Origin of the sequence: Nocardioides alkalitolerans, from assembly GCA_038184435.1 — a bacterium.
GTDB lineage: Bacteria > Actinomycetota > Actinomycetes > Propionibacteriales > Nocardioidaceae > Nocardioides > Nocardioides alkalitolerans_A.
Map to the genome: position 1 here is coordinate 1 of CP116227.1, position 115,343 is coordinate 115,343.

Consider the following 115,343-nt stretch of genomic DNA (forward strand, 5'->3'; position numbering starts at 1 on the left):
CCTCGCCCCCGGGGCCCTCGAGACGCTGCGCACCACCGTGCTGCTCGTCGTCCCGGCGGGCATCACCGCGCTCCTCATCGCCTCGCTGCTGGCCTGGATCAACGAGCGCACCGACGCCCGCATCGGCGCACTGGCCGACGTGACCCCGATCCTCCCGATGTTCATCCCGCCCGTCGCGGGCGCGATCGGCTGGGTGTTCCTCGCCGCCCCGAGCGCCGGGCTGCTCAACGGCGCCATCGAGGGCTTCTTCGGCTGGTTCGGGATGGACGTCGACGGCCCGCTCGACATCTTCACGTGGCAGGGCCTCTTCTTCGTCTACGTGCTCGACCTCGTGCCGTTCGCCTACATCACGCTGGCCGCCGGGTTCCGCAACCTCGACCCGGTCGCCGAGGAGGCCGCCCGCATCAGCGGCGCCGGGCCCCTGGAGACCTTCCGCCGTGTGACGCTGCCCAGCCTCGGACCGTCGTTGGCGGCGCGCTGCTCATCGTGATGGCCATCGGGTTCGCGCTCTTCTCGACCCCGGTGGTGATCGGCACGCAGGCGGGCGTCGACGTGCTGTCGGTCGAGATCGTCGAGGGCGATGACCCGCTCGTTCCCGGCCGACGAGGCGAAGGCCCTCGGCCACGGCGTCCTGCTGCTCGGCATGGTGACCATCGCCTGGCTCCTCCAGCGGCGCCTCGTGCGCTCGACGGGCCACGCCACGGTCGGCGGCAAGGGCCTCAACTCCCAGCCGACCCGCCTCGGCGCGTTCCGCCACGTCGCGCGGTTCGTGATGGTGCTCTACCTGCTCGGCGCCAGCGTGCTGCCGATCCTGGCCCTCGTCGTCGTCTCCCTCGAGCGCTACTGGACCGCCTCGATCCCGTGGGGCAGCCTCACCCTCGACAACTACCGCGCGCTCCTCGACAGCGCCATCGTGGTCGAGGCGCTGCGCAACAGCGTCGTCGTCGGTGTCACCTGCGCGACGATCGGCATGGCCCTGGCCGCGATCGTCGCCCGCATGACGCACGGCGAGACGTCCCGCTGGGCGGGCGTCGTGGAGGCCGTGACGCGCATCCCGGCGGCGGTGCCGATCCTGGTGCTGACGCTGGCGTTCATCGCGGCGTACCTGGGGGAGCCGTTCCGCCTCGGCGGCACGACGCTGCTCCTCGTCATCGCCTACACGGCCATCTTCTTCCCCCACGCGGTCGTCAACGCGACGTCGGCGTACCTGCAGGTCGGTCCCCAGCTCCGCGAGGCCGGAGCGGTGTTCGGGGTCTCGGAGGGCCGCACGTTCTGGCGCATCCAGCTGCCGCTGATGCTGCCGGGCCTGACGTCGGGCTGGGCGTTCCTGTTCGTGCTGGTCGCGGGCGACGTCACCGTCGCCTCCCTGCTGGCGGGTACCGGCAACCCCGTCGCGGGCTTCGTCATCCTCGACCGCTACAACACCGGCACCTACCCGCCGCTCGCCGCGATGGCCGTCATCACGACCCTCCTCACGACCGTGGTCGTGGGGGTCGCGCTCGGGCTGGCGCGCTGGCAGCGCTCCCGGGCGACCTCCGGCGTACGGCGGCGCGCAGGTCTCGCCGTACCCGACCCGTCCGCCCCGCCCGTCACCCACTGACCCCCGCCGACCTCACCGGCCCCTACTGAAGGAGCAGCACCATGACCGACCCCAGCACGCTCTCCGCCGAGCAGCGGCTCGCCCGGCTCGAGGACCGCGCCGCGATCCAGGAGCTCGGCGTCCTCTACGGCTACGTGATGGACGAGCGCGACGAGAAGGGCATCCGGCAGATCTTCGCCCCCGACGCCCGGCTGACCTCCGCCGACGGGGTGTTCGCGGCGACGGGGATCGACGAGATCGTCGAGACCTACCTGGGCCGCTTCAAGGCCCTCGGCCCCACGAACCACTTCTCCCACGGGCACGTCGTGCGCTTCGGCGACGACCCCGACCGCGCCCGCGGCCTGCTGGCCAGCCACGCCGAGGTGTCCCGCAACGGTACGGCGATGCAGGTGGCGCTGCGCTACAAGGACGAGTACGTCCGCAACGACGGACGCTGGCAGTTCGCGGCGCGCGAGATGAGCTACATGTACTACCTGCCCATCGAGCAGCTCTCCCAGCTCGGCGACCGCAACAGCGTGCGGGCGTACGGCGACGAGCGACCGTCCGACTGGCCCGAGGCGCTCTACGCGGAGACCGGCAGCTCCTGGCTGCACGCCTACCTCTGAGCCGAGGCCCTAGGGTGGCGGGCGTGAAGGACGTCCTGGTCGTGATCGCCGCCGCCTTCTGGACCGTCGTGGCCGGCGTTGCCGGCTACCAGCTCGGGGGGCGCGGGCTGCCGGGCCTCCTGGTCCTCCTCCTCGTGATCGTGGTGGGAGTCGGTGCGGCCCTGCGGTTGCGTCTGAGGGAACGTCCCGTCGTCCGGGACCTCGCCGGCCCGGCGGCGGCCGTCATGGACGCCCTTGCCTCGGCTGCCGCGGAGCGGGAGAAGGTGCGCGAGCGTCCCGCCCCCGGCGTCCTCCTGGTGAAGACCTCGATGAGCACGTGGTCGTGGGGGTCGGTCTGGCGCTTCGAGGTGCTGCCCGGCGGCGCTGACGATGGCGGCGCGAGCACGCGGGTCGTGGCCACGATCCACCGCCGCGGCAGCGTCGTCGCGGGTGTGACCGAGCTGCGCAAGGTCCACGCCCTCCTGGACGTCGCCGAGCAGTGTCTGGAGGACGGCCGGGTCGCGGGGGTCGAGCGACTCGACTGACCTCTCGGAGCCGCCCCACCCGGAGAAGGAGAACGCGGACCGGACGGGCGTGCGCCTCGGCGTGTCGCCCCGACCGGTCCGCGTTTTCTTTCCCCAGGTCGTGGCGCTGTCCGCGTTTTCTCTCCCGCACCGGACCGGCACCCGGACCCGCGCGGGGGCCCCGCGCTAGATGCTCCGCCCCGGCCGGTACGCCGGCAGCCCGGCCAGCATCACGACGGCGAGGGCGAGCATGACGCCGTACCCGGCGCCGAAGCCCCCCGTGAGGTCGCGGAGCACCCCCAGCACCAGCGGGCCGAGGGCGCCCGCGAGGTAGGCGACGAGGATGACCATGGCGCCGAGCCGGGCGCCGTCCGCCTGCGTGTGGGTGACGTCGGTGATGAGCACCAGGCCCAGGGCCGATCCGCCGCCGACACCCATGCCGAAGAGGGTCATGGTCGGGAGGGCGAGGCCCACGGGGTCGACGAGGAGCATGACGATGCCGACGACGGTGCAGCCGAGCACGATCCCGAGCAGCGGGCGTCGGTCGCGGGTGTGGTCGGCGAGGGCGGGCAGCCCCAGCATGGTGACGACCTGCACGACCTGGAAGACCACGAACATCGACGCCGCCTCCTGGGGCGCGAGGCCGTGGCTGACGTAGAGCGGCGTGATCCAGGCCAGGCCGCTGAAGCCGATGACCATCTGCGAGGTGGTGAAGGCGACGACGAGCCATGCCGTGGTCGACCGCCAGGGCATGCGGTGGTCGACGAGGACGGCGGCGGCCGGGTCGACCGCGTCGCGGCGGGGGCCGCGCAGGGCCGGGGTGAGCAGCAGCCAGAGCGCGGCCGTGGCGGCGCTGACGGCGCCCCAGAAGGCGAGGGCGGGCCGCCAGCCGCCGAGGCCGGCGGACAGCGGCACCGCCGTGCCGGCCGCCACGGCCACGCCGAGCGCGAGGCCGGTCGAGTAGATGCCGGTGGTGAGTCCCCGGATGCGGGGGAGGTGGTGGGCGATCAGTGCCGGCATGAGCGCCGAGCAGCCGCCCATCGCGGCCCCGGCGAGCGCCGCGCTGCCGAACAGCAGCGGCGCGCCCAGGGGCGCGAGGCGCAGGAGCCCGGCCAGCGCGAGCACCAGCATGAGCAGTCCCGTCGCGAGCTCCGACCCGATCCGTGCCGCCAGCCGTTGCCCGAACGGCGCGGAGAGACCCATGCAGGCCACGGCCACCGACGTCAGCAGCCCGGCCTCGGTGCTGGACAGCCCGAGGTCGCGGTCGATCTCGTCGATGAGGGGCGGCAGGGATCCCATCGTCGCCCGCAGGTTGAGCCCGACGACCGCCACGAGGCCCACGACGACCGCCACGGGCAGGCGGGAGGGGCGCGGGGCGTCGAGGTCCCGCGCGGGGGCCGGGGCGGGGAGCGGTGCCTCGCTCACCCCGCGGGCTCGAGGGTCCGCGCCCCCTGGGCCTCGGTGACGGCCGTGCGGAAGTCGAGCATGCGCTTGGCGAGGCCGAGGAGCACGACGCCGACGAGCAGGCCGTCGCGGTCGTGGTAGCCGACCGCCGCCTCCCCGTGGAGGTCGCCGTCGAGCACCCGCACGTCGTCGTGGCCGAGGTGCGGCACGCCGAAGGACTGCAGCCGCACGCCGTACTGCTCGCTCCAGAACGTCGGCAGCGGCGCGAACGGCTTCTCCGGGACCGGTGCCTCGCCGCGGATCCCCGCGAGCAGGCTCGCCGCCGCGTGGGCGGCCATGTCGGTCGGCATCGTCCAGTGCTCGACGCGCAGCGGGGCGTCGCCGTAGCCCGCCACCGGGAAGCGGGCGACGTCCCCGACCACGACGACGTCGAGGACCGGGGTGCCGTCACGCAACGGGTGCAGGTCGGCGTCGCACCGCACGCCGTTCGCGAGGTCGAGACCGGTCCCGGCGAGCGGCTCGACGTTGGCCTGCGAGCCGACGGCCTCGACGATCACGTCCGCGGCGATGCTGGCCCCGTTGTCGAGCACCACCTCGAGGTGCTCGCCGGCGTCCTCGATCGCGGCGACCGAGCGGCCGAGCGCGAACCGCACGCCGTGGGCCTCGTGCCGACGCTGCACCTCGCGGGCCACGAGGTCGCCCAGGGGGCGCTGCAGCGGCGCGGCGAGCGGCTCGACCACCGTGACCTCGCAGCCGAGGGTCACCGCGGTCGCGGCGACCTCGCAGCCGATGAACCCGCCGCCCACGACGACGACGCGGGCGCCGGGCGCCAGCTCGGGGGCGAGCCGCTCGGCGTCCTCGATCGTGCGCACGGCGTGGCGCCAGCGCAGCTCGCCGCCGAGGTCGAGCCGCCGCGAGCGGACGCCCGTGGCGACGACGAGGCCGTCCCAGTGCACCTCCTCGCCACCGTCGAGCCGCACGACGTGACCGTCGAGGTCGACGGAGGCGACGCGGGTGCCGAGGCGCCACTCCACGCCCTCCGCCGTGGCGGGCCGCTGGCGGAAGGGCAGGCGGTCGCGCGCCATCGTGCCGCGCAGCACCTCCTTCGACAGCGGCGGCCGGTTGTAGGGCGCGTGCTGCTCCTCGCCGATCACGAGGAGACGGCCGGTGTGCCCCGCCGCGCGCAGCCGCTCGGCGGCGCGGAGGCCGGCGAGACCGGCACCGACGACGACGATCGTGCTCTCCAGGGATGTGGCCGATGTGGTCACGGGACGCTCCTTCGCAGGGGGGTACGGCGGGGGTCAGGCGGGTGCCGGCACGCGCGCCGCGGCACGGCCCGCGCGGTAGCCGAAGACCATCGCCGGGCCGAGGGTGCCGCCGGCACCGCCGTAGACCATGCCGGTGGGCGCGGCCATGACGTTGCCCGCGGCGTACAGGCCCTCGATGACGGCGCCGTCGACGTCGAGCACGGCACCGTCGACGTCCGTGCGCGGGCCGCCCTTGGTGCCGAGCGTCGAGCTGAGCAGCTCGACGGCGTAGAACGGGCCCTCGTCGAGGGGGCCGAGGGTCGCGCCGCGGCCCGGGTACTGCGCGCGGTCGCCGCACCACCCGTCGTACGCGCTGTCCCCGCGCCCGAAGTCGTCGTCGTGCCCGGCGGCGACGAGCCCGTTCCACCGGGCGACGGTCGCCTCGAGGGCGTCCGGTGGCACGCCGATGACGGCGGCGAGCCCAGCGAGGGTGTCGGCGCGGTGCACGACGTCCGGCACGGGGGCGCCCGGGGCGTTGCCGAAGCAGCCGTAGCGCGTGGCGAAGCCGTGGTCGAAGACGAGGTGCGCGGGCTGGTTGGCGTAGCGGAAGCTGGTCGGGTCGAACGCGTGGAAGGCGCCGCCGAGCGCGTTGTAGTTGGCGGCCTCGTTGGTGAACCGCACCCCCTGGTCGTTCACCATGATCGAGCGGGGGAGCGTGCGCTCGCGGAGCACGAGGAAGACGTCGTGGCCGCCGTCGGCGCGACGGTCGCCCAGACGCACCACGGGCACCCACCACGCCTCGCGCATGTTGCCCAGCCGGGCGCCGACGCGCATCGCCATCCGCAGTCCGTCGCCCGTGTTGGTCGGCACGCCCGGCGGGGCGGTCATCGGACCACGGAGGAAGTCGCGCACCAGGTCGGCGTCGTGCTCGAACCCGCCGGTCGCGAGCACCACCGCGCGGGCGTGCACGCGGCGTACCGGTGCGTCGGGGGCGTGGGCGTCCTGCAGCTCGACGCCCACGACGCGGTCGTCCTCGGTGAGCAGGCGGGTCGCCCGCCATCCCGTCTCCGGGACGGCGCCCCGGTCGAGACAGCCCGCGAGCAGGCTGCCGACGAGGGCGCGGCCGAGCCCCTCGAGCCCCGCGGACTCGCGACGCGCGAGCTCGTCGGGTGCGATGACGCCGGTGCCACCGCCGGTCGGGGTGTCGGAGACGTTCATGCGGCGGGGGGTGCCGACGACGCGGTCGCTCCAGCCGGGCACCGCGTCGAAGGAGAAGAGGGCGGGCTCCAGGGAGCGGCCGCCCTGCGGCTTCCCGCCGGGGTGCTCGGGGTGGTAGTCGGGGAACCCCGCCACGAGCTGGAGGTGCAGCGGCGTCGCGGTCTCGATCCAGTCGACGACCTCGTCCACGGAGTCCACGAAGGCCGCGGCGAGCTCCGGCAGGATCATGTCGTGGGAGAGGGCGCCGAGGTAGGCGAGCGCGTCCTCCCGCGAGTCCGCCACCCCGGCGGCGCGGGCGGCCGGGTTGGCCGGCAGCCACACGACCGCGCTCGAGAGCGCCGTCGTGCCACCGATCTTGTCCGCCTTCTCGACGAGGGCGACGCGCGCGCCGGCGTCCGCCGCGGCGAGCGCGGCGGTGAGGCCGGCCGCGCCGGTGCCGAGCACGACGACGTCGACCCGCTCCGTCCCCGTGGGCTCCGTGGTCTCCGTGGGCTCCGTGGACTCCGTGGACTCGGTGGGTTCCGGGGGCACGGCGTCCCTCAGCCCTGGTCGGAGTGCGCCGTGGCGTCGGGGGCGAGCAGCCGCGGCCCCGGCGTGAACGTGGCGGGGATGCTCTGCCAGCCGGTGTTCGTGCCCTGGTGCGGGTAGCGGACGAGCTTGTCGACGTCCACGACGTAGTCGCCCATGCGGCCGAGGATCTGCGAGAGCAGCTCCTTCGCCATCGCGCGGCCGAGGTTGGAGCCCGCGCAGCGGTGGGCGCCGATGCCGAAGGCGGTGTGGCGGTTGGGCCAGCGCTCGATGTCGATCTCGTCGGGCGCGTCGAACTGGGAGGCGTCGCGGTTGGCCGACCCCCAGGCGATGAGCACGCGGTCGCCCTCCTGCATCGCGGCGCCCTGGAACTCGACGTCCTTGGTCACGGTGCGGGCGAGCGCCTGGGTGGGGGAGAAGAAGCGGAGGAACTCCTCGAGCGCCCGCTCGAGCTTCTCGGGGTGGTCGATGAGGTCCTGGCGGACGTCCTGGTGCTGGTAGAGCCAGACGACGGTGTTGCTGACGAGCGACGCGGTGGTGCCGACGCCGCCGGAGAGCAGCAGGTCGACCATCGCGAAGACCTCGTCGGCGGTCACGGGGCGGCCGTCGACCTCCTGCTGCACGAGGTAGCTGATGATGTCGTCGGTCGGCGCGGCGGTGCGCTCGGCGATGACGCCGCGCGTGACCTCCTCCAGCATCGGCAGGTCGACCTTGACGGCCTGGTCGAACTCCTCGGTCCCGGGGACCGCGACGAGGAGGGCGTGGAACGCCGTGGCGTAGGTCTTCCAGTGCTCGATGGGCAGGCCGAGCCAGTCGACGGTCACGATGGCCGGCACGCCGATGACCGAGGTCATGTCGCAGGAGCCGGTCTCGATGATGTCGTCGATGAAGGCCGTCACGAAGTGCTTGACGATCTTCTCCATGCGGTCGACGGCGGCGGGCGCGGTGATCGGGTTGATCAGCTTGCGCCACTTCTTGAACTCGGGCGGGTCGACCTCGATGGGGATGTGGAACGGCGCCGGCGTCTTGGGGATGACCACCGAGAGGCCTTCGCCGCCCGACGAGTTGCGCGCCGACGAGAACGTGTAGTCGTCGCGCGCCGCCTCGAAGACCGCGTCGTAGCCGGACAGCACCCAGTAGCCTCCGTGGGCGTCCGTCCAGGCCACGGGGTGCTCCTCGCGGAGCTTCCGGTAGGAGGCCGCCGGGTCCTCCGAGTGCGTCTCGGAGTTGTGGTCGAAAGTGACCACGGGGGTGCGTGCGGCTGTCTCGGTCATCGTCGCGTTCCTTCGTCCTCGGGTCGATCACGGGGTCGATCTGGGGTCTTCCGCCGAATGTGATCATGGTTATACTCGATTGCGACGATGTCAACCGCATCACACTCGGACGGACCCCCAGGAGGATCGCCATGCACGTGAAGGTCGACGACGACCGTTGCCAGGGCCACGGCCTCTGCCGCATCAGCGCCCCGGACCTCTTCTTCGCCCGCGAGGAGGACGGCAACGCCTACGTGAAGAGCGAGACCGTGCCCCCCGGCCGCGAGGACGACGCGGCGATGGCGGCCGACAGCTGCCCCGAGCTCGCCATCGAGGTCGACTGACGGTGCTGCGGCTCGGCTCGGGGTCGGCCTACGCCGACGACCGGCTCGACGCCGTCGCGGCCATGGCGGCGAGCGGCCGGGTCGCCTACCTCGGCTTCGACTGCCTCGCCGAGCGCACGATGGCGCTCGCGCAGGTACGCCGCCGAGCTGACCCAGCGACCGGCCAGGACCGGCGGATCGCGCGCCTCGTGCCGCTGCTCGCGGACTACCTCGCCGCCGGCGGCAAGGTGGTCGGCAACTTCGGCGCGGCCCACCCCGAGGCCGCCCGCGACGACTTCGCGCGGGCGCTGGCCGAGGTCGGCGTGCCCGGCGTGCGCATCGGGGTCGTGCACGGCGACGACGTCCGCGCGCTCGTGCAGGACCTCGACGCGGAGCTGCCCGAGCTCGGCACCACCGTGCGCGCGCTCGGCGACCGGGTCGTCTCGGCCAACGCCTACCTCGGTGCCGACGGGATCGTCGACTGCCTGCGCGAGGACGCGCAGATCGTGCTCGGCGGCCGTCTCGCCGACCCGTCGCTGTTCGTGGGCCCGATCTGCCACGAGCTGGACTGGTCGCTCGACGACTGGGACCGCGTCGGACACGCGACGATGGTCGGCCACCTCCTCGAGTGCGGGGTGCACTCGACGGGCGGCAACTACGAGGACCCGCCCTACCGGGTCGTGCCGCGTCCCCACGACCTGGGCTTCCCGATCGGCGAGGTCGGTGACGGCGAGGTCGTCGTGACGAAGCTCCCCGGGACCGGCGGACTGGTCGACGCGATGACGACCAAGACGCAGCTCTACTACGAGATCCACGACCCCGCGGCGTACCTCACCCCCGACGTCACCGCCGACTTCACCGGCCTCGAGGTCACCGACCTCGGGGACGACCGGGTGCGGGTCACCGGCGCCCGCGGTCGCCCTCGCCCCGACACCCTCAAGGTGCTCGTCGGGGTCGACCAGGGCTGGCGGGCGACGGGGGAGATGTCGTACGGCGGGCCCGGGTGCGTCGAGCGCGCCCGGCGCGCCGCCGAGGTGCTGCGCGCCCGGCTCGCGCCGTACGACGCGGAGATCGACGAGCTGCGCATCGACCTCCACGGGGTGGACGCCCTCTTCGGGGGCCGGGCGCCGGGGGGCTCCCCGGCCGAGGTGCGGCTGCGGCTCGCGGTGCGCACGACCTCGCTCGACGTGGCGCGCACGGCGGCCCACGAGACCGAGCTGCTCTACTTCGGACCCGCGGGCGGGGGCGGCAACACCAGCTCCGTCGTGCCGGCCCTCGGGGTCACCCCGGCGTACGTGCCCCGTGGGCTCGTGCCCGTCACCACGGAGGTGGGAGTCGCATGAGGCTCCGCGAGATCGCCGCCAGCCGCTCCGGCGACAAGGGCGACGTCAGCAACGTCTGCGTCTTCGCCTACGACCCGGCGCACTACCCGCTCCTCGTCGAGCACCTCACCGCCGAGCGGGTCGCGGCCCACTTCGGCGACCTGGTCGAGGGCGCGGTCACCCGCTACGAGCTGCCGCTCGTGCACGGGCTCAACTTCGTGCTCGACCGCGCGCTCGGCGGCGGGGTGTCGATGACGCTGCGCGCCGACCCGCACGGCAAGGCGTTCCAGTCGCTCGTGCTCGACCTGGAGCTGCCCGACCCCGCCCCGGCAGCCGACGCAGGGGTCGGCGCAGGGGTCGGCGCGGGCGCCGACGTCCGGCTCCCCGACACGACCCGCACGACGCTCGTCGACGGCGTCTGGCGCGCCGGCCGGGGCGACGTCGTGACGAGCACCGACCCCGCGACGACGCGGGAGCTGGCCCGCTGGGCGGGGAGCTCGACCGCCCAGGTGGACGACGCCGTCGCCGCGGCCCGGCGCGCATTCGACGCCGGCACGTGGCGCGGCCGCCCGCCCGCCGAGCGCGCGGCGGTGCTGCGGCGTCTCGCCGACCTGCTGACGGAGCACCAGGAGGAGCTGGCCCGCCTCGTCGTCGCGGAGGTGGGCTCGCCGATCACGCTGGCCCGCACGCTGCAGACCGCGACCCCCGCGGCGAACATCGCCTGGGCGGCGGAGAAGGCCGCGTCGGGGCCGCGAGGCGGCTACCGCGAGGAGCTGCCGCCGCTCGAACGACCGGTGCGCACCGAGAGCGTGCTGCTGCGCGAGCCGATCGGCGTCGTGGCCGCGATCACGCCGTACAACTACCCGATCAACATGGTCGCCTGGAAGGTCGGGCCCGCGCTCGCGGCCGGCTGCTCGGTGGTGCTGCTGCCCTCGCCCCGCGGCACCCTCTGCACGCTCGCCCTCGTGCGCCTCGCCGAGGAGGCCGGGGTGCCGCCCGGCGTGCTCAACCTGGTGACGGGCGGCGCTGACATCGGCGCCCACCTCTCCGGCCACGCCGACGTGGACCTCGTGTCCTTCACGGGCTCCAACGCCGTGGGTGCCGCCGTGATGCGGGCGGCCGCGGCCACGAGCACGAAGGTGGTGCTGGAGCTGGGCGGGAAGTCGCCGACGATCGTGCTGCCGGGCGCCGACCTCGATCGCGCGGTCGGGCCGTCGCTGCTGCGCTTCTGCCGCAACGCGGGCCAGGGCTGCGGCGCGACGACCCGCATCCTCGTGCACCGCGACGACCTCGACGCGTTCGTCGAGCGGGCGGTGGCCTTCCTGGCCGACCACGTGCCGCTCGGCGACCCCCACGACGAGGCCACCGAGGTGGGTCCGCTCATCTCCGAGGAGCACCGCGCGCGGGTCGAGGGCTATCTCGAGCGCGCACGGGTGCGCGGCGCCCGCGTCCTCGCCGGGGGCACCCGACCGCCCGCGGGCTCCGGCCTCGCCGGCTGGTTCCTCGCGCCCACGCTCCTCACCGGCGTCGACCCGGACGACGAGATCTGCCAGGACGAGCTGTTCGCCCCGGTGGCCGTCGTGCTCGCCTACGACACCGTGGACAAGGCGATGACGATCGCGAACAACAGTCGCTACGGCCTCAACGCCCTCGTCTGGGGCGACCACGCGGAGGCGGTGGCGGTGGCCGAGCGCCTCCAGTCGGGGACCGTCGCGATCAACGGCGGCGGACCCGGTCGCCCCGACGTGCCCTGGGTGGGCGCCAAGCAGTCGGGCATCGGCATGGAGATGGGGGAGGACGGCTTCGCCGAGTTCTTCACCGTCCGGCACCTGCAGTGGCCCACCCCGTGAGCGTCCCGTCCGCGGACCCCGTCACGGTCCACCCCGGCACGGGCCGCGACGTCGCGTGGCTGGTGGACGCCTGGGCCCGGCACGCGCCCGACCGGGTCTTCCTCCGCTGGGCCCCGTTCGAGGGCGACGGCGGCACCTGGACGCGGCGCGAGTTCGCCGCCGACGTCGACCTCGTCGCCCGCTCCCTGCACGCCCGCGGGGTGCGGCGCGGTGACCGCTTCGCGCTGGTGCTGCCGAACCGGCCGGCGTTCCTCCTCACGTGGACGGCCCTCGTCTCGCTCGGCGCGGTGGCCGTGTGCCTCAACCCGCGCCTGGCCCGGGACGAGCTCGCGCACGCCCTCGGGCACTCCGGGGCCGTCGCCGCGCTGACGACGCCGGACCGGGCCGAGGACGTCGCGGCGGCCGCCCCCGGTCTGCGGATCATCGTCGACGGGGCGTCGTGCCGGCCCGGGGGCGACACGTTCGGCGACCTCCTGCGGGGCTCTCCCGCGTCGTACCCCCGCGGGGTGGACCCGCTCGCCCCCGCGAGCATCCAGTACACGTCGGGCACGACCGCCCGCCCCAAGGGCGTGGTGTGGTCGCAGGCCGCGTGCCTGTGGGCGGGCCAGGTCGGGGCCGCCCACCAGGGGCTCGGCCCCCGGGACGTCAACCTCGTGCACCTGCCGCTCTTCCACACCAACGCGCTGTCCTACTCGTTCCTGTCCTCCCTGGCGTCGGGTGGCGAGGTCGTGCTGCAGCCCCGGTTCTCCGCGAGCCGCTTCTGGCCCACGGCGGTGCGCCACGGCGCGACGTGGTCGTCCGTCGTGAGCTTCTGCCTGCGGGCGCTCGCCGGGCAGGAGGCGCCGGAGCGGCACCGGTTCCGCGGCTGGGCCAGCAGCGCCGTCGTCACGCCCTCGCCCGCCACCGGCGGGGTCGGTGCCCTCGGCTGGTTCGGGATGACCGAGACCGTCAGCCACCCCCTCGTCAGCGACCTCCACCTGCCCGGGCCCGCGGGGTCGATGGGACGCCCGTCCCCGGCGTACGGCGTGCGGCTGGTCGACGAGGACGGCCGCGGTGTCGCTCCCGGCGGGTCCGGTGAGCTGCAGGTGCGCGGGGAGCGCGGTCGGTCGCTGTTCAGCGGCTACCTCGACGACGCGGCGGCCACGGCGGCCGCGTTCACCGCCGACGGCTGGTTCCGCACCGGCGACCGTGCCCGGGTCGACGAGCACGGGGACGGGTGGTTCGTCGAGCGCCGCGGCGACGTGCTCAAGGTCGGCGGCGAGAACATCGGCGCCCCCGAGGTCGAGCGCGTGCTGCGGGAGGTCGCCGGCGTGCGGGAGGTCGCCGTCGTGGGCCGGCCCGACCGGATGCTGGGCGAGGTGCCGGTCGCGTTCGTGCTGCGGCAGCCGGGCGCCGAGGTCGACGTGCCGGCGGCGCACGCGCGGTGCGCGCAGGCGCTGGCCGACTTCAAGCGGCCCCGCGAGATCCGCGTGGTCGACGAGCTGCCCCGGTCGACGCTCGACAAGGTCGCGAAGGGCGTGCTGCGGCAGCGCCTCGCCGCGGAGCAGCAGGAGGTCGCGGATGCGTGACGGGGGACCGCTGGCGGGCGTGCGGGTCGTCGAGCTGGCCGGGATCGGCCCCGGGCCGTTCAGCGTGATGCTGCTCGCCGACATGGGCGCCGACGTCGTGCGGGTCGACCGGGTCGGCGGGCCGGGGGCGGACTACACGCCCAACCCGGTGATCGAGCGCGGTCGACGTTCCGTCGCGCTCGACCTCAAGCAGGCCGACGGCGTCGCCGTGCTCCTCGACCTGGTGGCGGCGGCCGACGTGCTCGTGGAGAGCTACCGGCCGGGCGTCGCCGAGCGGCTCGGCTTCGGCCCCGACGTGTGCCTGGCCGCCAACCCGCGGCTGGTCTACGGACGGCTGTCCGCCTGGGGCCAGGACGGCCCGCTCGCCCCGGTCGTCGGGCACGACGTCAACTACATCGGGATGACGGGGGCGCTGCACAGCATCGGCCGCGCCGGGGAGCGACCCGTGCCGCCCCTCAACCTCGTCGGTGACTTCGGCGGCGGCGCCGCCTCGCTGGCGTTCGGGGTGGTCTGCGCCCTCCTGGAGACGCGGACGTCGGGCCGCGGTCAGGTCGTCGACGCCAACGTGCTGGAGTCCACGGCCACGCTGATGGGCCTCGTCCACGGGCTGCGGGCGCAGGGCCGCTGGTCCGGCGAGCGGGGCACGAACCTCCTCGACACCGGCTGCCCCTACTACGACGTCTACACCTGCGCCGACGGGCGCTGGGTCGCCTTCGGCGCCATCGAGGAGCGGTTCTTCCGCAACGCCCTCGGGGTGCTCGGCCTGGAGGACCCCGCGCTGCTCGGCGCCCACAAGGACCGGACGCGCTGGCCCGCGCTGCGCGTGGCCCTGACGGAGGCGTTCGCGCGACGTACCCGGGACGAGTGGACCGCGGCCTTCGACGGCACCGAGACGTGCGTCAGCCCGGTCCTCGACCTCGACGAGGCGGCGGCGCACCCGCACGCCGTGGCACGCGCCGCCTACGCCCCGATCGCCGGCACCGACCTGCTGCAGCCGGTGCCGACCCCGCGCTTCAGCCGCAGCGCCACCCCGCTACCGCCGCCGGCGCCCGCGCCGGGGGAGCACGGTGCGGCGGTGCTCGCCGAGCTCGGGTACGACGCGGACCGCGTGGCCGCGCTCGTCGCGGCCGGTGCGGTGGGACGGCCCTAGCCGCGCACCACCCGGTCGACCGAGGTGATCTCGGCGACCGCGGGGACGATGTCACGGCCGAGGTCGTCGAGGTAGGCGACCACCTCGTCGCTGCTCATCCGGGGCCACTGGGCCCGCACCAGGATGGGGTCGATCGGCACGACGGCGGCCATGGCGGCGATCTGGGCCACGCACTCCTCGGGCGTGCCGATGAAGGTCTCCTTGCGGGCCACCTCGCGGAACTCCCGCGCGATCTCGTCGGCGCTGCGGGTCGCGAGCTGACGGTTGGCGTAGGCCAGGAGGCGCTCCTTGGCCATGGATTCGAACCGCTCGTACGCCGCGTCCGTCGTGGCCGCGGGGATGATCTCGCGGCGCAGCGGGTGCTTGACCTGCGGCCGCCCGACGCGGGCCCGCTCGTCCTCGTAGACCGACAGCAGCCGGACCATCTCGGGGCCGCGGGTCTCGGGCGTGATGGGCCACCCGTCGCCGAGCCGGGCGGAGCGACGGACGCCGTGGTCCTTCATGGCGCCGATCCAGATCGGCGGGTGGGGGTCCTGCCAGGGGCGGATGTGGGTGCGGCCGTCGGCGACGGACCAGAACCGGCCGTCGTGGTCCACGACGTCCTGGGTCCACATCTTCCGCATGATCGCGAGCGACTCCTCGAACATGGCGAAGCGCTGGCTGAAGTCGACGCCGAGGGCCGTGAACTCGTCCTCCCGGTATCCCGCGCCGGCGCCGACGACGAGCCGTCCGCGGGTCAGGACGTCGAGCGTCGCGAGGTCCTCCGCCAGCATCACGGGGTGGTAGAGCGGCACCTGCACGACCGTGGTCGCCAGCGTGACGGTGTCGTCGAGCTCGGCCGCGATGCGGGCGAGCGTGGGGATCGGCTGCAGCCACCGCAGGTCGCCGTAGAGGAAGTGCTGACCCATCGTGATGTGGGTGATGCCGTTGCGCTGCGCGGCCTCGACCTGGCGCAGCAGGCCGTCGAGGTGGTCGCGCGGGGAAACGCTCCCGTGCACGTCTCCGAGGATCACGCCGATCTGCACGAGGACCTCCCAGCCCGTCGACAACTGACCTGCGGATCATATGCATGATTTGCCGCGATAGGCGGTGATCGATGTGCGGGAACCGCTTTACAGCGCTCTCTGCGCACCCTATGGTGTGGATCACATGCGAATGATGCGCATGATATTCAACGTACGAGGAGTTCAGATGAGCGGGTTCCTGGGCAGGCCCCAGCGTCGTGTGGTCGTGGTGGCCCTGGCAACGGCGTCGATGTTCTCGGTGGCAGCGTGTGGAGGGGTGAGCGGCGGCGGCGGCCCGGCGGCCACCGACGAGCTCCCCGACACCATCAAGGTGGTGTCGATCAACCCGACGACCGGCGTCGTCGCCTTCGCCGGCGAGTCGGCCAACAAGGGCTACGCCCTCGCGGTCAAGGAGATCAACGAGTCGGACTACCTCGAGGGCTCGGAGATCGAGATCGAGTACGTCGACACCAAGTCCGAGCCGCAGACCGCCGCCCAGGAGATGACCCAGGTGACCGCCCGGGGCGAGGCCTCCGCGGTGTTCGGCTCGGTCTCCAGCAACGAGGCGGTCGCGATGTCGCCGCTCGCGGAGCAGTCGAAGATGCCGATCATCTACACGCAGGCCGGCAGCGACGGCGTCGTCACGGGTGACTACACCTGGCGCGCGACGCCGCTGATGCGCGAGTACTACCCCCTGCTCGAGCAGTACATCGAGGAGACGGGCGCCGAGACCCTCGGCATCGTCTACACGGAGGCGACGCCGACCCTGCAGGACATCGGCACCAACACCCTCCCCGCCCTCGCCGAGGAGCTCGGCATCGAGGTCGTCGCGTCGGTCGGCACGCAGGCGACGACGCAGGACTTCTCGGCGCCGATCTCCCAGGTGCTGGGTGCAGAGCCCGACCTCGTCTCCGTGCTGCTCGTCGGTGCCGCCAACCCCACGGCCATGACGCAGCTGCGCCAGGCCGGCTACGACGGCCCCGTGCTCGGCAACTCCGGCGCCTCGGCGGGCAACCTCGACCAGGCCGGCGACGCCGGTGAGGGCATGGTGTGGCCCACCGACTTCAACGCGGCCATGACGGCCGAGTCGAGCCAGGAGTTCACCGAGGCCTACCGCGCGGAGTACGGCGAGGACCCGCTCAACTACGCGGCCGAGGCCTACGACGCCGCCTGGTTCCTCGCGAAGTCGCTCAAGGAGGCGCAGTCCGCCGACCGCGAGTCCGTGAAGGACGCGATGCACACGGTCGCCGAGGAGCCGTTCGACGGCGCGCTCGGCTCGGGCCTGACCTGGGTCGACCAGGACCTGCAGGTCCCCGGCGTGGTCATCGAGTACACGACCGAGGGCGAGGTCCTGCTCTACGAGGGCACGGCCTCCGAGTGAGCACAGGGTCCGCACCCTCCCGAGACGGGTGCGGGCCACCACCGGTGGGGGTCGCGGCGACGTCCGCGGCCCCCACGACCGGCGTCTGAGGGGACGCCGTCCCAGGAGGAAGAACCATGAGCACGCCCATCACCACCAACGACGGGAGGCAGTCGTGCAGGACGTCCTGAGCGTCATCAGCCTCGGGTCGATCTACCTGCTCTTCGCGCTGGGCATGAGCCTGACGTGGGGCACGATCGACATCCTCAACTTCTCGCACGGGTCGATCTTCATGTTCTCGACCTTCACGGCCTACCTCGCGCTCGGCTCGGGCGCCCTGCCGTTCGTCGCGGTCGTCGCGATCGCGGTCCTCGTGGGCGCGGCGCTGTCGGTGGCGATCCAGGTGCTCGCCTTCGAGCAGATCATCAAGCGGGCCCGCACCAAGAAGAACGCCGAGATGCAGATCCTCATCGGCGGCATCGGCATCGCGATCATCCCGCTCGCGATCGCGCAGCACCACACGAAGAGCAACCCGTTCGGCCTGCGCGACTCGTCCTTCGTGGTCGACACGTGGCTGGTGGGCGACCTCCGCATCACCAACATCGCCGCGATGACCGCGGTGATCGCGGTGGCCCTGTGGGCGGCGCTCTCGGTGTGGCTCCGCCGCTCCCGTCACGGCCTCGCCCTGCGGGCGATCGGCGTGGACGCCGAGGTGGCCGCCCTCATGGGGGTCGACCGGCGCAAGCTGGCCCTCGGCACCATGGCCGTCTCGGGCGGGCTCGCCGGCCTGGCGGGCGTGCTCTTCACGTTCTCCCTCGGCGCGATCACGCCCGAGAGCGGCGACACGCTGCTGGTGAAGGCGTTCGCCGTCATCATCCTCGGCGGCGTCGGCAGCATGCTCGGGGTCGCGTTCGGTGCCTTCTTCCTCGCGGCCTGCGAGGTCTGGGTGCTGACGCAGACCTCCGGCTCCTGGGTCGAGGCCGTGTCCTTCGGCCTCATCTTCCTCGTCCTGCTGGTCCGCCCGGCCGGCGTCTTCGGCCGTAAGGAGGTACGACGCACATGAGCGCCTTCTACTTCACCAACCTGGTCCTCATCCAGGCGACGATGACGGGCCTGCTGCTGGCCCTCAGCGTGCAGGTGCCCCTGCGCATGGGCGTCTTCTCGTTCGCCGGGGCCGGTGCCTACGGCATCGGCTGCTACGCGGGCGCGATCCTCGTCCTCGACTACGAGATGGGCGCCATCCCGACCATCGTGCTGACGTGCATCGGCACCGGGCTGGTCGTGCTCGTTCTCGGCATCCTGATCCAGCGGCTCAACGGGCTCTACCTGGCGATGGCCACGGTGGCGTTCTGCCTGATCATCAGCGTCATCGCCATCAACGGTGGCACGCTGACGGGCGGCTCGACGGGCCGGTACGGCGTCATCTCCGACTTCACCATGGGCGGCATGTTCGCCATCACCGGCGTGGTCCTCCTGCTCGTCGCGCTCAGCGAGCGCGGCAAGCTCGGGCGTCGTGTCGACGCGGTGCGCGAGGACCCGGAGCTGGCCGCCTCGATGGGCATCAACGTCCGCCGCTACCGCCTGACGGCCTTCGCCGTCAGCGGGGTGCTGGGGGGCGCGGCCGGCGCGATGAACATCCTCGTGCGCAGCGCCGTCAGCCCGCTCGACATCGGCTTCCCGCTCATCGTGCTCGCCCTCACGATGATCATCGTGGGCGGGTCGCTGTCCTGGAAGGGCGCCGTCGTGGGTGCGCTCATCTTCACCTGGCTCCCCGACGTGCTGGCCGTCGTCGGCCAGTGGCAGGAGCTCATCTACGGCGTGATCGTGGCGCTCGCCGCGGTGTTGCTGCCCCGTGGGCTCTACGGCATCTACGTCGACACCAAGCGCGGCGTGCAGCGCAAGCGTCGCGAGTCCCGCGCCGCCGAGAAGCCGCAGCCGCCCGCGGGGGAGCCGGCATCGGTGCCGGCCGGCCGGCTCGAGATGGAGGCCCAGTCATGAGCGAGACCCTCGACAGCACCCCCAGCGGGACCGGCGGGGCGTCGGGCGGTGCGGCGGGAGCCGTCCGTCCGGTCCTCCAGATCGACGACGTGAAGGTGCACTTCGGCGGCGTCAAGGCCGTCGACGGCATCTCCATGGAGCTGATGCCGGGCATGATCCACGGGATCATCGGGCCTAACGGCTCGGGCAAGAGCACGCTCATCGGCGCGGTGACGCGTCTGACGAAGCTGACGAGCGGCCGCCTGCTGTTCGACGGCGAGGAGTACCAGGGCGCGCCGCCGTCGGTGGTCGCCCGCAAGCGGGTGTCGCGCACGTTCCAGACGGTGCGTCTGCTCCCCGACCTCACCGTCGCGCAGAACATCCAGCTCGGCGCGGACGCCCGGGACGACGCGAAGGCGGGCAACCCGCTCGCGCGGCTGATCGGCAACCGGGTCTCCCCGGCCGTCGGCGAGGCCATCGAGCGGACGAACCTGCAGGGCTTCGAGGACTACTACCCCGCGGAGCTGTCGTACGGCACGCAGCGCCGGGTCGAGATCGCCCGGGCGATCGCCACGGGCCCGCGCCTCCTGCTGCTGGACGAGCCGACCGCCGGCATGAACCAGACGGAGCGCGCGGAGATCTCGCGGCTCATGCGCAGCCTGCGCTCGGACGGTCTGTGCCAGCTGCTCGTCGAGCACGACGTGCAGATGATGATCGACACCTGCGACCACGTGTACGCGATGAACTTCGGACGGCTGATCGCCGAGGGCACGCCCACCGACGTCGTCCGCAGTCCGCAGGTGCAGGAGGCCTACCTCGGAAGGAAGTGGCGCGAGCATGCTTGATGTCTCCGACCTGCACGTCAGCTACGGCAACGTCGAGGCCGTGCGCGGCATCGGCATGACCGTGCGCCCGGGCCGGGTGACCCTCGTCCTGGGGGCCAACGGTGCCGGGAAGACCACGACGCTCAAGGCCATCGCCGGCCTCGAGCGCCCCCACGCCGGAACGGTGACCCTCGACGGGAAGGACATCACCGGCCTCGCGCCGCACAAGATCGTGCGCAACGGGATCGCGCTCGTCCCCGAGGGGCGGCGCGTCTTCTCGCCCCTCACGGTCGGCGAGAACCTCCGGATGGGCGGCTACACCGCCGACCGCTCGAAGGCGGCCGAGACGCTGGCCCGGGTCAACGAGATGTTCCCGATCCTCGCGGAGCGCGCGGGCTCGGCCGCCGGCCTCCTCAGCGGTGGCGAGCAGCAGATGCTGGCGTTCGGCCGCGCCCTGATGTCGCAGCCGACGATCATGCTGCTCGACGAGCCGTCGATGGGTCTCGCTCCGGCGATCGTCGACTCGATCCTCGCGAAGGTGCGCCAGATGGCCGACTCGGGCATCGGCATCCTCATGGTCGAGCAGAACGCCGAGGCGGGCCTGGACGTCGCGGACGACGTGGTCGCGGTCGCCCGCGGCGAGGTCGTCTTCGCCGGCCCGGCCGCGGAGGCCCGGGACAACACCTCGGTGCTCCGCGCCTTCCTCGGCGAGGCCGCGCTGGCCGGGACGGACGACTGATCCACCCCGCACGCCTCCGGCACGAACGACGACGCCGACCGGGTCTCCCCGGTCGGCGTCGTGGTGCGTCGGTGGCCTCGGCGGCGGCCTCGGCGTCAGCCGAAGTAGCGCTGGTCCCAGGGGATGGTCTCGTTCATCAGCTGGGGGAACTTGCGCGCGGCGTACCGCTCGTAGGCCTCGATGTGCTCGCGCATCCGGGCCTCGGAGGCCTCCGGATCGCGCTCCGAGAGGGCGGTGTAGATCTCCTCGTGGGCCTTGAGGATCGCCGTACGCCGGTAGCCCGGGTAGTCGATGCCGATGACCGTGCCGTCCATGATCCCGAGCAGCGACTCGATGATGTAGCCGAACAGGGCGTTGCGCGACGACCAGGCGATGATGTCGTGGAAGCGCTTGTTGGCGTCGAGGAACGAGTACTGGTCGTCGATCTCGGCCCGCATCTGGTCGACGGTGCCCTTGAGCGAGACGAGCTCGTCGTCGGTCATCCGGGTGGCCGCCATGTTGCTGATCATGGGCTCCACCGCCGAGCGCACCTCCGCGATGTTGCGGAACGGCGCACCCTGCAGCTGCATGAGCAGCACGAGCGTGCTGCCGAGGTGGGCCGCGTCGGGGTTCTGCAGCACGGGCCCGCCGCGCGGGCCGGGCTTCAGGGAGATGACACCCTGGAACTCGAGCAGGCGCAGCGCCTCGCGGAGCGTCCCGCGCCCGGTCTGGTACTTCTCCAGCATCGTGCGCTCGGGCTCGAGCAGGTCGCCGGGACCGAGACCCGCGCGCAGCGCGTCCTGGACGATCCGCTGGGCGACCAGCATCGCCGCCTTGGGCGGGCGTTGGCTGGCTCCGTCGCGTGGCACCATCGCGTTCCTCCACCTGCTCCTCAATGGTGTCAAACATTAACACCAATTCCCGAGATGATCGGGCGTAACGGTACGTCGTGCAGTGCCCCTCGGGACGCACTACCACGCGCGTCACGCCCACTTAATAAGCGGATCTGAATGATCCGGAACTCCCGTCGAAAGGAACTCCCATGTCCGACGTCCTCGTCACCGAGCGCGGCACGGCGCTGTGGATCCAGCTCAACCGTCCCGAGCGGCGCAACGCCTACGACGCCGCCATGGCCGGAGCCGTCACCGAGGCGCTCGAGGGGGCCGCGGCGTACCACTCCGTCGTGATCACCGGCTCCGGCGGCTCGTTCTGCGCCGGCGGGGCGCTCACCGACCTCAGCAACCCCAGCGTGCCGGCCATGCGCGGCCTCTACCAGGGGTCCCTGCGGCTCTTCGACGCCGTGCGGAACTGCCCGCGGCCCGTCATCGCCGCCGTGAACGGTGCGGCGGCCGGCGGCGGCAACGAGCTCGTCGTGGCCTGCGACCTGGCCATCGCGGCCCGCTCGGCGACCTTCGGCCAGACCGGTCCGAAGGTGGGCAGCGCGCCCGTCACCGGCGCGACCAACGTGATGGGGATCCAGATCGGGGAGAAGCGGGCGAAGGAGCTGTCGATGCTCTGCCGGCGCTACCCCGCGGAGCGGGCGATGGAGCTCGGGCTCGTCAACGAGGTCGTCGACGACGAGCTGCTCGAGGAGACCGTCGAGGCGTGGTGCGCTGACCTGGCGCAGCTGAGCCCGCGCTACCTCGAGATCACCAAAATCAGCTCGAACGTGTGGTGGAACGCCGCGCGCGACTCGTTCACGACGGGGCTCGGGATGCTCGTGCAGGCCATCGCCGCGCCCGACATGGCCGAGGGCGCCGCCGCGTTCATGGAGAAGCGCAAGCCGTCGTTCCCGAAGCCGGAGTGAGTGGGGGGTGGTCGGTTCCCCGGCTGACCGGGGAACCGACCACTTCGACCATCAAATTTGATGGTCAAAGCGGCACTTTCCCCGGCTGACCGGGGAAAGTGCCGCCCGAGCGCTCGCTCCGCTCAGCGCCCCTGCCAGCGCGGGGCACGCTTCTCCTTGAAGGCCGTGGCGCCCTCGCGGGCGTCCTCCGACTCGCGCACGGGCAGCGTGATCTCGCGCTGCTTGTCGAACATCTCCGCGCGGCTCCACTCGGGCGCCGACACGATGACCTGCTTCGTGGCCCGTACGGCGAGGGGCCCGTTCGCCGCGATCGCGCGGCCGAGCTCCAGGGCGGCCTCGAGCGCGCCGCCCTTCGGTGTGAGGCGGTTGACGAGCGCCACCTGGTGGGCCTGCTGCGCGGTGATCATCCCGCCGGTCAGCGCCCACTCCATCGCGAGGTGGTAGGGCACGCGCTGGGGGAGGCGCATGAGGCCGCCGCCCGCGGCGACCAGGCCGCGCTTGACCTCGGGGAGACCGAACTTCACGTCCTCCGCGGCGACGATCATGTCGCAGGCGAGCGCGATCTCGAACCCACCGGCGAGCGCGTAGCCCTCGATCGCCGCGATGAGCGGCTTCACCGACGGCTGCTCGACGATGCCCGCGAAGCCGCGGCCCGGGATCGAGGGCTTCTCTCCGGCGAGGAACGCCTTGAGGTCCATGCCGGCGCAGAACGTGCCGCCGGCGCCGGTCACGATGCCGGCGGTCAGCAGGGGGTCGGCGTCGAGCCGGTCCATCGCCGCGCCGATCGCCTCCGCGGTGACGGTGTTGATCGCGTTGCGCGCCTCGGGACGGTCGATCGTCACGACGAGCACGCCGTCGACGACCTCGGTGCGCACCGGCCCGGTCGACACCGCTGCCTCGGCCGTCATCGCGGCGCCATCCGGATCGCGCCGTCGAGACGGATCGTCTCGCCGTTGAGCATCGGGTTGTCGATGACGTGGAGCGCGGTGGACGCGAACTCCTCGGGCCGGCCGAGGCGCGCCGGGTGGGGCACCTGCTTCGCGAGACCGTCGCGGATCTCGTCGGAGAAGCGCGCGAGGATCGGGGTGTCGAAGATGCCGGGCGCCAGCGAGCACACGCGGATGAGGGCCCGCGACAGGTCGCGCGCGGCGACGAGCGTCATGCCCACGACGCCCGCCTTCGCCGAGGCGTAGGGGATCTGGCCGATCTGGCCCTCCCAGGCGGCGACGGAGGCGGTGAGCACGCAGGCACCGCGCTCGCCCTCGATCGGTTCGTTGGTCGCCATCCGGGCCGCCGCGAGGCGGAGCACGTTGAACGTGCCCACGAGGTTGATGTCGACGAGCTCCCGGTAGAGGTCGTAGTCGCCCGCGCTGCCGTCCTTGTTCACCAGCCGCACCGTGCCGCCGCGCCCGGCGCAGTGCACGAGGGCCCGCAGGGGCGCCCGCGAGGTGGCGACGTCGAGGGCCGCGTCGACGGCCGCCTCGTCGCGCACGTCCGCGGCGCTGAAGGTCGCGAGGTCGCCCAGCTTCTCCGCGACCTCCGCCCCGGCCGACGACGGGAGGTCGACGATCGTCGTGGGGACGCCCCGGTCGACGAGCGCGGTGACGGTCGCGAGCCCGAGGCCGGAGGCGCCGCCCGTGACGAGCGCGGATCCGTGGGTCAGGTCCATGGTGTGCCTTTCGTGGGTACGACGCGGCGCTGCCCCCACCGGGTCAGCGCAGCACCTCGATGATCGTCGCGTTGGCCATGCCGCCCGCCTCGCACATCGTCTGCAGGCCGTAGCGGCCGCCCGTCTGCTCGAGGTGGTTGATCATGGTGGTCAGCAGCCGGACGCCCGAGGCGCCCAGCGGGTGCCCGAGGGCGACGGCGCCGCCCCGGGGGTTGAGCCGCTCGGCGGCGACGGGGAACTCGGCGGCCCAGGCGAGGGGCACGCTGGCGAACGCCTCGTTGACCTCGATCGCGTCGATCTGGTCGATCGTCATGCCGGCCTTCGCCAGCACCTTCGACGTCGCGGGGATGGGGCCGGTGAGCATGAGCGTCGGGTCGTCGCCGACGACGGCCGAGGCGACGACGCGGGCCCGGGGGCGGAGCCCGAGCTCGGCGGCGCGCGTGGCGCTCATGACGAGCACGGCGCCCGCGCCGTCGGTGATCTGCGAGGAGTTGCCGGCGGTGACCTTCCAGTCGACCTGCGGCAGCCGCGCGCGGTTCTCGTCGGTGCCGAAGACGGCCTTGAGGCCCGCCAGCTTCTCGACCGTGGTGCCGGGGCGGATGGACTCGTCGACGGAGACGACCGTCCCGTCCGGCGTCGTGAGCGGCACGATCTCGTCGTCGAAGCCGCCTGCCGCGGCGGCCGCCGCGGCGCGCTCGTGGCTGCGGGCCGCGTACTCGTCGAGAGCGGTGCGCGAGAGGCCCCACTTGTCGGCGACGAGCTCGGCCGCGACGCCCTGGGGGACGAGGTCGGGGAAGCGGGCACGCACGCCCGGGCCGTGCGGGTCGGCGCCCATGCGGGCGGAGCCCATGGGCACGCGGCTCATGGACTCGACGCCGCCGGCGACGACGACGTCGTACATCCCGGCCAGCACGCCCTGCACGGCGAACTCGACGGCCTGCTGGCCGGATCCGCACTTGCGCTCGATGGAGACCGACGGGACGTGGACGGGGTAGCCGGCCGACAGCCAGGCCTGGCGGCCCGGGGTGCCGGACTGCTCGCCGGCCTGGCCGACGCAGCCGACCATGAAGTCCTCGACGGTGCCGGGGTCGATCCCGGTGCGGTCGACGAGCCCGGTCAGCACGCCGGCGAGCAGGTCGACGGCGTGGATCTCGGAGAGCGCGCCACCCGGCTTCCCCTTGCCCATCGGGGAGCGGACGACGTCGACGATGACGGCCTCGGGCATGACACCTCCAGATTGTTGATCATGAATAGCGTAACTGCCGACCGGGTCTTGCGAGAAGGGGTCAGGGCCATGCAATTATGCTTACGAATATCATGGTCTAGGTCACAGTGAGGTGGCCGGAGGGGAGTGCGGACGACATGAGCGAGCTCGGCACCAAGAACCTGGAGAAGCTGAAGGGGACCCATCTCGACCGGTCCGACCAGGAGGAGCTCCTGGCCACGCAGACGGAGTGCAGCTTCGTCTTCCTCGACGACGAGGGGTGGCCGCGGGGCGTCATCATGAGCTTCATCCACGACAAGGGCAGCATCTGGCTGACGGCCGTCGAGGGACGGGCGCACGTGAAGGGCGCCGAGCGCGACGAGCGCGTCAGCGTCATCGTGTCCAGCGCCGGCAGCGGTCTGCCCGGGCGTCGGATGGTCTCCATCAAGGGTCGCGTGAAGGTCCACCGCGACCCCGAGGTGAAGGACTGGTTCCTCCACGAGTTCACCCACCGCATCCAGCCCGCCGACCCGCACTCGTGGCGCAAGCTCCTCGACAGTCCCAACCGGGTCGTCTTCGAGGTCGTGCCCGACGGCAAGATCACCAGCCACGACCAGCGCAAGATCCCCGGCAACGGTCGTGGCATGGCCAAGGACGCCGACACCGGCCGCAAGGTCGGTCCGTGACCCGACGCCTCGAGGGCCGCGTCGCGGCCGTCGTCGGCGGTGGCTCCGGGATGGGACGTGCCGTCTCCCTGCGGCTCGCGCAGGAGGGCGCGCACGTGTACGTCGCGGACCTCGCGCCCGCCGCGGCCGAGGCCGTGGCGGGCGAGGCGCTTGCGGCGGGCGGGTCCGCGGTCGGCGTGGCGCTCGACGCCACGTCGACGCAGGAGCTGCGCGACTTCTACGCCCGGGTGGACGCCGAGCACGGGGTGCTCCACGTCCTCCACAACCAGGTCGGCATGCCCGGCGCGGGCGGGATCGACGTCAGCGGGGCGGACTTCGACCGGGCGATCGACGTGAACGTGCGGTCGGCCTTCTACGTCGCCTCGCTCGGCTACGAGCTCGTCCGGCGGGCCGAGCGCCGGGGGTCGATCACCATGACGGCGAGCACCGCCGCGCTGGTCGGCTCGCCCTTCAGTCCGCTCTACTCGCTGACCAAGGGGGCGCTGACGGCGTACACGCGCGCGCTCGCCCTCCACGGCGGCCCCGACGGCGTGCGCGTCAACTGCGTGTGTCCCGGCCCGGTCGACACCCCGATGCTTCCGACCTTCTTCGGTCGCGACCCCGGTGCGGACACGGCCGACCTGAAGGACGCCTTCATCAACCTCGTCCCGCTGCAGCGGGCCGCCACGCCGGCCGAGATCGCCGGCGTCGTGGCCTTCCTGGCGAGCGACGACGCCGGTTTCGTGACCGGCACGACCATTCCCGTCGACGGAGGACAGACAGCCCGATGACCACCACTGCAGCACTCACGGCCGAGAACGCCGAGCTGGGCGCCCGCGCCGCCCGCACCTACTACGTCTACGCGCGAGCCGTCGACGAGGGCGACCTCGACGCGCTCCGCGCGATGGTCACCGACGACGTCCGCATCACGCGGGGCGACCACCCGACCGAGGACGGGGTCGAGGCGTTCCTCGACGTCTACCGCGCCCACAACGCGCAGCAGATCCCGGTGTGCAAGCACGTCGTCACGAACGTGCTGGCCGAGCGGGACGGGGACGAGGTCCTCACCCACGCGTACTTCACCGCCACGATGTTCGAGGCGGAGCGCACGCGGGTCATCACCGGTGTCTACGACGACGTCCACCGCGAGGTGGGTGGCGAGATGCTGCTCGCGCACAAGAGGATCACCGTGCAGCGCATCCAGGAGCTCCCGGCGGCCGCCGGTTCCTTCACCCACGTCGGGAAGTGAGACACCACATGACGCACCGCGGAGACATCGAGGACGTCCTCAACCGCTACGCCCACGCCTACGACGACCGCGACGCCGAGGGGGTCGGCGCGACGTTCGCCGAGGACGGGCAGCTGTCGCTGCGCATCGGCGGTGGCGACCTCGTCGGTCCGTGGGTGGGCCGGGCCGCCGTCGTCGAGATGATGGCGGCCACCCTGGCGACCCAGGACGACCAGCGCCGCCACCTCGCCTCCACCTTCACGCTCGACGCCTGTGACGGCGGGACGGCGCGGGCGCGTTCCTACCTCACGCTCGTGGCGGTCGCCGGCGGCGAGCTGCGGGTGCTGACGACCGGCCGGTACGTCGACGAGCTCGTCGACGTCGACGGGGCGTGGCTCATCCGGAGCCGGCACATCGAGCTCGACCTGCCCTACTGAGGGGCGGCGGGGGACCGGCCCGTGAGAAAACTAGGCGCATGATTGTCAGGAAAGCGTTTCTGGTGTTAGCGTCATCACAACCCCTCCGGTGACCGACGCAGAGGGCCTGACGAGCGGAGGAGCAGCCATGACGATCCAGGTCGCTCCCGACGCCCGGCGGGTCCCCGGCGCCGCCACCGGCGGTGCCGGTGTCGTCGTGACCGGGGCCGCCCGGGGCCTCGGCAAGGGCATCGCCGAGGTGCTCGCGGCCCACGGGTGGAACGTCGTCGGCGTCGACCTCGCGCCCAGCGTGGAGGAGACGATCGGGTCGCTCGGCGAGGGCCACGCGGCCGTCGTCGGCGACGTGTGCGACGCCACCGTCATCGAGCAGGCCGCGGTCCGCGCCGCCGAGCTCGGGGACGGGGTCGGCGCAGCGGTCTTCAACGCCGGCGTCACCGCCCCCGGCGACACGGTCGGCTACGACCTCGCGGCCTGGGACAAGGTGCTCGACGTCAACCTGCGCGGCGTCTTCGTCGGCGCCCAGACGGTGCGTCCGCACCTCTCCGCCGGTGGCAGCATGGTCATGCTCAGCTCCATCTGCGCGTCCCAGGGCTTCGCCGCCCGCGCGTCGTACTGCGCCTCCAAGGCGGGCGTGGACGGTCTCGTCCGCTCGCTGGCGCAGGAGTGGGGCGCGAGCGGCGTCCGCGTCAACGCGGTCGCCCCCGGCACGATCGAGACCGAGATGCAGCAGGCGATGCTCGCCAGCGGCCGGGCCTCGACCGCCGGCTACCTCGACCGCGTGCCGCTCGGCCGCATCGGTCGTCCCCACGAGATCGGGGAGGCCGTCGCCTACCTGGTCTCGCCCCACGCGAGCTACGTGTCGGGTGTCGTGCTGCCGGTCGACGGCGGCTGGGCCGGTGGGGGACTGCCGGCCGTCGCACCCTCCTGAAATCCCCGCGACCCGAAAAGAGGAACCCACCCATGGTCCAGGTCGGTCTGCTCCTGAGCGACGTGCCGAAGTCCGTGACGCCCGCGCAGCAGTTCAAGGACGTGCTGCGCATCGTCGAGGCGGCGCAGAACAACGGGTTCACCTACATCGCGATCGGCCAGCACTTCCTCTACGGCGAGCTGCGCTGGCTGCAGCCGGTGCCGCTCCTGGCGCGCCTGGCCGCGGAGGTCGACCCGCACGTCAAGCTGGTCACCCAGATCATGATCGCGCCGCTCTACCACCCGGTGATGCTGGCCGAGGAGATCGCGACGCTCGACGTCGTGACGGAGGGTCGTCTCGTCTTCGGTGCGGGCCTGGGCTACCGCCCCGAGGAGTTCGACTACCTCGACATCCCCTACAAGCAGCGGGCCGGTCGGTTCGACGAGTCCCTGCAGCTGATGAAGCGCCTGTGGACCGAGGACTCGGTCACCCACCACGGCAAGTACTTCCAGCTGGAGGACGTGAACCCGCACCTGCGCCCGGTGCAGGACCCGCACCCCCCGATCTGGATCGGCGCCCACGCGATCCCCGGTGTCGAGCGCTGCGCCAAGTACGGCGACGCCTACGCCTGCCCGCCCGAGACGCCCATGCACGAGATCGCCGAGCGCCACGCGATCGTGCGGGACGGCTTCGCCGCGCGCGGCAAGACCTTCGGCCCGCAGCCGCTGCGCCGCAACTGCCTCGTCGCCGACTCCCGCGAGGAGGCGATCGTCGAGTTCGCCCGCGTCGCGCAGGGGCGCTACCTGACCTACGCCAACAAGGGCCTCGACGTCATGAAGGACAAGGACCTCGAGAACGAGTTCGCCAAGGCGGTCTCGGGCCACGCCGTCATCGGCACGCCGGACGACGTGGTCGCCCAGCTCACCGACTACGTGACGAAGCTCCCCGTCGACCCGCTGCTGCTGCGCCCGCAGTGGCCGACCATGGACGGCGACGAGACCATCGCGGCGATCGACCGCCTCGGCAAGGACGTCGTGCCGGCCATGCTCGAGCTCGAGGGGCGCACCACCATCGACGAGGCCGCGTTCGCGGTCCCCGGCCAGGGCTGAGGTCACGGCGACGATGGCGATGCAGTACTACGAGGGCCTGGTCCCGAACTTCTCCGACCCCGAGACGTGGACCCTGGGGCACGTGCTGCGGCACCACGCGGCCGAGCGTCCCGACGCGGTGTGCCTCGACACACCCGAGGAGGGCCTCACCTGGACCTACGCCGAGGCGGTCGACGCGTGCGAGCGCATCGCGAGCGGCTTCCACGCCGCGGGTGCCGCGGCCGGGGACCGGGTCGTGCTCATGGCGGCCAACTCGTCGCGGTTCGTCCGCACCTGGTGGGCCACGGCGCTCGGCGCGCTCGTCGAGGTGCCCATCAACACCAACTACGAGGGCGAGTTCCTGCGCCACCAGCTCGACGTGGCCCAGGCGCGGTTCGCCGTCGTCGACGACCACATGGTGGAGCGCTGGATCGCCGTCGGCGAGGCGGCCCGCGGCATCGAGAAATTCTGGGTGCTCGACACGGGTGCCGGCCGCGACAAGGCCGTCGAGCTGCTCCGCGAGAACGGCTGGCAGGCCGACGCGTGGGAGGAGCTGGAGGCGGCCGACAAGCGCGAGCTGCCCGTCGCCCGCGCCCAGGACCTGGGCGCCATCTTCTACACGTCCGGCACCACAGGCCCCTCCAAGGGCGTCGCGATGCCGCACAGCCAGCTCTACTTCTTCGCGCAGATCGTGGTGACGCTCACCCGGCTGACGCACGAGGACACCTACCTCACGACGACGCCGCTGTTCCACGGCAACGCCACCTTCATGGCGGTCTACCCGGTGATCGTCGCCGGCGGCCGGGCGGTGGTGCGCTCGAAGTTCAGCGCCAGCCGGTGGATCGACCACGTGCGCGACTCGCGGGTGACCGTGACCAACCTCGTCGGCGTGATGATGGACTTCGCGTGGAAGCAGCCGCCCCGCGACGACGACGCCGACAACGTGCTCCGCGCCGTCTACGCCGCCCCGACGGCGAGCACGATCGCCGACGCCTTCAAGGAGCGGTTCGGGATCGAGGCCCTGGTCGACGCCTTCGGGCTCACGGAGACGTGCGCGCCGATCATGTCGCCGTACGGCGTGGAGCGCCCCCCGGGCGCGGCCGGCCTGCAGAACAAGGAGTGGTTCGACGTGCGCCTCGTCGACCCCGAGACCGACCGCGAGGTGGCGGTCGGCGAGGTCGGCGAGCTGGTGGTGCGCCCGGTGCAGCCGTGGACGTGCAGCAACGGCTACTACGGGATGCCCGAGAAGACCCTCGAGGCCTGGCGCAACCTGTGGTTCCACACCGGTGACGCGTTGAAGAAGGACGAGGACGGCTGGTTCTACTTCATCGACCGCTACAAGGACGCGCTGCGCCGTCGCGGCGAGAACATCAGCTCCTACGAGGTCGAGCAGGCCGTGCTCGGGCACCCTGCGGTCGTCGAGTGCGCCGTCATCGGCGTGCCCGCCGACCAGGAGGCGGGCGAGGACGAGGTGCTCGCCGTCGTCGTGGCCACCGAGCCCGTCGAGGCCGCCGAGATCCTCGCCTGGTGCCGCGGCAAGATCCCGGCCTTCGCGATCCCGCGGTACGTGCGGGTCGTCGACGCGCTGCCCAAGACCCCGTCGGAGAAGGTCCGCAAGGCCGCGCTCCGCGCCGACGGCATCACGTCGGACACCTACGACAGCACCGCCGTCTGAGCGGGGGAGGACCGAGATGGACTACACGACCGATCCCGTCCACGAGGACATCCGCAAGGGCATCCGCGCGATCTGCGAGCGGTTCCCCGACGAGTACTGGGCGGAGCGCGACGAGAAGCACGAGTTCCCCTGGGACTTCTACAACGCCGTCGTCGAGGGCGGCTGGCTCGGCCTGACGATCCCGGAGGAGTACGGCGGCGGCGGGCTCGGCGTCACCGAGGCGTCCATCGTCGAGCGCGAGATCTCCGCGTCGGGCGCCGGCATGGGCGGCTGCTCCGCGGTGCACATCGGCATCTTCGGCTTCGAGCCGATCGTCCACCACGCCAGCGAGGAGCTGAAGCAGAAGTACCTCCCGCGCGTGGCGACCGGCGAGATGCAGATCTCCTTCGCCGTGACGGAGCCGGACGCCGGCACCGACACCACCGCCATCAAGACCTTCGCCAAGAAGGTCGACGGCGGCTGGTCGATCTCCGGCAAGAAGGTGTGGATCTCCAACGCGCAGCAGGCCGAGCGCATGATCCTCCTGGCGCGCACCACGCCCCTCGACCAGAGCGCCAAGAAGACCGACGGCCTCACCGTGTTCTTCGCGCCGATGGACCGCGAGAAGATCACGATCCGCAAGATCCCCAAGATGGGGCGCAACTCGGTCGACAGCAACGAGCTGTTCATCGACGACCTGTTCGTGCCCGACGAGGACGTGGTGGGCGAGGTCGGCAAGGGCTTCAAGGTCATCCTGACCGGCCTCAACGCCGAGCGCGTCGTCGCGGCCAACGCGATGCTCGGCCTCGGCGAGGCCGCGCTGCGTCGCGGCACCCGCTACGCCAAGGAGCGGGTGGTCTTCGGTCGGCCCATCGGCCAGAACCAGGGCCTGGCCTTCCAGCTGGCCGAGGCGAAGATCCGGCTCGAGGCCGCCGACGCGGTGCTGCAGAAGGCGACCTGGATGGTCGACCAGCAGCTGCCGTGCGGCGCCGAGGCCAACTACGCCAAGTGGCTCTGCGCGGAGGCCGGCTTCTACTCGGCCGACGTCGCGCTGCAGGTGCACGGCGGCTTCGGGTTCAGCAAGGAGTACCACGTCGAGCGCTACTTCCGGGAGGCCCGCCTCATGCGGATCGCCCCGATCAGCCAGGAGATGGTGCTCAACTACGTCGCCGAGCACGTGCTCGGCCTCCCGCGCAGCTACTGAGGGCGGGCCGATGAAGCCGTACCGCTCCATCCTCTTCGTGCCGGGCCACCGGCCAGCCTGGGTCGACAAGGCCGTCGCGGCGGGCGCCGACTGCGTCGTGCTCGACCTCGAGGACTCCGTGCCGGCCGACAGCAAGGTCGAGGCGCGGGCGACCGTCGCCGAGTCCATCGCCCGCGTGCGGGCGACGAACCCGGACGTGGGCCTGCTCGTGCGGGTGAACCCGCTCGCCACGCGGCTCACGGGCGGCGACCTCGAGGCGGTCGTCGTGCCCGGGCTCGACGGGATCTTCGCGCCGAAGATCGAGAAGGCCACCGACGTGCTCCAGTACGACGCGTTGCTCGACCACTTCGAGGAGCGCAACGGCGTCACGGGGCTGGAGTACATCGTGCCCGTCGAGACCGTGCAGGCGATCCAGAACTGTCGCGAGGTCGCCCTGGCCTCGCCCCGCGTCGGCGCCATGATCGGCCCCAGCGCGGAGCACGCCGACATCGCGCGGGCGGTGGGCTACGAGTGGACGCCGGAGGGCCTCGAGACGCTCTACCTGCGCAGCCGGGTGCTGCTGGCCTGCCGCGAGGCGGGCATCCACGCCCTCACGGGGCTGTGGGAGGACCTCGAGAACCTCGAGGGCCTGCGGCAGTTCGCGCTCCGCGGCCGGCAGCTCGGCTTCCGCGGCATGATCGCGATCCACCCGAAGCACGTGGAGACCGTCAACGACGTCTTCACGCCGTCCGCCGAGGACGTCGCGTTCTACGAGGGCATGGTCGCGGCGTACGAGTCCGCGGCGGCGGAGGGCACGGGCGCGCTGCGCTACCGGGGCCTCCACATCGACAAGGCGCACTACGACAAGGCGGTCGAGTGGCTCGACCGCGCAGCCGCCACGACCCGGTCCCGGGCCGCGGCAGAGGGAGGGGCATGACCATGCGCGGACTGTGGTTCGAGGAGTTCGAGGTCGGTGCGCACTACAAGCACGCGATGACGCGCACCATCACCGAGATGGACAACGTCATGTTCACCTCGCTCACCATGAACATGGCGCCGATCCACCTCGACGCCGAGTACTGCAAGGGCACGATCCACGGCCAGCGGGTGCTCAACTCGCTCTTCACGGTCGCGCTGATCGGCGCCTTCCACGTGCCCGAGCTGACGATGGGCACGACCCTGGGGAACCTGGGCTACGACAAGATCACGTTCCCGAACCCCGTCTTCCACGGGGACACCCTGCGCGCGGAGACGACCATCGTCGACAAGCGCGAGTCCAAGACCCGTGACGACTCCGGGATCGTGTGGTTCGAGCACCTGGGGCTCAACCAGCGCGACGAGGTCGTCGTCGAGATGACCCGGGTAGGCCTCATGATGCGCCGCCCGGCCGACCACGAGGGAGCAGCCCGATGACCGCCACCGCTGAGACCGGGATCGACCAGACCTGGGTCCCCGACGTCCGCACCCTGCTCATCGGCGGGGAGATGGTCGAGCCCCGCGGCGAGCGCTGGGACGTCGTCAACCCGGCGACCGAGGAGGTCATCGCGACCGTCGGTGGCGCGAGCGCCGACCAGGTCGACGCGGCCGTCGCCGCCGCCCGGAAGGCGTTCCCCGCGTGGGCCGCGTTGTCCGGCGAGGAGCGCTCGCGCCACATCCACCGGTTCGCCGACGTGCTCGAGAAGGCCGCCGACCGCCTGCTGCCGTCGATCGTCAACGAGGTCGGCACGCCGGTCGCACTGGCGGAGTACCTGCAGGTCAAGATGGCCGTCGACGAGCACCTCCGGTGGGCCGCGGAGGCCGCGAAGGTCGACCGCACGGTGCACCTGGGCGGCTACGACAAGCCGCACCCGACCGAGAGCGACGTGGTCCACCAGCCCGTCGGGGTCGTCGCCGCCATCACCGGGTACAACTACCCGCTGAACCTGGCGATCTTCAAGTTCGGCGCGGCCCTCGCCGCCGGCTGCCCGGTCGTGCTGTTCCCCTCGCCCCGCACCCCGCTGACCACCCTGCTCCTGGGCGAGCTCGCCCAGGAGGCGGGCCTGCCAGCCGGCGTCTTCAACGTCATCGTGGGCGGCACCGACGTCGGCGTGCAGCTCAGCTCGCACCGCGGCGTCGACCGCGTCTCCTTCACGGGCTCCGACGGCGTCGGCGCCAAGATCATGGCGCAGGCGGCGGAGAACCTCGTGGGCGTCACGCTCGAGCTGGGCGGCAAGTCGCCGAGCATCGTCACCGACGACGTCGACGTGAAGAAGATCGCCGTCGAGATGCACCTGCGCTGGGCGCGCAACGGCGGCCAGGGCTGCGCCGCGCTCGCCCGCCTGCTCGTGCACCAGAGCCAGTACGACGAGTTCCTCGAGGCCGGCGCCTCGGCGTTCGACCAGATGGTCGTCGGCGACCCGTGGGACCGGGCCACCAACATCGGCCCCATGATCCGTCCCGACCACCGGGCACGGGTGCAGGGCTTCATCGACGAGGCGGTCGCCCAAGGCGGCTCCAAGCTGCTCGAGGTCACCAAGCCGGTGCCGGAGAAGGGCTACTTCGTCAACCCGGTGCTGCTCGGCGACCTGCCCCACTCGGCGCGCGCCGTGCAGGAGGAGATCTTCGGTCCGGTGGCGGTCATCGTGCCGTTCAAGGACACCGAGGAGGCGATCCGCCTGGCCAACGACACGGCGTACGGCCTGGCCGCCAACGTGTGGTGCGACGACCTCGTCGAGGCGCGCCGCATCGCCGAGCAGGTCCGCGCGGGCACCGTGTGGATCAACGGCGGCGGCGCGATGCGCCCCGACGCCCCCTTCGGTGGCTACGGCCGCTCCGGTGTCGGCCGCGAGCTGGGCGAGTGGGGCATGAAGGAGTACCTCGAGGTCAAGCACATCCAGTGGAGGCTCTGACATGACGGGCACCGTCGGACCGCTGGACGGCGTGCGCGTGCTGGAGCTCGGCTCCATGTACGCCGCACCCACCTGCGGCCGGATGCTCCGTGACTTCGGCGCGGACGTCGTGAAGGTCGAGGACCCCACGTCGGGCGACTACGCCCGGCAGTGGACGCCCATGAAGAACGGGCAGTCGATGGGCTTCGCCCGCATCAACGCCGGCAAGCGCTCGATCGCGCTCGACATGCGCTCGGAGGAGGGCCGGGACGTCGTGCGCCGGCTCGCCGCGGAGGTCGACGTGGTCATCGAGTCGTTCCGCCCCGGCCGCATGGCCGAGTGGGGCCTCGGGTTCGACGTGCTCTCGGCCGCCAACCCCGGGCTGGTGCTCACCAGCGTCAGCGGCTTCGGCCAGACGGGTCCGTACTCCGGCAAGCCGGGCTTCGGCACCGTCGCCGAGACGGGCAGCGGCTTCGCGTACATCAACGGCTGGCCCCAGATGCCCCCGACCTCGCCGCCGTTCGGCTTCGCGGACTCGATCGCCGGGATCGCGGCGGCCATGGGCACGGCGATGTCGCTCTACCGCCGCTCGCGGACGGGTCAGGGCGACCACGTCGACATCGCGCTCTACGAGCCGCTGATGTTCATCATCGGCGACATGATCATCAACTACACGGGCACGGGCTTCGTGCAGGGCCGGGTCGGCAACGGCACCGGCTCGGCCTCGCCCCGCGGCGTCTACCAGGCGTCGGACGGCAAGTGGCTCTCCATCGCGGCGTCCAACCAGGGCATCGCGAAGCGGCTGTTCGCCGCCATGGGGCGCGCGGAGATGATCGACGACCCGCGCTACGCCACCAACGAGGTGCGCATGCAACACAACGACGAGCTCCAGGAGATCGTGAAGGCATGGGTGGGGGAGCGGCCGCGGGCCGAGATCCTCGCCGACCTCGACAAGTTCGAGGTGGTCTGCTCGCAGGTCAACGACGCGAGCGACATCGTCGAGGACCCGCACTTCCTCGACCGCACCCTCGTCGAGCTCACCGGCTCGGAGGCGCTCGGCCGCGTGCTCACCCCCGGTCCGGTGCTGCACGTCGGCTCCTACGCGGGCCCGACGTACGACGGGGTGCCCGGCATCGGCGAGCACACCGGTGCGGTGCTCCGGGAGGTGCTCGGCCTCGACGGGGCCGAGGTCGACCGCCTGGTCGCCGCGGGCGTGGCGCGGCAGGGCTGAGGCCGTCATGGGCATGACGCTGACCGGCATCGAGGGCCGGGTCGCGCTCGTGACCGGGGCCGCGCGCGGCCAGGGCCGCGCCCACGCGGTGCGCCTGGCCCGCGAGGGCGCCGATGTCATCGTGGTCGACATCTGCGCGCAGATCGCCACGGTGCCCTACCCCCTCGCCACGCGCGAGGACCTCGACGAGACCGTGCGTCTCGTCGAGGCGGAGGGACGGCGTGCCCACGCCCTCGTCGTCGACGTGCGCGAGCTCGCCGACCTCGAGGCCGGCGTGGCCGCCGCCGTGGCGGAGCTGGGTCCGATCGGCATCATCGTGGCCAACGCGGGCATCGCGCCGCTGGACGTCACCGAGCCCGACCCGGCCGCGGTCTGGCGCGACGTCATCGACGTCAACCTCACCGGGGTCTGGAACACCTGCCGGGCCGGCCTGCCGTCGATGGTGGAGGCCGGCGCCGGCGGGTCCGTCGTCATCACCAGCTCGACCTCCGGCATGCGGGGGAACCAGGGCGGCCTGGCGGCCGGCGACGCGTACGTCGCGGCGAAGCACGCGCTCGTGGGCCTGGCGCGCAACATCGCCAACCACCACGCGCCCGACATGATCCGCGCCAACACCGTGCACCCCACCGGTGTCGCGACGCCGATGATGGAGAACGAGGCCCTGGCCCGCCGCCACGCCGCCGACCCCGACCACGCGCAGGCGGTGACGAACCTGCTGCCGGTGCAGATCCTGCAGCCCGACGACGTCAGCGACGCCGTCGTGTGGCTCTGCTCCGACCAGGCGCGCTACCTCACCGGCGTCGCGCTCCCGGTCGACGCCGGCTACCACGCGAAGGCCTGATCGCTGGTCCTCACGTGCCGTCCGCCTCGTGTAACGCGGTGTCCGAGCTACTCCACACGTGGTCGACCACCGCACAAGTGACACGAACACCGCGTTACACGACCGGAACCCCCGACCCCCGCACACCCGGAACCCACGACACGAGGAAGTGACCTGGACACCATGAGCGACGCGACGAAGGTCTGGCACGACAAGCTGTTCATCGGCGGGAGGTGGGTCGAGCCGGGCTCGGACGCCCGCATCGACATCGTCTCCCCGAGCACCGAGGAGCACCTGGGCAGCGTCCCGGAGGCGCAGCCCGCCGACATCGACGCCGCGGTCGCCGCGGCGCGGAAGGCGTTCGACGACGGGCCGTGGCCACGGATGAGCGCGGCGGAGCGAGCCGAGTACCTCGTGCGCGTCGGACAGGAGGTCCAGGCCCGGTACGACGAGATGGCCGCGTCCTTCAGCGCCGAGATCGGCGCTCCGCTGGCGGTGAGCCGCGCCTTCCACGACAACGCCAAGAAGATGTGGGACGACGCCTCCACGCTGCACGAGCGGGTGTCCTTCGAGGAGGAGCGCACGTGGGAGGACGGCGGCCACGGCGTCGTCGTGCGCGAGCCCGTCGGCGTGGTCGCCACGATCATCCCGTGGAACGGCCCGGTCGCGACCGCCTCGCTGAAGATCGCGCCGGCGCTGGCCGCCGGGTGCACCGTCGTGCTGAAGCCCGCCCCCGAGGGCCCGATGAGCACGCTCATGCTGGCGGAGGCGCTGGAGGCCGCCGGCCTGCCCGAGGGCGTCATCTCGGTGCTGCCCGCGGGTCGGGAGACCGGCGAGCACCTCGTGAGCCACCCCGACGTCGACAAGGTGACCTTCACCGGCAGCACGGCGGCCGGCAAGAAGATCATGAGCATCTGCGGCGAGCGCATCGCCCGCGTGACCCTCGAGCTCGGCGGCAAGTCGGCCGGGATCATCGCCGACGACATCCCGCTCGACGAGGTGATCCCCAGCCTGGGCTTCGCGGGCATCATCAGCTCGGGGCAGGTCTGCGCCGCGATCACGCGCATCGTCGTCCCCCGGGAGCGCCAGCAGGAGCTGCTGGACGCGCTGGTGCCGATGTTCGAGAGCATCAAGGTGGGCGACCCGGCCGAGGAGGACACCGTCCTCGGCCCCCTCGCGGCGGAGCGCCAGCGCGACCGGGTGGAGGAGTACATCCGGATCGGCAAGGAGGAGGGCGCCCGCCTCGTCACCGGTGGTGGCCGCCCCGAGGGTCTCGACAAGGGCTTCTACGTGCAGCCCACGATCTTCGCCGACGTCGACAACAAGATGCGGATCGCTCAGGAGGAGATCTTCGGCCCCGTGGTCGTGGTCATCCCGTTCGACAGCGTGGACGAGGCCGTCGCGATCGCCAACGACTCGCCGTACGGGCTGTCCGGGGCGGTCTACGCGAAGGACGAGGAGCTGGCGCGGTCGATCGCCCGGCGGGTCCGCACCGGCCAGATCTCCATCAACTCGTGGGGCATGTGCGTCACCCAGCCGTTCGGCGGCTTCAAGCAGTCGGGCCTCGGGCGCGAGGGCAACGTCGAGGGCATCGCGCCCTACCTCGAGACGAAGCTGATCCAGTACGCGTGAGACCGCGGGCGCCCTGCCCGTCCCACCCCTCGGGCGGTGGTCCCTCCGGGGCCACCGCCCGCGGCGTACCTGCGGGAAGGCGTGACCCGCGTCACGGCAATCATTGCTAATCAAACATACGGTTGGTAGCCTCCGGTCATCCCCAGCAAGGAGGCCCGATGGGTGTTCTGGACGACCGAGTCGTCGTCGTGACCGGGGCCGGCCGAGGTCTCGGCCGTGCCCACGCACTGCTTCTGGCGCAGGAGGGCGCGCGGGTCGTGGTCAACGACCTGGGCGCGGACCTCGACGGACGCGGCGCCGCCGGATCGCCCGCCCACGACGTCGTGGAGGAGATCCGCGCGGCGGGCGGCGAGGCCGTCGCCGACGGCTCCGACGTGGCCGGTGCCGCCGGCGCAGCGGCGCTCGTCGAGGTCGCGGTGCGCACGTGGGGCCGCCTCGACGCGGTCGTCAACAACGCCGGCATCCTCCGCGACGCGCCGCTGGCGCGACTGGACGAGCAGGACTGGGACGCCGTCGTGCGGGTCCACCTGCGCGGCCACTACGCCGTCACCCGCGCCGCCGTCGACCACTGGCGACCGCGGGCCAAGGGCGGCGAGGACGTGCGCGCCGCGATCGTCAACACCGTGTCGGCCTCCGGCACGACGCACGTGCTGCCGGGACAGTCGGCGTACGCCGCGGCGAAGGCCGGCATCGCCGCCCTCACCCTGGTCGCGGCCGCCGAGCTGGGCCGGATCGGCGTGCGGGTCAACGCCGTCGCGCCGGGTGCGCGGACCCGGATGACGTCGTCCACGCCGGGAGCCGTCGGCGAGCTGATGGCGCAGCCCGTGGCCCCCGGGGAGATCGACGTCTTCGACCCCGCCCAGGCCTCCCCGCTCGTCGCGCACCTCGTGGCCGCGTCGACGGACGTGACCGGCCGGGTCTTCGCCGTGCGGGGTGGGGCGGTGGAGGAGCTCGTGCCGTGGCAGGTCAGCCGGGACTGGGGCCTCGCCAGCACGCAGGACTGGACCGTCGGGGCCGTCGCCGACGGCTTCCGGCAGCAGGACGCACGGGCCGGGGTGGCCTCGTGACGGAGCAGCGGACCGCCGGACCGACCGGCGCGCGGAGTAGGAGCGACCGATGACCACCCTCGCCCGCACGGAGGAGCCCTTCGAGGTGCTCGACCGCCCCGGCACCCTCCTCGACGCACTCGAGCGCACCGTCGCGCTGCGTGCCCACCGCACGGCCGTGCGCAGCCACGACGGCCGGATCTCCTGGACCTGGGCTGAGCTCGCCGAACGGGTCGCCGCCGCCGCAGCCGGCTTCCGTGCCGCCGGCGTGCAGCCCGGTGACAAGGTGGCGCTGCTGCTGCGCAACCGGCCGGAGTTCTACGTCGTCGACCTCGCGCTGGTGCGGGTCGGTGCCGTGCCGTTCTCCCTCTACGCCTCGTCGTCGGCGGAGCAGCACGGCTACGCGCTGGCCGACTCCGGTGCGGTCGGCGTGGTGGCCGAGCCGGTGCTGCAGGCCGGGCTCCTGTCCGGTGTCGACCTCCCCGCGCTGCGGGTGCAGCTCGAGGAGGAGCCGGCGCCCGGGTGGCGCCTGCTCGACGACGTCGTCGCGGGTGGACGCGGCACCTCGCTCGACGACCTCCCGCGCCCGGAGGCCGACGACGTCGCCACGATGATCTACACCTCCGGCACGACGGGAGCGCCCAAGGGCGTGCTGCTGTCGCACCGCAACCTGCTCACGTGTGCGGAGGCCACCCTCGTCACGCAGGGCATCCCGGCGGGCACCGTGACCGTCTCCTGGCTGCCGTCGGCACACGTCGGCGACCGGCTCGGCGGCTACGCCCTCCCGCTCTACCAGGGGCTGGAGGTCGTCACCCTCGACGACCCGCGGCAGGTGGTGGCGGCGATCGTGGACATCCGTCCGGGCTACTTCTACGGCCCGCCGCGCATCTTCGAGAAGCTGCGCGCGTCGTTCGACGCGTGGGTGCTCGGCCTCGACGCGGACCATGCCGCCGCCGTACGGGCCGCGCTGGCGCGCGGGACCGAGCGGGTGGAGATCGAGCAGGCGGGCGGTACGCCGCCGGGCGAGCTGGTCGCGGCGACGCGGGAGGACCGGGAGCGGCTCTACCGGCCGTGGCTGGAGTCGGTCGGTCTCGACCGGCTGCGCACCTGCGTCGTCGCGACCGCGCCCAACCCCGGGCCGCTGATGGGGTTCTTCCACGCGCTGGGGGTGCCGATGGGTGAGGCGTACGGGATGACCGAGTCCGGCGGCGGTGGCACGGCGGCGACGCCGGGCGCCATCCGGATCGGCACCGTCGGGCAGGTCAGCACCCACATGGAGCTGCGCGTCGAGCCCGACGGCGAGGTGCTGCTGCGCGGGCCGCAGGTGATGATCGGCTACCACGGCCGCCCCGAGGCGACCGCCGCGGCGATCGACGCCGACGGCTGGCTGCACACCGGTGACCTCGGCAGCCTCGACGCCGACGGCTACCTCACGATCAGCGGCCGGAAGAAGGAGCTGATCATCAGCTCCACCGGCAAGAACATCTCCCCGGTGACGGTGGAGTCGGCGATCCTCACGGCCAGCCCGTTCATCGGGCAGATGTGCTGCATGGGCGACGGTCGGCCCTACAACGTGGCGCTCGTGGTGCTCGACGTGGAGTACGTCCGCCAGTGGGCGAAGGGCAACGGCCTGGGGGACGCGACGCTGGAGGAGCTCAGCCGCGACCCGCGGGTGCTCGTCGAGGTCGAGGCCGGGATCGCCGCGGGCAACGCGCGGCTCAACCGTCCCGAGCAGGTGAAGCGGTTCCGGGTGGTGCCGCAGGAGTGGTTGCCCGGGCGAGAGCTCACGCCGACGTCGAAGATGCGGCGGTCCGTCATCGCGACGACGTACGCCGAGCTCGTCGAGGAGATGTACGCATGAGCGCCCCCACCGTCCAGGTCCCGGAGCAGGTCGGTCCGGTCGAGCCGGCCGACCCCGTGCTGCTCGAGGTCGCCGACGGCGTCGCCGTGCTGACGCTCAACCGGCCGCACCGGCTCAACGCGGTCGACAACCGGCTGATGGCGCGCTTCCTCGAGCGGCTCGACGAGGCCGCCGACCGCGAGGACGTGCGCGTCGTCGTGGTGACGGGTGCCGGCCGCGGCTTCTGCGCGGGGGCGGACCTCGAGGTGCTCGGCGACCTCGGGACGGGGGAGCAGCAGGTCGCCATGCCCGGCATGGCCTACCTTCGCGCGCGCACCATCCCCAAGCCGGTGGTCGCCGCCGTCAACGGCGCCTGCGCCGGCCTGGGGCTCGTCATCGCGCTGACCTGCGACCTGCGGTTCTCGACGCCGACGGCGAAGTTCGGGACCGGGTTCGCCCGCATCGGCCTCGTCGCGGAGCAGGGCCTCGCGTGGCTGCTGCCGCGCCTCGTCGGACCCGGGCCGGCGATGGACCTCCTGCTGAGCGCGCGGCTCGTCGACGGTGAGGAGGCACGGGCGATGGGCCTCGTCGACCGGCTGCACGCCCCCGAGGAGCTGCTGCGGGCGACGCTCGACTACGCCCGCGCCCTCGCGGCCGGCAGCTCGCCCGTGTCGATGGGCGTCATCAAGTGGCAGGTGCAGCGCAGCCTGGAGACCAGCCTCGAGCAGGCCATGGACGACGCGGACCCCCTGACGCGGGCATCCCTCGTCGGCCGGGACTTCGTCGACGTCGGCTCACGGCTACGGGCGCGCGAGATGCCGTCGTACGAGCCCCTGCCCGCCGGCTCGCCCCGCCTCGGCGACGAGCCCCCCGTCGGGTTGATCCCCCCGGCGGTGTGAAGCCCGGGCGCGGTCGGTTCCCCGGCTGACCGGGGAACCGACCGCTTTGACCATCAATCTTCATGGTCAAAGCGGTCGGTTCGGTGCGCGTCCGATCCCGCAAGGTCCCCTGGGTCAGTGGTGGACGGGGCGCGTAGCCGAGCGGCCTGAGGATGACGGCCGGGCCTCTCCGCGCCGTACCGACGATGGTTGAAGCACCAACACGCCGCTTTGACCATCAACGTTGATGGTCAAAGCGGCGTGTTCCCCGGCTGACCGGGGAACACGCCGCCCCGGCGACGCCCGCTCAGTCCCGACCCGCCGCGTGCCGCCCGGCGAGGTACCCGAACGCCATGGCCGGGCCGAGCGTGCCGCCGGCCCCGCCGTACGTCGCGCCGAACGGCGAGCCCATCGCGTTGCCCGCGGCGTAGAGGCCCTCGACTACGTCGCCGTCCACGTCGAGCACCCGGGCGTCGGGGTCGACGCGGGGGCCGCCCTTCGTGCCGAGCGCGCCGCTGTGGATCTGCACCGCGTAGAACGGGGCCTCGTCGAGCGGGCCGAGGGTGCCGCGCACGTCGCGCTTGTACGCCGGGTCCCCCCACCAGCGGTCGTGGGCGCTGACGCCGCGGCCGAACTCCGGGTCGTGGCCCGCCGCGACGTTCGCGTTCCAGTCCGCCACCGTGGCCTCGAGCCCGTCGGCGTCGATGCCGAGGTCGTCGGCCAGCGCGCGGAGGGTGGGGTACGCCGTCATCCACTCCGGCGGCACCTCGCCGCGGCGGTGGGGGCCGACCGTGCCGTACCGCCGCAGGTGCTCCTGGTCGAAGACCATCCAGCACGGCAGGTTCGCGTAGTCGAACGCCGCGACGTCCTCCACGTGGAACGCGCCGCCGAACGCGTTGTAGTTGGCCGCCTCGTTCGTGAAGCGGCGGCCGCGCCGGTTCACCATGATGGAGCGGGGGCGGGTGCGGTCGGCGTTGACCATGTACCGGTCCATCGGGTTGATGCCCGGCGGCAGGTCGGCGGCCGGGATCCACCACGCCTCGCGCATGGTGCTGAGCGCTGCACCGACCCGCATCGCCATCCGCAGCCCGTCGCCCGTGTTGGTCGGCACGGAGACGGGGTGGGTCAACGGCCCGCGGAGGAAGGCCCGCTTCAGCTCCTCGTCCCACTCGAAGCCGCCGCAGGCGAGCACGACACCGCCCGTCGCGCGGGCGACGAGGGGTCCCTCAGGGGTCTCGAGGCGTACGCCGCGGACCGCGCCGTCCTCGGTCACGAGCGTGGTGCCGCGGCAGCCGGTGCGTGGTTCCACGCCGAGGTCGAGGAGGGCGCCGAGGAGCCGACCGACGAGGGCCTGGCCGGCGCCGCGCTCGTCGTGCTCGGCGCGGCGGGCGAGCTCCTCGCGGGACGGCGGGTCGGGGTCGACCGCGCCGAGCGGGGTCTCGCTCATGGTGAACGCGGGGTGCGCGAAGTAGGGGCTCGGCGTGACGCGGTGCTGCCACTTCCCGAGCCGGTCGAAGGGGTAGAGCGGGCACTCGATCGTGCGGCCGCCGCCGGGCAGTCCGCCGGGGTGCTCCGGGTGGTAGTCGGGGAAGTCGGGCACGGCGCTGAACTCCGTGCCGGCCTCGGCGTCGAGGAACCGGACCATGGCGGGCGCGGCCGCGACGTAGGCGTCGACGAGGCGTTCCTCGAGCAGGCCGCGCGACAGCGACAGGATGTAGCGCTTGGCCTGCTCCGGGGAGTCGACGACGCCGATGGCCTCCTGGTGGGGGTGGCACGGCACCCACACGTGCCCGCCCGACCAGGCGGTCGTGCCGCCCACCTCGTCGGCCTTCTCGAAGAGCGCGACACGTGCGCCTCCGCGGGCGGCGGTGAAGGCGGCGGTGAGCCCGGCGGCGCCGGTGCCGAGGACGACGACGTCCCAGGTCTCCTCTGGTGGTGACGGCATGACGTTTCCCTTCCGAGCGTTTGGTTGCGGCCATTCCTAGAGGTCGTCGACCGAGCTTGTCAACGAATGATGCGCATCATCCGCCGGTCCATTGACAACCAACCGATTGGCAGATTAGAAATGGTCATGTGACCCCGACCACACGACCTGCGACGCCGTCGTCCCGTCCCGCCACCGGCGGGTCGCCGCGACCGCTCGACCCGCCGACCGCGCTCCGGGTGCGCGGCCTGACGAAGACGTTCGGCGCGGCCCAGGTGCTGCGCGGCGTCGACCTCGACGTCCGGGCCGGGGAGGTGCACGCGTTCATCGGCGCCAACGGCTCCGGCAAGTCGACGACCATCAAGGTGCTCGCCGGCTACCACGACGCCGACGAGGCCTCCTGCGAGGTGGGCGGCGAGACCGTGACGCTGACGACGCGCACCGCCAAGCGCCACGACGGCCTGCGCTTCGTCCACCAGGACCTCGGTCAGGTCCCCGAGCTCAGCGCCGTCGACAACATCGCGCTCGCGCACGGCTACCAGCGCACCCGCTTCGGTGCCATCGACTGGAAGGCGCAGCGCGAGCTGACCCGCCGCGCCCTCGCCCGGTTCGGCACGCACGTCGACATCGACGAGCCGCTCGCCGCCCACAGCGCCGTCGTGCGCACCGAGCTGGCCATCTCCGCGGCCGTGCACGGCTGGGAGCCGGGGCAGGGCGTCCTCGTGCTCGACGAACCGACGGCGATGCTGCCCCCGACCCAGGTCGAGCGTCTCTTCGAGGTCGTCCGCTCGGTGCGCGACTCGGGTGCCGGGGTGCTCTACGTGTCCCACCGCCTCGACGAGATCTTCGCGCTCGCCGACCGCGTCAGCGTGATCCGCGGCGGCGCGATCGTCGGCACCTACGACGTCGCCGACGTCACCGCCGACGACCTCGCCGACGCGATGGTCGGCACCCGCGGGGCCAGCACCCGCCACGTCGCCAAGGCGACCGGGTCGGGGGAGGAGGACGTCGTGCTCCGCGCCACCGGCCTGACCGGGCGCACCATGGCCGGCATCGACCTCGAGCTCCGTCGCGGCGAGGTGCTCGGCATCGCCGGCCTCGTCGGATCGGGTTCGGAGGAGGTGCCCTACGCCATCGCCGGCCGGCTCACCGGTCCGCGGGGCGGCACCGTCACGCTCACCGACGGCGGGTCGGCGCACGACATCCCGCTCGTGCCCGGCAACCGCATCGCCGAGGGGGTCTTCCTCGAGGCGACGGTGGCCGAGAACCTCTCGATCGGCTCGCTCGGCTCCGTCAGCGCCGGGCCGCGCCTGTCGCACCGGCGCGAGCGGGCGGTCGTCGAGGACTGGATCCGCCGGCTCGGCATCGCGGCTCCCGCCGCGGACGCCCCGATCTCCACGCTCAGCGGCGGCAACCAGCAGAAGGTCGTGATCGCCCGCTGCCTCAACCGGGCTCCCCGGATCCTCGCGATGAGCGAGCCCACGGCCGGCGTGGACATCGCGACCCGGTCCCGCATCTACGACCTCGTCGCCACCGAGGCCGCCGCCGGCCTGAGCGTCGTCGTCACGTCCTCCGACCCCCAGGACCTCGTCGCCCTCTGCTCCCGCGTGCTCGTCGTCCGCGACGGCCTCGTGGTGGCGGAGCTGGTCGGCGACGAGGTCGCCGAGCACACCATCGTCCGCGCCATCGAAGGGATCCGAGCAGCATGAGCGACCTCCAGACGGGGCCGGCCCACGTCGCCGCCCCGACCGCCCACGGCGTCGTGACCGACGGCCCCGGCGCAGCCGGCCCGACCACCGCCGGCGCGCCGCCGGAGGCGTCCCGCCCCTGGACCCGGCACCTCGCCTTCTCCAACATCGGCGCCGTCTACGTGCTGGTGGCGCTCGTCGTGCTCTTCGCCGTGTGGGTGCCGCAGACCTTCCTCACGTCGGCGACGTTCTACCAGGTGCTCAACAGCAACGCGGTGACCGCGCTGGCCGCGCTCAGCGTCATCGTGCCGCTGTCGGCGCGGGTCTTCGACCTCTCCATCGGCGGCACCATCACGCTCACCGGGGTCGTGGTGACGCAGCTGATCGTCAAGCACGAGCTGGGGGTCACCGCGGCCGTCGCGGTGGCGCTCCTCGTCGGCATCCTCATCGGCGTGCTCAACGCCGTCGTGGTCGTCGTGCTCAAGATCGACTCGTTCATCGCGACGATGGCCTCCGGCGCCCTGCTCGCCGCCTTCACCACGATGGTGACCGGCGACCTCGACGTCACGGGCGTGGTGCTCTCGCAGGGCTTCAACGAGATCGGCCAGGGCATGGTCGGCGGCGTCACCCTCCCGGTCATCTACGTCGCCGTCGTGACCGCCGTGCTGTGGTTCGTGCTGCAGCACACCGCCTTCGGCCGTCGCATGTACGCCACCGGCTTCAACAAGGAGGCCGCGCGCCTCTCGGGCGTGCCCACCGAGCGGCTCCGCTTCGCCTCGCTCGTCATCTCGGGCGGTCTCGCGGGACTCGCCGGCATCGTCCTCGCGGGCACCCTGGCCGCCGGGTCGGTGACCGCGGGCACGCCGTACCTGCTCGGCGCGTTCGCCGCGGCCTTCCTCGGCGCCACGCAGCTGCAGCGCGGCCGCTTCAACGCGGTCGGCACCATCATCGCCGTGCTGCTCCTGGGCACGGGCATCGTCGGCCTCGGGCTCGCCCAGGCCCCCACCTGGTCGCAGGACCTCTTCACCGGCCTCGTGCTCATCGTCGCCCTCATCGCGACCCGCTACCAGCGGGCCGGTGCGGCGAACGCCACCACGTCGCACTGACCCGCGACGTACCCCGCTCCTCACCCCCACCCCTCCTCGGCGACCACCAGAGCGCCGGGTCTCGGACCTCCATCGAGAAGGATCGTGATCGCCATGTCCGCACGCCCGCAGACGCGCACCCGCCGCGTGCTCGGAGCCCTCGCCCTCGGCGTCCTGCCCCTCGTCGCCGCCACCGCCTGCGGTGGTGCCGGCGGCAGCGAGGCCGTCGTCGACGGCTCCAGCGACGAGCAGCTCGCCGAGGCCGCCGAGATCAACGAGGCCGCCCAGCAGCGGCCCACCGAGATCCAGGACCTCCTCACCCCGATCGACGCGCCCATCCCGCGCGACAAGACGATCGTCAGCATCCTCTGCGGCCTCACCGCCTGCGAGGAGCTCAACAACATCTTCGCCGAGGCGGCCGAGGTGCTCGGCTGGGAGGTCATCACCCTGACCACCACCGGCGCCCCCGAGAGCGTCAAGGAGGCGTGGGCCCAGGCCGTGCGCATCGCCCCCGACGCCGTCATCGCCTCGGGCCACGACACGCACCTGTACGCCGCGGAGCTGGCCCAGCTCACCGAGGCCGGGATCCCCGTCGTGCAGAACTCGCTGAGCGAGGAGGCGACGCCGGAGAACGGGCTGCTGGCCTCCTACAACAACGCGGCCACGACCCGCGCCGGCGGCCTGGCCGCCGCGTTCATCGTCGACCACTCGCAGGGCACGGCGAACACGCTCTACGTCGACATCCCCGCCTACGCCGTGCTGGCCGCCGTGCGCGAGAACTTCGCGGAGAACTACGAGGAGCTCTGCCCCGGCTGCGAGATGGACACCATGGACATCTCGATCACCCAGGTCGGCAAGGACGTGCCGAACCTGATCGTCTCGAAGCTCCGCGCCAACCCGAACATCAACTACGTCATGTTCCCCTCGGGCGCCGCGAGCGCCGGTGTCGCGGCCGCACTGCGTGCCGCCGGCCTGGCCGACAAGGTCGACATCGTCACCTCCTCGTCGGGCGCCACCAACTTCGCCGCGGTCGCGGCCGGTGACGAGCTCGCCGCCCAGGCACTCGGCTTCTACGAGCTGATGTGGCTCGAGGCCGACACCCTGGCCCGCCACTTCGCCGGCGTCGAGATGCCCGACCTCAACGAGGTGCGGATGATCCGGCAGACCCTCGTGCAGGACAACATCGTAGAGACGGAGGGCCTCTACCCCCTCGTCGAGGACTACGACGACCAGTTCAAGGCGCTCTGGGGCGTCTCGTGAGCGCGCTGACCGGACGCAGCGCGGTCGTCGTCGGCGCGACCCGCACCCCCATCGGGCGCGGCCACGCCGAGAAGGGCGACCTGCGGGACGTGCATCCCGCCGCCCTGCTGGGGCGGGCCTACCGCGGCCTGCTCGACCAGGTCGGTCTCGATCCGGCCCTCGTCGACGACGTCGTCGCGGGCTGCGGGCAGCAGCTGGGCGAGCAGTCGGCCAACGTCGCCCGGAACGGCTGGCTCCACGAGGGCCTGCCGGTCACGACGGCGGCCACCACCGTCGACCGGGCCTGCGGCTCCTCGCAGCAGGCGGTCAACGCCGCGGCCACCGCGGTGGCCGCCGGTGCCGCGGACGTCGTGATCGGCGCGGGCGTCGAGCACATGGGCCGCATCCCCTTCGCGGCCGGCCCCGACGTCCAGCAGCGCTGGGGCTCTCCGGTGACGCCCGAGCTGCTCGCCCACTTCCCGCTGGTCGGACAGGGCGAGGCCGCCGAGTGCATCGCCGACGACCACGGCCTGACGCGGCGCGAGATGGACGAGATCGCGCTGCGCTCCCAGCAGCTCGCGGCGGCCGCGGTCGCCGAGGGGCGCTTCGACCGGGAGATCACCCCGGTCCTGACGCCGGGCGGCCTGGTGCGGCGCGACCAGGGCGTGCGGCCCGACACCGACGTGGCGGCCCTCGCGGGCCTCCGCCCCGCGTTCCGTCCCGACGGGCGGCTCACGGCGGGCAACTCCTCGCAGATCTCCGACGGCGCCGCCGCCGTGCTCGTCACCGAGGAGGGCTGGGCCCGCGACCGCGGCCTGCCCGTGCGGGCCCGCATCCTCGACGCGATCACCGTCGGATGCGACCCGGTGCGGATGCTCGAGGGACCGATCCCCGCGACGCGCCGCGTGCTCGAGCGCAACGGCATGACCATCGACGACATCGACCTGTTCGAGGTCAACGAGGCCTTCGCGGCGATCGTGCTCGCCTGGGAGCGCGAGGTGAAGGCCGACCGCGACAAGGTCAACGTCAACGGCGGCGCGATCGCGCTGGGCCACCCGCTCGGCGCCAGCGGCGCCCGGCTGGTCACCACCCTGCTGCACGAGCTGGAGCGGCGCGACCTGGAGATCGGCCTCGTGACCATGTGCTGCGGCGGCGGCTTCGGCACGGCGACGCTCGTGCAGCGGGTCGGGTGACGCCGCGATGAGGATCGGACTGGCCGTCGGTGCCGGCGGCATGGGCGGCTCCAGCCTCGAGCCGCTGCAGGTGGTGCCCGAGGCGGAACGACTGGGGTACGACGCGGTGTGGATCGGCGAGGCCTACGGAGCCGACGCGGTCAGCGCGCTCGGCTGGCTCGCCGGACGCACCGAGCGGATCCGCCTCGGGTCGAGCATCCTGCAGATGGTGGCCCGCACGCCGGCGATGACGGCGATGACGGCGGCGGGGCTCGACCAGGTCTCCGAGGGGCGGTTCCTGCTCGGGCTGGGCACGTCGGGCCCGCAGGTGGCGGAGGGCTGGCACGGGGTCTCGTTCGACAAGCCACTGGCCCGCTCGCGCGAGTACGTCGCCATCGTGCGCGCCGCCCTCGCCCGGCAGACCGTGCGCCACGAGGGCCAGCACTTCCGGATCCCGCTGCCCGACGGGCCGGGCAAGGCCCTCAAGCTCGCCACCCGCCCGGTGCAGGACCCCGTGCCGATCTACCTGGCGGCCATGGGTCCCCGCAACACCGAGCTCGTCGGCGAGGTCGCCGACGGCTGGCTCCCGATCCTCTACCGGCCCGAGAGCGCGTCGTACTTCCGCGAGCTCCTCGAGAAGGGCGCCGCCCGCAGCGGCCGCGACGCCGCCGAGGTGGCGGTGACGCCGATGGTGAGCGTGCTCGTCACCGACGAGGGCCCCGAGGCGCTCGCCGCGGGGCGGGACGCCATGCGGCCGTTCCTCGCCCTGTACGTCGGCGGGATGGGTTCGCGCGAGCAGAACTTCTACCTCAACCTCGTCGCGGAGTACGGCTTCGAGGCCAACGCCCGCGCCGTGCAGGACCTCTACCTCGAGGGCCGCAAGGCCGAGGCCGAGGCGGCGCTCAGCGACGAGCTCATCGACGCCGTCACCGTCGTCGGGCCGCCGGGTGCGGTCCGCGAGCGGCTCGCGGCGTACGCCGAGGCGGGCGTCCACACGCTCGTCGCCACCAAGCCGCACGGCCTGCCCGACGACCGCCACCGCGAGCAGCTGCGGCTGATCGCCGCGGCGGCGGGCTGAGCCCGCCGTGACCGCCCCGTCCCGACCCGACCGTGAGGACCTCGTGCCCGATCCCACCGACCCGACCACCCCGCTCGCCGGGGTGCGGGTGCTCGACCTCAGCCGGATGCTGCCGGCCGGGGCGCTCACGCAGCTCCTCGCCGACCTCGGCGCCGACGTCGTCAAGGTCGAGCGACCCGGCGCGGGGGAGGAGTCCCGCACCCACGGGCCGCCGGTCGCCGGCACCACCGCGACGCACGCGTTCCTCGACCGGGGCAAGTCGTCGGTCGCGCTCGACCTGAAGGACCCCCGCGGCGTGCGCGCCGTCCGGGCCCTCGCGGCCCGTAGCGACGTCGTCGTCGAGTCGTTCCGGCCCGGGGTGGCCGACCGCCTCGGGGTCGGGTGGGAGGACCTCCGCGCCGTGAACCCCGCGCTCGTCTACTGCTCGGTCAACGGCTACGGCACCGGCGGCCCGCGCGAGCAGGAGCCCGGCCACGACCTCGACTACCTGGCGTACGCCGGCGCGCTCGGCTTCGGCGGCAGCCGCCAGCACGGCCCCGCCGTCGGCGGCATCCAGGCCGCCGACCTGCTCGGCGGTCTCACGGGCGGCATCGGCCTGCTCGCCGCGCTCCTCGCGGTGCGCGCCGGCGCCCCCGGTCGGCACGTCGAGGTCGGCCTCGCCGACGCGGCGCTCTGGGCGCTCGGCCTCCACGTCTCCGGCTGGCTCGCCGGCGGTGGGGCCGAGGGCCCCGAGTCGACGGCGGTGACCGGGGCGACGCCGTCGTACCGGGTGTATGCCTGCGCCGACGGTCGGCACCTCGCCGTCGGTGCGGTCGAGCCGCACTTCTGGGCGGCGTTCGTCGGGGTGCTCGGCCGCCCGGAGCTGCGCGAGCGCCAGCACGACCCCGCGGCCATCGACGAGGTCGCGGCGGTGCTGGCCACGCGGTCGCTCGCCGCCTGGCTCGTCGCCCTCGAGGGCCACGAGACCTGCGTCGCGCCGGTGCAGACGTTCGCCGAGGTGCGCGACGACCCGCAGTTCCGGGCGCGGCAGATGCTCGTGCCCGTGCCGGGCGACCCGCGCACCGAGCAGGTGGGCTCGCCCGTCCGGCTCGACGGCCGCGCGGGCCGTCCGCTCCGACGGGCCGCCCCCGTGGTCGGCCAGGACGCCCCCACCGTGCTCGCCGCCGTGGACGTCGACGACGACGTCCTCGCCGCCGCCCGCGCCTGGTCGACGGGACGGGCGGCGCCGCCGCCCGTCCCCGCGCCCGTTCCCATCCCTGCCCTCCAGGAGGACCCCGCATGACCGTGACCGCCACCCCGCCCGGCACCACCGCCGGACCAGGCAGCAGCGACGCCGGCGCCGAGCAGCTCGACGCCGATGACCGCGCCGCGCTCGCCGACCTGGCGTTCGGCATCGGCCGCCGCTACGCGGACCGCAGGTTCGCCGACCTCGACGCCGCCCAGGCGCACTGGAAGGAGGTCTGCGACGCCGGCCTGCCCGCGATCTCCCTGCCCCCCGAGCACGGCGGCGCAGGCACCATGAGCGACCTCCTGCTCGTCGCGGAGCGGCTCGCCGCCGGGGGCTACCCGGCCGGCAAGCTGACGATCTCCACCGCGATCGGCGGCGCCGTCATCCTGCGCCACGGCAGCCCGGACCAGCGCGAGCGCTGGCTCTCCGCGATCGGGGACGGCTCGCTGCGCTTCTGCTTCGCGCTCACCGAGCCGGGGGCGGGCTCGAACGCCGCCAACATGCGCACCACGGCGACCCGCACGGCCGACGGCGGGTGGCGCATCGACGGGCAGAAGACCTACATCTCCGCGGCCGACGACTCCGACGTCATGATCGTCGTCGCGAAGGACGCGGAGTCGGGCGGGTTCTCGCTGCTCTCCCTGCCGCTGCCGTGCGAGCAGCTGCAGATGACGCCGGTCGACGTGCACGTGGGCGTGCCGGAGCGGCAGTGGACGATCTACTTCGACGGCGTCGAGCTGCCCGCCGAGGCCCTCATCGGCACCGCCGGGGGAGGCGCCCGGGCCCTCTTCGACGGGCTCAACCCCGAGCGCCTCATCGTGGCCGCGCAGGCCGTCGGCATCGGCCGCTGGTGCCTCGAGCGTGCCGCGGCGTACGCCGGGGAGCGGGTCGTCTTCGACGTGCCGATCGGCCAGCACCAGGCCGTGCAGCACCCGCTGGCGGAGGCCCTCATCGACCTCGAGGCCGCGTGGGCGCTCATCGAGCGCGGCGCGGAGGCCTACGAGGCCGGCGGCAACGCCGGGCTCGCCTGCAACATGGCGAAGGTCAAGGCGTGCGACGCCGGGCTGAAGGCGGCCGACGCGGCGCTGCAGACCTTCGGGGGCTCGGGCTTCACGGGCGAGACCCTCATGTTCGAGCGGTTCGGCTACCTCCGCCTCCTGCGCTCGACGCCGGTCTCCCGCGAGATGGCGCTCAACCAGGTCGCCGTCGCGGGGCTCGGGCTGCCCCGGTCCTACTAGGCCGCACGGTGGCCAGTGCGCGACGCCAGCGTCGGTTCGACCGCTCGGAGCTCGTCGTGGACGCGGCGGCGGAGATCTTCCGTCGCAAGGGGTACGACGCGACGAGCCTGCAGGAGATCGCGGACGAGGTGGGGATCCTCAAGGGGTCGATGTACCACTACATCGCCACGAAGGAGGACCTGCTCTTCGCGATCATCCAGCGCAACCACGAGCGGATCATCACGGGCAACCAGGGCTGGCGCGCGCTGGTCGACGACCCCGTCGCGGCACTGCGGTCCTTCGTCTCCGGCCACATCCGGCTGTCGTTGGAGAACCGCACCGACTCGGTCGTCTTCGTGCGCGACTTCCGGGCGCTCAGCCCCGAGCGGGCGGCGTCGATCGTGCAGCGCCAGCACGACTACGACCACGACTTCCGCACGCTCGTGGGCACTGCCGTCACCGCAGGGCTGCTGCGGCCCGGTGTGACGCCCGCCTTCGCCGCGCGCGCCGTGTTCGGCATGGCGAACTGGATCCACCACTGGTTCGACCCGGCGGGCTCGCTGCCCGCGGGCGACGTGGTGCGGGAGCTCTCCGACTACGCGTTGGCCAGCCTGCTGGGCCCCAGCGACACAATCAAACGGTTGGTTGACAACGAGGTCCCCGCCGCCGTTCAATGACGAGGGAACGAGCCGCGCCCCCGGGCGCCGCCGTCCTCGACCGGAAGGAAGACATGACCGCCGACGTCCTCACCCCCGGCCCCGGCACGCAGCCGGGGCGTACCGCCCGCTACGGCCCCGTGGCCGTCGCGATCGCCGACGGCGTCGCGACGGCCACCGTCGACAGCCCGCCCGTCAACGCGATGGGCACCGCCGTACTCGGCGGCCTCGGGGAGGCCGCCGCCGCGCTGGCCGCCGACGACGACGTCCGTGTCGTCGTGCTGACCGGCACGGGGACGAAGGCCTTCATGGCCGGCGCCGACATCGAGGAGTTCACCTCGGTGCTGGCCGCGCCGGGCGGGATGGCCGCCCACGCCGCCTGGGCCGGCGGGGTGCTCGCTGCCTGGGCCGACCTGCCGCAGCCCCTGATCGCCGCCGTTCAGGCGAGCGCCGTCGGCGGCGGGCTCGAGATCGCCCTGGCGGCCGACCTGATCGTGGCCGACCCCGCGGCGCGCTTCGGCCTGCCCGAGGTCAAGCTCGGCCTCATCCCCGGGGGCGGTGGCACCCAGCGGCTTCCCCGCCGCGTCGGTACGGCGCGCGCCCTCCGGATGATGCTGCTCGGCAGCGTGGTCCGGGCCGACGAGGCGCTCGCCACGGGTCTCGTCGACGAGGTCGCCGGACCGGGGGAGGCGCTCGCCGTCGCCCAGGCCCTGGCCGCGCGGATCGCCGCCATGCCCCGGGTCGCCGTGCAGGCGCTCAAGCGCTGCGTCGACCCCGACCTCGGCGCCGCGGTCACCGAGGAGCGCCGCATCTTCCTCGAGGTCGCGGCCGCCGCGGACTTCGCCGAGGGCATCGCCGCCTTCACCGAGAAGCGCGCGCCTGTCTTCACCCACCGCTGACCCCGTCCCGATCACCGACCTGGAGGTCCCCATGCCCGATCCCGCCGACGACGTCCTCCTCCTCGGAGGCGCGCGCACCCCGTTCAGCCGCTTCGGCGGCGCCCTCCGCGAGGTGCCGAGCGTCGACATCGCCGCTGCCACGATGGTGAGCGCGATGAGCGCGGCGGGGGTGGAGCCCGCGGACGTCCAGGAGGTCTACAGCGGTGTCACGATCCCGGCCGAGGAGTCGCTCGAGGGCTCGATCCCGGCCCGGGTGGCGATGCTGCGGGCCGGCATCCCCGAGGACCGGCTCTCGCTGACCATCGACCGGGCGTGCTGCTCGTCGATGACGGCCGTGCACCTCGGCACGCGGGCGATCCGGGCGGGCGAGGCCGACGTCGTGCTCGTCGGCGGTGCCGACAACATGGGTCGGGCCGCGTTCCTCATGAACCCGACCATCCGGTGGGGCATCAAGCGGGGCGGGCCGAAGCTGAAGGACCCGATGGCCGAGCCCGGTGCCGACATCGGCGGGAAGCCCGTCGCCGTCGACGCCGGCGAGGTGGCCGTCGAGCACGGGGTCACCCGCGAGGAGTCCGACGAGTTCGCCGTGCGGAGCCACGAGGCGTACTTCGCCGCGAAGGCGCGGGGGTTCTACGACGGCGAGGTGGTGCCGTTCGAGCACGAGCGCGGCAGCCTGCTCGAGGACGAGGGCCCGCGGGCCGACACGTCGCTCGACCGTCTCGCCCGCCTTCGCACGATCTTCGACGGGCCGATCGTGACGCCGGGCAACGCGCCGGGCCAGGACACGGGCGGCTGCTACGTCGTGCTGGCGCGCCGGAGCTGGGTGGAGGAGCGCGGCCTGACGGCGCTCGCGCGGATCGCCGGGCTCGGCAGCGCCGCCCGCGCGCCGCGGGAGATCCCGGTCGCGCCGGCCGACGCGATCCGGCGGGCGTTGTCGGCGGCGGACTGGGGGCTCGACTCGCTCGAGCGGTTCGAGATCAACGAGGCGTTCGCCTGCGTGCCGCTCGTCAGTGCCCGGGTGCTCGCGGACGGCCGGACCGACCGCGAGAAGTGGTTGCTCGACCGGCTGAACCTCAACGGCGGGGCCGTCGCCCTGGGCCACCCGCCGGGTGCGTCCGGCGCCCGGATCCTGCTGACGCTGGCGCGCTCGCTCGCCGAGCAGGGCGGGGGCCGGGGTGCGGCCTCGATCTGCGGCGGCCTCGGTCAGGGCGACGCGGCGGTCATCGAGTCGCTCGCCTGAGGCGCCGTCCCGGGCCGTCCGGGCCGTCCGACCCCCGTCGACCTCACCGGTTGACGGGGGTCGGTCGTCTGCCTAGTGTGGGCTAGACCACAGTAATCATCATCATGATAGGCAGGCTTGCCTGGCGCTGTGGCTTGTCCCTGTGCTGAACGGAGAGGAACGGCATGAAGACCATCGGTGCGCTGATCTGGGAGCCCGGCACGCGCTCGGGCTGGAGCGTGGAAGAGATCGAGATCGACCCGCCCAAGAGTCGTGAGGTGCTCATCAAGCTCGCCGCCTCCGGCATCTGCCACAGCGACGACCACGTCGACACCGGTGACATCCCGCTCGACTGGGGCCCGATCATCGGCGGCCACGAGGGAGCCGGCGTGATCCAGGAGCTCGGCCCCGACGTCGAGGGCACCGGGTTCGAGCTGGGCGACCACGTGGTGCTGTCGTTCCTGCCCTCGTGTGGTCACTGCCGCATGTGCACCATCGGCAAGTCCAACATGTGCGAGATGGGGGCGGGCGTCCTCGGCGGCTTCGCCCCCGACGGCACCCACCGCGTGCACGCCCGCGGCCAGGGGGTCGGTCCGTTCTCCTACCTGGGCACGTTCTCGCCGTACGTCGTGGTCAACATCGACTCCTGCGTGAAGATCCCCAAGGACATCCCCCTCGACAAGGCCGCGCTCATCGGCTGCGGCGTGCCGACGGGCTGGGGTTCCGCGATGTACGCCGCGGACATCACCTTCGACGACACCGTGGTGATCGTCGGCACGGGCGGCGTCGGCATGAACGCGGTGCAGGGCGCGAAGCACCGCCGGGCGAAGAACATCGTCACGATCGACCCCAACGCCTCCAAGCGGGAGCAGGCCAAGCTGTTCGGCGCCACGGCCAGCTACGCCAGCTACGAGGAGGCGGCGCCGGCCGTCGCGGACCTGACCAACGGCCAGGGCGCGGACGTCGTCATCCTGACGATGGACGTGCTGCAGGGCGAGCTCCTCAACCCGGCCCAGGAGATGACGCGGCGCGGCGGCACGATGGTCGTCACCTCCGCGGCGCCGGTGCTGCAGCGCGACGTGCCGTTCGACCTCTTCACGTTCGCGATGTCGGGCAAGCGCATGCAGGGCAGCCTCTACGGCACGACCATCGCGCGCCGCGACATCCCGCTCATCGCAGACCTCTACAAGCGGGGCGAGTTCAAGCTCGACGAGCTCATCACGAAGACCTACACGCTCGAGCAGATCAACGAGGCCGTGCAGGACATGCGCGACGGCAAGAACATCCGCGGCGTGATCGTCTATGACGACTGACCGCACCGACCGCTCCGCCGACCTGGCGGCGATCGTCCACGCCACGCACACCTACGCGCTGGGCCTCGACACGTTCGACCCCGCGCTCGCGCTGAGCGCCTTCACCTCGGACGCCGTCTGGGACGCGACCCCCGTGGGCCTGGCGCGCTACGAGGGCGAGGCCGAGATCCGCGGCTTCTTCGAGAAGGACGCCGGTCAGGTGCGGGACCAGTTCCACGTCATCACCAACCACCGGGTGGAGTTCACGGGGCCGGACACGGCCAGCGGCACCAACTACGTGTTCTCCGAGGGGCACCTCGAGGGCGGGGCGTCGTTCAAGGCGATCGCGCTCAACGAGGACACCTACGCCCGCGTGGGTGACGGGTGGCGTATCAGCTCGCGGGTCATCTCGCCGCTGACCCCGCCCGAGATGGGGGACTTCGAGGCCTGAGCCGGGGGTCGGGGGCCGGTCGGTTCCCCGGCTGACCGGGGAACACGCCGCTTTGACCATCAACGTTGATGGTCAAAGCGGCGTGTTGTTGTTTCAACCGTGGCCGCGGACCGCCGGACCGACCGGCTCAGCCGAGGCCCACCTCGGCGCCACGCCGCGGGAGCACGTCGCGCGCTACCGCCCGTGGCCGGTCGGCTCAGAACCCCACGCGTGCCCAGGGGGCACGTTCGACCTCGGCGGTGTCGCCCCGCAGCCAGGCGTCGAGGAGCGCCCGGACCTCGTCCGCGGTCGCGACCGTCGTGCCGAGGTGCCGCTCCGGGCCGCCCTCGCGCCGCTCGACGTCGAAGTGGTCGGCGCTGCGGCGGTAGGTCTGCGCGTAGACCTGGTCGTCATCCGTCGTCACCACCAGGTAGTCGTCGACCGCCAGGGCACCCACGAGCCGGGCGACAGCGGCCGGCGTCACGGTGGGCAGCTCGCCGTCCCGGGTCATGATCCGGCCGGGCAGGGCGGCTCTGGGGTCGAAGAGGACCCCGAGCTGAGGGTCGTAGACCCCGAAGCCCGCCGCACGGGCCTCGGCGTGCACGACCTCTCGGGCCTGCTCGACGCCGCGGAACGTGACCGAGACCGCCAGCACGTCCCCCTCTGCCTCGAGCGGCGACACGGAGAGGATGTCCCCGCACCGCTCCTCGATCCGAGCGGCGAGCGCCGCCGCCTCCGGCGTGGCCGGGCGCTCCTCGTGGGCCTCCAGGTGGGCGGTCAACGTGTTGATGTCGGCGCAGTACGTCGCCGGCAGCACGATCTGGTCGTAGCTCACCGTGGGTGGGTGCCCCGCGGAGCCACGGGCAAACCTCGCGACTCCTCGCCCCGCGGGGCGGCCGAGGTCCTCGGGACGCGGCTGCGACAATTCCCGGTGGCACCGACGCGGAAGTGAGGCCAGCACGTGGAGAAGCGTTCATCGGGGAACGGTGGCGAGCCGGCGACGACCGGTCGCCGTCGCTTCGACCGCTCCGAGCTGATCGTGGACGCGGCGGCGGAGATCTTCCGTCGCAAGGGGTACGACGCGACGAGCCTGCAGGAGATCGCGGACGAGGTGGGGATCCTCAAGGGGTCGATGTACCACTACATCGCCACGAAGGAGGACCTTCTCTTCGCGATCATCCAGCGCAACCACGAGCGGATCATCACGGGCAACCAGGGCTGGCGCGCGCTCGACGACGACCCCGTGGCCGCGCTCCGCTCCTTCATCGAGGGCCACCTGCGGGAGAGCCTCGCGCGCCTGACGGACACGATCGTCTTCGTGCGCGACTTCCGCGCCCTGAGCGCCGAGCGGGCGGAGCAGATCGTCGCCCGCCAGCACGACTACGACCAGGACTTCCGTGCGCTCGTCCAGCAGGCCGTGGACCAGGGGCGCCTGCGCCCGGGCGTCACCCCCGAGTTCGCGGCCCGCGCCGTCTTCGGGATGGTCAACTGGGTCCACTACTGGTACGACGCGAGCGGCCGCCTCACGGCCGAGCAGGTGGTCGAGGAGCTCGCGACCTACGCGATGGCCTCCTTGTCGGCGCCGCTCCCGTCCTGATCCCCGCGAATCATCGGCAGCACGGCGGCGGTGTCGTACCAGGACACGACGCGCGTGATGCGCTCGCCGTCGGTGTCGATGACGTCGACGGCGTCGAACGCGACGGCCACCCCGTCGTGCCGCCGTCCCACGAACTCGATCTCGACGGCTGCGGCGGCGCCCTCGACGACGTACCGGACGGGTCGGTCCTCGTGCTCCGCGAACTGCCGCACGACGGCGGTCAGGAGCCGCACGGCCTTCTCGTTGCCCGTCGTCGACAGGGTCATGCCGTGCCGCACCTCGACGTCGGGGTGCAGCACGGCGGCCAGCGCCTCCCAGTCGTGGGTGTTGACGGCGGCGAAGTAGCGCTCGGCGAGGCCGCGCACGCCGGTCGGGGTGCTGGTCGGGAGGGTGCTGGTCATCGTCGCTCCTGGCGGTCGGGGCGCGGCGCGTGCCGCGGGGTGGGGGCAGCCGGACGGATGCTGCCGAGCTGGGTCGCGGTGGCGAGCAGCTCGCCGTCGCGGGCGTGCATCTGGGCCGTCGACAGTCCGCGTCCTCCGCGCATGCCGGGCGACGTCTGGTCGACGACGAGCCAGTCGTCGAGCCGGGCGGGACCGTGGAACCACATGCTGTGGTCGAGCGAGAAGCCGGTGGCCGAGCCCGATCCGAACCACAGGCCGTGGGGCCGCAGGCACGAGTCGAGCAGGCACAGGTCGGAGGCGTAGGCGAGCAGCGCCGCGGCGAGCGCCCGGTCGTCGGGCGCCGGCGCCGCGGTGCGCACCCACGTGGTGCTGCGGGGCTCGCGGTCGAGGGCGAGCCGCGGCGGTGGGGTCGCGTAGCGCAGGTCGAACGGCGACGTGGCCGTCCAGGGGCGGAAGGTGTCGTCGAAGCCGGCCAGCTCGTCCCCCACGTTGGGGAAGGCCGCCGGGTCGCCCGCCTCCGGTGGGGCGGTGGCGTGCGACGGTCCGTCGCTGTCGGTCGCGAACAGCATCTCCGCGCGGAGCAGCAGGCGTTCCGACTGGATGACCTCGACGGTGCGCCAGGCGCTCGAGCGTCCCTCGTGCGCGGTGTGCACGTCGATGTCGGTCGGCGCCCCGCCGTCCCCGGCCTGCACGAAGTAGGCGTGGAGGCTGCGCACCCAGAGGCCTGGCCGCACGGTGGCCGACGCGGCGGCGAGGGCCTGGGCGACGAGCAGTCCGCCGTACGGCGCCCCCCACGTCACCGACGGTGCCTCGGCGCGGTAGGAGGAGCGGCCCTGGGGGACGGGTCGGAGGAGGTCGAGCAGCTCGGCGAACGCCGCGGCACCGCTGCCGGAGGAGGCAGCGGCGCCGACGGCGCGCGCGCGACTACTGAGCGGCGCCGTAGTCACTGAAGCCGCGCCCGGTCTTGTAGCCGTAGTGGCCGGCGTTGACGAGCGCGCGGAGGCCCTGGGTGGGCAGGAAGCGCTCGCCGTAGTGCGCCGCCATCGCCTCGGAGGCCTTGACGTAGGTGTCGAGCCCGCCGAGGTCGACCGTCTGCAGCGGCCCCATCGCGTGGTTGAAGGCGAGCGTGCAGGCGCGGTTGACGTCGTCGGGGGTGGCGATGCCCTCCTCGACGATCCGCATCGACTCGGCGATGAGCGCCATGATGAGGCGCGAGGTGAGGAAGCCCTGCGTGTCCTTCTCGCAGACGATCGTCTCCTTGCCGAACCGCTCGGCCAGCGCCTTGATCGTCGCGACCGTCTCGTCGCTCGTCTCGACGCCGCGGATGATCTCGATGAGGCGCATCACCGGCGGCGGGTTGAACCAGTGGGTGCCCAGCACCCGGTCGGGGCGCTGCGTGGCGCTCGCGATCCGCGAGATCGCGAACTGCGAGGTGTTCGAGGCGAGGATCGCGTGGGCGGGGGCGTGCTCGTCGAGCCGGCGGAAGACGTCGCGCTTGACGTCGACGTCCTCCACGATCGACTCGATGGCGTGGTCCGTGGTGCGGGCCGTGCCCTCCAGGTCGGTGCTCGTGCTGATGCGCTCGCGCGCCTCCTTGGCCTGCACGTCGCTCAGCTCGCCCTTGCGCACGAGGCGCTCGAGGCTGCGCTCGATGCGGCCGATGCCGCGGTCGAGGTCCGCCTGGTCGAGGTCGACCAGGGTCACGTCCAGCCCGGCCACTGCCGCGACCTGGGCGATGCCGTTGCCCATCTGGCCGCCCCCTCCGACGACCATCACCTTCTCGATCTGCGTCACCGCATCCGTCATGGGAGCTGCCTCTCTGGCTGAGTTCTCTGGGGTGTCAACGGGCCCGCGGGGAGGCGGCGTCACCCGCTCGGGGCGCCGTCGGTACGTCGACGCGGGGGCCGTCGCGTCGTTGACGAAGTTACCAACCGATTGGTAGTTTCCGCAAGCATGACAGGGATCAGCGGATGGGCCCGCTACTGGGCACGGTTCGGTGCGGACCGCCCCGCGCTGCTCGCGGACGACGGGGGTCGCACCTGGGGCGAGCTCGAGCGCGGATGCGCCGAGGTGGCCGCCGGCATGGTGGCCGTGGGCATCGCGCACGGCGACCGCGTGGGCGGGCTGATGCGCAACGCGCCCGAGCACTTCGAGGTCGTGCTGGCCTGCGCGCGGATCGGTGCCGTGTTCGTGCCGCTCAACCCGCTGCTCACCGCCGCCGAGCTGCGAGACATCGCCGGGGACGCGGACCTCGCCGCGGTCGTCACCGACACCGGCTTCCTGCCGGTGCTCGGTGTGCTGGAGGAGCTCGTCGGCGCCGAGCGCATCTTCTTCGTCGGCGACGTGCCCGAGCAGGGCCGGGGGCTCGCCGAGCTACGCACCCACGGCGCGCTGGGGCACGACCTCGACGTACGCGCCGACGACCCCCTGATGATCTGCTACACGAGCGGCACGACGGGCCGCGCCAAGGGCGCCGTCCTCACCCACGCCAACATGGAGGGCGTCGCCGCGAGCGCGATCGCCGTCGACGCCCTCGGCTTCCGCGACCGCGCGGTCGTCACCGTGCCCCTCGCCTTCACGGGGGCCGGTGTCTCGTTCGCGATCCCGTTCCTGCGCTGCGGCGGCTCGATCCTCATCCGCGACTCCTTCGACCCGGCCCGGCTCCTCGACGACATCGAGCACCGCGGCGTCAGCTTCGTCGGGGTCGTGCCGGTGATCCTCGAGCGGCTCGCCGCCCAGCCGGACTTCGCCGAGCGGGACCTCAGCGGGCTGCGGGTCGCCAAGGTGGGCGGGGCGGCGGTGCCCGAGCACCTGCTGCGCACCTACCACGACCGCGGCGTGGGGCTCGTCAACGCCTACGGCCTCACCGAGGGCTCGGGCCTCAACCTGGAGCTCCAGGCCCACGAGGCGCTGCGGCGGCTCGGCTCGGTCGGCCTGCCGCTGTGGGGTCAGGAGGCCCGCGTGCTCGACCCGTCCGGCCGCACGTGCGCGCCTGGGGAGCCGGGCGAGCTCGTGCTCGGCGGCAGCTGCGTGCTGCAGGAGTACTGGCGCAACCCCGCTGCCACCGCCGACACGATCCGCGACGGCTGGCTCCACACGGGGGACCTCGCCACGACCGACGAGGACGGCTACGTCCGGATCGTCGACCGGTCGAAGGACATGATCATCTCGGGCGGTCTCAACGTGTACCCGGCCGAGATCGAGTCCGTCCTCGCCGGCCACCCCGACGTCGTCGAGGTGGCCGTCGTCGGCGTCCCCGACGAGCGGTGGGGCGAGACCCCCGTCGCCTGCGTCGTGAGCGCCAACCCCGACCTCGACCTCGCCGACCTGACGACGTACGTCGCGGGCTCGCTCGCGACGTACAAGAGGCCGACGCGGCTCGAGCTGCGGAGCGAACCGCTGCCGCGGGGGATGAGCGGCAAGGTGCTGAGGCGGGAGCTGCGCTCCGCCCTGGTCGACCGGTCGTCGGCCGCGGTGGCGGGAGCCGGGTCGTGAGCGCCCCGCTGGAGGAGGGCGACCCGCTGCAGGTCGAGCGCATCGGGCCCGTCACGGTGCTCACACTGGCGCGTCCCGAACGCCTCAACGCCCTCTCACACGGGATGCTCCGGCGACTGGGGGAGGTGCTGGACGGGCTGATGTACGACTACGAGCAGCGGGTGGTGGTGCTGGCCGGGGAGGGGCGCGCCTTCTGCGCGGGCATGGACCTCAAGGGCCAGGCCGACGGCGCGCGCTGGGTGGACGGGGTCGGCGCGATCCAGACGACCTACGCCATCCAGGAGGTCGTGGCGCGTGTGATCACGCGGCTGCGGGACGTCCCGCAGCCCGTCGTGGCGGCCGTGCACGGCATCGCCGCGGGCGGCGGGCTGTCGCTCGCGTGTGCCGCCGACGTGCGCGTCGCCGAGCCCGGGGCGCGGTTCAGCGCGGCGTTCGCCCGGCTCGGCGTCTCCGGCGGCGACATGGGCTCGTCGTGGTTCCTGCCGCGGATCATCGGGTTCGAGCGGGCGGCCGAGGCGCTCTACACCGGACGGGAGATCGGCGGCGAGGAGGCGGAGCGGATCGGGCTGGTGGCCCACCTCGTGCCTGCCGGGCGGGCGCGGGCCGAGGCCATCGCGATCGCGGAGCGCATGTGCGAGGTCGCGCCCTTCACGACCCGCATGACGAAGTCGTTGCTCAACGCCTCGCGTGACGGGGTCGCCCTGCGGCACCACCTCGAGCTCGAGAACCGCACCCAGGTGATGATGACGGCGACCGACGACTTCCGCGAGGCGTGCGACGCCTTCGGCGAGCGCCGCCCCGCCGCGTTCCGGGACCGGTGATGGACGCGCGGCCGGCGGAGGCCGCCGGCCCCGACGGGCTGCTCACGTGGTTCAACGATCTCCCGGTCATCCGGTGGATCGGCGTCGAGTGCGTCGACGTCGCGGTGGGTCGCGTGCGGGCGCTGCTCCACGTGCGTCCCGAGCACCGCAACCCCGGCGGGGCGGTCAACGGCGGCGTGCTGCTGGCCGCTGCCGACGTCGTCGCCGGGGCCGCGGTGACCTCGACCGGACCGCCCGGCACCGGCGCGGCGACCACCGACCTGACGATGCACTTCCTCGCGGCCGCCGTCGAGGCCCCGCTCCGGCTGGAGGCCGAGGTGCTCCGGCGGGGGCGGGGCAACGGCGTACCGCACGTGCGCATCTCCGACGCCGACGGCCGCCTCTGCGCCGTTGCGACGGGGACGTGGGTGGTGCGGGAGTCCGGGTGGTCAGGGACTACGACAGGCTGCCCGCCCCGTACGCCTCCCGGAGCCGCGCCTTGACCACCTTGCCGGTCGGGTTCACGGGCAGGGGATCAGCGACGAGCACGATCTCCTTGGGACGCTTGTAGTCCGTCAGCCGCACCGTGCAGTGCGCGCGCAGGGCGTCCACCCCGAGCGTCGACCCCGGCCGGGGCCGCACGACGGCGACGACGCGCTCGCCCCACCGCTCGTCCGGTACGCCGATGACGGCGGCCTCCGCGACGTCGGCGAGCTCGTGGAGCACGTCCTCGACCTCGGCCGGGTAGACGTTGTAGCCGCCCGTGATCACCATGTCCTTGAGGCGGCCCGTGACGTAGAGGTAGCCCTCGTCGTCCCGCCGCCCGAGGTCGCCGGTGCGCAGCCAGCCGTCGACGACGGCGCGCTCGTCGGGCCGCTCCCAGTAGCCGGCCATGACGGCCGGTCCCGACACGCAGATCTCGCCGATCTCGTCGGGTCCCGCCTCGCGGTCGCCGACGAGCACCCGCACGTCGCTGTACGTCAGGGGTCGGCCGATCGAGCCGACCTTGCGCACCGCGTCCTCCGGCATCAGGCAGGTCGAGAAGCCGCACGACTCGGTGAGCCCGTAGCCCTGCACGAAGACGTCGAGGCCGCGGGCGCGGTAGCGCTCGATGAGGCTGACGGGCATGGGGGCCGCGGCCGAGAGCACGCGCTGGAAGCAGGTGAGGTCGAGGTCCGCGAAGGCCGGGTGGTCGAGGAGTGCCGTGAACACGGTCGGCACGCTCGCCATGTAGGTCGGGCGGAAGGTGCGGACCGCATCCGCGATCGTCTCCGGGGTGCCCGCCGTGAGGAGCCGCAGGGTGCAGCCCAGGTGCAGGAACGGCAGCACCCCGGCGAGCATCGCCCCCGAGACGCTGATCGGCAGCGAGACCAGGGGGCGGTCGTCGCGGTGGAAGCCCAGGTCGACGGCCAGCGACGTCGCGACGGCCGCGATGTTGCGGTGCGTGATCATCGCGCCCTTGGGCAGCCCGGTGGTGCCCGATGTGTAGAAGAGGCCGGCCGTGCTCGTCTCGTCGAAGTCCGCCACGGGGAACGGCGCCGCCGGTGCGTCGGCCGCGGGCCACCCGGCGCCGTCGGTGCTGAGCACGACGAGGTCGCCGTCGACGGTGCCCTGCAGCGCGATGGCACGGTCGACGGCCACCGCCTGCGTGACGAGCAGCCGGGGTCGGCTGTCCCGCACGAGCGCGGCGACCTCGCGGTCGGCGAGCCGCGGGTTGAGGGGCACGTAGACCGCCCCGAGCCGCAGCACGGCCAGCATCGCGGGCAGGTACTCCGCCCCGTTCTCGTGGAGCACCGCCACCCGGTCGCCGTGCCCGATCCCGTGGTCGCGCAGCACGTGGGCGACCTGCCACGTGCGGCGCTCGAGCGCGGCGTACGTGATCGTGCGGTCGTCGAGCACGAGCGCGGGCTTCTCCCCGAAGCGGTCGGCGTGCCGGGTGATCCAGGTGGCGACCCCGGGCCGGTAGGCGAGGGCCGCGACGCTCACAGCCCGACCTCGGCGGCCAGCGCCTTCATCGCGACCTGGTCGCGCAGCTCCATGAGCACGACGGTGCCGACGGGGGAGTCCCGCCACAGGCGCAGCCGCTCGCGGATGCGACCCGGCGGCCCGATGAGCGACGTGCCGTCGACGAGCTCGTCGGGGATCGCGTCGACCGCCTCCTCGCGGCGGCCGGCGAGGAACAGCTCCTGCACCTCAGCGGCCACGTCGCCGTACCCCGCCCGCGTGATCGCGTCGACGTGGAAGTTGGTGCCCTTGACGCCCATGCCGCCGACGTACCAGGCCAGCGGCTCCTTCGCCCGCCGGAATGCCGCGCCCAGGTCGTCGTCGACGAACGTGTTGACCATGGCCGCGATCTCGAAGCCCGGGCGGGCGCGGGCGAGCACGTCGCCGTACGCCGCGGTGAAGCTCTCCACGTGCACGAACGCCGGGATCCACCCGTCGCCGATCTCCAGCGCCAGGTCGACGTTCTTCGGTCCCTGGGCGCCGAGCAGCACGGGGATGTCGGGGCGCAGGGGCTCGGTGATGAGCCGCAGCGGCTTGCCGAGGCCGGCGCCGCCGGGGTGGGGGAGCGGGTAGAACTCGCCGTCGTGGCGGACGGGCTCGTCGCGGGCCCAGATGGCGCGGAGCACCTCGACGTACTCCCGGGTGCGGGCCAGGGGCCGCGGGAACGGGCGGCCGTACCAGCCCTCGACGACCTGGGGCCCCGAGACCCCCAGGCCGAGCCGGAGGCGCCCGCCGCTGAGGGCGTCGAGCGTCATCGCCGCCATCGCCGCGTTGGCCGGGGTGCGGGCGTCGATCTGGCAGATCGAGGTGCCGAGCCCGATGCGGGAGGTGCGGGCGGCGTACCAGGTCAGCGGCGTGAGCGCGTCCGACCCGTAGGCCTCGCCGATCCACACCGAGTCGTAGCCGAGGGACTCCGCGGCGACGACGGCCGCGGAGTCGTCCACGGGACGGCGCTGCCAGTAGCCGAGTCCGATGCCGAGCTTCAGGTCCGTGACCACGGTGGTCCTCCCAGGCGACGACGGTGTCTGTGCCCTGCACCCTAGTCAACCATTCGTTTGGTTGTATAGCGTCACCGGCGAGCGACCGGTGCCGGTCGCCGAACGAGGAGGTTCGAGGGCCATGGACATCGGTGGGGCGATCGCGCACTGGGCGCAGCGGCGGCCGGAGGAGCCCGCCGTCCGCGACGACGACGGCGACCTGACCTGGCGCGGGCTCCGCGACGCCGCCGGGGCCGAGGCCGCGCACCTCGCGCGGCTCGGCGTCGAGCCTGGCGACCGCGTCGGCGTGGTGATGGCCAACTCCCGCGCCTTCTGCGTCGCCGTGCTGGGCACCGTGGCCGCGGGCGGCATCGTCGTGCCGATGAACCACCGGCTCCACCCGCGGGAGATGGCCGACCAGCTCGCCGACGCGGGGGTGCGGGTCGTGCTCCACGACGCGACGTACGCCGCGGCCGCGCGCGAGGTGGGGACGGCGCTCGACGTGTCGCTCCACGAGGTCGTGCTCCCCGGGCCCGTCCCCGACGACGCGGAGCGCGTGCACCGGTCGCGCGAGCTGGACGACGTCGCCGTGATCCTCTACTCCTCGGGCACGACGGGCCGTCCGCGCGGGGCGGCGATCACCCATCGCGCCATCCTGACGATGGCGCACGACCGCATCGTCGACGACGGGTGGTCGCGGGACACGGTCACCTACGTGCCCTACCCGCTCGCCTTCGCGGCCGGCCTGCTCGCGTCGTGGCTGGCCACGGCGGTCGCCGGCGGCCTGCTCGTCACCGATGCGGCGTTCGATCCGGGGCGGGCGCTGCGGCGCTTCGCCGAGGACCGCGTCACGGTGCTCCTGGCCGTGCCGGCCGTGTGGCAGGCGATCGTCGCGCACCCCGACGTGGCGAGCACCGACGTCTCGTCGCTCCGCACGGCCTCCTCGGGTGGCGCCATGGTCACGCCCGAGCTGATGGCGGCGTGCCGCGACCGCGGGATCCTGCTGTCGCAGGGCTACGGCCTCACCGAGTGCTCGGGCGTCGCGACCGCGCTGCGGCCGGCCGAGGTCGCCACCCGGCCCGGCTCCGTCGGGCGCACGATGATGCTCACCGAGACCCGCATCGTCGGGCCCGACGGCGTCGACGTGCCCGACGGCGAGCCCGGTGAGCTGTGGCTGCGGGGGCCGGCGATGATGGCCGGCTACTGGCGCGACGGTGCGCCCGACCCGGCGTCGCTGACCGACGGCTGGGTGCGCACCGGTGACCTCGCGACGCGGGACGCCGAGGGCTACCTCGCGATCGTCGACCGCATCAAGGACCTCATCATCACGGGCGGCATCAACGTCGTGCCGGCCGAGATCGAGCGGGCGCTGGACGCGCTGCCCGGCGTCGTCGAGAGCGCCGTGGTCGGGGTGCCGCACGAGCGCTGGGGCGAGACGCCGTGGGCCGTGGTCGTCACGGACGCGGACCATCCCGACCTCACGCCCGCCGACGTCGAGCGCGCCCTGCGCGAGCGCCTGGCCGGCTTCAAGATCCCCAGCCGCATCGAGGTGCGCCACGAGCCGCTGCCGCGCAGCGCCAACGGCAAGGTGCTGCGACGGCGCCTGCGCGACGCGGCCCTCGACGGCCCGCCCGCGGCGGAGGGAGAGGAGCGTCGGCAGCAGGTCGTCGACCTCGTCGAGCGCTACTTCGCCGCGGTCAACGCCCGCGACTGGGACGCGTTCCGGGACACGCTCCACCCCGAGGTCACGATCCGGCAGGGCGACCTGCTCGAGGCGGCGGGGATCGCGAGGGTGACGCGGCTCTACCAGGCGATCGTCGCGCAGTGGGACGAGCACGAGGACCGTCCGACCCGCGTGCTCGTCGACGGCGACACCGCCGCCGTCGAGATCACCTTCACCGGACGGCGCCCCGACGGCACGCCCGTCACATTCCCCGCGATGGACGTGCTCACCGTCGAGGACGGTCGCGTGCGCCGGGTGTCGACCTGGTACGACACCGACGTCGTGGTCCCGCTCGTCACGGGCCGGGCGGGCTGAGCGCGCTCCCCACGGAAGCCTGTCCGGCGTCGTCGAACCGCAGCTCGCTGAGGCCGTCGCGCGGAGGCACCTCGATGCGGAGCGCCACCGACGCCTTCTGCTGGCTCCACTTGACGACGTCGAGCAGGAGCTCGGCGATCTCCGCCTCGCTGAAGTGGCGGCGCACCTCGGCACGCAGGTCGGGGCCGGCCGACGCGGGGTCGAGGATCACGGCGTCGGTGAGGCGGAGCGCGGCCTTGGCGCGGTCGGGCAGGTCGCTGGTCGGCCAGGCGTCGATCTTCGCGGCGGTCGCCTCGTCGAGGTCGTCGACCGCGTCGACGTCCCGCACCGAGCGGCACAGCCGGCAGTCGTGCACCCGGGCGCAGCGCAGCCGCACGAGCTCGGTGACGACCGGGTCGAGGTGGCGCTGACGCATCGCCGTACCGGCGAAGTCGGCGACCGCGTGGTCGACGGGGGTGCCGTACTTCGGCACCGACGGGTCGGTCGGCAGCGGGATGCGCGGGCCGCTCACGCGAGTACCGCCGCGGCGACGTGGTCGACGCGGGCGCCGAGGTCGACCGCCCAGACGGCGTTGCACAGCTCGTGGAGGGCGATCGGGTCGAGGTGCTCGAGCAGGGCGTCGACCTCCGCGTCGCCCATCCCCGACACCGCGAACACGAATTGCTCGACGAAGCCGAGCAGCGCCCGCTGGGCGTCGTCCACGGTCGGCGACGTCGCCCAGTCGTCGAGCGCGTCCCAGGTCGCCGGCGGTACGTCGCGGCCCGCGTCCGCGGGCAGCGGCAGTCCCAGCAGCGCGTGCACGCGGTGCCGCACGAGCGCGAGCGTGGTCGCGTCGATGGTCGCGGCGACGACGCGGTCGACCTCGGCGAGCGCGGCCACGGTGGCGGGTGCCAGCCGCCCGAGGGCCGCCCGTCCCGGGTGCGTCACGGCTGGCCGCCGTCGACGGTGAGGATCGAGCCCGTCGTGTAGGAGGACAGGTCGCTGGCCAGGTAGAGCGCCGCGCCGACGATCTCCTCGGGCTCGCCGCCGCGCTTCGCGGCGAAGCCCTGGGCGCGCTGGGCGAACGCCTCGGCGTCCCAGGACTTGCTGATGTCGGTGAGGAACGTGCCGGCCATGATCGCGTTGACGCGGACCGACGGGCCGAAGGTGTGGGCGAAGCCGACGGTGAGGGCGTTCAGCCCGGCCTTCGCCGCGGCGTACGGGAGGATGTGCGGCTTCGGGTGCACCGCCCCGGCGCTCGAGATGTTGATGATCGAGCCGCCCTCGCCCGCGGCCATCCGCGTGCCGACGAGCGCGGTGAGGCGGAACGGGCCCTTGAGGTTGACGTCGAGCACCTTGTCGAAGAGGGCCTCGGAGACGTCGGTGACCGTGTCGTAGAGCGGCGACATGCCCGCGTTGTTGACGAGCACGTCGATGCGGCCGAAGGCGTCGTAGACCTCGTCGACGAAGCCGTCCAGGGCCTCCCACTTGCCGACGTGCGCCCCGAGGCCGAGGGTGCGGCGTCCCGTGAGCTCGGCCAGCTCGGCGGCGAACTCGACGCAGGCGTCGCCGTTGCGGCTCGCGATGACGACGTCCGCGCCGGCGCGGGCCAGCCCGATCGCCATGGCGCGGCCGAGGCCGCGGCTGCCGCCCGTCACGACGGCGACGCGGCCGGTGAGGTCGAAGCGGGGGGTGTCGTTCACGGGTTCTCCTCGACGGGTCGGCGGTGTGCACGAGGTGTGCACGAGAGGTGCACGAGGTGGGCCGATTGACCGTGCGATCGATCGGTACAGGTTGACGCGGACGAATCTATCAGTATGGTGATCATAGTTATCATCCACTCGGTGTCGCGGGCCGGCACCTCAAGACCCAGGGGGCCACGTGCTGGGTTTCCATTTGACCCCGGAGCAGCAGCAACTGCGAGAGCTGGCCGCCGAGGTCGCCCGCGAGGTGTATGCGCCCAAGGCCGAGCAGTGGGACCGTGACCGCACGGCCGTGCCGGCCGACGAGGTCACGCGTCTCGCCGACCTCGGCTTCCTCGGCATCGCGATCCCGGAGGAGTACGGCGGCCACGGCGGCACGCTCCTCGACGCGCTGATCGTGCAGGAGGAGCTCGCGAAGCAGTGCCGTCCGGCCGCGTTCCAGGTGTTCGAGGCCAACGTCGGCCCGTGCCGCGTGATCGAGTTCTTCGGCACCGAGGAGCAGAAGCACCACTACCTGCCGAAGGTCGTCAGCGGCGAGGTCACCATGGCGATCGGCATCTCCGAGCCCGACGCGGGCTCGGCGGCGACCGACATGAAGACGCGGGCGCGGCGCGAGGGCGACGAGATCGTCATCACCGGCAACAAGCGGTGGATCTCCAACGGCGGCCACGCCGACCACTACCTCATCTACTGCCGGCTCAACGACGACCCGGGCGCCAAGGGCATCGGCGCCGTCATCGTCCCGGCGGACACCCCCGGCATGTCCTTCGGTGCCGGCGAGAAGCTCATGGGCTTCCGCGGCATCCCCAGCGCCGACATCTACCTCGACGAGGTGCGCGTGCCGGCCTCGAACGTCGTCGTCGACGCGGGCGGTTTCCACAAGCTCTTCGGCGTCTTCTCGATCGAGCGCCTCGGCAACGCGACGATGTCGCTGGCCATCGGCCAGGCGTCCCTCGACCGCACGGTGGCCTACGTCGAGCAGCGCCACCAGTTCGGCCGGCCCCTCGTGGAGTTCCAGAACGTGCAGATGACGGTGGCGACGATGGCGACGCAGGTCGAGGCCGCCCGCCTCCTCATCTACCGCGCCGCGGTCAACGGCGGCACCGGCCTGCCGGTGCCCTACGAGGTGTCGGTGGCGAAGTGCTTCGCCAACGAGATGGGCAAGCAGGTGTCCGACCTCGCCATGCAGATGCACGGCGGCAACGGCTACTCGGAGGAGTACGGCATCGAGCGGCTCCACCGCGACTCCCACGGCTGGGCGATCGCCGGCGGCACGCCCGCGATCCAGCGTGTGAGGATCGCCTCCGAGCTGTTCGGCCGCAACTTCAACCAGCGCCCCCCGGAGGTGATCGCGCAGTGAGCGAGACGCCGCTCTTCCAGCTGCCCGCCCGCTACCTCGACCTGCAGGAGGAGGCGCGCAAGCTGGCGCTGGCCTGCGAGGACGTCGCGGCGCGCGCCGACGAGGCCGACCGCTTCGACCCCGACGTGCGCGAGCGGCTCGCCGCCTCCGGGCTCACCCGGGTCGCCGTGGCGGCCGAGCACGGCGGTCGCTTCGAGAAGGTTGACTCCCTCGCGGTGACGGTGGTGCGCGAGGCGCTCGCCGGCGTCAGCGGGCACCTCGACTCGATGTTCGCGATGCAGGGCATCGGCTCCTTCGCCGTGTCGGTCGCGGGCTCGCCCGCGGTCCAGCAGGCGTGGCTGCCCAAGGTCGCCACGCTGGAGGCGGTGGCCGCCATCGGTCTCACCGAGCCCGACGTCGGCTCCGACCTGCGCGCCATCACCACGACGGTGGAGCAGGACGGCGACGAGCTGGTGCTCAACGGCCACAAGTCGTTCATCACCAACGCGCCCGACGCCGACTTCTTCGGCATCCTCGCCAAGGAGGGCGACGACTACTCGCTCGTCCTCGTGCCGGCGGCCACGCCGGGCGTCACCGTCACCACCCCGCACCAGATCGTCGCGCCCCACGTGCTCGGCGACGTCGTGCTCGAGGACGTCCGCGTCCCGCTCGACCACCGGCTCGGGGAGCGCGGGCAGGGCTTCCGCCTCATGCTCGCCACCCTCGCCACCTTCCGCGTCTCCGTCGCCGGTGCGTCCGTCGGGCTCGCCGAGGCGGCGCTGCGCGAGGCACTCGGCCACGCCACGACCCGCGAGCAGTTCGGTGGTCCGTTGGCGCGGCTCGGCGGCGTACCGGCTGCCCTGGCGACCTGCGCGATCGAGATCGAGATGGCGCGCTCGCTGACCTACCGGGCGGCCGCGACCGCGGCGCAGGACCCGATGGCCGGGCTCAACCTGTCGTCCATGGCGAAGGCCGGGGCGACCGAGGCGGCCGGCCGCGTCGTCGACCGCTGCGTGCAGGTGATGGGCCGCTTCGGCCTCGTGCGCGGCGGAAAGATGGAGCGCCTCTACCGCGAGGCCCGACCGATGCGGGTCTACGAGGGCTCCACCGAGGTCATCCTCGACTCGGTGGCGAAGAAGCTGGTCAAGGACTACACGGCAGGTGCCTGGTGATCGTCGACTGCCACCTCCACGTCTGGCCCGACCACATCGCGCGGGCGATGCAGGAGCAGCGCCCGGCGGGCATGAAGCTGCAGTTCGACGGCACGCTGGACGGCCTGCTGCGCACGATGGACGAGTCGGGGATCGACAAGGGCTGCGCCCTCGGTGTCGGGATCAAGGCGTCGGTCGTCGAGCGCACCAACGAGTTCATCGGCACCGTCCCGCGCGACCGGCTCGTGCCGTTCGGCACGGTGCACCCGGAGCTGTCGGTGGAGCAGAACGTCCGGTCGCTCAAGGACAACGGGATCGTCGGCGTCAAGCTGCACCCGCTCTTCCAGACGGTGTCGCTGGCGGACCCCCGGGTGCACGACATCCTCGCCGCGCTCAGCGACGAGGGCATGCCGGTGATCACCCACGTCGGTGCCGGCGCGGACCCCGAGGCCAACGAGCGGGGCGCCCCGGTGCTGCTCCGCCGGCTCGCGGACGCGCTGCCCGACCTCAAGCTGATCGCGTGCCACTACGGCGGCTACCACCGCCTCGACGAGGCGGAGGAGCACGTCGTCGGCTCGTCCGTCACCCTCGAGACCTCGTGGCCGCCGACCATGGCCGAGCTCGAGCCGGAGAAGGTCGTCGCGCTGATCCGTCGGCACGGCGCGGACCGCGTCGTCTACGGCTCCGACTGGCCGATGGCCGACCCGGCGGCGGAGATCGCCGCGATCCGCAACCTCGGGCTCACGCCCGAGGAGGAGGAGGCCGTGCTCGGCGGCAACCTCGCCCGTCTCCTCGGCCTGTGAGCACCGCGGCGTACGTCGTCGGCGCCGTCCGCTCACCGGTCGGTCGCCGCGGCGGCGGGCTCGCCGGCGTGCACCCGGCCGACCTGGGCGCCCACGTGCTGCGCGCGCTCGTCGAGCGCACCGGGGCGCCGGCGGACGCCGTGGACGACGTCGTCTGGGGATGCGTCGGCCAGGTCGGTCCGCAGGCGTCGAACGTCGGCCGCACCACGGTGCTGTCCGCCGGCTGGCCCGAGTCGGTCCCCGCGATGACGGTCGACCGGCAGTGCGGCTCCTCCCAGCAGGCGCTCCACCTCGCCGCCCAGGCGGTGCTGTCCGGCACCCAGGACCTCGTCGTCGCCGGCGGCGTCGAGGTGATGAGCCAGGTCCCGATCGGCTCGCCCACGATCGTCGGCGTCGAGGCGGGCATGGCCCACCCGCGCGGGGGCGCGGGCTGGGCGGAGCGGTACGGCGCGCAGGAGGTCTCGCAGTTCCGCGGCGCCGAGCTGATCGCCGAGCGCTGGGGACTCGCCCGCGACGCCATGGAGGCCTACGCCGTGGAGAGCCACCGGCGGGCCCGGGCGTCGTGGTCGGCGGGGGAGCACGCCGCGGAGGTGGTCCCGATCGCCGGGCTGGCCACCGACGAGGGCCCACGCCCCGACGCCACGCCCGAGCGGCTCGCCGGACTGGCACCGCTGCGCGAGGGCGGGCGGATCACCGCCGCGCTGGCCAGCCAGATCTCCGACGGCGCCGCGGCAGTCCTCGTCGCCTCCGAGTGTGCGGTCGCGCAGCACGGCCTGACGCCGCTCGCGCGGGTCCACACCCTGACCGTGGTCGGGTCCGACCCGGTGCTCATGCTGACCGGGCCGATCCCGGCGACCGAGCGGCTGCTCGAGCGGTCCGGGGTGGGGATCGACGAGATCGGCACCGCCGAGGTCAACGAGGCCTTCGCGAGCGTGCCGATGGCCTGGCTCGCCGCGACGGGCGCTGACCCGGCGACCACCAACCCGCAGGGCGGCGCGATCGCCCTGGGCCACCCGCTCGGTGCCTCCGGCGCCCGGCTCGTCACCACCCTCGTGCACCGCATGCGGCGGGAGCGGCACCGCTACGGGCTCGTCGTGATGTGCGAGGGCGGCGGGATGGCCAACGCGACGCTCCTCGAGCGGGTGTGACCACCCGGGCCACGGCGGGCGCGGCGGTCGCCCGCCCGGGAGCCGCCCGGGGTGGCGACACCGGCCTCGTCGTCTGCCTGGCCTTCGCCGCCCTCACCGGCGCCATCGTCGCCGGGCTCGGCAGCCCGATCGTGTGGGAGGTCGCGCAGGACCGGGACGTCAGCATCCCGGACGCGCAGTGGGGCCTCATCGTCACGCTGGTCGTGGGCGTGGTGGGCACCCCGGTGCTGTCCCGGCTCGCCGACGGGCGCCTGCGCAAGCAGCTCCTCATCGGGGCCCTGCTCCTCGTCGCGGCCGGCAGCGCGCTCGCGCTGGTCCCCACCTTCCCGGCGCTGCTCACGGCGCGGGCGTTCCAGGGCTTCGGCTACGCGATGGTGCCGCTGACGGTCAGCATCGCGCGCGAACAGCTCCAGGGGCTCGTGCTGCTCCGCACCCTCGGTGTCCTGTCCACGAGCGTCGCCGTCGGCGTGGGGCTCGGCAACCCGGCCATCGGCCTGTGCGTCATGGTCGGCGGCTATCCCGCGGCGTTCGCGCTCGCGGTCGTCGTGGCCGGCGCCGCGGCGTACTGGGTGTGGCGCCGCATCCCCGTCTCCGGCGACGCCGTGGGGGAGGTGCGGGTCGACTGGCCCGGCGCGCTGCTGCTGGGCGGCGGGCTGACCGCGGCGCTGCTCGTGGTCGCGCGCGGGGACATCTGGGGCTGGACGTCGGCCCCGGTCGTGGGCCTGGCGCCCGTCGCGCTCGTGCTGCTGGTGCTCTGGGTCGTCGTCGAGCTGCGGGTCGCCGCGCCGCTCGTCGACCTGCGGCTCACCTGCGCGCGGGGCGTGCTCGGGGTGAACCTGGCGGCGTTCCTCCTCGGGATCGGGGTGTTCGGCGGCGTGACCGTCGTGATCCTCGTCGTGCAGCGCCCCGTCGACACCGGGGTCGGTCTCGGGCAGTCGGTGTTCGTCACCGGGCTGCTCATGCTGCCGATGGCGCTCGCCAGCCTGTTCTCGCCGCCCGGGGCACGGTGGCTCGAGGCCCGCATCGGGTCGCGGGCGGTGCTCGCGCTGGGTTCGCTCCTCGTGGCCGCGGGCTTCGCGGTCTTCGCCGTGCTGCACGACGCGTGGTGGCACGTCGCGCTGATGATGCTGGTGATGGGCGTCGGGATCGGGGTGGCCTACTCGGTGATGCCGGCCCTCATCGTGGCCCGCACGCCGGAGCACCGCACCGCGAGCGCGACGGGCATCAACCAGGTGCTGCGGCTGATGGGCGGCGCGGTGGGCTCGGCGGTGACCGCGGCGGTGCTGTCGACGCACACGCCGGCGGGGGCGGTGCACCCGACGGTGTCGGGGTACGTCGCCGCGGCCCTCTTCTCCTGCGGCGGCGCCGTCGTCGCCGCGGTGCTGGCCTGGGTGCTCCTCCCGGCGCGCCCCCGTCCCTGACCCCGTCCCTGACCCGGCCCCTGACCCCAGCCCCGACACGAGTCGTGGCCCCAGCGCCACGGCCAACGCGGCGCTGGGGCCACGACCGGGCCCGGGGGTGGTGCGGGGGACTACTTGGCCGTGAGGCCGCCGTCGACCGGGATCGTCACGCCGGTGACGTAGCTCGACATGTCGCTCGCCAGGAACAGCGCCACCTGGGCGATCTCCTCCGGCTGCGAGGCCCGGCCCAGCGGGATGGTGGAGAAGAACGCGGCCTTGCGACGCTCGATCTCCTCCGGGTCGTCGATCCGGAAGAAGCCGGGCAGGCCCGGCGTCTCGACGGAGCCCGGGGCGATCGCGTTGACGCGGATGCCGTCGGCCGCGTGGGCCAGGGCCATCGAGCGCACGAGGGCGATGACGCCGCCCTTGGTGAAGGAGTACATCGGGCTGAACGGCGAGCCCACGAGGCCCGACGTCGAGCTGGTGAAGATCACCGAGGCGCCGCCGGCGGCCTTGAGGGCGTCCATGAGGTAGCCCGACAGGAAGAAGCTGGCGCGGCCGTTGATCTCGAGGCCGAAGTCCCACTCCTCCTCGGTGAGGTCGAGGCCGGCGGCACCGGGGATGCCCACGTTGTTGTAGAGCACGTGGAGCTTCCCGTGGTCCCTCGTGACGCCGGCGGCGACCTCCTGGAGGGCGCCGAGGTCGCGCACGTCGACGGCGGCGTACTCGGCGCTGCCGCCCGCCGCCTCGATCCCGGCGACGGTGTCCTTGGCGGCGGTCTCGTCGAGGTCGACCACGATGACGTGGGCGCCCTCACGGGCGAAGGCCTCGGAGCCGGACCGGCCCATGCCGGACGCGCCGGCGGTGACGAGGGCGACCTTGTCCTTGAGCAGCATGGTTGTTCTCTCCTGGTTCGGGGTTCGGGGTGGGGTGTGGGGGTCGGTGGGGGCTCAGGTGAGCGCGGGAGCGGGAGCCGTGACGAGCTGCTCGGCCAGCGCCCACGCCTGGCGCGTCGCGAACACGAGGCGCCGGGGCGCGTAGGCGTCACCGAGCACGTGGAGCTCCGGTACGTCGCCGGAGACGCGCAGCTCGTCGTACAACGCCGGGTCGGCGACGCTGCCGCAGGCGAGCACGACGGAGTCGAAGGCGAAGTCGTGGACGCGCTCGCGCCACGAGTAGACGTGGCGCGTCGTCACGTGGTCGCGGTCGATGCGCACGACCTCCTCCATGAAGGTCATCCGCACGTCCTGGGCGTCGAGCCGGCCCAGGATGCCGCCGATGATGTAGCGCCCCAGCAGGGGCGCGGGCTGGTGGGTGGCGTAGACGACGTGCACGTCGTGCCCGGCCACGGCGAGGTGGTCGGCCACCGTGAGCGGGGCGACGTGGTCGTCCTGCGCGATGACGAGCACCCGGCGTCCGGGGCTCACACGTCCGGCGAGCACGTCGCGGACGTCGAGCACGTGCTCGGCCTCCACGCCGGCGATCTCGGGGCGACGCGGACCGGCGCCCGTCGCGACCGCCACCACGTCGGCGCCCGCGCCGCGCACGGCGTCGGCGGTGACCCGCTCGCCGAGCCGCACGGTGACGCCGAGGTCGGTGAGGCGGCGCACCTGCCAGTCGAGGTAGGCGCCGTAGTTCTCGTGGCGCGGCGCCTTCGCGACGTAGCGGAGCTGGCCGCCCAGCTCGGAGTCGGCCTCGCGCAGCTCGACGCTCATCCCGCCCTCGGCGGCGAGCGCGGCCAGCTCCATCCCGGCGGGTCCGCCGCCCACGACGAGCAGGCGGCGACCGGGCACCGGGTTGGCCCACGGCTCCTCGTCCTCGTGGCTCGTGCGCGGGTTGACGGCGCAGCCGAACGGGAGGTTCTCGACGTAGCGGCGCGAGATGCACTCGTTGCCGCCGACGCAGGGCCGGATCTCGGCCGCCCGCCCGGCGCGGGCCTTCGCGAGCAGGTCGCCGTCGGCGATGTGCGCGCGGGCCATGCCGACGACGTCGGCGTGACCGGCGGCGAGCACCTGCTCGGCGACGTCGGGGTGGTTGATGCGTCCGGTGTGCACGACCGGCAGGGACACCGCGGCGCGCAGCTGGCCGGCGAGGTCGGCGAACTGCGCCGGGTCGTAGTAGGTCGGCTGGATGTAGCTGGGGTTGCCCCACGGGCTGCCGACGACGCCGTGGACGTAGTCGATGAGGCCGGTGGACTCGAAGTGCTGGGCGAGCTCGATGCCGTCGGCCACGCCGTACCCCTCCGGCACCTCCTCGCGGATGTTGAGCCGGATGCCGACCGTCATCGACGTGCCGACCACGTCGCGGATCGCGCGGAGGCACTCGGTGGCGAAGCGGGCGCGGTTCTCGAGCGACCCGCCGTACGCGTCGTCGCGACGGTTGGTGAAGGGGGAGAGGAACCACTCGTGCAGGTCGTCGTGGTTGAGGTGCAGCTCGACGCCGTCGGCGCGCCCCTCCATCGCGAGGCGCGCGGAGTCGGCGTACTCGGCCACGAAGGCGTCGATGTCGTCGGTGTCCATGACGTGCGGCATCAGGTTGATGACCGGGGCGCTCATGACGTTGGACGCGCCGTGGGGCATGCCGCCCTGGTGCACCATCTGCACCGTCACGGTCGAGTCGAGCGCGTGGAGCGCGTCGCAGTAGGCCTGCACGCGCTCGACGAAGAACGGGAGCCGGAAGAAGCCCAGGGTCGCGGCCCCCACGCCCGTGGGCTCGAAGCCGGGGATGAGGTGGTTGCGCACGTGGGTGGAGAGCGAGCCGACCCAGGCGGGGCCGTCGTCGCGGCACCGCTCGACGAAGTAGGCGATGTTGCGGGCCGCCTCCTCGTCGGTGCCGTAGATGTTCCCGATCGCGGACGCGTGCGGCGGCAGCATGACCCGGTTGCGCAGCTGCATCGTGCCGACGGTGATCGGCGAGAAGATGTGCGAGTACGTCGTCGTGCCGCCCACCGTTTCCCCTTCGCTCGCGCGCCGCCCCGAGGCTCGCGCCGGTTGATGTGCATGATTATTATGGTCCGGGTCACGTTAGGACGGATCGCCGCATCCCGCAACGGGGAGCGCCGGCGGGCGCCGAGAAGCACGACGAAGGGGAGCCACGATGACCTACGTCATCACGCGCAGCTGCTGCAACGACGCCTCGTGCGTGCCGGTCTGCCCGGTGAACTGCATCCACCCGACCCCCGACGAGCCCGACTACGGCACCGCCGAGATGCTCTACATCGACCCCGACGGCTGCATCGAGTGCGGCGCCTGTGTCGATGCCTGCCCGGTGAACGCGATCGCGGCCGACTACGAGCTCGAGGGCGACGCCGTCCGCTTCGAGGAGATCAACGCGCGCTACTTCTCCGACCCCGCGCACACGGGGTACGACGAGACGCCGCCCGCCCCGCAGCGCCGCGACTGGAGCGCCGTCGCCGGCCCGCTCCGGATCGCCGTCGTGGGCTCCGGACCGGCGGCGTTCTACACCGCGGAGGAGCTCCTCTCCCAGCGCGGTCTCGACGTGGCCGTCGACATGTTCGAGCGCCTGCCCGCGCCGTACGGGCTCGTGCGCTACGGCATCGCCCCCGACCACCAGGACACGAAGGCCGTCGGCGACGCGTTCGCCACGCTGCTCCGCAAGCAGGGCCTCCGGCTGTTCCTCGACACCGAGATCGGCGCCACGATCACCCACGAGCAGCTCGCGGAGCGCTACCACGCGGTGGTGTACGCCGTGGGGGCCATGCAGGAGCGCCGGCTCGGCATCGACGGCGAGGACCTGGCGGGCAGCCGCTCGGCGACGGAGTTCGTGGCCTGGTACAACGGCCACCCCGACTTCGCCGACCGCACCTTCGACCTCTCCACCGAGCGCGTCGTCGTGCTCGGCAACGGCAACGTCGCGCTCGACGTGGCCCGCGTGCTGACGCAGGACCCCGACGCGCTCGCCCGCACCGACATCGCCGACCACGCGCTCGAGGCGCTCCGGGCCTCGAAGGTGCGGGAGGTCGTCGTCGTGGCGCGCCGCGGCCCGGCCGAGGCGGCCTTCACGAGCCCCGAGGTCATCGGGCTCAAGGGCGCCGAGGGCGTCGCGTTGGCCGTCGACGGCGCGCAGGTGGCGGGCCTGGACTCCGACGACGTGGCCGTCGCGACGAAGCTGGAGCTGCTCCAGGAGATCGCGGACGGCGACGACGGCGGCGCCGGTCCGGACGACCGGGTCGTGCGGTTGCGGTTCCTCTCCTCGCCGGTCGCGCTCGTCGGCGACGACCGCGTCGAGGCCGTGCGGCTCGAGCGCACCGAGCTCGTCGCCGACGGCGACGGCTACCGCGCCGTCGGCACCGGGGAGGTCGAGGAGCTGGAGTGCGGCCTCGTGCTCAAGGCCGTCGGCTACCGCGGTGCCCCCGTGCCCGGGGTGCCCTTCGACGAGGTGCGCGCCGTCGTGCCCAACACCGACGGACGCGTGCACGTGGACGGCGAGCAGCGCCCGGGCCTGTACGTCGCGGGCTGGATCAAGCGCGGCCCCTCGGGCGTCGTCGGCACCAACAAGGCGTGCGCCCGCGAGACCGTCGACGCGCTGCACGCCGACGCGGTCGCGGGCCGACTGCCCGTCCCGACGGTCGACGCCGACGTCGCCGAGCTCCTCGACGCCCCGCTGGACGTCGCCGGGTGGAAGGCGCTCGACGCCCACGAGCGCGGCCGCGGTCGCGAGCAGGGCCGCCCCCGGGTGAAGGTCGTCGACCTCACGGAGATGCGTTCGGTCGCGCGCACCGGGGCCTGAGCCCCGGCCGTCAGTAGGTCGTGCGGCGCTGCACGACCGGCCGGTCGATCCCGGCGCCGATCTCCTCCAGCTCGGCGACGGTCTTCGCGGAGCCGTGCTCGGAGCCGGCCATGCGGGAGATGGTCTCCTCCATGAGGGTGCCGCCGAGGTCGTTGGCGCCGGCCTGGAGCATCAGGCGGGTGCCCTCGACGCCGAGCTTGACCCAGCTGGTCTGGATGTTGGAGATCCGGCCGTGGAGCAGGATCCGCGCCAGCGCGTGCACGGCGAGGTTGTCGCGCAGCGAGGGCCCCGGGCGGGCGACGCCCGCGAGGTAGATCGGCGCGGAGGAGTGCACGAACGGCAGCGGGACGAACTCGGTGAAGCCCCGGCGCCCCTCGGCCAGGGAGAGGTCCTGCACGCCCTTGAGCACGTTGAGGTGCCCGACCCAGTGCCGCGGGTTGTCGACGTGGCCGTACATCATCGTCGAGGTCGTCGGGATCCCCACGCGGTGCGCGGTGGAGATGATCTCCACCCAGGTGGCGGTGGGGAGCTTGCCCTTGGTGAGGATCCAGCGGACCTCGTCGTCGAGGATCTCCGCGGCGGTGCCGGGGATGGAGTCGAGGCCGGCCTCGCGGGCCTTGATGAGGAAGTCCTCGAACGACAGCCCGGTGCGGGTCGACCCGTTGAGGATCTCCATCGGCGAGTAGGCGTGCACGTGCATCTCGGGCACGCGGGCCTTCACCGCCCCGGCGATGTCGAAGTACGCCGTGCCGGGCAGCTGGGGGTCGATGCCGCCCTGCATGCACACCTCGGTCGCGCCGAGGTCCCACGCCTCCGCGGCCCGGTCGGCGACCTGGTCCAGCGACAGGGAGTAGGCGTCGGCGTCGGTGCGACGCTGGGCGAACGCGCAGAAGCGGCACCCGACGTAGCAGACGTTGGTGAAGTTGATGTTCCGGTTCACCACGTAGGTCACGTCGTCGCCGACGGTCGCGCGGCGCAGGTCGTCGGCCAGCTGGGTGACCGCGCGCAGCAGGTCGCCCTCAGCCGTGATGAGCGTCAGTGCGTGCTCGTCGGAGAGGTTCCCGGGGTCGCGCTCCGCAGCGGCCAGGGCGTCGCGGCCCTCCGCCAGGTTGACGGCCGGGGCTGCGGCCCCGGTCCCGGTCGCGGTCCCGGTCGCGGTCTCGGGGGTGGGTACGGCGCGGCGGATCTCCGACCAGTCGCCGTACACGGAGTCGAAGTCGCTGCGTCGGTCCTCGCTGCGCCCGGTGGTGTCGACCTCGGCGTGCAGGTCCACCCGGCCCCGGCCCGCCGCCTCGAGCGAGGGGTCCGGCTCCTGCCAGGGCGCGCCGACCGGACGGACCTCGGGGATCGCCAGCCCGTCCTCCCGGGCAAGCGCGGCGACGTGGCCCGCGACGCGGGGGTCGAGCCAGGGCTCCTCCCGGGTGAGCGAGCCCACGACGTACTCCGGGTGCACCGTCAGCCGCGGCTCGAGCGTGAAGCCGCACTCGGCGGTGATCGCGCGGAGCCGGTCGAGGGAGGGCCAGGGCCGCTCAGGGTTGACGTGGTCGGGGGTGAGGGGCGAGACGCCGCCCCAGTCGTCGACGCCGGCGTCGAGCAGGGCGCGGCACTCCGCGAGGTCGACGAGGTTCGGCGGCGCCTGCACGCGCGCCTTCGGGCCGAGGACGATCCGGGTGACGGCGATCGCGGCGCGGTACTCCTCCAGGTCGAGGTCGTCCGTGTGGCGCATCGCGGTGTCCGGCTTGGCGCGGAAGTTCTGGACGATCACCTCCTGCACGTGACCGTAGGTCCGCGCGATCCGGCGCAGCGCGAAGATCGTCTCGGCCCGCTCCGTGAGGTCCTCCCCGATGCCCACGAGCAGTCCCGTGGTGAACGGGATGGCGAGGCGCCCGGCGTCCTCCAGCGTCCGCAGCCGCACCGCCGGGTCCTTGTCGGGGGAGCCGAAGTGGGCCAGGCCCTTCGTGGTGAACAACCGCGTCGAGGTCGTCTCCAGCATCATCCCCATCGACGGGGAGACCGGCTTGAGCCGGTTCATCTCCTCCCACGTCATGACACCGGGGTTGAGGTGGGGCAGCAGCCCGGTCTCCTCCAGCACGTGCACCGCCATCGCGCGCACGTAGGCCAGCGTCGAGTCGTAGCCCTGCTCGTCGAGCCACGCCTGCGCCTCGGGCCAGCGGTCCTCCGGCCGGTCGCCGAGGGTGAAGAGCGCCTCGAGACAGCCGAGCGCCGCGCCCTCGCGGGCGATGTCGAGGATCTCGTCGGGGGAGAGGTACGGCGCGCGCCCGGCCCGCGCCGCCTGCCCCGGCGTCTCCACGAACGTGCAGTAGTGGCAGCGGTCCCGGCACAGCCGGGTGATCGGGATGAAGACCTTGGGCGAATAGGTGACGATGCCGGGCCGGCCGGCTGCGACCAGCCCGGCGTCGCGCACCCGTGCTGCGACGGCGGTCAGGCGGTCCAGGTCCTCGCCGGTGGCCGCGAGCAGGGCCGCCGCCTCGGGCACGTCGAGGCTGGCGCCCCGCTCCGCCCGGGCGAGGGCGCGGCGTACCTGCTGGGGAGTCGGGGCAGCGAGGTCGGCAGTCACCGTGCGAGCCTAGTCAGCGTCCAAGATCATGTAAATGATCCGCATGGATTCGGGCGGGTCAGAGGCCGAGCATGCGGCCGATGATCTCCTTCTGGATCTCCGTCGTGCCGCCGTAGATCGTCTGGATCCGGCTGTCGACGAAGGCCTTGGCGATGGGGTACTCCATCATGTAGCCGTAGCCGCCGTGCAGCTGCACGCCCTTGTCCACGAGCTTGGTCTGCAGCTCGGTGGTCCACCACTTCGCCATCGACGCGAGCGTCGTGTCGACCTCGCCGCGGTTCAGCTTCATCACCGTGTCGTTGACGAAGACGCGGGCGATGTGGACCTCGGTCGCCATCTCGGCGAGCGTGAAGCGCGTGTTCTGGAACTTGGAGATCGGGCGGCCGAACGCCTCCCGCTCCTTCGCGTAGTCGAGGCTCAGCTTGAGGATGTGCTCGCAGGCCGCGACCGCGATCGCCGCGATCGAGACGCGCTCGCGGGGCAGGTTGTTCATCAGCGAGATGAAGCCGGAGCCCTCCTCGCCGAGCAGGTTCTCCTTCGGCACGACCACGTTGTCGAAGAACAGCTCGGCCGTGTCCTGCGCCTTCATGCCGACCTTGTCGAGGTTGCGGCCACGGGTGAAGCCCTCCATGCCGTCCTCGACCACGAGGAGGCTGATGCCGTTGTGGCCCGCGTCGGGGTTGGTGCGGGCCACGACGATGACGATGTCCGCCATGATCCCGTTGGAGATGAACGTCTTCGAGCCGTTGAGCACGTAGTGGTCGCCCTTGTCGACGGCGCTCGTGCGGATGCCCTGCAGGTCGGAGCCGGCGCCCGGCTCGGTCATCGCGATGGCGGTGACGATGTCGCCGGAGACGCAGCCGGGGAGCCAGCGCTCCTTCTGCTCCTGCGTGCCGAGCTCGAGGATGTAGGGGACGATGATGTCGTTGTGGAGCGGGAAGCCCAGGCCGCTCGCGCCGATCTTGCTGATCTCCTCGACGACGACCATGTTGTAGCGGAAGTCGTCGAGACCGAGGCCCCCGAACTCCTCCGGCACGTCGAAGCTGAGCAGGCCCGTCGCCCCGGCCTTGCGCCAGACCTCGCGGTCCACGATGCCGTCGGCCTCCCACTGCTCGTGGTACGGCGCGACCTCCTTCTCGAGAAACGCGCGGACGGTCGCGCGGAAGTCCTCGTGCTCGGTCTCGAGGATCTCGGCGGCACTGGCAAGGGACATGCTGGCTCCTGAGGTACGGCGACGTGACACCGCAACTGTTACAGCGAAACTGTCACGGTGCAAGCGGGGGCGGGTGACGAACCGCGCGGCGGATTGCCTCGCGCTCGTGACAGACCTACTGTCACGGTCGTGAGCCCGTCCCCCGAGCCGTCCGCCCCGACCGACGACGCCGAGCCGTCCGCGCTCGGCGACGGCGGCCTGCTCACGATCGACGAGCTGTCGGCGAAGGCCGGCACGACGGTGCGCACGACGCGCTACTACGCGAGCCTCGGGCTGATCCCGCCCCCCGAGCGCCGGGGTCGGGTGGCCTACTACGGCGACGTCCACCTCGCCCGGCTCGAGATGGTGCGGGCGCTGCAGGACCACGGCTTCACGCTGCAGGCGATCGAGCGCTACCTGACGTCGCTGCCGCCGGAGGCCACGACCGAGGAGCTCGCCCTGCAGCGGGCCATGCTCACCTCGTGGACGACGCAGCCGCCCGAGCGGCTCACCCGTCGCCAGCTCGACAAGCGCGCCGGGCGGGTGCTCTCCGACGACCAGGTCGCGGTGCTCATCGAGCTGCAGGCCGTGGAGCTCGACGACGACGGCGCCCGCTACCTGGTGAACCCGGGCCTGCCCCTGGCGCTCGAGATGTTCGACCTCGACCTGCCGCTGGAGTCGATGGTGCAGGCGACCGCGGCGATCGACCGCCACATGCGCTCGCTGGCCGACGAGCTCACCGAGATCCTGCGCACCCAGGTCGTGCGGCCCTTCCGGGCCGAGCAGCACACCCCCGAGGAGGCGGCCCGCATGGAGCGCACCGTCTCGTCCCTGCGTCGCGTCACCCTCGAGGCGGTCGTCGTGGGCTTCCAGCGCGCGGCCAACGAGGTCATCCAGCGGTCGCTGCGGCGTCGCTAGCCGACCTGGCTGCGCTCCGCAGCAGGTCGGCGCCTACGCCCGGTCGAAGTGGGTGCGCAGGGCGACGTGGGTGGACGTGTCGCGCACCGCAGGCAGCTCGTTGAGGCGGCGCGTGACCTCCATGAGCCCGTCGTTCGACGCCGTGTCCACCAGCAGGGCCATGTCGCGGTCCCCGGCGGTCGACCAGCACGCCCGCACCTCGGGCCACCCGGTCAGCTCGGACGCCACCTCGGCGTACCGGGGGGTGAGCAGGTTGACCATCACCAGTGCGGTCACGGGGCGGGGAGCGTCGTCGGGGCTGCGGGACAGCACGGTGGTGTAGCCGGTGATGACGCCGGTGCGCTCGAGGCGGGCGATCCGCTGGTGGACGGCGCCGCGGCTGAGGTTCACGGCGCGGGCGATCGCGGTGGCCGACGTGCGGGCGTCCGCGGACAGGAGGGCGAGGATCCTCCGGTCGACGTCGTCCAGCTGACGTTTCGTCATCAGGCCCTCTCCCATCGTCGGTGACGCTCGGGAACGTAGCACCGCCGTCACTACCGGGTGGACAGGTCTCTCCCTAGGTTTTGCGGGTCACCGAGACCCGAGGGAGCACGAGCGTGATCCAGCAGTTCGACAGCCGCACGGCACTGATCGTCATCGACCCGCAGGTGGGGGTCGACACCCTCAGCCACTGGGGAGGCCCGACCGGCCGCCGCAACAACCCGGACGCGGAGCGCCGGATCGGCGAGCTCCTCGTCGCGTGGCGCGAGCGTGGCCTCCCCGTCTTCGTGACGCGGCACGAGTCGGTCGAGCCCGACTCGCCGCTCCACCCGTCGTCGCCGGGCTGCGCGTTCAAGCCCGGTCTCGGACCCGTCGACGCGGGTGAGCTCGTCGTGAAGTCCGTGAACGGCGCGTTCTTCGGGACCGACCTCGAGCTGCGGCTGCGGCGACGCGGGGTCGACCGGCTCGTCGTCGCCGGCTTCTTCACCAACATGTGCGTGGAGACGACCGTGCGCACGGCCGGCAACCTCGCCTACGACACCTACCTCGCCCACGACGCCTGCTCGACGACCAACCGGGTGACCGTGGCCGGAGTCGACCACGACCCGGCGACCGTGCACGAGCTCAGCGTGGCCTCGCTGGACCGGGAGTTCTGCACGGCGCTGACCACGGACGAGCTGGTCGGCCTGTGCGCCGCCGATGACGTCCGGCTGTCGCGGCTGCAGGGCAACGAGCCGCGCCCGCGGGTCGCCGTCGCGTAGTGCCCCACCGGGGGGCCGGCTGCGGCACCATGGGCGCATGAGCGAACGAGCGCCGGTGCGCACCTGGCTGACCGACATGGACGGCGTGCTCGTCCACGAGGAGGAGCCGATCCCGGGCGCCGCCGAGTTCGTGGAGACCCTCAAGTCGTCCGGCCTCGAGTTCCTGGTGCTGACCAACAACTCGATCTACACGCCGCGCGACCTCCGGGCGCGCCTCCTCGGCAGCGGGATCGACATCCCCGAGGAGCGGATCTGGACCTCCGCGCTCGCCACCGCCCAGTTCCTCGCCGACCAGCGGCCGAACGGCACGGCGTACGTCGTGGGGGAGGCCGGGCTGACCACCGCGCTCCACGACGTGGGCTACGTGCAGACCGACCGCGACCCGGACTACGTCGTGCTGGGCGAAACCCGCACGTACTCGTTCGAGGCCATCACCCGCGCCATCCGCCTCGTCGAGGGCGGGGCGCGGTTCATCGCGACCAACCCGGATCCCAGCGGTCCGAGCCAGCAGGGCAAGCTTCCGGCCACCGGCGCCGTCGCGGCGCTCATCACGGCGGCGACGGGACGCGCGCCGTACTTCGTGGGGAAGCCCAACGCGCTCATGATGCGCAGCGCGCTCGACCGGCTCGAGGCCCACTCGGCGACGACGGTGATGATCGGCGACCGGATGGACACCGACGTCGTGTCGGGGCTCGAGGCGGGGCTGCGCACCATCCTCGTGCTGACCGGCTCGACGCCGCGGGCGCACGTGGGGAACTTCCCCTACCAGCCGACGCGGATCGCGGAGTCCATCGCCGACGTCGTGCCGCTGGTGGCGGAGGGGCGGATCTAGACCTGGCCCCGGGCCGTGCCCCGGGACGTCATGCGGTGCGGTGCCCCGGACCGGCGGTTCGCATGACGTCCGAAGCCGGCCTCACTTCGGCGTCGGCGTCGGCGTCGGCGCCTGGCTGGGCGAGGCGCGGAACTGTGCGGCTGGGACTGTCCTGATCAGCTGGGACCTGCCCCAGCTGCACATGTCTCGGCCTCGGGCGGCCGGCCCGGCCCCGCGCCGTACCCCGGGACGTCATGCGGTGCGGTGCCCCGGGGCGGCGGCGCGCATGACGTCCGGAGCCGGCCTCACTTGAGCGTGATCTTCACCGGCGGCTGGCTGGGCGGGCTCTGCCCGGCGACGTTGGTCGCGTAGACGACGAAGTAGTGGTTGCGCGCCGGCAGGTTGCGGAAGGTCAGCGTGCCCTGGGTCGCCGGCACGGTGGTGAAGGTGCTGTTGTGCTGGACGGTGTACTGCAGCACCCGCGCCCCGTTGTCCGACTGCGGGGGGCGCCAGGAGACCGTGACGTTCCGGCCGCTCACGGTCACCTTCGGCGGCGCGGGGGCGGCGGGAGCGGCGACGGTGATGGTGACCCGGCGCGTGGGGCTGGCGACGGACTCGCCGATCGCGTTGACGGCGGTGACGGTGAAGTCGTAGGTGCCGCGCGGCAGGTCGGTGAAGTCGATGCGGGTGCGGTCGGCGGGCACGGTGAAGGTCTGGCCGTTGCGGCGCACGACGTAGTGGCTGATGGGCTCGCCGTTGGGGTCGGGCGGATACCAGGCGAGGTACATGTCGTTGACGGTCGCCTTGGCGTAGGGCTGCGCGATGGTCGCGGGCACCCCGGCGGGCGTGACGACGCCGGTGGGGGCGGAGGCCTCGGACTCGCCGACGGCGTTGACGGCGACGACGCGGAAGCTGTAGCCGGCGCCGTTGCGCAGCCCGGTGAGGGTCGCGGTGGTCGCGTCCGCGGGCACGCTGACGCTCACGGGCGGCTGGTCGGCGGCGGTGCCGCGCACGACGTACCCCGTCACCGGGCTGCCCCCGTCGTCCGCCGCGCCGACCCAGGTGACGGTCGCCGACTGGTCGCCACGCACGGCGCTCGCGCCGGTGGGCGCGCTGGGCACCGTCGCGTCGCAGCGGAGGTCCTCGTCGCCGAGGGCGACGGCGCGGGTGCGCTCGGCCTCGGTGCGGGCGGGGGTGCAGGTGGTGCCGGCGATGACGACGGTCTCGCCGGAGGGCACGAAGCGGATGACGGTGCCGTCGGCGGGGCGCGGGGTGGCGGTGCGCTGCTTGTCGTACGTCGCGGGCGTCAGCGTCGTCGGCGAGCCGCACGCGTCGCCGGTGGCGACCGCCGCGCAGTCGGCGAGGGGGATGAGCGCGCCGCCGGCGGCCCGGGCGGTCACGGGGGTGACGGCCCCGCTGACGGGGTCGGTGACGGTGGAGCGCACGAGGGTGCCGTCGGTGGCGGTACGGCGCACGTGACCGCCCCACGGCGCCGCGGTCGAGCCGGCGTTGCGGAGCGCGGCGGCGTCGACGCGGACGACGGGCTGGGTGCCGCCGTAGGGGTCCCAGGAGTCGACGGTGAAGGCGGCGCCACCGGCGAAGACGTGCACGGTCGCCCGCGCGCCGCTGCTGAGGACCGCGCTGACGAAGGTGCCGTCGAGCGGGGTGGCACGGAGGTGGGCGTGGCGGCGGTCGGTGGCCACGGCGGGGGCGTCGACCGCGCCGTCGACGGCGGTCGCAGCGACGCTGACCGCGGGCGGGACCTCGCCGCCGATGGCGGCGACGGAGGTGGCGGCGATCGGGGCGCGGCCCGCGACGCGGTAGAACCGCTCGCTCGCGCTCCCACCGCTGCCGGCGGGGACGCGGAGCAGGGTGCCCTCGGCGGGGTACGCCGTGAGCCGGTCCCAGTCGCCCCCGGTGCCGGCGCGGTCGATGGCCGCGTCGTCGACCCAGCTGGTGGTCGGGCGGGCCCCGAAGCCGTCCCAGGAGTCGATCCACTGCGGGGAACCGCCGGCGACGACGAAGACGTCGTTGCTGGTGCGGCCCTTGAGGTAGGTGCCCTCGGGGGGCCGCGAGCGGAGGTGGGTGAAGGCCCCGTTGGCGCCGGACTGGCCGGCCTTGTCGACGGTCTCCTCGCCGACCCAGACGACGCGTGGGCTGCCGAACGCGGCGACGTCGTCGACCCGGAGCGGTGCGCCGCCGGCGACGACGAAGATGCGTCCCGAGTAGGCGGCCCGCAGCATCGTGCCCTCGGCGGGGATCTGGCGGAGCACGTCGTAGCGCGCGTCGGTGCCGATCGCGTCGACGACCTTGTCGTCGACGTCGACGACCCCCGCGGGGGCGGTGATGTCGGGCATGTAGACGGGCGCACCGCCCGCCACCCGGAAGAGGCGCTTCGAGGCGTAGCCCCGCAGGTAGGTGTTGTCGGGGATCGTCGTCTTGAGCGTCGCCCAGTGGGCGGCGGTGTAGACGTGCTCGGGCTTCTGGCCACCGACGGCGGCCCAGCTGCTGACGTACGTCGGCGCTCCACCCACGATGCGGTAGATGCTGCCCGCGTAGCGCACGAAGTCGCCCTCGCCGGCGCGGTCGACCCCGGCGTAGGCGACCTCGGTGCTGTCGCAGGCGGCGTTGTTGGCGGTGGGGAGCGCGGTGGACAGCATCGCGATGGGGGCGTCGGCGCCGATCACCGCGTAGTTGTCGTACTTGACCCAGCAGGCCTTCTGGAAGTCCGTGTGGGTGTGGATGCCGCTGGTGGTGCAGACGCGCCAGGAGGAGGAGTAGGGCCAGCCGTCGGAGGTGCCGTCGGCGCAGGCGCTGTTGGGCGCCGTGCCGGTCGCGAGGTAGCCGATCGTGGTGCCGGGCGGGAACGCCGGCGTGCTGGTCGAGACCTGCACGTCGCGCAGGTGGCCGTAGCGGATCTGGGAGACGAAGCCGCCGTTGACCATGACGTCGAGGGTGACCATCGTGCCGGCGCCGTTGTTGTTGTTCGCGACCTTGGAGACCTTGAGGGTCACGTCACCGTCGAACGAGCGCATGTTGGGCTTCACGGCGGCGCCGGGGCCCTTGTGGATGTCCCAGGAGAAGCCGCCGAGCAGCCGGGGCGTGTGGTCCTTGGGTGCGACGAGGCCGGTCCGACCGCCGCCGTCGAACGGCATGTAGACGACGACGCGGGTGCCCCCGACGGCCGCGTCCGCCGGGGCGGAGGTCGTCGTGAGCGTGACGGCAGCGAGCGCGCTGGCGAACAGGAGCAGGCCGACAGCGAGGGTGACGACGCGCCGTACGGGGGAGGGCGCGCGCCATCGAGGGGGGAGGTCGACCAGCACGCAGGGCAATCTATGGGGCTGGAGAGACGTGTGGGACGAAAGAGGTTGAACTACAAACGAGTAGTTCGTCGGGTGGTCGTCGGCAGTGGTCCCGGGGTGTGCCGCGGGGTCGTCGGGCCTGTGCGCCGACGCCATGCATAGATGGTGAAGTTGAAGGGCGCAACGATCCGATGGGTCTTTCGCTTGGTGAAATTGTGGACAAGCGGTTGCGTTGGCTGTGCGTGGCATCGTCCAATGTCTCCACTTCGTGATGGACCTCCACTCGGGACGAGGAACTCATGTCGATAGCCGACGCCCCGGCGCGCTCTGACGGCGCCGCCGCCACCCCCGCTGCCGCCCCTGCGCGGCCCGCTTCCGTGCTGCCGGCGGCCCCGGCTGCCGTCGTGGACGCGCTGGATGCCGTGGTCCGGGAGGCGGTCCGCGGGCAGGGGATCGACCCGCAGCGCGACACCGCGGCGGTGCGTCGCCTGGCGGAGGCCGCCGTGCGCGAGCACGACGAGCGGAGCCTGACCGGAGCGGTGCAGCGGTTGGCGGACCCGTCGGCGGTCGTGGCCGAGGTGGTCGCGCGGATCGCGGGGTTCGGTCCGTTGCAGCCGCTGCTGGACGACCCGACGGTCGAGGAGGTCTGGATCAACGACCCCTCGCGGGTCTGGGTGGCCCGCAACGGTCGCCACGAGCTGACGAACCTGATGCTGTCGCCGGCGCAGGTGGCCGAGCTGGTCGAGCGCATGCTGAAGAGCAGCGGCCGACGGCTCGACGTCTCGAGCCCGTTCGTCGACGCGATGCTGCCGGATGGTCACCGCCTGCACGTGGTGCTGGAGGGCATCAGCCGTGGCTTCACGGCCGTGAACATCCGCAAGTTCGTGCTCCGGGCGGCGCGTCTCGACGACCTCGTCGAGCTGCGGTCGCTGACGCCGCAGGCGGCCGCGTTCCTGACGGCGTCGGTGCGGGCCGGGCTCAACGTGCTGGTGGCCGGGGGGACGCAGTCCGGGAAGACCACGATGCTCAACTGCCTCGCGGCGGCGATCCCCGGAGGGGACCGGGTGATCAGTGCGGAGGAAGTCTTCGAGCTGCGGTTCCCCCATCCCGACTGGGTCGCGCTCCAGACCCGCCAGGCGGGGTTGGAGGGCACCGGTGAGGTGCCGCTCCGCGCGCTGGTGAAGGAGGCGCTGCGCATGCGTCCCTCGCGGGTCGTCGTCGGCGAGGTCCGCGCCGAGGAGTGCCTGGACCTGCTCCTCGCCCTCAACTCCGGCCTCCCGGGCATGTGCACGCTCCACGCCAACAGCGCGCGCGAGGCCCTGGTCAAGATGTGCACGCTCCCGCTGCTGGCAGGCGAGAACATCTCGTCGCGCTTCGTGGTGCCCACCGTGGCCAGCTCGGTCGACCTCGTGGTCCACCTCGGGATCGATGCCGGCGGCGTACGTCGCGTGAACGAGATCGTCGGTGTGCCGGGCCGGGTCGAGAACGACGTGATCGAGGTCGAGCCCCTCTTCGTGCGCTCGGCGGGCGAGCTACGACGGGCGAACGGCCACGCGCCGCGTCCCGCGGCGTTCGAGCGCGCCGGCATCGACGTCCACCGGATCCTGGCGGCCTGACGTGGGGGCCGTCGTCGGGCTCGGGGTGGGCATCGGCCTGCTCCTCGTCTGGTCCGCGTTCGTGGTGCCGCGCCAGCCGCGCACGGCCCCGCGTGCGCCGAGCCGCCTGACGACGCGACTGCACGAGGCCGGCCTCGGCCACGTCTCCGCGTCGTCGCTGCTCGTGCTCTGCGGGGTCCTCGGGACAGCGGTCGCGTTCCTCCTCCAGGTGCTGACCCGCACGGCGCCGGTCGCGGTCGTCATGGGATTGCTCGCGGCGTACCTGCCCGTGGCCCTCGTCGGCGCCCGCGCCCGTCGGCGGCGGGCGGAGTTCGCCGACGTCTGGCCCGACGCGGTCGACAACCTCGCCTCGGCCGTGCGCGCCGGGCTGTCCCTGCCCGACGCGCTCGTCGCCCTCGGCGAGCGGGGACCGGAACCGCTGCGGCCGGCGTTCGCGGCGTTCGCCCTCGACTACCAGGTGACGGGTCGGTTCTCGGACTGTCTCGACCGGTTGAAGGAGCGGCTGGCGGACCCGGTCGGCGACCGCGTCGTCGAGGGGCTGCGCGTCGCGCGCGAGGTCGGCGGGGGTGACCTCGGGCGCCTGCTGCGCAACCTGTCGGGCTACCTCCGGGACGACGCGCGCCTGCGTTCGGAGCTGGCGGCCCGCCAGGCGTGGACGGTCAACGGCGCGCGCCTCGCGGTCGCCGCGCCGTGGCTCGTGCTGCTGATGATGGCATTCCAGGGGGAGGTGATCCGGCGCTACGCGACGCCGACCGGCACCGTCGTGCTCGTCGTCGGCGCGCTGGTGTGCGTGGCGTCCTACCGCCTCATGACCTGGATCGGTCGCCTCCCCGTCGAACGGAGGATCCTCCGGTGAGCCCGGCCTGGTGGGGTGCGCTGCTCGGCCTCGTCGCCGGAGGTGGGCTCGTGCTGGTGCTCGCGCGCGTCCGGGCCATCCGCCGTCCCTCGTTGGAGCTGCGGGTCCTGCCCTACGTCCGTGCCGTGGCGCCCGTGGAGGGCCAGGCCCGGCCGACGACCGCCCCGGGGCGCGGGGGGACGACGGCGGCGCTGGTCGGCGTCTTCGGCCCGAGCGTGCGGCGGGCCGCCGACGCCGTCGAGAAGGTCCTGGGCGGCAGCACGTCCGTACGGCGCCGCCTCGCCCGGGCCGGGCTCGACCGGTCGGTGCACGACTTCCGCGTCGAGCAGGTGGTGTGGGGTCTCGCCGCCTTCGGGGCCGCCGCCGTGTGGGGCGCGGTGCGCACCATCGCCGATCCCGGCGCCGCGGTCGGCTCCGTGGTGCTCTGCCTCCTCGCGTTCGTGTGCGGGGTGCTGGCGCGGGAGCAGCGCCTGACGACTCAGGTACGTCGCCGCGAGCGCCGCATCGTCGAGGAGTTCCCCACCGTGGCCGAGCTCCTCGCGCTCGCCGTCGCAGCCGGCGAGGGACCGGTGGCCGCCCTCGAGCGGGTCGTCGCCCGGAGCGGGGGCGAGCTCTCCCGTGACCTGGCCGCCGTCCTCGCGGCGGTCCGCACCGGCGAACCCGTCGCCGAGGCCTTCGACCGGATGGCGGCGACGACGGGTCTCCCGCTCGTCGCACGCTTCGCCTCGGGCGTCGCGGTGGCCGTCGAGCGCGGTACGCCGCTGGCCGATGTCCTCCACGCCCAGGCCGCCGAGGTGCGGGACGCGGGCCGGCGGGAGCTCATCGAGTCCGCCGCCCGCCGCGAGGTCTTCATGATGGTGCCCGTCGTGTTCCTCGTGCTCCCGGTCACCGTGCTGTTCGTCTTCTACCCGGGCGTCGTCGGGCTTCGGCTCGTCGCCCCCTGATCCGACCGTCGGCCACCACACGCCCGCCACCCAGCAGGGAAGCAGAGAGAAGGAGGGGCAATGTCCGTCTCGGGACTCCTCACCCCCGTCGTCCGGTCCGTCGTCGCGCTCGGGGCGTGGCTCGCCCGGCTGGCGCTGCCCGACCCCGTCGGGGTCCGTCGGCGTACGCAGCGCGGCGACGTACCCGGGTGGGTCATGGTGACCGTCATGACCGCCGGCCTCGTCTACGCGATCTGGACCTTCGCCGGCCCGGAGCTCAACGCCATGCTGGCGCGAGCGCTCGGCAGCGTCAGTGGGCTCGGCTAGCCGACGCCGCCGCGACCAGCGGGGATCGGCCGTCGTCGACTTCGTGCTGGTGCTCGCCGTGCTGCTCCCGTTGTTCGCCGGCATCGTGCAGGTCGCGCTCGTCCTCCACGTCCGCAACACGCTGACCTCGGCGGCGTCCGAGGGGGCGCGGCACGCGGCGACGTACGACCACGACCTCGCCGACGGCGAGCTGCGCACGCGGGAGGAGATCGAGCGCGCGCTGGCGGCGCGGTTCGCGGACGAGGTGCGGATCGAGGAGCACGTCGTGGAGGGGCAACCCGGAGTGCGGGTCACCGTCGAGGCGACGGTGCCGGCGTTCGGCCTGGGCGGTCCCGCGGTGAGCCTCCGGGTGCGGGGCCACGCCGTGGAGGAAGTGGTCGAGGGGGCGGACGGATGAGGCGCGGTCGCGGCAGGCGGCCGGGGCGTCGCGACCAGCGTGGCAGCGCCGTCATCGAGCTGACGTGGCTGGGGATCCTCCTGCTGGTGCCGGTGGTCTACATCGTGCTCGCGGTCTTCGAGGTGCAGCGCGGGGCGTTCGGGGTCACGTCCGCGTCCCGGGTCGCCGCGCGGGCGTACGCGTTGGCGCCGACCCACGAGGAGGGGCTGCGGGCGGCCGAGACCGCCGCGGAGCTGGCCCTGGCCGACCAGGGAGTCGATCGCCCGCTGACGGTGGACGTCCGGTGCTCGGCGCCGGGAGGGGTCGGCGACGAGCGGCGTACGGGGGTCGCCGTCTGTCGTGAGCCCGGCGCTGTCATCACGGTGGTCGTCGCCACGAGCACCGAGCTGCCGTTCATGCCGGAGGTGCTCGGGGGCGGTACGCCGACGTTCGCGCTGGAGTCCACGCACGCGGTGCCGTACGGGCAGTTCCGTGAGGCGGCGTCGTGAGCCGGCGCCGGTCGCAGCTCGACGAGCGTGGGCAGACAACGCTGATGATCGTCGGCTTCGCCGGCGTCCTCTTCATGCTCCTGGCGGTCGTGGTGGACGCGTCCGCGGCGTACCTGCAGCGCCAAGGCCTCGCCACCATCGCCGACGGCGCGGCGCTCGCCGGAGCGGACGCCGGGGCGACGGGGGAGGAGGTCTACGAGGGTGGCTTCGCCGACGACGGACGGGCCCGGCAGGGGACGGTGGCCGCGGAGGCGGCGGTCGCGGCGTACCTCGCCGACGTCGACGCCCACCGCCGCTACCCGGGGCTGACCTTCACGACGCGGGTCGCCGACGGCAGCGTGGAGGTGCGCGTGTCGGCGCCGCTCGACCTGCCGCTGCAGCTGCCCGGTGGTCCGGGCGACGCGCCCGTGAGTGCGTCGGGGAGCGCGGCGCTGCAGCTGGGGTGAGGCGTCCCTCGGGACGTCATGCGGTCCGGTGGCCGGGGGCGCCGCTCCGCATGACGTCCGGAGCCCCGGCCCGGGGACGTCATGCCCCCCGGTCGCCGGGGCCATCGATGCGTATGACGTCCGGCGTGGCGGCGGGGAGTGCCGCACTAGGATCCGGCCATGACGGAGCAGGGCGGGTCGGCGCGGACCCGGGCGGGCCGCGCCCCGAGCATGGCGGACGTCGCAGCGCTCGCCGGGGTCTCCCACCAGACGGTCTCGCGCGTGCTCAACGACTCGCCCCAGGTGAAGGGTGAGACCCGCGAGCGGGTGGTCGCCGCGATCGCGGAGCTGGGCTACCGCCGCAACGGCGCCGCGCGGTCGTTGGCGATGAACCGCTCCCGGCGGATCGGGATGGTCGCGGCGCACCTGGGGCTGTACGGGCCGAGCATGATCGCCTCGTCGATGCAGGACGCGGCGCACGCGGCCGGGTACGAGCTCGCGCTCGTCGGCCTCTCCGACCCCACCAGCTCGGCCCTGCGCGGCGCCGTCGACCGGCTCCTCGAGCAGATGGTCGAGGTCATCGTCGTCGCCGCCGCCCACGAGAGCGTCGTCGCCGCCGCGCGCGACCTCGACCTCCCCGTCCCGCTCGTGCTCACCCAGGGCGTCGGTCCCGAGGAGGAGCACGCGGTGGGGATCGACCAGGAGCAGGGCGGGTATGCCGCCACCGCCCACCTCCTCGACCTCGGTCATGCCCAGGTCGCCCACGTGAGCGGCCCCCTCCGCTGGGTCGAGGCAGCGCAGCGCCGGGAGGGCTGGCTGCGCGCCCACGCCGAGCGCGGCAAGGAACCCGGCCTCGAGATCCACGGCGACTGGACACCCCCAAGCGGCCACGCCGCCGGTCAGCAGATCGGCCGGGACCCGAGCGTCACCGCCGTGTTCGCCGCCAACGACGGGATGGCCCTCGGCGTGCTCACCGGGCTCCACGAGGCGGGCCGCTCGGTGCCGGACGACGTCAGCGTGGTGGGGTTCGACGACATCCCCGAGGCGGCGTACTTCTGGCCGCCGCTCACCACCGTCCGCCAGGACTTCGCCTCGCTCGGCGCCCGCGCCGTCGCCCGCGCGCTCCACGAGGTCGAGGGCACCGGATCGACGCCGTCGAGCCTCACGGTGCCGGCACTCGTCGAGCGCCGCTCGACGGCGGCTCCGCGCCGCTGAGAATTGTGCGGCTGGGACGGGTCAAGCTCGATCCAGGTGACCCGAACCGCACACTTTCGCCGCTCGGCCGAGCCCCCCGTCGCCCGTCACGCCCGGGACGTCATGCGAACCGCGGGCCCCGGCCACCGCGCCGCATGACGTCCCGTGTGGGCGAGGGGCCGCACGCCGGATGGACGCCGGACGTCATGCGAACCGCAGGCCCGGGGCACCGCGCCGCATGACGTCCCCGAGGGCGGCCGTGGGACGTCATCCGATCCGGCTACCCGCGCCACCGGAACGCATGACGTCCGGGGCAGGGAGAGCCCCAGGATCACCTCACGATGTTAACGTTCACATCATGACGGTGCGCGTGTTCGACCAGCTCCCCGACGGCCGCGACGTGCACCTCGTCGAGCTGGGGGAAGCGCCTGGCCCGACACTCCGCCTGCTCACCCTCGGCGCCACCGTCCACGACCTCGAGATCACGGGCGGCGACGGCACACGCCGCCACGTCGCCCTCGGGCACGGGAGCTCGGCGGCGTACCTCGCCTCGGGCGACTACATCGGCGGCACCATCGGGCGCTACGCCAACCGCATCCGCCACGGCCACCTCCCGCTGCCCGACGGCGACCACACGCTCGGCACCCACGACCGCGGCCACCACCTCCACGGCGGGCCGGACGGCTTCGACCGCCGGCTCTGGGACCTGCTCGATCACGACGGTCATGGAGCCCGCTTCAGGCTGACCAGTCCTGACGGCGACCAGGGCTTCCCCGGCACCCTGGACGTCGAGGTCACCTTCACGGTCACGGACACGTCGATCGACATCGCGTTCACCGCGAGCACCGACCGCACGACCGTCGTGAACCTGACGCAGCACGCCTACCTCAACCTCGAGGGCCGCGACGCGGGCACGATCGACCGCCACCTGCTGCGCGTTCCGGCGGGGCAGTACACCCCCGTCGACGCCGAGGGCATCCCCACGGGCGACCACGCCCCGGTCGACGGCACGCCCTTCGACCTGCGCGAGCCGCAGCGCCTCGGCGCCGTGCTGCGCACCGACCACCCCCAGCTGCGCGACGCCCGCGGCATCGACCACAACCTCGTCGTCGACGACCCGGCCGACGCCGACGGCCTCCACACGATGGCCGTCCTCACCGCCCCCGCCACATGCACCGAGCTCGAGCTCCGCTCCGACCAGCCGGGCCTGCAGGTCTATACCGGCAACTTCCTCGACGGCGCCCTCCCCGCGGTCGGCGGCGGGCTCTACCGGCAGGGCGACGGCATCGCGCTGGAGCCCCAGCTCTACCCCGACAGCCCCCACCACCCGGCTTGGCCGAGCGCCCTCCTCGAGCCCGGCGAGCGCTACACGGCGCGCCACCAGTGGGTCTTCCGCGCCGCTGACTGACGCGGTGCGCGAGCCGCACGTACGGCGCGACCGCGCCCCCCGACGTACCGGGGCCGGGCGGTGGACGCCGCCGTCCGGCGGGCCCCGAAAGTGAGCGTTCACATTTCTTCCGACGATTTCGGCGGAACTGTTGACGCGCAGGAATGTTAGCGCTCACACTCCTCACCAGTGACACCGGTCACACAGGGCGACGGAGCCCGTTGGATCTGGAGGAAAGCATGATCAAGAAGACTCTGGTCGCGGCCAGCGTGGTCGCCCTCGGTGCCGGCACGCTGTCCGCCTGTGGAGGCGACGGTGCGAGCGCCGACGACGGCACGATCACCATGGGCTTCGCCCAGGTCGGCGCCGAGAGCGGGTGGCGCACGGCCAACTCCGCCAGCATCCAGGACTCCGCCGAGGAGGCGGGCATCGACCTCAAGTTCACGGATGCCCAGCAGAAGCAGGAGAACCAGATCAAGGCGATCCGGTCCTACATCCAGCAGGACGTCGACGTCATCTCCTTCAGCCCGGTCGTCGAGACCGGCTGGGACGCCGTGCTGCAGGAGGCCAAGCGCGCCGGCATCCCCGTCATCCTCACCGACCGCGCTGTCGACACCGAGGACGAGTCGCTCTACGTGAGCTTCCTCGGCTCCGACTTCGTCGCCGAGGGCGAGAAGGCCGGCCAGTGGCTGGTCGACAACGCCGGTGACATGGACGTCGACGGCGACGGCGACATCAACGTCGTCGAGCTCCAGGGCACCACCGGCGCGGCGCCGGCGATCGACCGCAAGGAGGGCTTCGAGTCGGTCATCGAGTCCGACCCGACCATCTCCATCGGCGCCTCGCAGACCGGTGACTTCACGCGTGACGGCGGCAAGCAGGTCATGGAGGCCTTCCTGCAGTCGGAGGACGGCATCGACGTCGTCTACGCCCACAACGACGACATGGGCCTGGGTGCCATCGAGGCGATCGAGGCCGCCGGCCTCGTGCCCGGCGAGGACATCAAGATCATCACGATCGACGCCGTCAAGGACGGCATGACGGCGCTCGCCGAAGGCAAGATCAACTACATCGTCGAGTGCAACCCGCTCCTCGGGCCCCAGCTGATGGAGCTCGCCCAGAAGGTCATCGACGGCGAGGAGGTCCCGCGCCGGGTGGTCACCGAGGAGACGACCTTCACGCAGGAGCAGGCCGCCGAGGCGCTCCCGACCCGTCAGTACTGAGCACCCCCGCAGTCACCGCGGGCGCGGCCGGCGATCCCGGCCGCGCCCGTGGTCACGCACCACCCGCACCCACCCGCAGCCCCAGCACCCCACCGCTCGGAGACGACCATGACGCAGACGGACGCCCCGCCGGACCCCGGCGCGGGCACGGCCACGAGCCCCGCAGCCGACCCCGGGGTCGAGCCCGTGGTCGAGATGCGCGACATCTCGATCACGTTCGGCACCGTGAAGGCGCTCTCCGACGTGGCGGTGCGCCTCTACCCCGGGGAGGTGCACGCACTCATGGGGGAGAACGGCGCGGGCAAGTCGACGCTCATCAAGGCGCTCACCGGCGTCTATTCCATCGATGCCGGCACCATCCTCGTCGCCGGGCAGCCGCAGGAGTTCTCCTCGCCCGCCGCGGCGCAGGCGGCCGGGATCAGCACGGTCTACCAGGAGGTCAACCTGGTGCCGAACCTGACGGTGGCCGAGAACATGATGCTCGGCCGCGAGCCGCGTCGGCTCGGGATGATCGACCACCGGGCCATGAACCGCCAGGCCGGCGCCACGCTCGAGCGCCTCGGCCTCGAGGTCGACCCGCGCTCGACCCTCGGCGACCACCCCATCGCCGTGCAGCAGCTCGTCGCGATCGCCCGGGCCGTCGACGTCGAGGCCCGCGTGCTCATCCTCGACGAGCCCACCTCGAGCCTCGACGCCGACGAGGTGGAGAAGCTCTTCGAGGTGATGCGGCGCCTGCGCGCCGACGGCGTCGCCATCGTCTTCGTCTCCCACTTCCTCGACCAGATCTACGCGATCGCCGACCGCATGACCGTGCTGCGCAACGGCCGCCTCGTCGAGGAGCGGATGGTCGCCACGACCACCCAGCTCGAGCTGGTGCAGCTCATGATCGGCCGCGACCTCGCCGTGCTCGACGAGCTCGACCGCGATCCCGCCGGCACCGCCGCCGACCGCGGTACGCCGCTGCTCACCGCCGTCGGCCTCGGACGGCGCGGCTCGCTCGAGGCCACCGACCTGGAGCTCTACGAGGGCGAGGTCATCGGCGTCGCCGGGCTCCTGGGCTCCGGCCGCACCGAGCTCGCCCGCCTGCTCTTCGGCGCCGACACGGCCGACGAGGGTGCCCTCGAGACGCGCTCCTCGCGCCGCCGGTGGCGCAGCCCACGGCACGCCATCGACCGCAAGATCGCGTTCTCCAGCGAGGACCGCAAGGGCGAGGGCGTCATCGCCGACCTCAGCGTCGCCGACAACATGCTGCTCGCGCTCCAGGCCTCCCGCGGCTGGCTCCGGCCGATCCCGCAGGCGATGCGCACGCAGCTGGTGGCGCAGTACATCGAGGCGCTCGACATCCGGCCCGCCGACCCGCACGCCCTGATGCGGAACCTGTCGGGCGGCAACCAGCAGAAGGTGCTGCTGGCGCGCTGGCTCATCACGCAGCCCGACCTGCTCATCCTCGACGAGCCCACCCGCGGCATCGACATCGGCGCCAAGACGCAGATCCAGGCGCTCGTGGCCGACCTCGCGTCGAAGGGCATGGCCGTCGTCTTCATCTCCGCCGAGCTGGAGGAGGTGCTGCGCCTCTCCGACCGCCTGGTCGTGATGCGCGACCGCCGCAAGATCGCCGAGCGCCGCAACGACGGCGTCAGCGTCAGCGACGTGCTGGAGATCATCGCGGGCGAGGCCCGCTCCGAGGAGGAGGCGGCCCGTGCCTGAGACCCTGACCCCGGTGCCGGAGACCGCGGCGTCCCCGCCGGCGGGGGAGTCCGGCCCCGGCCGGCCCTCGCTCGCCGCCCGTGTCGCCGCCCACCACCTGCTGTGGCCCGTGCTCGCGCTCGCCGTGCTGCTCGCCGTCAACGTCGCCGCCAGCCCGAGCTTCCTCGAGGTGCGGATGCAGGACGGCCACCTCTTCGGCAGCGTCATCGACATCCTCCGCAACAGCGCGCCGGTCATGCTCGTCGCGACCGGCATGACGCTCGTGATCGCCACCCGGGGCATCGACCTCTCCGTCGGCGCCATCGCCGCCATCGCCGGCGCCATCGCCTGCACCCAGATCGCGGGGGCCGCCGACCAGGGCGCCGCGGGCGCGGCGATCATCGCCTGCACGACCGCCCTCGCGGTCTGCGTGCTGCTCGGCCTGTGGAACGGCTTCCTCGTCGCCGTCGTCGGCATCCAGCCGATCATCGCGACGCTCGTGCTCATGGTCGCCGGACGCGGCCTCGCGATGCTCGTGACCGACGGCCAGATCACCACCGTCAACAACGACACCTTCTCGGCCCTGGCCTCCGGCTTCGTGCTGACGCTCCCCATCGCCCTCGTCATCGCGCTCGGCGTCGTCGGCCTGACGGCGCTCCTCACGCGTCGTACGGCGCTGGGGATGCTCATCGAGGCCGTCGGCATCAACCCCGAGGCGAGCCGGCTCGCCGGCGTGCGGTCGCGCACGATCATCTGGACCGTCTACGTGTTCGCCGGGCTGTGCGCCGGCATCGCGGGCCTCGTCATCGCGGCCAACACGAGCTCGGTGAACGCGAACAGCCTCGGCCTGTGGATCGAGCTCGACGCGATCCTCGCCGTCGTCATCGGCGGCACGTCGCTGGCGGGCGGCCGGTTCTCGCTGGCCGGCACGCTCGTCGGCGCGATCTTCATCGCCACCCTGGCCCGCACGATCCCGACGATCGGTATCCCGTCGGAGGCCAACTACCTCTTCAAGGCCGTCGTGGTCATCCTCGTCTGCCTCCTCCAGTCGCCCCGGGCCCGCGCCTCGCTGCGGTCGGCGCTGACGCCCCGCTCCGCGAAGGGAGCCACCGCATGAGCACCACCACCGTCACGCGTCCGTCCGTCGCGCCGAGCGGCCCCACGCCGGGGAGGGGCGGCGAGCCGTCGACCTGGGAGCGCGTGCGCACCTGGGCGCCGTCGAGCCGCTACCTCCCGGTGCTCACCACCGCGGCCCTCTTCCTCGGCATGTTCGGCGTCGGCGGGCTGCGCTACGAGGGCTTCACCGACCCGCAGGTGTTCCTCAGCCTGCTGCTCGACAACAGCTTCCTCATCGTGCTGGCGGTCGGCATGACGTTCGTGATCCTCACGGGCGGCATCGACCTCTCCGTCGGGTCCAACGTGGCGCTCTCCACCGTGATCGCCGCCAAGACGTTGGAGATGGGCTGGTCGCCGTACCTCTCCGTCGTCGCCGTGCTGCTCTGCGGCACGCTGCTGGGGACGCTGATGGGGCTGCTCATCCACTACTTCGACATCCAGCCCTTCATCGCGACGCTCGCCGGGATGTTCCTGGCGCGGGGGCTCTGCTACCTCATCAGCGTCGACTCGATCCCCATCACGAACCCGACGTTCCAGGAGTGGGCCTACAAGACGGTCGACCTGCCGGGCGGCTACTACGTGGGCTACACGTCGCTCGTCGCACTCGGCACCGTCGCGATCGCGGCGCTGGTGCTGGCCCGCACGCGGTTCGGGCGCACGGTCTACGCGATCGGCGGCAACGAGTCGTCCGCGATGCTCATGGGCCTGCGGGTGGCGGCGACGAAGGTCGGGGTCTACGCGATCAGCGGCTTCTGCGCCTCGTTCGCCGGGCTGCTGTTCGCGCTCTACACGCTGTCGGGCTACTCGCTCAACGCCGTCGGCATGGAGCTCGACGCCATCGCGGCCGTCGTCATCGGCGGCACGCTGCTGACCGGTGGTCGGGGCTATGTCGTGGGCTCCCTCTTCGGGGTGCTCGTCCTCGGCGTCATCCAGACCTTCATCTCCTTCGACGGCACGCTGAGCTCCTGGTGGACCCGCATCAGCATCGGACTCCTCGTGCTCGTCTTCGTCGTGGTGCAGCGCCTCATGACCCGGCGCCAGTCGTGACGGCCCTGCGGCCGGAGCCGCGGGTGCCGGTCATGGCCGACGTCGCCCGGCTGGCCGGCGTCTCCCACCAGACCGTCTCCCGCGTCGTCAACGGCCAGACCAACCTGCGCCCCGCCACCCGCCAGCGGGTCGAGGAGGCGATCCGCCAGCTCGGCTACCGCCCCAACACCGCTGCCCGCGCCCTCGTCACCCGGCGCTCCGCGACCATCGGCGTCATCGGCTCCAAGAGCGGCTTCTGGGGTCCCAGCACCGTGCACCGGGCCATCCAGGCGGCCGGCCGCGAGGCGGGCTACTTCGTCAGCTCCGTCAACCTGCAGAGCCTGACGCGCACCGAGCTCGTCGACGCGATCGACCACCTCCGCGCCCAGAGCGTCGAGGGCATCGTGCTCATCTCCGCGACCGACGACGCCCTGGAGGTCGCCCGCGCACAGGAGGACCTCGGCGTGCCCGTCGTCGTCGTCGAGGGCGACGACGCCAAGACCCGCTGGACCGTCGGGGTCGACCAGGTGCGCGGCGCCCGGCTCGGCACGCGCCACCTCATCGAGCAGGGGCACAGCGAGATCGTGCACCTGGCCGGACCGTCCACCTGGACCGAGGCCCGGGGCCGGCTCCTCGGCTGGCAGCAGGAGATGTACGACGCCGGCCTGCGCCCCGGTCGGCCCGTGGCGGGGGACTGGTCGGCGCGGAGCGGCTACGAGGCCGGGCAGGCGATCGCCGCCCGCCCCGAGGTGACCGCCGTGTTCTGCGCCAACGACCAGATGGCCCTCGGCCTGCTCCGGGCGCTGCACGAGGCCGGTCGGCGGGTGCCCGACGACGTCAGCGTCGTGGGCTTCGACGACATCCCCGAGGCGGCCTACCTCATCCCGCCGCTCACCACCGTGCGCCAGGACTTCGGCGCCGTCGGCCGCCGCGCCATCGAGATCCTCCGCTCCGCCATCGGGGCCACGACCGCCCCGGAGAGCCTCATCGCCCCCGAGCTGGTGGTGCGGGCGAGCACCGCGGCGCGCACCACGTGATCCTCCTGACCTCCGCCCCCGGCCCAGCTCCAGCGAAAGGACACCCCTTGTCCGAGACCCCACGCCCGACGTACGTCGTCGGGGTCGACTTCGGCACCCTCTCGGGGCGCGCGCTCGTCGTCCGCGTCTCCGACGGGGCCGAGCTCGGCACCGCGACGCACGACTACGCGCACGCGGTCGTCACCGACCGGCTCCCCGGTAGCGGCGGAGGGGGCGGCGGCGCGCTGCCGCCCGAGTGGGCGCTGCAGGTGCCGGACGACTACCGGGAGGTGCTGCGCCACGCCGTGCCCGCCGCGGTCGCCGCCGCCGGCATCGACCCGGCCGACGTCGTCGGCATCGCCACCGACTTCACCGCCTGCACGATGGTCCCGACGCTCGCCGACGGCACGCCGCTCTGCGAGGTGCCGGGCCTGGAGGACCGCCCCCACGCCTACGTGAAGCTGTGGCGCCACCACGCCGCGCAGCCGCAGGCCGACCGCATCAACCGGCTCGCCGAGGAGTGCGGGGAGGCGTGGCTGCCGCGCTACGGCGGGCTGATCTCCTCGGAGTGGGAGTTCGCGAAGGGTCTGCAGGTCTTCGAGGAGGACCGCGAGGTCTACGACCGGATGGACCACTGGGTCGAGGCCGCCGACTGGATCGTCTGGCAGCTCTCCGGGCAGTACGTCCGCAACGCCTGCTCCGCCGGCTACAAGGGCATCTACCAGGACGGCGCCTACCCGTCGGCCGACTTCCTCTCCGCACTGGCGCCCGGGTTCGAGGGGTTCGTGCCCGACAAGCTCGAGCACCCGATCGGCCAGCTCGGCGACCGCGCCGGCGGGCTGACGGCCGAGGCCGCCGCCTGGACCGGCCTTCCCGAGGGCATCGCGGTCGCGGTCGGCAACGTCGACGCGCACGTCAGCGCGCCGGCCGCGCAGGCCACCGGCACCGGTCAGATGGTCGCGATCATGGGCACCTCCACGTGCCACGTCATGAGCGCCGACGTGCTGCGCGAGGTGCCCGGCATGTGCGGCGTCGTCGACGGCGGCATCGTCGCGGGCAGCTGGGGCTACGAGGCGGGCCAGAGCGGCGTCGGCGACATCTTCGGCTGGTTCGTCCGCACGGGCGTGCCCGCGGCGTACGCCGAGGCCGCGGCCGCCGCGGGGGAGTCGGTGCACGAGCACCTCACCCGGCTCGCGTCCGCGCAGGAGGTGGGCGAGCACGGCCTCGTCGCGCTCGACTGGCACAGCGGCAACCGCTCCGTGCTGGTCGACCACGAGCTGTCCGGCCTCGTCGTGGGCCTGACGCTGGCGACCCGCCCGGAGGACGTCTACCGCGCGCTGCTCGAGGCGACCGCGTTCGGCACCCGGGTGATCGTCGAGACCTTCCGCACCAGCGGCGTACCGGTGCACGAGCTGATCGTCGCCGGCGGCCTCGCCAAGAACCACCTCCTCATGCAGGTGTACGCCGACGTCACGCGCCTCCCGCTGTCGATCCTCGACTCGGAACAGGGCCCGGCGCTTGGCTCCGCGATCCACGCGGCGGTCGCGGCGGGCGTGTACGCCGACGTGCCGTCGGCGGCCAAGAGCATGGGCCGGGTGCGGCGCGACGTGTTCGTGCCCGACGAGGCCCGCGCGCAGCGCTACGACGCCCTCTTCGCGGAGTACGTCGCGCTGCACGACCACTTCGGACGGAGCGCGCCCGTCATGCGGCGCCTCAAGGCCGGTCGGCGCGCCGCCGTCGCGGCACGCCTGGCGCGCGAGAGCGGAGGAGAGCGATGACCGTCGTCGACGACGTGCGCAGCACGATCCAGGGGCTGCGCCGCGAGGTGTGCGCGCTGCACGAGCAGCTGACGCGCTACCAGCTCGTGGTGTGGACCGCGGGCAACGTCTCGGCCCGGGTGCCCGGGCAGGACCTGCTCGTCATCAAGCCCAGCGGGGTCTCCTACGACGACCTGACGCCCGAGAACATGGTCGTCTGCGACCTCGAGGGCCGCGTCGTCGAGGGCGAGCACGCGCCGTCCTCCGACACGGAGGCGCAGGCCTACGTCTACCGCGAGATGCCCCACGTCGGCGGCGTCGTGCACACGCACTCGACGTACGCCACCGCGTGGGCCGCGCGCGGCGAGGCGGTCCCGTGTGTGCTGACGATGGGGGCCGACGAGTTCGGCGGCGAGATCCCCGTCGGGCCGTTCGCGGTGATCGGCGACGACTCCATCGGTCGCGGCATCGTCGACACCCTCCGCGACAGCCGCTCCCCGGCGGTGCTCATGCGCAACCACGGGGTCTTCGCGATCGGCAAGGACGCGCGCTCGGCGGTCAAGGCGGCGGTGATGTGCGAGGACGTCGCCCGCACGGTGCACGTGTCCCGGCAGCTCGGCGAGCCCCTGGCGATCCCGCCCGCGCAGGTCGACGCGCTCTTCGACCGCTACCAGAACGTCTACGGCCAGCGCTGAGCCCCGCGGCCCGGCACCCATCCCTCTCGAGGAGTCCCATGACCACCCAGCAGTCCTCCGCCCCCACGCCCGAGGTGTGGTTCCTGACCGGCAGCCAGTCCCTCTACGGTCCGGAGACGCTCGACCAGGTCGCGGCCCAGTCGCAGGGGATCGTCGCGCGGCTCGCCGCCGTCGCCGACCTGCCGGTCGACGTGGTGTGGAAGCCGGTGCTGCTCGACGCGGGCGCCATCCACCGCCAGGTGCTCGAGGCCAACCTGGCCCGCGAGTGCGTCGGGGTCATCACGTGGATGCACACGTTCTCGCCGGCCAAGATGTGGATCGCGGGGCTCGACGCGCTCCAGAAGCCGCTGCTGCACCTGCACACGCAGGCAGGCATGGAGCTGCCCTGGTCGACGATCGACATGGACTTCATGAACCTCAACCAGGCCGCCCACGGCGACCGGGAGTTCGGCTACATCCAGTCCCGGCTCGGGGTGGCGCGCAAGACCGTCGCGGGGCACGTCGACTCGCCCGGTGTCGCCGCCCGCGTGGCCGACTGGGCGCGTGCGGCCGTGGGGCGTGACGAGGTGCGCCACCTCAAGCTCGCGCGGTTCGGCGACAACATGCGCGACGTCGCGGTCACCGAGGGCGACAAGGTCGAGGCGCAGCTGCGCTTCGGGGTCTCGGTCAACACCTACGGCGTGAACGACCTCGTCGCCGTCGTCGACGCGATCGACGACGAGGCGATCACGAAGCTGGTGACGGAGTACGCCGACACCTACCGCGTCGACCCGGCGCTGCTGCCGGGCGGGGAGCGCCACGACTCGCTGCGGTACGGCGCGCGTGTCGAGCTCGGCCTCCGCACGTTCCTCGAGGACGGGGGCTTCCGCGCGTTCACGACGAACTTCGAGGACCTCGGCGGGCTGCGCCAGCTGCCCGGGCTCGCGGTGCAGCGGTTGATGGCCGACGGCTACGGCTTCGGTGGCGAGGGCGACTGGAAGACCTCGGTGCTGCTGCGGGCGATGAAGGCGATGGCGGGCTCGCTGCCGGGCGGCACGTCCTTCATGGAGGACTACACCTACCACCTGGTGCCGGGGCACGAGAAGATCCTCGGCGCGCACATGCTCGAGGTGTGCCCGACCATCACGACGCAGCAGCCGAGCCTCGAGATCCACCCGCTGGGCATCGGCGGTCGGGAGGACCCGGTGCGGCTGCGGTTCACGGCCGACCCGGGCCCGGCCGTCGTCGCGGGTCTCTCCGACCTGGGCGACCGCTTCCGGCTGACCGTCAACGAGATCGACTGCGTCGAGCCCGACGAGGACCTCCCGCTCCTGCCCGTCGCCTGCGCGGTGTGGGAGCCCCGGCCGTCGCTGTCGACGTCGGCGGAGGCGTGGCTGATGGCGGGGGCGCCGCACCACACGGTGCTGTCGAAGGCCATCGGGGTCGAGCCGCTCGCCGACTTCGCCGAGATGACCGGCGTCGAGATGGTCACGATCGATGCGTCGACCACCCCGCGCGCCTTCCAGCGCGAGCTGCAGTGGAACGCGGCGTACCACCGCCTGGCGGCGCGGCTCTGATCCTGGATCCGTCTCCGAGAAGGGCTTGTTTGTTGCACTAAAGCGGCCTTATGGTTCTAAGCATGAACCTGACCGAGCGTGAACGGGAGATCGTCGCGCTGCTGCGCCGCGACCCGCTGCTCGGCTCGGAGGCCCTCGCCGACGCGCTGGGCACGACCCGGGCCGCCGTCAACGTCCACCTGTCCAACCTGGGCAAGAAGGGCGTGATCCTCGGGCGCGGGTACGTGCTCGGGGAGGGTCCGTCGGTCGTCGTCGTCGGCGGCGCCAACATGGACGTGAAGGCGCGCAGCGGCCAGCCCGCGACCGCCGGCACGAGCAACCCGGGCACGACGACCTTCGCCCCCGGCGGCGTCGGCCGCAACGTGGCGGAGAACCTCGCCCGCCTGGGCACCCGGACGCACCTGGTCGCCGCCGTCGGCGCCGACCCGCTCGGCGACCAGGTGCTCGCCGCCACCTCGGACGCCGGGGTGCGCGTCGAGCACGTGCGGCGCAGCCCGCACGCGACGGGCACCTACACGGCGGTCCTCGACGCCGACGGCGAGCTCGTCGTCGCGGTCGCCGACATGCGGGCGAGCGACGCGTTGGCGCCGGCCGACGTCGACGCCGCCCGCGACCTCGTGGCCGCGGCGAGCCTCGTCGTGCTCGACGGCAACCTGCCCACCGAGACCCTGGCCTTCGCGCTCGACCTGGCCGCGGCCTCCGACGTGCGCGTCGTGGTCGAGCCGGTGAGCGTCGCCAAGGCGGAGCGGCTCGCCCCGCTGCTCGACGGCACGCGGCCGGTCTTCGCGATCACCCCCAACCGCGACGAGCTCGCCGTGCTCGGCGGCGACGTCGACGCCCTCCACGCGCGGGGCGTGACCTGGGTCTGGGTGCGCCTCGGCGCCGAGGGCTCGCTCCTGAGCGGCCCGACCGGCCGCCACGAGCTCCCCGCCGCGCGCACCGACGAGGTCGTCGACGTCACCGGCGCCGGCGACGCCTCGCTCGCCGCCTTCTGCCACGCCCTGCTCTCCGGCGACGACGAGGTGGCAGCGGCCGCCTACGGCCACGCCGCCGCCGCGCTCACCATCGCCAGCACCCGCACCGTCCGCCGCGACCTCACCGACCGCCTCGTCAGGAGACACGCATGACCACGCCCCACCCGATGCTCCGGATCACCGACGAGGTCGCCGCCGCGCTCCGCGACGGCCGGCCGGTCGTCGCCCTCGAGAGCACGATCATCAGCCACGGGATGCCCTACCCGCAGAACGTCGCGATGGCCACCGAAGTCGAGGGCATCGTGCGCGAGCACGGCGCCGTGCCCGCCACCATCGCCGTGCTCGATGGTGTGCCCCGCATCGGCCTCGAGGCGGACGACCTCGAGCTGCTCGCCAGCCACGGCGGCGTGGCGAAGGTGAGCGTGCGCGACCTGCCGTACGTCGTGGCGCGCGGCGTCCACGGCGCCACCACCGTGGCCGCGACCATGCGCCTCGCGGCGCTCGCCGGCATCCGCGTGTTCGTCACCGGCGGCCTCGGCGGCGTGCACCGCGGTGCCCCGGAGTCGTTCGACGTCAGCGCTGACCTCACGGAGCTGAGCCAGACCGACGTGACCGTCGTCAGCGCCGGCGTCAAGAGCATCCTCGACATCGGGCTCACCCTCGAGAAGCTCGAGACGCTGGGCGTGCCCGTGCTCGTCGAGGGCAGCGACGAGTTCCCGTCGTTCTTCTCCCGCTCCAGCGGGTACGCCGCCCCGATGCGGGTCGACGGCGCGGAGCAGGTCGCCGCCGTCATGCGCGCCAAGTGGGACCTCGGCATCGCCGGCGGCGTCGTCGTCGCGCAGCCCATCCCGGTCGAGGACGAGATCCCGGCGTCGGAGATCGACGGGATCATCACCCAGGCGCTCGCCGACATGGACGACCTCGGCATCACGGGCAAGGACGCGACGCCGTACCTGCTCGGTCGGATCGTCGAGATCACCGGCGGCGCGAGCCTCACCGCCAACATCGCGCTGGTGCGCGCGAACGCGCGCCTGGGTGCGGCGATCGCGCGGGCGTACGCGGGCTGAACCGTCGCCGGGAGCGCCTAGGCTCTCGCCCGTGACCGCGACCCTCGTCGCGAAGGACGTGGCCGGCGGCCACGGCCATCGCGTGCTCTTCGACGCCCTCGACCTCACCGTGGCCCCCGGTGACGTCGTGGGCGTCGTCGGCGCCAACGGCGCCGGCAAGTCGACGCTGCTGCGGCTCCTCGCGGGGGTCGACGAGCCGATGGACGGCACGGTCCACCTCGCGCCGTCCGACGCGTTCGTCGGGTGGCTGCCCCAGGAGCACGACCGGGTGCCGGGGGAGACGGTGGCGGCGTACGTCGCCCGCCGCACCGGCGCCGCCGCGGCGACGGAGGCGATGGAGCGCACCGCGGCCGACCTCGGCTCGGACGTGCCGGGGGCCGACGACGCCTACGCCGCGGCCTTCGACCGGTGGATGGCGAGCGGTGCCGCGGACCTCGACGACCGGCTGCCCGGGGTGCTCGCCGAGCTCGGCCTCGAGGTGGGCGCCGACGCGCTGATGACCTCGCTCTCCGGCGGGCAGGCAGCCCGGGCGGCGCTGGCCGCGCTGCTGCTCAGCCGCTTCGACGTCGTGCTGCTCGACGAGCCCACCAACGACCTCGACCTCGAGGGTCTCGAGCGGCTGGAGACCTTCGTGCGCGGGCTGCGGAGCGGCGTCGTGCTCGTGTCCCACGACCGGGAGTTCCTCGCCCGCTGCGTCACGCGCATCGTGGAGCTCGACATCGCGCAGCACCAGGTGGCGGTCTACGACGGTGGGTACGACGCGTACCTCGACGCCCGCGCCGTCGCGCGGCGGCATGCTCGGGAGGCCTACGAGGAGTACGCGGAGAAGCGCGGCGACCTCGTCGCCCGTTCCCGCACGATGCGGGAGTGGAGCTCGCAGGGCGTGCGCAACGCCATGAAGAAGAGCCCCGACAACGACAAGATCCGGCGCCGCGCGCAGAGCGAGTCGTCGGAGAAGCAGGCCCAGAAGGTGCGGCAGATGGAGTCGCGGATCGCGCGGCTCACCGAGGTCGAGGAGCCGCGCAAGGAGTGGGAGCTCCGCTTCTCGATCGCCGCCGCACCGCGCTCGTCGTCGGTGGTCGCCACGCTCGACGCGGCGGTGGTGCGGCGTTCTGGCTTCACGCTCGGGCCCGTGTCGGTGCAGGTCGACGCCGGGCAGCGGATCGGCATCACCGGCCCCAACGGCGCGGGGAAGTCGACCCTGCTGGCGCTCCTGCTGGGCCGCCTCGCGCCCGACGCGGGTCGGGCCTCGCAGGGCGTCTCCGTCGCCGTGGGCGAGATCGACCAGGCGCGCACCGGGCTCGCCGAGGACCTGCCGCTCGGTGAGGCGTTCGAGCTCGCCGTACCGGACTGGACGCCCGCGGACGTGCGCACCCTGCTCGCGAAGTTCGGCCTCAAGGCCGACCAGGTGGCCTCGCTCGTCGGGCGGCTGTCGCCGGGGGAGCGCACCCGGGCCGCCATGGCGCTGCTGCAGGCCCGCGGCGTCAACCTGCTCGTGCTCGACGAGCCCACCAACCACCTCGACCTCCCGGCGATCGAGCAGCTGGAGGCGGCGCTCGCGGCGTACGAGGGTGCGTTGCTGCTCGTCTCCCACGACCGTCGGCTGCTGGCCAACGTGACGCTCGACCAGCACTGGCACGTCGTCGACGGGCAGGTCGAGCGGCGGTGATCCCGCGGTGATCCGGTGGGAGGAGATCACGCGGCACTACGCCTACGACCCCGCGCAGGTCGACCGCGTCGTGCCCGAGAGGGTGGAGCACGTCGCGGTGGTGCCCTACGACGCGGGCTGGCCGCTGGCTTTCGCCCGCGTGGCCCGGCGGATCGACGGGGCGCTCGGCGCGGACGCTCTCGCGGTGGAGCACGTCGGGTCGACGGCGGTGCCGGGCCTGGCCTCGAAGCCGGTGATCGACGTCGACGTGACGGTGGCGCACCCGACCGACGAGGCGGCGTACGTGTCGGCGCTCGAGGCCGCGGGCTTCGTGCTGCAGCTGCGCGAGCCGCGGTGGCACGAGCACCGGGCCTTCCGGGGCGCCGATCCCCGGTCGAACGTGCACGTCTGGGGCCCCGACTGCCCGGAGGTCGTGCGCCACCGCATCCTGCGCGACTGGCTGCGGGAGCACCCCGAGGACGTGGAGCGGTACGCCGCGGCGAAGGCCGGCGCTGCGGAGGCGACGAACGCGGTGGGTGGCGTGGTCATGGACTACAACGCCCGCAAGGAGCCCGTCGTGCGGGCGATCCTCGAGCGGGCGTTCCGCGCGCGCGGGTTGCTGTAGGTCGCGCGTCGAGCTGGGGTGTACGGCGCGGCAGGCGTCGAGTTGGGCTGTACGGCGCGGCAGGCGCGTCGAGTTGGGGTGTACGGCGCGGCAGGCGCGTCGAGTTGGGGTGTACGGCGCGGCAGGCGCGTCGAGTTTGGTCGGACCGTTTCTCCAAGCTCGACGCGAGAACCGGTCTTCCACAGATCACCACCGGGAGGTGGTGATCGCACGTCTGTTCGACTAAACTCGGGGGCATGGATCGGGGGACCCAGACGACGGCGACTGCGTTGATCGACGCGGTCCGCGAGCGCACGACGGCGGCTCGTGTGGCGGAGGCGGCTGCGTTCGTCGCGGTGGGCGATTGGGCTGCGGCGCACACCTCCGATGCGGTGGTCGGGGATCCGATCACGGTGCTGGGTGAGTGGCACGAGGCCGAGTACGCGGAGGCGTTGGCCGGAGATCAGTTCCTCGAGCTGGGTGGGCCGGGTGCGCCGGTGGTGGCGGAGTTCTGCATCGGGGAGGTTGCCGCCGCCCGGGGATGTTCCTTCGATGCGGCGCGCCGGCTGGTCGGGGATGCGGTCGAGCTGCGCTGGCGGCTGCCGCGGGTGCGTGCGCGTGTTGCTGCGGGTGAGGTCGATGTGTGGCGGGGGCGGCGGATCGCGCAGGCGACGCGGACGTTGACGTTCGAGGGTGCGGGGTTCGTGGACCGGCATGTCGCGTACGTCGCGGGCACGGCCACCGGTCCCGAGGTGGATCGGCTGGTGGCCGAGGCGGCGGCGCGGTTCGACCCCGAGACCACCGAGGCCGAACGGCACGCCGCTGACGGCGACCGCTACCTGGCGATCGACCTCGGCGACGTGGGCTACGCGGACCCGGTCGCCGGGACCCTTCGGGGCACCGTGAACGTCCACGGCTCCCTCGACCTGGCTGATGCGTTCGAACTGGAGCGCACCGTGGCGCACGTCGCCCGCCAGTTGGGCGAGCTGGGGTGCGATCCGAACATCGACGTCCGGCGTTCCATGGCACTCGGTGAGATCGCGCGACGCTGCGACGGGATCGCGATGCTGGATTACGACGAGGACCAGCCTCGGCCGGCTGAGCGGACCCGGCGTGAGGTGGTGCTGTTCGTCCACCTCGACCAGGCCGCGATCACCGGCGGCCTCGACGGGTTCGGGCCGGGCATCGACGCCTGCACCGACATGACCGGCATCGACCTGGCCCGGCTCGACACCCCGGGCGCGCCTCGTGGGGTCGTCACGGTCGAGCAGGTCCAGACCTGGTGCGCGAGCCCGGACACGACCGTGACCGTCAAGCCGATCATCGACCTCAACACGGACGACGCCGTCGACGGCTACAGCCCGCCCGACCGGATCGCCGACCACGTCCGCGCCCGCTGGCCCAGATGCGTCTTCCCGTACTGCACGCGCAGCTCGCGGACGGCCGACCTCGACCACTGCGAGCGGTACGACCAGGACGGCTCCCCCGGCCAGACCTCGACGCGCAACATGTTCCCGCTGTGCCGACGCCACCACCGCATGAAGACCCACCGCGAGATGACCACCGGCAACAGATGGACCTACCGCCCCACCAACCCCGACGACGGAGAGCCACCGAGCGCCGTCATCTGGACCAGCCCGATGGGCCTCCGCTACCTCGTCGACCGCGACGGCACCCGCCCCTGGCCCGACGACCCAGAACCCGGCTGACAGCAGGCATCAACCATCCCGCCGCCCGCCCACACACCGTTGCCGGGCGGCGCAGCATGCCCGCACCCGCGCCGTACCGCCCGCGCTGTACCGCCCCCGCAGCACCGTCCCCCGCGACGACCACAGCGGATCGCGCGGCCTGCCGTAGTCTTGCTCCTCGTGGCTGGACCTGACTTCGACCAAGAGATCAAAGCGCTCGGCGCGACGCTGCGCACCATCGAGCAGGTGCTCGACGTCGAGAAGATGAAGGCCGAGATCGCGGACCTCCAGGACCAGGTCGCGGCTCCCGA

The 115,343-nt window shown here is 73.1% G+C and carries 106 protein-coding genes (1 of these 106 running past the window's edge); 81 read left to right on the forward strand and 25 right to left on the reverse strand.

Annotated features, from left to right (window positions below):
* The first annotated feature begins 37 nt into the window (after positions 1–37).
* The 4 genes from PIR53_00005 to PIR53_00020 all read left to right on the forward strand — a co-directional run bounded on the left by PIR53_00005 (position 38) and on the right by PIR53_00020 (position 2,729).
* The gene (locus PIR53_00005) at positions 38–490 is read left to right on the forward strand and encodes an ABC transporter permease subunit (GenBank protein ID WZH52398.1); all 453 of its coding nucleotides are present in this window, start codon (positions 38–40) and stop codon (positions 488–490) included.
* A gap of 90 nt (positions 491–580) precedes the next feature.
* A complete protein-coding gene (locus PIR53_00010) occupies positions 581–1,600 on the forward strand; it encodes an ABC transporter permease subunit (protein WZH52399.1) in 1,020 nt (339 codons plus the stop codon).
* 41 nt (positions 1,601–1,641) lie between these two features.
* The gene (locus PIR53_00015; GenBank protein ID WZH52400.1) at positions 1,642–2,205 is read left to right on the forward strand and encodes a nuclear transport factor 2 family protein; all 564 of its coding nucleotides are present in this window, start codon (positions 1,642–1,644) and stop codon (positions 2,203–2,205) included.
* Between the two features lie 23 nt (positions 2,206–2,228).
* Entirely contained in the window at positions 2,229–2,729 is a 501-nt protein-coding gene (locus tag PIR53_00020; GenBank protein ID WZH52401.1) for a hypothetical protein, read from the forward strand.
* A 165-nt stretch (positions 2,730–2,894) separates the two neighbouring features.
* Here the strand turns inward: PIR53_00020 and PIR53_00025 are convergent, their stop codons facing one another.
* From PIR53_00025 to PIR53_00040, 4 genes are read right to left on the reverse strand one after another with little or no spacing between them, the layout of a single operon-like run.
* Entirely contained in the window at positions 2,895–4,133 is a 1,239-nt protein-coding gene (locus PIR53_00025) for an MFS transporter (GenBank protein ID WZH52402.1), read from the reverse strand.
* The gene (locus PIR53_00030) at positions 4,130–5,380 is read right to left on the reverse strand and encodes an FAD-dependent oxidoreductase (protein ID WZH52403.1); all 1,251 of its coding nucleotides are present in this window, start codon (positions 5,378–5,380) and stop codon (positions 4,130–4,132) included. Before PIR53_00030 ends, PIR53_00025 begins: the two co-directional genes overlap by 4 nt.
* 33 nt (positions 5,381–5,413) lie before the next feature.
* A complete protein-coding gene (locus PIR53_00035) occupies positions 5,414–7,108 on the reverse strand; it encodes an FAD-dependent oxidoreductase (protein WZH52404.1) in 1,695 nt (564 codons plus the stop codon).
* An 8-nt stretch (positions 7,109–7,116) separates the two neighbouring features.
* Positions 7,117–8,379, reverse strand: a complete 1,263-nt coding sequence (locus tag PIR53_00040; GenBank protein WZH52405.1) for a cytochrome P450 — start codon at positions 8,377–8,379, stop codon at positions 7,117–7,119.
* A gap of 131 nt (positions 8,380–8,510) precedes the next feature.
* Here PIR53_00040 and PIR53_00045 point away from each other — a divergent pair, with 131 nt between their 5' ends.
* The 5 genes from PIR53_00045 to PIR53_00065 are packed head-to-tail and all read left to right on the forward strand — an operon-like array spanning position 8,511 to position 14,571.
* Positions 8,511–8,702, forward strand: coding sequence for a ferredoxin (locus PIR53_00045; GenBank protein ID WZH52406.1), 192 nt, complete (start codon positions 8,511–8,513; stop codon positions 8,700–8,702).
* A 2-nt stretch (positions 8,703–8,704) separates the two neighbouring features.
* Positions 8,705–10,024 (forward strand): DUF1446 domain-containing protein, encoded by a 1,320-nt coding sequence (locus tag PIR53_00050; protein WZH52407.1) that lies wholly within the window; start codon positions 8,705–8,707, stop codon positions 10,022–10,024.
* The gene (locus tag PIR53_00055; protein ID WZH52408.1) at positions 10,021–11,853 is read left to right on the forward strand and encodes an aldehyde dehydrogenase family protein; all 1,833 of its coding nucleotides are present in this window, start codon (positions 10,021–10,023) and stop codon (positions 11,851–11,853) included. The genes PIR53_00050 and PIR53_00055 overlap by 4 nt, the downstream gene beginning before the upstream one ends.
* On the forward strand, positions 11,850–13,421 hold the full coding sequence (locus PIR53_00060; protein WZH52409.1) for an AMP-binding protein: 1,572 nt from the start codon (positions 11,850–11,852) through the stop codon (positions 13,419–13,421). The genes PIR53_00055 and PIR53_00060 overlap by 4 nt, the downstream gene beginning before the upstream one ends.
* The gene (locus PIR53_00065) at positions 13,414–14,571 is read left to right on the forward strand and encodes a CaiB/BaiF CoA-transferase family protein (protein WZH52410.1); all 1,158 of its coding nucleotides are present in this window, start codon (positions 13,414–13,416) and stop codon (positions 14,569–14,571) included. Before PIR53_00060 ends, PIR53_00065 begins: the two co-directional genes overlap by 8 nt.
* On the opposite strand, the gene PIR53_00070 is transcribed toward PIR53_00065, so the two are convergent.
* Positions 14,568–15,620: an LLM class flavin-dependent oxidoreductase gene (locus tag PIR53_00070; GenBank protein ID WZH52411.1), complete on the reverse strand. Its 1,053-nt coding sequence runs from the start codon at positions 15,618–15,620 to the stop codon at positions 14,568–14,570. The two genes, PIR53_00065 and PIR53_00070, sit on opposite strands and share 4 nt — an antisense overlap.
* A gap of 142 nt (positions 15,621–15,762) precedes the next feature.
* Between PIR53_00070 and PIR53_00075 the strand changes: the two genes are divergently transcribed.
* The 5 genes from PIR53_00075 to PIR53_00095 all read left to right on the forward strand — a co-directional run bounded on the left by PIR53_00075 (position 15,763) and on the right by PIR53_00095 (position 20,475).
* The gene (locus PIR53_00075) at positions 15,763–16,956 is read left to right on the forward strand and encodes an ABC transporter substrate-binding protein (protein WZH52412.1); all 1,194 of its coding nucleotides are present in this window, start codon (positions 15,763–15,765) and stop codon (positions 16,954–16,956) included.
* Positions 16,957–17,110: 154 nt separating this feature from the next.
* Positions 17,111–17,998: a branched-chain amino acid ABC transporter permease gene (locus tag PIR53_00080; GenBank protein WZH52413.1), complete on the forward strand. Its 888-nt coding sequence runs from the start codon at positions 17,111–17,113 to the stop codon at positions 17,996–17,998.
* On the forward strand, positions 17,995–18,933 hold the full coding sequence (locus tag PIR53_00085; protein ID WZH52414.1) for a branched-chain amino acid ABC transporter permease: 939 nt from the start codon (positions 17,995–17,997) through the stop codon (positions 18,931–18,933). Before PIR53_00080 ends, PIR53_00085 begins: the two co-directional genes overlap by 4 nt.
* Positions 18,930–19,757 (forward strand): ABC transporter ATP-binding protein, encoded by an 828-nt coding sequence (locus tag PIR53_00090; GenBank protein ID WZH52415.1) that lies wholly within the window; start codon positions 18,930–18,932, stop codon positions 19,755–19,757. Before PIR53_00085 ends, PIR53_00090 begins: the two co-directional genes overlap by 4 nt.
* Complete coding sequence (locus PIR53_00095; GenBank protein ID WZH52416.1) at positions 19,750–20,475, forward strand: ABC transporter ATP-binding protein; 726 nt, start codon at positions 19,750–19,752, stop codon at positions 20,473–20,475. Before PIR53_00090 ends, PIR53_00095 begins: the two co-directional genes overlap by 8 nt.
* 95 nt (positions 20,476–20,570) lie before the next feature.
* Here PIR53_00095 and PIR53_00100 read toward each other — a convergent pair whose 3' ends face one another.
* Positions 20,571–21,326, reverse strand: coding sequence for an FCD domain-containing protein (locus tag PIR53_00100; GenBank protein ID WZH52417.1), 756 nt, complete (start codon positions 21,324–21,326; stop codon positions 20,571–20,573).
* 170 nt (positions 21,327–21,496) lie between these two features.
* Here PIR53_00100 and PIR53_00105 point away from each other — a divergent pair, with 170 nt between their 5' ends.
* A complete protein-coding gene (locus PIR53_00105) occupies positions 21,497–22,261 on the forward strand; it encodes an enoyl-CoA hydratase/isomerase family protein (GenBank protein WZH52418.1) in 765 nt (254 codons plus the stop codon).
* A 122-nt stretch (positions 22,262–22,383) separates the two neighbouring features.
* Here the strand turns inward: PIR53_00105 and PIR53_00110 are convergent, their stop codons facing one another.
* The 3 genes from PIR53_00110 to PIR53_00120 are packed head-to-tail and all read right to left on the reverse strand — an operon-like array spanning position 22,384 to position 25,155.
* Complete coding sequence (locus tag PIR53_00110) at positions 22,384–23,169, reverse strand: crotonase/enoyl-CoA hydratase family protein (GenBank protein WZH52419.1); 786 nt, start codon at positions 23,167–23,169, stop codon at positions 22,384–22,386.
* Positions 23,166–23,930 (reverse strand): SDR family NAD(P)-dependent oxidoreductase, encoded by a 765-nt coding sequence (locus PIR53_00115; protein WZH52420.1) that lies wholly within the window; start codon positions 23,928–23,930, stop codon positions 23,166–23,168. Before PIR53_00115 ends, PIR53_00110 begins: the two co-directional genes overlap by 4 nt.
* Before the next feature lie 43 nt (positions 23,931–23,973).
* Positions 23,974–25,155 (reverse strand): thiolase family protein, encoded by a 1,182-nt coding sequence (locus PIR53_00120; GenBank protein WZH52421.1) that lies wholly within the window; start codon positions 25,153–25,155, stop codon positions 23,974–23,976.
* Positions 25,156–25,292: 137 nt separating this feature from the next.
* On the opposite strand from PIR53_00120, the gene PIR53_00125 reads away from it, so the two are divergent.
* From PIR53_00125 to PIR53_00205, 17 genes are all read left to right on the forward strand, one after another.
* The gene (locus PIR53_00125) at positions 25,293–25,820 is read left to right on the forward strand and encodes a pyridoxamine 5'-phosphate oxidase family protein (protein ID WZH52422.1); all 528 of its coding nucleotides are present in this window, start codon (positions 25,293–25,295) and stop codon (positions 25,818–25,820) included.
* Positions 25,817–26,590 carry an SDR family oxidoreductase gene (locus PIR53_00130; protein WZH52423.1) on the forward strand — a complete coding sequence of 258 codons (774 nt, stop codon included), beginning with the start codon at positions 25,817–25,819 and terminating at the stop codon, positions 26,588–26,590. The genes PIR53_00125 and PIR53_00130 overlap by 4 nt, the downstream gene beginning before the upstream one ends.
* Entirely contained in the window at positions 26,587–27,048 is a 462-nt protein-coding gene (locus tag PIR53_00135) for a nuclear transport factor 2 family protein (GenBank protein ID WZH52424.1), read from the forward strand. The genes PIR53_00130 and PIR53_00135 overlap by 4 nt, the downstream gene beginning before the upstream one ends.
* 8 nt (positions 27,049–27,056) lie before the next feature.
* Entirely contained in the window at positions 27,057–27,464 is a 408-nt protein-coding gene (locus tag PIR53_00140) for a nuclear transport factor 2 family protein (protein ID WZH52425.1), read from the forward strand.
* Positions 27,465–27,591: 127 nt separating this feature from the next.
* The gene (locus PIR53_00145; GenBank protein WZH52426.1) at positions 27,592–28,392 is read left to right on the forward strand and encodes an SDR family NAD(P)-dependent oxidoreductase; all 801 of its coding nucleotides are present in this window, start codon (positions 27,592–27,594) and stop codon (positions 28,390–28,392) included.
* Between the two features lie 32 nt (positions 28,393–28,424).
* A complete protein-coding gene (locus tag PIR53_00150) occupies positions 28,425–29,480 on the forward strand; it encodes an LLM class flavin-dependent oxidoreductase (protein ID WZH52427.1) in 1,056 nt (351 codons plus the stop codon).
* A gap of 19 nt (positions 29,481–29,499) precedes the next feature.
* Positions 29,500–31,134 carry an AMP-binding protein gene (locus PIR53_00155; GenBank protein WZH52428.1) on the forward strand — a complete coding sequence of 545 codons (1,635 nt, stop codon included), beginning with the start codon at positions 29,500–29,502 and terminating at the stop codon, positions 31,132–31,134.
* Positions 31,135–31,150: 16 nt separating this feature from the next.
* Complete coding sequence (locus PIR53_00160; GenBank protein ID WZH52429.1) at positions 31,151–32,317, forward strand: acyl-CoA/acyl-ACP dehydrogenase; 1,167 nt, start codon at positions 31,151–31,153, stop codon at positions 32,315–32,317.
* Positions 32,318–32,327: 10 nt separating this feature from the next.
* Positions 32,328–33,233, forward strand: coding sequence for a CoA ester lyase (locus PIR53_00165; GenBank protein WZH52430.1), 906 nt, complete (start codon positions 32,328–32,330; stop codon positions 33,231–33,233).
* Complete coding sequence (locus tag PIR53_00170; protein WZH52431.1) at positions 33,230–33,709, forward strand: MaoC family dehydratase; 480 nt, start codon at positions 33,230–33,232, stop codon at positions 33,707–33,709. The genes PIR53_00165 and PIR53_00170 overlap by 4 nt, the downstream gene beginning before the upstream one ends.
* Positions 33,706–35,184, forward strand: a complete 1,479-nt coding sequence (locus PIR53_00175; protein ID WZH52432.1) for an aldehyde dehydrogenase family protein — start codon at positions 33,706–33,708, stop codon at positions 35,182–35,184. Before PIR53_00170 ends, PIR53_00175 begins: the two co-directional genes overlap by 4 nt.
* 1 nt (position 35,185) lies before the next feature.
* Positions 35,186–36,394 carry a CoA transferase gene (locus tag PIR53_00180; protein WZH52433.1) on the forward strand — a complete coding sequence of 403 codons (1,209 nt, stop codon included), beginning with the start codon at positions 35,186–35,188 and terminating at the stop codon, positions 36,392–36,394.
* A gap of 7 nt (positions 36,395–36,401) precedes the next feature.
* Entirely contained in the window at positions 36,402–37,235 is an 834-nt protein-coding gene (locus PIR53_00185) for a mycofactocin-coupled SDR family oxidoreductase (protein WZH52434.1), read from the forward strand.
* A 162-nt stretch (positions 37,236–37,397) separates the two neighbouring features.
* On the forward strand, positions 37,398–38,846 hold the full coding sequence (locus PIR53_00190) for an aldehyde dehydrogenase (GenBank protein WZH52435.1): 1,449 nt from the start codon (positions 37,398–37,400) through the stop codon (positions 38,844–38,846).
* 158 nt (positions 38,847–39,004) lie between these two features.
* Positions 39,005–39,913, forward strand: coding sequence for an SDR family NAD(P)-dependent oxidoreductase (locus PIR53_00195; GenBank protein ID WZH52436.1), 909 nt, complete (start codon positions 39,005–39,007; stop codon positions 39,911–39,913).
* Between the two features lie 49 nt (positions 39,914–39,962).
* The gene (locus PIR53_00200) at positions 39,963–41,753 is read left to right on the forward strand and encodes an AMP-binding protein (GenBank protein WZH52437.1); all 1,791 of its coding nucleotides are present in this window, start codon (positions 39,963–39,965) and stop codon (positions 41,751–41,753) included.
* Entirely contained in the window at positions 41,750–42,631 is an 882-nt protein-coding gene (locus PIR53_00205; GenBank protein WZH52438.1) for an enoyl-CoA hydratase-related protein, read from the forward strand. Before PIR53_00200 ends, PIR53_00205 begins: the two co-directional genes overlap by 4 nt.
* A 286-nt stretch (positions 42,632–42,917) precedes the next feature.
* On the opposite strand, the gene PIR53_00210 is transcribed toward PIR53_00205, so the two are convergent.
* A complete protein-coding gene (locus tag PIR53_00210; GenBank protein WZH52439.1) occupies positions 42,918–44,555 on the reverse strand; it encodes an FAD-dependent oxidoreductase in 1,638 nt (545 codons plus the stop codon).
* Positions 44,556–44,683: 128 nt separating this feature from the next.
* Between PIR53_00210 and PIR53_00215 the strand changes: the two genes are divergently transcribed.
* From PIR53_00215 to PIR53_00270, 12 genes are all read left to right on the forward strand, one after another.
* Positions 44,684–46,243 carry a sugar ABC transporter ATP-binding protein gene (locus tag PIR53_00215; protein WZH52440.1) on the forward strand — a complete coding sequence of 520 codons (1,560 nt, stop codon included), beginning with the start codon at positions 44,684–44,686 and terminating at the stop codon, positions 46,241–46,243.
* Positions 46,240–47,328, forward strand: a complete 1,089-nt coding sequence (locus PIR53_00220; protein ID WZH52441.1) for an ABC transporter permease — start codon at positions 46,240–46,242, stop codon at positions 47,326–47,328. The genes PIR53_00215 and PIR53_00220 overlap by 4 nt, the downstream gene beginning before the upstream one ends.
* 93 nt (positions 47,329–47,421) lie before the next feature.
* Entirely contained in the window at positions 47,422–48,567 is a 1,146-nt protein-coding gene (locus tag PIR53_00225; GenBank protein ID WZH52442.1) for a substrate-binding domain-containing protein, read from the forward strand.
* On the forward strand, positions 48,564–49,739 hold the full coding sequence (locus tag PIR53_00230; GenBank protein WZH52443.1) for a thiolase family protein: 1,176 nt from the start codon (positions 48,564–48,566) through the stop codon (positions 49,737–49,739). The genes PIR53_00225 and PIR53_00230 overlap by 4 nt, the downstream gene beginning before the upstream one ends.
* A gap of 7 nt (positions 49,740–49,746) precedes the next feature.
* Positions 49,747–50,796: an LLM class F420-dependent oxidoreductase gene (locus tag PIR53_00235; GenBank protein ID WZH52444.1), complete on the forward strand. Its 1,050-nt coding sequence runs from the start codon at positions 49,747–49,749 to the stop codon at positions 50,794–50,796.
* Between the two features lie 7 nt (positions 50,797–50,803).
* Entirely contained in the window at positions 50,804–52,078 is a 1,275-nt protein-coding gene (locus PIR53_00240; GenBank protein ID WZH52445.1) for a CaiB/BaiF CoA-transferase family protein, read from the forward strand.
* Positions 52,075–53,262, forward strand: coding sequence for an acyl-CoA/acyl-ACP dehydrogenase (locus tag PIR53_00245; protein WZH52446.1), 1,188 nt, complete (start codon positions 52,075–52,077; stop codon positions 53,260–53,262). Before PIR53_00240 ends, PIR53_00245 begins: the two co-directional genes overlap by 4 nt.
* 8 nt (positions 53,263–53,270) lie before the next feature.
* Positions 53,271–53,918, forward strand: a complete 648-nt coding sequence (locus PIR53_00250; GenBank protein ID WZH52447.1) for a TetR/AcrR family transcriptional regulator — start codon at positions 53,271–53,273, stop codon at positions 53,916–53,918.
* A gap of 53 nt (positions 53,919–53,971) precedes the next feature.
* Complete coding sequence (locus PIR53_00255) at positions 53,972–54,796, forward strand: enoyl-CoA hydratase-related protein (protein WZH52448.1); 825 nt, start codon at positions 53,972–53,974, stop codon at positions 54,794–54,796.
* Positions 54,797–54,827: 31 nt separating this feature from the next.
* Positions 54,828–56,036 carry a thiolase family protein gene (locus tag PIR53_00260; GenBank protein ID WZH52449.1) on the forward strand — a complete coding sequence of 403 codons (1,209 nt, stop codon included), beginning with the start codon at positions 54,828–54,830 and terminating at the stop codon, positions 56,034–56,036.
* Between the two features lie 164 nt (positions 56,037–56,200).
* Positions 56,201–57,328 carry an NDMA-dependent alcohol dehydrogenase gene (locus PIR53_00265; GenBank protein WZH52450.1) on the forward strand — a complete coding sequence of 376 codons (1,128 nt, stop codon included), beginning with the start codon at positions 56,201–56,203 and terminating at the stop codon, positions 57,326–57,328.
* Positions 57,318–57,758 (forward strand): nuclear transport factor 2 family protein, encoded by a 441-nt coding sequence (locus tag PIR53_00270; protein WZH52451.1) that lies wholly within the window; start codon positions 57,318–57,320, stop codon positions 57,756–57,758. The genes PIR53_00265 and PIR53_00270 overlap by 11 nt, the downstream gene beginning before the upstream one ends.
* A gap of 196 nt (positions 57,759–57,954) precedes the next feature.
* On the opposite strand, the gene PIR53_00275 is transcribed toward PIR53_00270, so the two are convergent.
* Positions 57,955–58,572, reverse strand: coding sequence for a hypothetical protein (locus PIR53_00275; protein WZH52452.1), 618 nt, complete (start codon positions 58,570–58,572; stop codon positions 57,955–57,957).
* 126 nt (positions 58,573–58,698) lie between these two features.
* Between PIR53_00275 and PIR53_00280 the strand changes: the two genes are divergently transcribed.
* Positions 58,699–59,334, forward strand: a complete 636-nt coding sequence (locus PIR53_00280) for a TetR/AcrR family transcriptional regulator (protein WZH52453.1) — start codon at positions 58,699–58,701, stop codon at positions 59,332–59,334.
* Here the strand turns inward: PIR53_00280 and PIR53_00285 are convergent.
* From PIR53_00285 to PIR53_00295, 3 genes are read right to left on the reverse strand one after another with little or no spacing between them, the layout of a single operon-like run.
* Complete coding sequence (locus PIR53_00285; protein WZH52454.1) at positions 59,295–59,735, reverse strand: nuclear transport factor 2 family protein; 441 nt, start codon at positions 59,733–59,735, stop codon at positions 59,295–59,297. The two genes, PIR53_00280 and PIR53_00285, sit on opposite strands and share 40 nt — an antisense overlap.
* Positions 59,732–60,682 (reverse strand): thioesterase family protein, encoded by a 951-nt coding sequence (locus PIR53_00290; GenBank protein ID WZH52455.1) that lies wholly within the window; start codon positions 60,680–60,682, stop codon positions 59,732–59,734. The genes PIR53_00285 and PIR53_00290 overlap by 4 nt, the downstream gene beginning before the upstream one ends.
* Entirely contained in the window at positions 60,660–61,541 is an 882-nt protein-coding gene (locus tag PIR53_00295; protein WZH52456.1) for a 3-hydroxyacyl-CoA dehydrogenase family protein, read from the reverse strand. The genes PIR53_00290 and PIR53_00295 overlap by 23 nt, the downstream gene beginning before the upstream one ends.
* Positions 61,542–61,688: 147 nt before the next feature.
* On the opposite strand from PIR53_00295, the gene PIR53_00300 reads away from it, so the two are divergent.
* Genes PIR53_00300 through PIR53_00310 form a run of 3 tightly spaced genes read left to right on the forward strand, consistent with a single transcriptional unit; the run spans position 61,689 to position 64,533 of the window.
* Positions 61,689–63,230 carry an AMP-binding protein gene (locus PIR53_00300; GenBank protein WZH52457.1) on the forward strand — a complete coding sequence of 514 codons (1,542 nt, stop codon included), beginning with the start codon at positions 61,689–61,691 and terminating at the stop codon, positions 63,228–63,230.
* Positions 63,227–64,051 carry an enoyl-CoA hydratase-related protein gene (locus PIR53_00305; GenBank protein ID WZH52458.1) on the forward strand — a complete coding sequence of 275 codons (825 nt, stop codon included), beginning with the start codon at positions 63,227–63,229 and terminating at the stop codon, positions 64,049–64,051. Before PIR53_00300 ends, PIR53_00305 begins: the two co-directional genes overlap by 4 nt.
* Positions 64,051–64,533: a PaaI family thioesterase gene (locus PIR53_00310; protein WZH52459.1), complete on the forward strand. Its 483-nt coding sequence runs from the start codon at positions 64,051–64,053 to the stop codon at positions 64,531–64,533. The genes PIR53_00305 and PIR53_00310 overlap by 1 nt, the downstream gene beginning before the upstream one ends.
* Here PIR53_00310 and PIR53_00315 read toward each other — a convergent pair.
* Entirely contained in the window at positions 64,487–66,016 is a 1,530-nt protein-coding gene (locus PIR53_00315) for an AMP-binding protein (GenBank protein ID WZH52460.1), read from the reverse strand. The two genes, PIR53_00310 and PIR53_00315, sit on opposite strands and share 47 nt — an antisense overlap.
* A complete protein-coding gene (locus PIR53_00320; protein ID WZH52461.1) occupies positions 66,013–67,032 on the reverse strand; it encodes an LLM class F420-dependent oxidoreductase in 1,020 nt (339 codons plus the stop codon). Before PIR53_00320 ends, PIR53_00315 begins: the two co-directional genes overlap by 4 nt.
* A gap of 121 nt (positions 67,033–67,153) precedes the next feature.
* Between PIR53_00320 and PIR53_00325 the strand changes: the two genes are divergently transcribed.
* On the forward strand, positions 67,154–69,049 hold the full coding sequence (locus PIR53_00325; protein ID WZH52462.1) for an AMP-binding protein: 1,896 nt from the start codon (positions 67,154–67,156) through the stop codon (positions 69,047–69,049).
* Here PIR53_00325 and PIR53_00330 read toward each other — a convergent pair.
* Genes PIR53_00330 through PIR53_00340 form a run of 3 tightly spaced genes read right to left on the reverse strand, consistent with a single transcriptional unit; the run spans position 69,030 to position 70,731 of the window.
* Positions 69,030–69,560 carry a hypothetical protein gene (locus PIR53_00330; protein WZH52463.1) on the reverse strand — a complete coding sequence of 177 codons (531 nt, stop codon included), beginning with the start codon at positions 69,558–69,560 and terminating at the stop codon, positions 69,030–69,032. The genes PIR53_00325 and PIR53_00330 overlap by 20 nt on opposite strands.
* Entirely contained in the window at positions 69,557–69,976 is a 420-nt protein-coding gene (locus PIR53_00335) for a hypothetical protein (GenBank protein ID WZH52464.1), read from the reverse strand. The genes PIR53_00330 and PIR53_00335 overlap by 4 nt, the downstream gene beginning before the upstream one ends.
* The gene (locus PIR53_00340) at positions 69,973–70,731 is read right to left on the reverse strand and encodes a glucose 1-dehydrogenase (GenBank protein WZH52465.1); all 759 of its coding nucleotides are present in this window, start codon (positions 70,729–70,731) and stop codon (positions 69,973–69,975) included. Before PIR53_00340 ends, PIR53_00335 begins: the two co-directional genes overlap by 4 nt.
* A gap of 178 nt (positions 70,732–70,909) precedes the next feature.
* On the opposite strand from PIR53_00340, the gene PIR53_00345 reads away from it, so the two are divergent.
* The 5 genes from PIR53_00345 to PIR53_00365 are packed head-to-tail and all read left to right on the forward strand — an operon-like array spanning position 70,910 to position 76,593.
* Entirely contained in the window at positions 70,910–72,091 is a 1,182-nt protein-coding gene (locus PIR53_00345) for an acyl-CoA dehydrogenase family protein (protein ID WZH52466.1), read from the forward strand.
* Positions 72,088–73,242: an acyl-CoA dehydrogenase family protein gene (locus PIR53_00350; protein WZH52467.1), complete on the forward strand. Its 1,155-nt coding sequence runs from the start codon at positions 72,088–72,090 to the stop codon at positions 73,240–73,242. Before PIR53_00345 ends, PIR53_00350 begins: the two co-directional genes overlap by 4 nt.
* Entirely contained in the window at positions 73,239–74,024 is a 786-nt protein-coding gene (locus tag PIR53_00355; protein WZH52468.1) for an amidohydrolase family protein, read from the forward strand. The genes PIR53_00350 and PIR53_00355 overlap by 4 nt, the downstream gene beginning before the upstream one ends.
* Positions 74,021–75,172: an acetyl-CoA C-acyltransferase gene (locus tag PIR53_00360; GenBank protein ID WZH52469.1), complete on the forward strand. Its 1,152-nt coding sequence runs from the start codon at positions 74,021–74,023 to the stop codon at positions 75,170–75,172. Before PIR53_00355 ends, PIR53_00360 begins: the two co-directional genes overlap by 4 nt.
* Positions 75,169–76,593: an MFS transporter gene (locus PIR53_00365; GenBank protein WZH52470.1), complete on the forward strand. Its 1,425-nt coding sequence runs from the start codon at positions 75,169–75,171 to the stop codon at positions 76,591–76,593. The genes PIR53_00360 and PIR53_00365 overlap by 4 nt, the downstream gene beginning before the upstream one ends.
* A 110-nt stretch (positions 76,594–76,703) precedes the next feature.
* Here PIR53_00365 and PIR53_00370 read toward each other — a convergent pair whose 3' ends face one another.
* Both PIR53_00370 and PIR53_00375 read right to left on the reverse strand, forming a co-directional pair.
* On the reverse strand, positions 76,704–77,468 hold the full coding sequence (locus tag PIR53_00370; GenBank protein WZH52471.1) for an SDR family oxidoreductase: 765 nt from the start codon (positions 77,466–77,468) through the stop codon (positions 76,704–76,706).
* Positions 77,469–77,522: 54 nt separating this feature from the next.
* Positions 77,523–79,520 (reverse strand): hypothetical protein, encoded by a 1,998-nt coding sequence (locus PIR53_00375; GenBank protein ID WZH52472.1) that lies wholly within the window; start codon positions 79,518–79,520, stop codon positions 77,523–77,525.
* A gap of 148 nt (positions 79,521–79,668) precedes the next feature.
* Between PIR53_00375 and PIR53_00380 the strand changes: the two genes are divergently transcribed.
* Positions 79,669–81,321, forward strand: coding sequence for an FAD-dependent oxidoreductase (locus PIR53_00380; protein ID WZH52473.1), 1,653 nt, complete (start codon positions 79,669–79,671; stop codon positions 81,319–81,321).
* Positions 81,322–81,331: 10 nt separating this feature from the next.
* Here PIR53_00380 and PIR53_00385 read toward each other — a convergent pair whose 3' ends face one another.
* Together PIR53_00385 and PIR53_00390 are read right to left on the reverse strand one after the other, a co-directional pair.
* Complete coding sequence (locus PIR53_00385; protein ID WZH52474.1) at positions 81,332–83,899, reverse strand: bifunctional FO biosynthesis protein CofGH; 2,568 nt, start codon at positions 83,897–83,899, stop codon at positions 81,332–81,334.
* Between the two features lie 58 nt (positions 83,900–83,957).
* Positions 83,958–85,112 (reverse strand): acyl-CoA dehydrogenase family protein, encoded by a 1,155-nt coding sequence (locus PIR53_00390; protein ID WZH52475.1) that lies wholly within the window; start codon positions 85,110–85,112, stop codon positions 83,958–83,960.
* Between the two features lie 129 nt (positions 85,113–85,241).
* On the opposite strand from PIR53_00390, the gene PIR53_00395 reads away from it, so the two are divergent.
* Positions 85,242–86,009 carry a MerR family transcriptional regulator gene (locus tag PIR53_00395; protein WZH52476.1) on the forward strand — a complete coding sequence of 256 codons (768 nt, stop codon included), beginning with the start codon at positions 85,242–85,244 and terminating at the stop codon, positions 86,007–86,009.
* Positions 86,010–86,042: 33 nt separating this feature from the next.
* On the opposite strand, the gene PIR53_00400 is transcribed toward PIR53_00395, so the two are convergent.
* Positions 86,043–86,492 (reverse strand): Lrp/AsnC family transcriptional regulator, encoded by a 450-nt coding sequence (locus tag PIR53_00400; GenBank protein WZH52477.1) that lies wholly within the window; start codon positions 86,490–86,492, stop codon positions 86,043–86,045.
* A gap of 113 nt (positions 86,493–86,605) precedes the next feature.
* On the opposite strand from PIR53_00400, the gene PIR53_00405 reads away from it, so the two are divergent.
* Both PIR53_00405 and PIR53_00410 read left to right on the forward strand, forming a co-directional pair.
* Positions 86,606–87,250 (forward strand): cysteine hydrolase family protein, encoded by a 645-nt coding sequence (locus tag PIR53_00405; GenBank protein ID WZH52478.1) that lies wholly within the window; start codon positions 86,606–86,608, stop codon positions 87,248–87,250.
* Positions 87,251–87,287: 37 nt separating this feature from the next.
* Complete coding sequence (locus PIR53_00410) at positions 87,288–88,082, forward strand: HAD-IIA family hydrolase (GenBank protein WZH52479.1); 795 nt, start codon at positions 87,288–87,290, stop codon at positions 88,080–88,082.
* Positions 88,083–88,366: 284 nt separating this feature from the next.
* Here PIR53_00410 and PIR53_00415 read toward each other — a convergent pair whose 3' ends face one another.
* Positions 88,367–91,384: a fibronectin type III domain-containing protein gene (locus PIR53_00415; GenBank protein ID WZH52480.1), complete on the reverse strand. Its 3,018-nt coding sequence runs from the start codon at positions 91,382–91,384 to the stop codon at positions 88,367–88,369.
* Positions 91,385–91,662: 278 nt separating this feature from the next.
* Between PIR53_00415 and PIR53_00420 the strand changes: the two genes are divergently transcribed.
* The 23 genes from PIR53_00420 to prfB form a co-directional block, all read left to right on the forward strand.
* Positions 91,663–92,979 carry an ATPase, T2SS/T4P/T4SS family gene (locus PIR53_00420; GenBank protein ID WZH52481.1) on the forward strand — a complete coding sequence of 439 codons (1,317 nt, stop codon included), beginning with the start codon at positions 91,663–91,665 and terminating at the stop codon, positions 92,977–92,979.
* Position 92,980: 1 nt separating this feature from the next.
* Complete coding sequence (locus tag PIR53_00425; protein ID WZH52482.1) at positions 92,981–93,835, forward strand: type II secretion system F family protein; 855 nt, start codon at positions 92,981–92,983, stop codon at positions 93,833–93,835.
* On the forward strand, positions 93,832–94,779 hold the full coding sequence (locus tag PIR53_00430) for a type II secretion system F family protein (protein WZH52483.1): 948 nt from the start codon (positions 93,832–93,834) through the stop codon (positions 94,777–94,779). Before PIR53_00425 ends, PIR53_00430 begins: the two co-directional genes overlap by 4 nt.
* 60 nt (positions 94,780–94,839) lie before the next feature.
* On the forward strand, positions 94,840–95,085 hold the full coding sequence (locus PIR53_00435) for a hypothetical protein (GenBank protein WZH54488.1): 246 nt from the start codon (positions 94,840–94,842) through the stop codon (positions 95,083–95,085).
* Positions 95,072–95,482 (forward strand): pilus assembly protein, encoded by a 411-nt coding sequence (locus tag PIR53_00440; protein WZH52484.1) that lies wholly within the window; start codon positions 95,072–95,074, stop codon positions 95,480–95,482. Before PIR53_00435 ends, PIR53_00440 begins: the two co-directional genes overlap by 14 nt.
* Positions 95,479–95,970, forward strand: coding sequence for a hypothetical protein (locus PIR53_00445; protein WZH52485.1), 492 nt, complete (start codon positions 95,479–95,481; stop codon positions 95,968–95,970). The genes PIR53_00440 and PIR53_00445 overlap by 4 nt, the downstream gene beginning before the upstream one ends.
* The gene (locus PIR53_00450; protein WZH52486.1) at positions 95,967–96,416 is read left to right on the forward strand and encodes a pilus assembly protein TadG-related protein; all 450 of its coding nucleotides are present in this window, start codon (positions 95,967–95,969) and stop codon (positions 96,414–96,416) included. The genes PIR53_00445 and PIR53_00450 overlap by 4 nt, the downstream gene beginning before the upstream one ends.
* A gap of 159 nt (positions 96,417–96,575) precedes the next feature.
* The gene (locus PIR53_00455; protein ID WZH52487.1) at positions 96,576–97,610 is read left to right on the forward strand and encodes a LacI family DNA-binding transcriptional regulator; all 1,035 of its coding nucleotides are present in this window, start codon (positions 96,576–96,578) and stop codon (positions 97,608–97,610) included.
* A 337-nt stretch (positions 97,611–97,947) separates the two neighbouring features.
* Entirely contained in the window at positions 97,948–98,997 is a 1,050-nt protein-coding gene (locus tag PIR53_00460) for a galactose mutarotase (protein ID WZH52488.1), read from the forward strand.
* Positions 98,998–99,215: 218 nt separating this feature from the next.
* Positions 99,216–100,199: an ABC transporter substrate-binding protein gene (locus tag PIR53_00465; GenBank protein WZH52489.1), complete on the forward strand. Its 984-nt coding sequence runs from the start codon at positions 99,216–99,218 to the stop codon at positions 100,197–100,199.
* 108 nt (positions 100,200–100,307) lie between these two features.
* Positions 100,308–101,906: a sugar ABC transporter ATP-binding protein gene (locus tag PIR53_00470; protein ID WZH52490.1), complete on the forward strand. Its 1,599-nt coding sequence runs from the start codon at positions 100,308–100,310 to the stop codon at positions 101,904–101,906.
* Complete coding sequence (locus PIR53_00475; GenBank protein ID WZH52491.1) at positions 101,899–103,002, forward strand: ABC transporter permease; 1,104 nt, start codon at positions 101,899–101,901, stop codon at positions 103,000–103,002. Before PIR53_00470 ends, PIR53_00475 begins: the two co-directional genes overlap by 8 nt.
* A complete protein-coding gene (gene yjfF, locus PIR53_00480; GenBank protein ID WZH52492.1) occupies positions 102,999–104,048 on the forward strand; it encodes a sugar ABC transporter permease YjfF in 1,050 nt (349 codons plus the stop codon). Before PIR53_00475 ends, yjfF begins: the two co-directional genes overlap by 4 nt.
* Positions 104,045–105,064: a LacI family DNA-binding transcriptional regulator gene (locus tag PIR53_00485; GenBank protein WZH52493.1), complete on the forward strand. Its 1,020-nt coding sequence runs from the start codon at positions 104,045–104,047 to the stop codon at positions 105,062–105,064. The genes yjfF and PIR53_00485 overlap by 4 nt, the downstream gene beginning before the upstream one ends.
* Positions 105,065–105,111: 47 nt before the next feature.
* On the forward strand, positions 105,112–106,821 hold the full coding sequence (araB, locus tag PIR53_00490; GenBank protein WZH52494.1) for a ribulokinase: 1,710 nt from the start codon (positions 105,112–105,114) through the stop codon (positions 106,819–106,821).
* The gene (locus tag PIR53_00495) at positions 106,818–107,495 is read left to right on the forward strand and encodes an L-ribulose-5-phosphate 4-epimerase (GenBank protein ID WZH52495.1); all 678 of its coding nucleotides are present in this window, start codon (positions 106,818–106,820) and stop codon (positions 107,493–107,495) included. The genes araB and PIR53_00495 overlap by 4 nt, the downstream gene beginning before the upstream one ends.
* A 38-nt stretch (positions 107,496–107,533) precedes the next feature.
* Positions 107,534–109,051 carry an L-arabinose isomerase gene (gene araA, locus PIR53_00500; protein ID WZH52496.1) on the forward strand — a complete coding sequence of 506 codons (1,518 nt, stop codon included), beginning with the start codon at positions 107,534–107,536 and terminating at the stop codon, positions 109,049–109,051.
* 62 nt (positions 109,052–109,113) lie between these two features.
* Positions 109,114–110,178, forward strand: a complete 1,065-nt coding sequence (locus PIR53_00505) for a winged helix-turn-helix transcriptional regulator (protein WZH52497.1) — start codon at positions 109,114–109,116, stop codon at positions 110,176–110,178.
* Positions 110,175–111,092, forward strand: coding sequence for a pseudouridine-5'-phosphate glycosidase (locus PIR53_00510; protein ID WZH52498.1), 918 nt, complete (start codon positions 110,175–110,177; stop codon positions 111,090–111,092). Before PIR53_00505 ends, PIR53_00510 begins: the two co-directional genes overlap by 4 nt.
* 31 nt (positions 111,093–111,123) lie before the next feature.
* A complete protein-coding gene (locus tag PIR53_00515; protein WZH52499.1) occupies positions 111,124–112,761 on the forward strand; it encodes an ABC-F family ATP-binding cassette domain-containing protein in 1,638 nt (545 codons plus the stop codon).
* A 7-nt stretch (positions 112,762–112,768) separates the two neighbouring features.
* Complete coding sequence (locus PIR53_00520; protein ID WZH52500.1) at positions 112,769–113,365, forward strand: GrpB family protein; 597 nt, start codon at positions 112,769–112,771, stop codon at positions 113,363–113,365.
* Positions 113,366–113,601: 236 nt separating this feature from the next.
* Positions 113,602–115,053, forward strand: a complete 1,452-nt coding sequence (locus tag PIR53_00525) for a DUF222 domain-containing protein (GenBank protein WZH52501.1) — start codon at positions 113,602–113,604, stop codon at positions 115,051–115,053.
* A gap of 159 nt (positions 115,054–115,212) precedes the next feature.
* On the forward strand, positions 115,213–115,343 hold the 5' end (the start) of the coding sequence (gene prfB / locus PIR53_00530) for a peptide chain release factor 2 (protein ID WZH52502.1). It continues 988 nt past the right edge of the window; 131 of the gene's 1,119 nt are visible here — the first part of the coding sequence; its start codon is at positions 115,213–115,215; its stop codon lies off the right edge, out of view.

Coding starts and splice junctions, on each gene's coding strand:
- PIR53_00010 (WZH52399.1), top strand. CDS start 581: ATGACCCGCTCGTTCCCGGCCGACGAGGCGAAGGCCCTCGGCCACGGC.
- PIR53_00015 (WZH52400.1), top strand. CDS start 1,642: ATGACCGACCCCAGCACGCTCTCCGCCGAGCAGCGGCTCGCCCGGCTC.
- PIR53_00040 (WZH52405.1), bottom strand. CDS start 8,379: ATGACCGAGACAGCCGCACGCACCCCCGTGGTCACTTTCGACCACAAC.
- PIR53_00045 (WZH52406.1), top strand. CDS start 8,511: ATGCACGTGAAGGTCGACGACGACCGTTGCCAGGGCCACGGCCTCTGC.
- PIR53_00055 (WZH52408.1), top strand. CDS start 10,021: ATGAGGCTCCGCGAGATCGCCGCCAGCCGCTCCGGCGACAAGGGCGAC.
- PIR53_00065 (WZH52410.1), top strand. CDS start 13,414: ATGCGTGACGGGGGACCGCTGGCGGGCGTGCGGGTCGTCGAGCTGGCC.
- PIR53_00075 (WZH52412.1), top strand. CDS start 15,763: ATGAGCGGGTTCCTGGGCAGGCCCCAGCGTCGTGTGGTCGTGGTGGCC.
- PIR53_00085 (WZH52414.1), top strand. CDS start 17,995: ATGAGCGCCTTCTACTTCACCAACCTGGTCCTCATCCAGGCGACGATG.
- PIR53_00090 (WZH52415.1), top strand. CDS start 18,930: ATGAGCGAGACCCTCGACAGCACCCCCAGCGGGACCGGCGGGGCGTCG.
- PIR53_00095 (WZH52416.1), top strand. CDS start 19,750: ATGCTTGATGTCTCCGACCTGCACGTCAGCTACGGCAACGTCGAGGCC.
- PIR53_00100 (WZH52417.1), bottom strand. CDS start 21,326: ATGGTGCCACGCGACGGAGCCAGCCAACGCCCGCCCAAGGCGGCGATG.
- PIR53_00105 (WZH52418.1), top strand. CDS start 21,497: ATGTCCGACGTCCTCGTCACCGAGCGCGGCACGGCGCTGTGGATCCAG.
- PIR53_00110 (WZH52419.1), bottom strand. CDS start 23,169: ATGACGGCCGAGGCAGCGGTGTCGACCGGGCCGGTGCGCACCGAGGTC.
- PIR53_00115 (WZH52420.1), bottom strand. CDS start 23,930: ATGGACCTGACCCACGGATCCGCGCTCGTCACGGGCGGCGCCTCCGGC.
- PIR53_00120 (WZH52421.1), bottom strand. CDS start 25,155: ATGCCCGAGGCCGTCATCGTCGACGTCGTCCGCTCCCCGATGGGCAAG.
- PIR53_00125 (WZH52422.1), top strand. CDS start 25,293: ATGAGCGAGCTCGGCACCAAGAACCTGGAGAAGCTGAAGGGGACCCAT.
- PIR53_00135 (WZH52424.1), top strand. CDS start 26,587: ATGACCACCACTGCAGCACTCACGGCCGAGAACGCCGAGCTGGGCGCC.
- PIR53_00140 (WZH52425.1), top strand. CDS start 27,057: ATGACGCACCGCGGAGACATCGAGGACGTCCTCAACCGCTACGCCCAC.
- PIR53_00145 (WZH52426.1), top strand. CDS start 27,592: ATGACGATCCAGGTCGCTCCCGACGCCCGGCGGGTCCCCGGCGCCGCC.
- PIR53_00150 (WZH52427.1), top strand. CDS start 28,425: ATGGTCCAGGTCGGTCTGCTCCTGAGCGACGTGCCGAAGTCCGTGACG.
- PIR53_00155 (WZH52428.1), top strand. CDS start 29,500: ATGCAGTACTACGAGGGCCTGGTCCCGAACTTCTCCGACCCCGAGACG.
- PIR53_00160 (WZH52429.1), top strand. CDS start 31,151: ATGGACTACACGACCGATCCCGTCCACGAGGACATCCGCAAGGGCATC.
- PIR53_00165 (WZH52430.1), top strand. CDS start 32,328: ATGAAGCCGTACCGCTCCATCCTCTTCGTGCCGGGCCACCGGCCAGCC.
- PIR53_00170 (WZH52431.1), top strand. CDS start 33,230: ATGACCATGCGCGGACTGTGGTTCGAGGAGTTCGAGGTCGGTGCGCAC.
- PIR53_00175 (WZH52432.1), top strand. CDS start 33,706: ATGACCGCCACCGCTGAGACCGGGATCGACCAGACCTGGGTCCCCGAC.
- PIR53_00180 (WZH52433.1), top strand. CDS start 35,186: ATGACGGGCACCGTCGGACCGCTGGACGGCGTGCGCGTGCTGGAGCTC.
- PIR53_00185 (WZH52434.1), top strand. CDS start 36,402: ATGGGCATGACGCTGACCGGCATCGAGGGCCGGGTCGCGCTCGTGACC.
- PIR53_00190 (WZH52435.1), top strand. CDS start 37,398: ATGAGCGACGCGACGAAGGTCTGGCACGACAAGCTGTTCATCGGCGGG.
- PIR53_00195 (WZH52436.1), top strand. CDS start 39,005: ATGGGTGTTCTGGACGACCGAGTCGTCGTCGTGACCGGGGCCGGCCGA.
- PIR53_00200 (WZH52437.1), top strand. CDS start 39,963: ATGACCACCCTCGCCCGCACGGAGGAGCCCTTCGAGGTGCTCGACCGC.
- PIR53_00205 (WZH52438.1), top strand. CDS start 41,750: ATGAGCGCCCCCACCGTCCAGGTCCCGGAGCAGGTCGGTCCGGTCGAG.
- PIR53_00210 (WZH52439.1), bottom strand. CDS start 44,555: ATGCCGTCACCACCAGAGGAGACCTGGGACGTCGTCGTCCTCGGCACC.
- PIR53_00220 (WZH52441.1), top strand. CDS start 46,240: ATGAGCGACCTCCAGACGGGGCCGGCCCACGTCGCCGCCCCGACCGCC.
- PIR53_00225 (WZH52442.1), top strand. CDS start 47,422: ATGTCCGCACGCCCGCAGACGCGCACCCGCCGCGTGCTCGGAGCCCTC.
- PIR53_00235 (WZH52444.1), top strand. CDS start 49,747: ATGAGGATCGGACTGGCCGTCGGTGCCGGCGGCATGGGCGGCTCCAGC.
- PIR53_00245 (WZH52446.1), top strand. CDS start 52,075: ATGACCGTGACCGCCACCCCGCCCGGCACCACCGCCGGACCAGGCAGC.
- PIR53_00255 (WZH52448.1), top strand. CDS start 53,972: ATGACCGCCGACGTCCTCACCCCCGGCCCCGGCACGCAGCCGGGGCGT.
- PIR53_00260 (WZH52449.1), top strand. CDS start 54,828: ATGCCCGATCCCGCCGACGACGTCCTCCTCCTCGGAGGCGCGCGCACC.
- PIR53_00265 (WZH52450.1), top strand. CDS start 56,201: ATGAAGACCATCGGTGCGCTGATCTGGGAGCCCGGCACGCGCTCGGGC.
- PIR53_00270 (WZH52451.1), top strand. CDS start 57,318: ATGACGACTGACCGCACCGACCGCTCCGCCGACCTGGCGGCGATCGTC.
- PIR53_00285 (WZH52454.1), bottom strand. CDS start 59,735: ATGACCAGCACCCTCCCGACCAGCACCCCGACCGGCGTGCGCGGCCTC.
- PIR53_00295 (WZH52456.1), bottom strand. CDS start 61,541: ATGACGGATGCGGTGACGCAGATCGAGAAGGTGATGGTCGTCGGAGGG.
- PIR53_00300 (WZH52457.1), top strand. CDS start 61,689: ATGACAGGGATCAGCGGATGGGCCCGCTACTGGGCACGGTTCGGTGCG.
- PIR53_00310 (WZH52459.1), top strand. CDS start 64,051: ATGGACGCGCGGCCGGCGGAGGCCGCCGGCCCCGACGGGCTGCTCACG.
- PIR53_00325 (WZH52462.1), top strand. CDS start 67,154: ATGGACATCGGTGGGGCGATCGCGCACTGGGCGCAGCGGCGGCCGGAG.
- PIR53_00370 (WZH52471.1), bottom strand. CDS start 77,468: ATGCTGCTCAAGGACAAGGTCGCCCTCGTCACCGCCGGCGCGTCCGGC.
- PIR53_00380 (WZH52473.1), top strand. CDS start 79,669: ATGACCTACGTCATCACGCGCAGCTGCTGCAACGACGCCTCGTGCGTG.
- PIR53_00390 (WZH52475.1), bottom strand. CDS start 85,112: ATGTCCCTTGCCAGTGCCGCCGAGATCCTCGAGACCGAGCACGAGGAC.
- PIR53_00400 (WZH52477.1), bottom strand. CDS start 86,492: ATGACGAAACGTCAGCTGGACGACGTCGACCGGAGGATCCTCGCCCTC.
- PIR53_00410 (WZH52479.1), top strand. CDS start 87,288: ATGAGCGAACGAGCGCCGGTGCGCACCTGGCTGACCGACATGGACGGC.
- PIR53_00420 (WZH52481.1), top strand. CDS start 91,663: ATGTCGATAGCCGACGCCCCGGCGCGCTCTGACGGCGCCGCCGCCACC.
- PIR53_00435 (WZH54488.1), top strand. CDS start 94,840: ATGTCCGTCTCGGGACTCCTCACCCCCGTCGTCCGGTCCGTCGTCGCG.
- PIR53_00445 (WZH52485.1), top strand. CDS start 95,479: ATGAGGCGCGGTCGCGGCAGGCGGCCGGGGCGTCGCGACCAGCGTGGC.
- PIR53_00455 (WZH52487.1), top strand. CDS start 96,576: ATGACGGAGCAGGGCGGGTCGGCGCGGACCCGGGCGGGCCGCGCCCCG.
- PIR53_00460 (WZH52488.1), top strand. CDS start 97,948: ATGACGGTGCGCGTGTTCGACCAGCTCCCCGACGGCCGCGACGTGCAC.
- PIR53_00465 (WZH52489.1), top strand. CDS start 99,216: ATGATCAAGAAGACTCTGGTCGCGGCCAGCGTGGTCGCCCTCGGTGCC.
- PIR53_00470 (WZH52490.1), top strand. CDS start 100,308: ATGACGCAGACGGACGCCCCGCCGGACCCCGGCGCGGGCACGGCCACG.
- yjfF (WZH52492.1), top strand. CDS start 102,999: ATGAGCACCACCACCGTCACGCGTCCGTCCGTCGCGCCGAGCGGCCCC.
- PIR53_00495 (WZH52495.1), top strand. CDS start 106,818: ATGACCGTCGTCGACGACGTGCGCAGCACGATCCAGGGGCTGCGCCGC.
- araA (WZH52496.1), top strand. CDS start 107,534: ATGACCACCCAGCAGTCCTCCGCCCCCACGCCCGAGGTGTGGTTCCTG.
- PIR53_00505 (WZH52497.1), top strand. CDS start 109,114: ATGAACCTGACCGAGCGTGAACGGGAGATCGTCGCGCTGCTGCGCCGC.
- PIR53_00510 (WZH52498.1), top strand. CDS start 110,175: ATGACCACGCCCCACCCGATGCTCCGGATCACCGACGAGGTCGCCGCC.
- PIR53_00525 (WZH52501.1), top strand. CDS start 113,602: ATGGATCGGGGGACCCAGACGACGGCGACTGCGTTGATCGACGCGGTC.